The sequence below is a fragment of the Streptomyces sp. NPDC008001 genome (assembly GCF_042958085.1).
Taxonomy (GTDB): Bacteria; Actinomycetota; Actinomycetes; order Streptomycetales; family Streptomycetaceae; genus Streptomyces.
Map to the genome: position 1 here is coordinate 226130 of NZ_JBIBIZ010000010.1, position 112449 is coordinate 338578.

Consider the following 112449-nt stretch of genomic DNA (forward strand, 5'->3'; position numbering starts at 1 on the left):
GCTCGGACCAGGCGACGGGGTCGAGCCCGACGGCCTGGAGGAGCGTGCATTCGACGCCGTAGCCGCCCTCGGCGAGGGCGCGGCCGACGGCTTCGGCCTCGTCGCGGGTGGCGGCGTGGGCGACGATGCGCTCGGGGCGGCGGGCGGCGCAGGCGGCGACGACGGCGGGGCCCCCGCCGCCGACGCGGACGACGTCGGGTTCGGGGAGGTCCTCCAGGACCTGGGGGGCGGATCCGTGGACGACCTGGAGCTGGACGCCGTAGCGGCGGGCGACGGCCATGGCGCGGGCGCAGGCGTCGGGGTCGCGGTCGACGGCGATGACGGCTGCGCCGAAGCGGGCGGCCTCGACGGCGGCGGCGCCGCTGCCGGAGCCGATGTCCCAGACGAGGTCGCCGACGCGGGGGCCGAGGCGGGCGAGTTGGGCGGCGCGCAGTTCGGTGGCCTCGCCCTCGCCGAGGTCGCTGCCGTAGGCGTCGGCGGGGAGGGCCCAGCCGCGGACGGCCGGGGGGTAGCCGGGGTCGCGGCCGGCGATCCAGCCGCCGCCGGCGCGGGGCCGGGTGGCGCCCCAGCCGGGGACGGCGGCGGGCCCGGTGGTGCCGCTGCCGCCGATGACGATGACGACGTTGGGGTCGCGCCAGTGGTGGTCGGGGGCCTTGTCGGAGGTGAGGACGGTGACCTGTTCGCGCTCGGTGCCGAGTTCCTCGCAGATGACGAAGGTGCGGTGGACGTCGCCGAGGAGGAGGGCGAGTTCGGCGGGGCCGGCGCCGGGCGAGGTGAGGACGGCGACCTTGGGGTGGGCGCGGCAGACGTTGACGGCGCGGCGCAGGTCGCGGCTGTGGGCGACGACGACCTGGGCGTCGTCCCAGGGCATGCCGGCGCGGGCGAAGGCGGCGGCGACGGCGGAGACGGCGGGCACGACTTCGACTTCGAGGCCGTGCTGGGGGGCGCGCAGGGTGCGGACGACGCCGAAGAAGCCGGGGTCGCCGTCGGCGAGGACCACGGCGGAGCCGCGGTGGCCGGCGATGCGGCGGGCGGCGAGGTCGACGCTGCCGAGGCGGACGCGTTCGGCGGCGGGCGGGATCTCGGGCAGTGCCAGGTGGTGGGCCGCGCCGGCCACGAGGGTGGCGGCGGCCAGGGCGGAGCGGGCCGCGTCCGTGAGTGGTGAGCCGTCCCACCCGATCACCGTGACCCGGTCGGCCATCGTCGTCATTCTCCTGGGCTTGTTCTGCGGGTCCGGGGTTCCGGGTGGTTCTTGCCGTGTCGGGCAGGGCGAGCGTACCCCGTGCTGGTCCGGACCTTCCGGCTCCGGTTGCCGGGGCGGCGCTACGACCAGTCGCGGAAGGCCGCGGCGTACCCGGGGTCGCCCACGGGCTGTTCGCGCATTTCGTCGAGGTCCTCGGGGAGGAGGCTCCAGATGATGAGGTCGGAGCGGACCTCGGTCCACCCGCCGTCCCGGGTGCGGCCGCGTCCTATCCAGGCGTTGCGCAGCACTCCTTCGCTGATGCAGCCGATCTTCTGCGCGACCTGCTGGGAGGCGGTGTTGTCGGCTGCGGTGCGCAGCTCCAGGCGCTCGAACTTCTGGTCCCGGAAGAGCCACTCGGCGACGGCGAGGACGGATTCGCAGGCGTAGCCCTCGCCGCGGGCCCAGGGGGCGACGACGTAGCCGGCCTCGGCGGAGAGGGCGCGCCAGTCGATGTGGTGGAGGTGGACGCAGCCGACGAGGCGGTGGGTGAGGAACTCGGTGACCGCAAAGACGATTCCGCGCCCGGAGGTGCGCTCGGCGGGGGCCTCGCGCAGGGCCCAGTCACGGGCGTGGGCGGTGGTGTAGGGGTGCGGTACGGAGGTCCATGCGGTGACGAGTTCGTCGCTCATCATCTCCGCGAGCGCGGGCACGTCCTGGGCCTCGAACGGGCGCAGCACCAGCCGGTCCGTACTGATGGAGATGTCCGGGAAGGTGGATGTCATGTGCTGCTCCAACGCCGGGGAGATGGGCTCGGGACGGGGCGGTCCGGGCTTGAGTGCACCAGCATGCAGCATCGATGCGTGCGTGCGCCAAGCGCGTAGGCCCCGCGCACGTCGTCGCGTGCGCGGGGCCTGGGGCCACAGGGGCGGTTGTGGTGCCGGAAGGGGCTGCCGGGGTCAGCCCTTCACTGCGCCGAAGGCGGGGAGGACGGCACCGTTGCTGAACTTCTGCTCGATGAACTTCTTCACCTCGTCGGAGTTGAGGAGCTTGGCGAGCTTCTGGACGCGCGGGTCGGACTCGTTGCCCTTCTTCACGGCGAGGAAGTTGGCGTAGGGGTTGCCGTCGGCCTTCTCCAGGGCGATGGCGTCCTTGGCCGGGTTGAGCTTGTGGCCGATGGCGAAGTTGCCGTTGATGACGGCGGCGTCGACGTCGGCGAGGCGGGTGGGGATCTGGGCGGCCTCGAGCTCGGTGAACTTGATGCCCTTGTCGTCCTTGATGTCCGAGAGCTTGGCGGCGGCGCCGACGCCGTCCTTGAGGACGATGACGCCGTTGTCGGCCAGCAGCTTCAGGGCGCGGCCCTCGTTGGTGGCGTCGTTGGGCACGGCGACGGTGGCGCCGCTGCCGAGGTCGCCGGCCTTCTTTACCTTTTCGGAGTACAGCCCGAGCGGCTCGATCTCGACGTTGACGACGGGGACGATGTCCGTCTTGTTCTTCTTGTTGAAGTCGTCGAGGTACGGCTTGTGCTGGAAGAAGTTGGCGTCGACCTCGCCGTTCTGCGTGGCGGTGTTGGGGAGCACGTAGTCGTTGAACTCCTTCACCTCCAGCTTCAGGCCGGCCTTCTCCGCGAGGTGGTCGCGGACGAAGTTGAGGATGTCGCCGTGCGGGGTCGGGCTGGCGGCGACGACGAGCTTGGCGGCCGGGTCGGCGTCCTTGCCCTTCTTCGACGAGCTGCCGGACGAGGAGGTGTCGGACGGAGCGCTGCACGCGCTCAGGCCGAGGGTGAGTGCGGCGGCGGCCGCGACTGCGGCGGTGAGCTTGACGGTGGTACGCACGAAGAGTGCCCCTCTTTCTGGTTTTCCTGGGTTCACGAGGTGTTGCGCCCGGCAAAGGGTCCGGGCTCGTGGATCTGCGGTGAGGGGCAAAGAGCCCCTCGGCCAGGCCTGATCAGCTCCGATCAGGAAGTCTTGCGTTCAGGAGGCCCGGTCGGCCTCCGGTGCCCCCGCCTGGGCGGGGACGGTCGCCGCGGGCTGTGCCCCGGACCGGTCGGCGGGCTTCGCCGCGGGTGCGGAGGCCCACAGGCGGCGCAGCCCCGCGGGGGCCGCCTGCCGCCCGCCGCGCCGGGCGAGGGTCCGTACGGCGAGGTCTCCGGCGAGCTGGACGGCGGTGACGATGACGATGAGCAGCACGATGGTGATGTTCATCAGGCCGGTCTCGGACCGCTGGTAGCCGTAGACGATGGCGAGGTTGCCGAGGCCGCCGCCGCCGACCGCGCCGGCCATCGCGGAGTAGCCGATGAGGGCGATGACGGTGGTGGTCAGGCCCGCGATGACGGAGGGCAGGGCCTGCGGGAGCAGCACCTTGAAGATCACGGTCCAGGTGCCGCCGCCCATGGACTGGACGGCTTCGACGAGGCCGTGGTCGACCTCGCGGAGCGCGGTCTCCACCAGCCGGGCGAAGAACGGGATCGCGCCGATGGCCAGGGCCACGACGGCGGCGCTCGGCCCGATGGAGGTGCCGACCACGAAGCGGCTGAAGGGGATCAGCCAGACCATGAGGACGATGAAGGGCAGCGAGCGGCCGAGGTTGACGACCACGCCGACGGCCTTGTTGACCACGGTGTTCTGCAGCAGGCCGCCGCGGTCGGTGAGGACCAGCAGGATGCCCAGCGGCAGGCCGCCGAGGATGGTGTAGACGGTGGACCACCACACCATGAAGAGGGTGTCCAGACACGCGTTCTGCAGCAGGGGCTGCATCTCGGCCCAGGTCACTTGGCACCATCCTTCAGGAGCGCGCCGGCCGGAGCCGGGGACTTCACGTCGGCGACGTCCACCTGGAGGCCCTGCTCGCGCAGGAAGCCGATCGGGACGACGTTCTCCTCGAAGCGGCCGGGCAGCTCGATGCGCATCCGGCCGATCTGCTTGCCGCAGACGGTGTCCATCGCGGCGCCCAGGATCGAGATGTCGATGTTGTACGTGCGGGAGAGCTGGGAGATGACCGGCTGGGTCGCGGCGTCGCCGTGGAAGGTGACGTCCACGACGGTGCGATCCGGGCCGGAGGCCTCGCCGCCGACGGGGAACAGCTCGGCCGCGAGCTCGGAGCCGGGGGTGGCGAGGAGTTCGGAGACGGTGCCGGACTCCACGACGCGGCCGCCCTTCATCAGGGCCGCGGAGTCGCAGATCGTCTTGACGACCTCCATCTCGTGGGTGATGAGGAGGACGGTCAGGCCGAGCTGCTGGTTGAGGTCGCGCAGCAGCTGGAGGATGGAGCGGGTGGTCTCCGGGTCGAGCGCGGAGGTCGACTCGTCGGAGAGCAGCACCTTGGGGTCGCCGGCGAGGGCGCGGGCGATGCCCACCCGCTGCTTCTGGCCGCCGGAGAGCTGGCCGGGGTAGGCCTTGGCCTTGTCGGCGAGGCCGACGAGGTCGAGGAGTTCGAGGGCCTTGCGCTCGCGCTCCTTGCCGGAGACGCCGAGGATCTCCAGCGGCAGCTCGATGTTGGACTGCACGGTCCGCGAGGAGAGCAGGTTGAAGTGCTGGAAGACCATGCCGATGCGGCTGCGCGCCTTCCGCAGCTCGGCACCGGCGCGGTTGCCGCGCCCGGCGAGGGCGGTGAGGTCCTGTCCCGCCACGGTGACCGTGCCGGAGCTGGGGCGCTCCAGGAGGTTGACGCAGCGGATGAGGGTCGACTTGCCGGCGCCGCTCTGACCGACGACGCCGTACACCTCGCCCTCCCGGACGTGGAGGTCGACGCCGTCGAGGGCGGTGACCTCGCGGCCGCGTGAGCGGTAGACCTTTGTCAGGCCCGTAGTGGTGATCACAGGGGTTTCCGTCACTGTCGAGTGCGCGGCGGTGAGGAGGCCGGCACGGGCATTCATTGCGGAGCGCGGCATAGGGTGCCCCGGCGGGCGCGAGCGGGGTCGCGGCTTCGGGGAGTCCTGGTGACGCGGGGCGGAGCTTTCCGGTCCGGTCCGGTGGGACGCGGGACGGGCTCTACGGGTCTCGCTTCGGGGCGCGAGGCACGGAACGGGGGCCCTCAGCGGTCACACATTCGACACATGCGGCGAGCAGCGCCGGGCGTCGTCATCGCCTCGGTCGCAAAGGTGCGGCTGCTCGTCGTGGTCATGCGGGAAAGTAAAACAGACGGATGTGCGAGTCGGCCAAGGCTGTCCGAATAGCGGACGCGAGTGGCCGGTCCGTGGACAGCGCACGCACCTTCCCGGCGATCTCCCAGCCGTCCGGCAATCGCCGGTGACCTGCACGGACGTACCCGCCGGGCCGCGCGGAAGACCCCTCGGGCCGGCCCCCGCCCCCGCCCCCTGTGGTCAAGGCCACGGGCCGGCGGCGCCCGGCGCGGGGCCGAGCGCGGTGCGGACGGGGCGGGCCATTAAAGTCGTCCCATGCTTGTCCAGCCCCATCCGCACGCCCCGGCAGCGCGGCGGCCACGGTGATCGACGCCCTGACGCTCGTGGTCGGCCTGGCCGCCCTCGCGCTGGCCGCCTGGTGCGGTTTCGCCTTCTCCCGCGACCAGTCCACCAAGGACTGGCACTTCATCGGCATGGCCGTGGTGACCGTCCTCGCGGTCGCCCAGCTCGTCATCGGCGTGGTGCGGCTGGCCGGCGGCGACAAGCCCGAGCAGGGCACCGCCATCTTCCTGGCCTACCTCATCGGCTCGGCCGCGGCCGTTCCCGCCGCGGGCTTCATGTCGCTCGCGGAGCGGACCCGCTGGGGCTCGGCCACCGTCGCGGCCGGCGGCATCATCCTCGCCGTGCTCGAAGTGCGGCTCTACGACATCTGGGGAGGCTGACCGTGACCGAACCGACTGCCCCCGCCAAGCCGGGCTTCAACCTCGGCGAAGGGCCGGGCCGGCTGCTGGTGTGGCTCTACGGGGTCTTCACCGTCGCCGCCGCCTCCCGCTCGATCGTCCAGATGATCCTGGACTTCGGCCGGGCCCCGCTCGCCTACGTGCTGTCGGCCGTCGCCGCGGCGGTGTACGCCTTCATCACGTACTCCCTGGTCCGCGGCGGCCCGGCGGCCCGCAGGGCAGCCCTCGTGTGCTGCGCCGCGGAGCTGGCCGGCGTCCTCGTCGTCGGCACGTGGACGCTCGTCGCGCCGTCCGCCTTCCCCGACGCCACGGTCTGGTCGGACTACGGCATGGGCTACCTCTTCATCCCGGTCATCCTGCCGGTGACCGCGATGGTGTGGCTGCGCCGCGCGGCACAGCCACGGACCGCCTAGCGGCTCGCCGCGAGCTCCGCGCCGGCGACGCCCCCACGCGCACCGGACGCCGCTTCCTGCTGTGCGTCGTCCTGTGCGTCCTCGTGCCGTACGTCCTTCTCCATCGTCACCAGCGTCAGCTTGCGCGTGACCTGCTCGGTGGCGACCTGCGCGTACCCCCACTTGCGGTAGAGGCGCAGGTTCCCCTCGTTGCGGTGGCCGGTGGCGAGCCGGAAGCGGGTCGCGCCGTCCGCCGCCAGCCGGGCCTCGACCGCGGCCAGCAGCCGCCCGCCCAGGCCGTGCCGCTGCATCCGGGGGTGCACGATCATCCCGGAGATCACGGCCGTGCCCCCGGGCCCGGTTGCGCCGCGCACCGCGCCCACGACCTCGTCCCCGAGCCGCGCCACCAGGACGCAGCCCGCGCCCAGTTCGGCACGGAGCTCGGCGAGCGTCTGGGTGAGCGGCGCGATGGAGTAGTCGCCGTAGAGCTCGGCCTCGCCCTGATAGCAGAGGTACTGGAGTTTGAGGATCTGCTCGGCGTCGAGATCGGTCGCCGCAGAGATGGTCACGCTCATGCCCATGTGCCCACGCCTCCCCTTTTCGGTTCGGTCCGCCCTGACAGGAGCCGTCGCGGGTGCACGTCGCCTCCGTGGCGCCGGTTGTCTATCGCTCCTTTCCCCAGGGTTCAGGAGCCGCAACCTCCGCCGTCAGCATTCTGCGCAGGCATCCCAGGCAACGGGAACGTACGGGCCCCAAAGATCCTTGTGACATTCCCAACTCGCCTGCGATTTCCCGGTAGGTCGGGTCCTTGCGGGAGAGCAGGGCGGCCAGCAGCCGGGGGCAGCGGCCGGGCAGCCGGCGCACGGCGGCGCGCAGCACACGGCCCTCCTCGGCGGCGAGCACCTGCTGTTCGACGCCGCCGTCGTGGCCGCCCGGCGGCTCGGCGCGGGTGGGGTCGTAGAGCACCTCGCGCCGCGCGCGGCGGCGTGCGGCGCGGGCCTCGGCCCTGACGGTCGCCCGCAGCCGGGCGGCGGAGACGATGGTGCGGCCGTCGCTGAGCAGCCGCACCCAGACGCCCTGTTCGAGGTCGGCGGCGTCGGTCCCGGCGACCGCGGCCGCCTCGGCGGCGCACTCCGCCTTGAGCAGGGGGCTCAGCCGGATCAGGAGATCGCTCTGCGTCATGCGTGGCGGGACGTGGGGCCGGGTCGCGCCGGTTGCCCCTCGGGGGCGTTATCACCCGTCCGGGTGTACGGCGTGGGGTGGCACCGGCACCGCCGATCACCGCTCCGGTGGTCGCTCGCCGTTGCGGCGGCAACGGATTTCTGCGCAGCAGAATCGTTTTCCGCCGCAACGGCGGGACGCCCCACGGACGTGCCCGGCGGTGCCTGACGGGCCTCAGCCCTTCAGGAACGCGTCCCGCGCCAGCACAGCCGTGTCGCAGTTGTCCGAGAATATGCCGTCGATCCCCGTCGCGAAGTACGTCTTGAACGCCGCGAGCGCGTCACCGTACGCGTTGGGGTCGGTGCCGCGCCGGAAGTCCGCCGGCAGGAAGCTGTTCTCGTTGCGCATGGTGTACGGGTGCAGGATCAGCCCCGCGGCGTGCGCGTCGCGGACCAGCGTCGTCGGCTTGGTCAGCTTGTCGTTCTTGTCCCGCGGGATGATCAGGTTCACCCACGGGCCGATGCCCTGGGCGAAGCCGGAGACCCACTTCAGGCCCTCGGGCGTGATGAGGTCGGCGACCTTCCGCGGGTCCTTCGCCTCGGTGAAGTCCCACGGCTGCGTCGTGAGGTCGTCCAGCAGCAGCACCTTGGGGCAGTCGATGCCCAGCCGGCCCAGCCGCTGCAGGCTGCTCGGCTCGAAGGACTGCAGGAAGGTGTAACCGTTGCGGCCCGAGCGGTTGTAGCGGCGCAGCAGCTTGGCCAGCCGCTCCTCCAGGCCGAGGCCGGCCTTGCGGAAGTAGGTGGGGTGCTTGGTCTCGACGTGCAGCCAGATGCGCCGGCCGCGCTTGCGGCCCTGCTCGTCGGCCCACTTCAGGACCTCTTCGAAGGTGGGCACCTGCCAGACGCCGTCGTAGAGGGTGTTGTGCTGGCGGTTGCCGGGAATGCGCTCCTTGGCGCGCAGCGTCTTCAGCTCGGCGAGCGTGAAGTCCTCGGTGAACCAGCCGGTGTGGGCCTCGCCGTCGACGGTCTTCGTCGTCTTGCGGGAGGCGAACTCCGGGCGGGAGGCGACGTCGGTGGTGGCGGTGATGTCGTTCTCGTGCCGGCACACGAGGTGCCCGTCCTTGGTGGGGACGACGTCCTGCTCGATGACGTCCGCGCCGTTGTCGAGGGCGAACTGGTAGGAGCCGAAGGTGTGCTCGGGGCGGTAGCCGCACGCGCCCCGGTGGCCGATGACCGTCGGCACCGGCAGGTCCTTGTACGAGCCGCCGGACCCGCCGTGCCCGTGCCCGTACTCCGTGGCCTGCCCGCGCTGCGCGGCCGCCGCCGTGCCCGCTCCGCCGCCGAGGACGACCGCCCCCGCGCCGAGGGCCGCGGCGGCCCCCAGAACGGTGCGCCTGCCCGGCCGCTGCTCCTGGTCCATGAACGCTCCTTGCTTGCGGGTCCCGGCGCCGGTCCGGCACCTGTCGGACGCCGCAGATCGTAAACACGTACGACTTCTGTCTGTGAAGACGGAAGTCAAACGGCGTGCAAACTCATGTCAACACTCCGTATTGCGTCCCGCTACCCGGGGTGCGCGGGTCCCATACCGGCGAGTATGGTCACTCTCCTGCGCAGGCATGCGCCGCACCGACCATCACGACCGGAGGGCTCCGTTGTCCCGCATCTTGCTCAAGGCGTTCCTCGGATTGCTCATGCGCGTCCTGTACCGCCCCGAGGTGGAGGGCGCGGAGAACATCCCCGGCAGCGGGCCGGTCATCCTGGCGGGCAGCCACGTGACGTTCGTCGACTCGCTGTTCCTCGCGCTGGTGGTCAAGCGGCAGGTGTTCTTCATCGGCAAGGACGAGTACGTCACGGGCAAGGGGGTCAAGGGCCGGCTCATGGCCTGGTTCTTCCGCAGCTCCGGCATGATCCCGGTGGACCGTGACGGCGGCCGCGGCGGTGTCGCGGCGCTGATGACCGGCCGCCGGGTCCTGGACGAGGGCAAGGTCTTCGGGATCTACCCCGAGGGCACCCGCTCCCCCGACGGCCGCCTCTACCGCGGCCGCACCGGCATCGCCCGCCTCGCGCTGATGACGGGCGCGCCGGTGGTGCCGTTCGCCATGGTCGGCATGGACAAGGTCCAGCCGGGCGGCAAGGGCATGCTGCACCTCGCGCCGGTCACCGTGCGCTTCGGCGAGCCGCTGGACTTCTCCCGCTACGAGGGCATGGACCGCGACCGCTACATCCTGCGCGCCGTCACCGACGAGGTGATGAGCGAGGTCATGAGCCTGTCGGGCCAGGAGTACGTGGACGTCTACGCGACCAAGGCCAAGGCTGCCTGACACTGCGTCAGCCGCCTGCCGCACGAGGGCGTGAGGGTCCGTACGCTCCCGGCCCGGCTGCCGGCTAGCCCCGGCCGATGCACTGGGGGTGGAAGGCCGGGTCGGCCGGACCCTTGCGCCCCAGCGCGTTGAGGACCCACTGGGCGACGACCGGGTCCTTGGTGGCCTGGTCGTGCATGAAGGGGTCGAACTTGCACTTGTCCTGCAGCACGACGTTGGTGACGCGTTCGGCCGGGCCGTTCAGCAGGGCGCTGGTGTAGGGGATGACGACCTCGTCGTAGCGCGTGGAGACGACGGTGTAGTCGGGCCCGGCGGGTGCTTCCTCCCCCGCGTTGAGCTTCTGCAGGAAGGACGAGCCCCATCGCTGGTCCTCGCAGGACGGGCAGAACGTCGCGCCGGCCGCGATGGCCAGCGGGTTCTTCGTCCCGTGGTTGGACGGGACGATGCCGACCAGGTCGTCGACCTTGTCCGCGCCGCCCAGGAACTTCACGTAGTACCGCGGCATCATGCCGCCCTGGCTGTGGCCGACGATGTCGACCTTCTTCGCGCCCGTGGCGCCCCGCACGGCCTCCACGAAGTCACGCAGCTCCTCGGCCGCCTTCGGGATCTGGACGGTCTCCATGCTGCCGTAGTTGAAGGCGAAGACGCAGTAGCCCGCCTCCTTCAGCTTCGGCGAGAGCGCGGCCCAGTTCTCGCCCATGAGCTTGAAGGTGCCGTTGACCAGCACGACCGGCTCGGGGTGCGCCGAATCCGGCTTGCAGGACCAGTCGTTGGCCCCCTTCGGCGGGATGTCGAGGACGGAGGCCGAGGCCGGGGAGGCGGCGAGACCCGTGAGGCCCAGGGCCGCGGTGGCCGCGGCGGCGAGCAGGAGTCTGACCGTTCTGCGCAGACGCATGGGGGGTGTCCTTTGGCAACGGGACGGCGGAGAACCACCGTCGGAACCGAACCACGTTCGACAATGTCGACCAGTGGTCGAGATCGTTGCCTGCGCATAAGCATTGCGTCAAGGGAAATTGTTTCCGGCATATGTCACACGGGCCGGGGCTTGCCGCCCCGGCCCGTGTGCGCTTTGCTCATGTGAGCCGCACCCGGCTCACCCCGGCGAGCGCGGTGCCGCTTGCCGTACCCGCGCGGCGGTTCAGCCGCCGTACCCCTCCTCCAGCCTCTGGCCGCGGAGCAGGAACCACGCGGCGACCGCCGTCGCCAGCAGCACGACCGCGCCCACGCCGGAGGCGATCTGCAGCCCGTCGACGAAGGCCTCCTGCGCGGAAGCGAGCAGGTCGGCGCCCTGGGCGGGCGGCAGGGCCGCGGACGACTCCGCGGCGCCGCCGAGGGACTCGCGGGCCTCGGCGGCCGCCGCGGAGGGCACGCCCGCGGGGACGGCGAAGTCCCGGTAGACGCCGGTGACGATCGAGCCGAGCAGGGCGATGCCCAGCGCGGCACCCAGTTCGTACGCCGTCTCGGACACCGCGGAGGCGGCGCCCGCCTGCTCCTTGGGGACGCTGGAGAGGATCACGTCGGCCGTGACGGTGAAGGAGAAGCCCGCGCCCACGCCCACGACCAGCAGGACGGCGCCCAGCACCGGGTAGGACGTGTCGGTCTTCAGCCAGACGAGCACGGCGAGGGCGACGCCGATCGCGCCGAGCCCGCCGGCCACCACCGAGCGCACCGAGAACCGCCGGGCGGCCCGTCCCGCGAGGAGTCCCGCCGTGACCGCGCCGACCGCCGCCGGAAGCTCGGCCAGCCCCGCCTCCAGCGGGCTGCGCCCCTGGACGAGCTGGAGGAACTGCGACAGGAAGAAGACCATGCCGGACAGGCCGAGCACGGTCAGCAGGTCGGCCAGCACCGCACCGGAGAAGCCCCTGCCGTGGAAGAGGCGCATGTCCAGCAACGGCGAGGACAGCGTGAGCTGCCGGCGCACGAACCACACCAGCGCCGGCACGCCGACGGCGGCCGCCGCGGCGACCTCCCAGCGGAGCCCGTGCGCCGCGCCCTCCTTGATCGCGTAGACGACGGCGATGACACCGGTCATGGACAGCACCACGCTGAGCAGGTCCCAGGGGCCGGGCGACGGGTCGCGCGACTCCGGCAGCAGCTTGATGCCGACGAGCACCAGCACCGCCATCACCGGCAGGTTGATCAGGAAGACCGACCCCCACCAGAAGTGGCCCAGCAGGAAGCCGCCCACGACCGGGCCCACGGCGGCGCCCGCCGAGGCCATGGCACCCCAGATGCCGATCGCCAGGCTGCGCTCCTTGGGGTCGTGGAAGATGTTGCGGATGAGGGCGAGCGTGGACGGCATCAGCGTCGCGCCCGCGACGCCCAGCAGCGCCCGGGCGGCGATCATCATCTCGGGGCTGGTGGCGTAGGCGTTCAGCACCGACACCGCGCCGAAGGCCACGGCGCCGGTCAGCAGGAGCTTCTTGCGCCCGATGCGGTCGCCGAGGCTGCCCATGGAGACCAGGAGACCGGCGATGACGAACGAGTAGACGTCGCCGATCCACAGCAGCTGGGTGCCCGACGGGCGCAGGTCCTCGCTGAGGAAGGGCGTGGCGAGGCCGAGGACGGTCGCGTCGACGGCGACGAGGAGCACGGCCAAGGCGAGGACGGCGAGCGCGAGCCAGCGTCCGGGGCGGGGCGTCTCGGCGGGGGCTTCCGCGGTCAGCGGCCCGCCGGTGGTTCCGGTCACTGTTTCATCCTCCGTTCGCTCTCCGTCCTTCGCTCGGCGCCGCCGAGGAGCAGTTCGGCGACCATGCGGGGCATGTCCTTGGCGGCCAGGCGCCGGTCCTGGACGGCCCAGGCGCCGGTGCCGATCAGGCCGTAGAGGGCCTCGGTGAGCCAGGCGGGTGTGAGGTCGAGCCGGAAGGAGCCCTCTTCCTGGCCGCGGCGGAAGAGCTCCTGGACGCGGGTGTCGAGCCGGTTCCAGCCCTCGTTGGTGCCGTTCTCGTAGAGCTGGTTCTCGGTGAAGAGGAAGGCGAGCATGCCGGCGACGGGCTCGGCCTCGGCGATCAGGCGGCGGACGGCGCCGGCCGCGTCGCCCTGCTCGATGCGGGCTGCGTCCAGGGCCTTCCCGAACTGCTCGATGCCCAGCTCCTCCAGCGCGCGGACGAGCGCGTCGCGCCCTGCGAAGTGGCGGTGGAGGGTGGCACGGCCGATGCCCGCGGCCTTGGCGATCTCGTCCATGGAGGCGGTCGCCTTGCGGGTGAGCAGGGCTGCGGCCTCCCTCAGCACATGGTCCCGGTCAACACTCATGAGACGACGATAACCCGAATGAGACGCTGGTGTCTCATTCGGGTGATCGTTGTCTCAGGACCGCGGCAGATCAGCCGCGCTTGGCCTCCGCCCACTCCCGCTGGACCGCGAGATCGGCCTTGACCTCGCCGAGCTGGACCGCGACCGCGGACGGCGCGGTGCCGCCCCGCCCGCTGCGCGAGGCGAGCGCGCCGGGCACGTTCAGCACCGAGCGGACCTCGGGCGTCAGGTGCGGCGAGATGGCGGCGAACTGCTCGTCGGTCAGCCCGTCGAGCTCGATGCCGCGCGCCTCGCACTCCTTGACGCACTCCCCCGCCACCTCGTGCGCCACGCGGAACGGCACGCCCTGCTTGACGAGCCACTCGGCGATGTCGGTGGCGAGCGAGAAACCGGCCGGGGCCAGCTCCTCCATCCGGGCCCGGTTGACCGTGAGGGTGGCCATCATCCCGGTGAAGGCCGGGAGGAGGACCTCCAGCTGGTCGCAGGAGTCGAAGACCGGCTCCTTGTCCTCCTGCAGGTCGCGGTTGTACGCGAGCGGCAGGGCCTTGAGCGTGGCGAGCAGCCCGGTGAGGTTGCCGATGAGCCGGCCGGACTTGCCGCGCGCCAGCTCGGCGATGTCCGGGTTCTTCTTCTGCGGCATGATCGAGGAGCCGGTCGAGAAGGCGTCGTGGAGGGTCACGAAGGAGAACTCCTTCGTGTTCCAGATGATGACCTCCTCGGCGATCCGCGACAGGTCGACGCCGATCATCGCCGTGATGAAGGCGAACTCGGCGACGAAGTCCCGCGAGGCCGTCCCGTCGATGGAGTTGCCCGCCGAGCCGCGCTCGAAGCCGAGGTCGGCGGCGACCGCCTCCGGGTCCAGCCCGAGGGAGGAGCCGGCGAGCGCGCCCGAGCCGTACGGCGAGACCGCCGTGCGCTCGTCCCACTGCCGCAGCCGCTCCGCGTCCCGCGACAGCGCCTGGACGTGCGCGAGCACGTGGTGGGCGAAGAGGACGGGCTGGGCGTGCTGCAGGTGCGTGCGCCCCGGCATGGCGACGTCCGGGTGGGCCTCGGCGAGGCCGATCAGCGCTTCCTGGAGGTCGGCGATCAGCCCGCCGATGATCCGGGCGTGGTCGCGCAGGTACATCCGGAAGAGCGTGGCGACCTGGTCGTTGCGGGACCGGCCGGCGCGCAGCTTGCCGCCGAGGTCGGGGCCGAGCCGCTCCAGCAGGCCCCGTTCGAGCGCGGTGTGCACGTCCTCGTCGGCGATGGTGCCGGTGAAGGTGCCGGCGGCGACGTCGGCCTCCAGCAGCCCGAGGCCCTCGGTCATCCGCTTCAGCTCGTCGTCGTCGAGCAGCCCGGCCTTGTGGAGCACACGGGCGTGGGCGCGGGAGCCGGCGATGTCGTAGGGGGCGAGCCGCCAGTCGAAGTGGACCGAGGCGGACAGCTTGGCCAGCGCTTCGGCGGGGCCGTCGGCGAAGCGGCCGCCCCAGAGCCGGACGTCCTGCGGGGCCGCGGTCACGCGAGGTCCCGCTTGGCGGCGATCTTCGAGGACAGGCCGAAGATCTCGATGAAGCCCTTCGACATGGACTGGTCGAACGTGTCGCCCGTGTCGTACGTGGCCAGGTTGAAGTCGTAGAGCGACTTCTCGGACTTCCGGCCCGTGACGACGGCCCGGCCGCCGTGCAGGGTCATCCGGATGTCACCGGAGACGTGCTCGTTGGCCTCGGCGATGAAGCCGTCCAGGGCCCGCTTGAGCGGGGAGAACCACAGGCCGTCGTAGACCAGCTCGGTCCACCGCTGCTCGACCTGCCGCTTGTACCGGGCGAGCTCGCGCTCGACGGTGACGGCCTCCAGCTCCTGGTGGGCGGTGATCAACGCGATCGCGCCGGGCGCCTCGTAGATCTCCCGGGACTTGATGCCGACGAGCCGGTCCTCGACCATGTCGAGCCGGCCGACGCCCTGCGCGCCCGCCCGCTCGTTGAGCTGCTGGATGGCCTGCAGCACGCTGACGGGCTTGCCGTCGATCGCGACCGGGACGCCCTGCTCGAAGGTGATGATCACCTCGTCCGCCTCGCGCGGGGTGGCCGGGTTGGCCGTGTAGTCGTAGACGTCCTCGACCGGGGCGTTCCAGATGTCCTCCAGGAAGCCGGTCTCGACGGCCCGGCCGAAGACGTTCTGGTCGATGGAGTACGGGGACTTCTTGGTGGTGGCGATCGGCAGGCCCTTGGCCTCGCAGAAGGCGATGGCCTTGTCCCGCGTCATGGCGTAGTCCCGGACGGGGGCGATGCACTTCAGCTCGGGGGCGAGCGAGGAGATGCCGGCCTCGAACCGCACCTGGTCGTTGCCCTTGCCGGTGCAGCCGTGGGCGACGGTGGTCGCGCCGTGCTTCTTCGCGGCGGCGACGAGGTGCTTGACGATCGTGGGCCGGGAGAGGGCGGAGACCAGCGGGTACCGGTCCATGTAGAGGGCGTTGGCCTTGATCGCCGGGAGGCAGTACTCCTCGGCGAACTCGTCCTTGGCGTCGGCGACCTCCGCCTCCACCGCACCGCAGGCGAGCGCGCGCTTGCGGATGACGTCCAGGTCCTCGCCGCCCTGGCCGACGTCCACGGCAACGGCGATGACCTCGGCGCCCGTCTCCTCGGCGATCCAGCCGATGGCGACGGAGGTGTCCAGGCCGCCGGAGTAGGCGAGTACGACGCGCTCGGTCACGGGTTTCTCCTTACGATGCATACGCTGATGGGTATAAGTATGCACTCCACTGTATGTTTCGTCAATGAGCTTCGCCGGTCGCTTTGCGTGTCGGTGCGGTCACGCGGACGGTATCGCGCACCCCGAATTTGGATCACGCAGCCAAACAGGATATTTTCTTGGTGCACGCCCGACCGGGGAAGAACCCGGGAGGACGAGCACCGGGACGTGGCGCAGCTTGGTAGCGCACTTGACTGGGGGTCAAGGGGTCGTGGGTTCAAATCCCGCCGTCCCGACCAGCGAACATCGCAGGTCGGAAGCCGTTTCCTCGCACAGCGGGGAAGCGGCTTCCGTCGTTTCCGGCCGGCTGCGGGGAGCCCGGAGCACGGCCCGGCCCCGCCGCGGCGGGAGCTAATCCAGGGGGATCCGCACGCCTTCGCGGAAGACGGCGGTCACCGCGTGGACGGCCGTGATGTCGGCGAGCGGATTCCCCGCCACGGCCACCAGGTCCGCGTCGAAGCCCGGCGCGATACAGCCCTTGCGGCAGGCGACGCCGCAGGCGCGGGCCGCGGCCGAGGTCGCCGCGCGGAGCGCCTCCAGCGGAGTGAAGCCCGTCTCGACCATGGCGGCGACGCTGTACGGGTGGCTGCCGTGCGCCTTGACCGGGAAGATCCCCGAGTCGCTCCCGCACACCACCCCCACGCCCGCCTCGCGCATCGCGGCCAGCCCGGCGACCAGGCCGGGGATGCGCCGGGCGATCCGCGGCGGGGGCGGTGGCCCGCCGGGCAGGGAGCCGAGGGTGAGGGAGGCGACCACGCCCAGGCGCACCATGTCGTCGAGGATCCGCCGGTCGTAGTCCACGCCGGGGTCGTCCGCGTCGCCGTCGCCGGCGATCCCGGTGACGAAGAAGCAGTGCTCGACCATGTCGAACCCGGCGGACACGGCGTCGGCAATGCCGGCCGCGGAGTGGGCGTGCGCGGTGACCGGCAGCCCGTGCCGGTGCGCCTCGCGGACGGCGGCGAGCAGCTCGGCGTGGCCGTACTGCACGTGGCAGGGGTCCGAGCCGGGGGTCAGGTCACCGCCGGTCACCATCACCTTCACGACGTCCACGCCGTGCGCGGCCCGTTCCCGTACGGCCGCGCGGATCCCCTCGACGCCCTCGGCCTGCCCGCCGAGGAACCAGCAGTGGCCGCGCGGCGTCGTCAGCGGCGGCCCCGAGGCGAGCACGGTGGGCCCGGCGGTGGCGTCCTTGGCGGTCTCCTCCCGGAGCCGCAGCGCCAGGTAGCCCCGGTCCCCCAGGTCCCGGACGGTGGTCACGCCCGCGGAGAGCGCCGCCCGGCCGGCGGCCCGCATGCGCTCCAGCAGTTCCTCGTCGCTCGCGCGCCGCAGCCGCCCCACGACGTCGTCGCTCGCGTCGAAGGCGAGGTGGACGTGGGTGTCCACGAAGCCGGGCAGCAGCGTCGTCTCCCCCAGGTCCACCGGCACGGCGTCCGCGGGGACGCTCCCGCCGGGCACCACCCCCGCGATCCGCCCGCCTTCCACCAGCACCACGGGCCGCTCGACGGTCCCCGGCCCTATCCCGTCGAAGAGCTTCGCCGCGCGGATCGCCAGCATCTGTCCTCCCTCGCCCCACGCCTGCTGTTGGGCCGGTGTTCACGAGGCCGTCGTCCGCGCCCCTCGTCATCCTGCCCACGCCCGCGGCGTGTTCACGCGTCCGGACGGTGCGTCAGCGCTCCTTCTGAGCCAGCCTCAGGAGGTGGTCGGCCAGGGCCTGGCCGCCCTTGGGGTCGCGGCTGATGAGCATCACCGTGTCGTCCCCCGCGATGGTGCCGATGATCTCGTGCACCCCCGCCTGGTCGATCGCCGAGGCGAAGAACTGGGCGGCGCCCGGCGGGGTGCGCAGGACGACGAGGTTGGCGGAGGCCTCCGCCGAGATCAGCAGCTCGCCCGCGAGGCGGGCCATGCGGGCCTCGGTGGCGGATTCGCCGAGCGGGGCCCGGGGCGTGCGGTCGCCGCCCTCGGACGGCACCGCGTAGATGAGCTCGCCCCCGGTGTTGCGGATCTTGACCGCGCCCAGTTCGTCGAGGTCGCGGGAGAGCGTCGCCTGGGTGACGGACAGGCCGTCGTCGGCGAGCAGCTTGGCGAGCTGGCTCTGCGACCGGACCGCCTGCCGGCCGAGGATGTCCACGATCCGGCGGTGGCGGGCGGTACGGGTCTGCGGTACGGCCTGTCCGCCCTGGAACGGCTCCGGCTCCTGCGCCTGGGTCATCGTCTCGTCAGTCTCCGCTTCGTCGTTCCCCGAGGGCCCGGGGGGCCGTGCTGCCCCGCGGGCCCCGTCGGCCTCGTCGGCCGCTCCGGCCGCTCACGCCCCTGGGCCGTCGGCGGCAGCGGCGGCGTCCAGGACGCCCGGCAGTGCCCGGAGGAACGTTTCCACCTCATCTTCGGTGATGATCAGCGGCGGGGCCAGCCGCACCACGTCGGGTGCGACCGCGTTCACCAGGAGGCCGGCGTCCTGTGCTGCCTGCTGCACCTTCGGTGCAAGGGGCTCGGAAAGGACAATACCCAGCAGCAGGCCCGCGCCACGGACGTGGTCGACCAGGGGGTGGCCGAGCGCAGCGATCCCGTCACGCAGCCGCTCCCCCGCCGCCGCGACGCGGGCGAGGATCCCGTCGCCCTCCAGCGTGTCGACGACGGCCAGGGCGGCGGCGCACGCGACGGGGTTCCCGCCGAAGGTGGAGCCGTGCTGACCGGGCGTCAGCAGGTCCGCGGCCGGGCCGAAGGCGAGGGTCGCGCCGATGGGCAGGCCGCCGCCGAGGCCCTTGGCGAGGGTGACGACGTCGGGCTCGACGCCCTGCGCCTGGTGCTCGAACCAGTGGCCCGTGCGGCCGATTCCTGTCTGGATCTCGTCCAGGACGAGGAGGGTGCCGGTGGCGCGGGTGATCTCACGGGCGGCGGCCAGGTAGCCGGGGGGCGGTACGACGACGCCGGCCTCGCCCTGGACCGGTTCCAGCACGACGAGCGCCGTGTCGGTGGTGACGGCGGCCCGCAGGGCGTCCTCGTCGCCGTAGGGGACGTGGGTGACGCCGGCGGGCAGGGGCAGGAAGGGGTCCTGCTTGGCGGGCTGGCCGGTGAGGGCCAGCGCCCCCATCGTGCGGCCGTGGAACCCGCCGGCGGCGGCGACCATGTGCGGCCGCCCGGTCCGCCGCCCGATCTTGAACGCCGCTTCGACGGCCTCCGCGCCGGAGTTGGCGAAATAGACGCGCCCCGGCCGTCCCGCGAGGCCCAGCAGCCGCTCGGCGAGGGCCACGGTCGGCTCGGCGGTGAAGAGGTTGGAGACGTGGCCGAGGGTGGCGATCTGGTCCGACACCGCCCGGACGACCGCGGGATGGGCGTGGCCGAGGGCGTTGACGGCGATGCCGCCGACGAGGTCGAGGTACGGCTTGCCGTCGGCGTCCCAGACCGTGCTGCCCTCGCCGCGGACCAGCGGGACGCGCGGGGTGCCGTAGTTGTCCATCAGGGCGCCCTGCCAGCGCCGGGTGAGTTCCTCGTTGCTCACGGCTGCTGCCCCTCCCGCTCGTTCGCCGCGTCGTCGGGGACGACCATCGTGCCGATCCCCTCGTCCGTGAAGATCTCCAGCAGGATCGAGTGCTGGACCCGGCCGTCTATCACGCGGGCCGTGGTGACGCCGTTGCGCACGGCGTGCAGGCAGCCCTCCATCTTGGGGACCATGCCGCTCGCCAGGTCCGGCAGCAGCGCTTCCAGCTCACTGGCCGTCAGCCGGCTGATGACCTCGTCGCTGTGCGGCCAGTCCTCGTACAGGCCCTCGACGTCGGTGAGGACCATCAGCGTCTCGGCGCCGAGGGCGGCGGCGAGCGCCGCGGCCGCGGTGTCGGCGTTGACGTTGAAGACCCCGTGGGCGTCGGCTTCGTCGGCGCTGCGGGCGACGGAGGAGATGACGGGGATGCGCCCGTTGTCGAGCAGGGCCTGGACGGCGCCGGTGTCGACGGCGGTGATCTCGCCGACGCGGCCGATGTCGACGCGCTCGCCGCCGACGTCCGCGTAGTGCTTGGTGGCGGTCATGGTGTGGGCGTCCTCGCCGGTCATGCCGACGGCGAGCGGGCCGTGGGCGTTGAGCAGCCCGACGAGCTCGCGCTGCACCTGCCCGGCGAGGACCATGCGGACGACGTCCATGGCCTCGGGCGTGGTCACCCGCAGGCCCGCCTTGAACTCCGACTCCAGGCCCAGCCGGTCGAGCTGGGCGCTGATCTGCGGGCCGCCGCCGTGCACGACGACCGGGCGCAGGCCGGCGTGGTGGAGGAAGACGACGTCCTGGGCGAACGCGGCCTTGAGCTCCTCGTCGACCATGGCGTTGCCGCCGAACTTGATGACGACGGTCTTGCCGTGGTGCCGGGTCAGCCAGGGCAGCGCCTCAATGAGGATGCGGGCCTTGGGGAGGGCGGTGTGCTTGCGGGTGGGGCCGGTGACGGCCGGGCCGGTGGTGCCGGTGGTGCCGGCGCTGGTGTCGGTCATGAGGAGTAGGCACTGTTCTCGTGCACGTAGTCGGCGGTGAGGTCGTTGGTCCAGATGACCGCGGACTCGGTGCCCGCGGACAGGTCGGCGGTGATGCGGATCTCCCGGTAGCGCATGTCGACCAGATCGCGGTCGTCGCCGACGGAGCCGTTCTTGCAGACCCACACGCCGTTGATGGCGACGTTCAGCCGGTCCGGGTCGAAGGCCGCGCCGGTCGTGCCGATGGCGGAGAGCACCCGGCCCCAGTTCGGGTCCTCGCCGTGGAGCGCGCACTTGAGGAGGTTGTTGCGGGCGATGGTCCGCCCCACCTCCACGGCGTCGTCCTCGGAGGCCGCGTTGACGACCTCGATGCGGATGTCCTTGCTCGCGCCTTCCGCGTCCCCCACGAGCTGCCGCGCCAGGTCGGCGCACACTTCCCGTACGGCCGCCGCGAAGGCCTCCGCGTCCGGCGTGACGCCGGAGGCGCCCGAGGCGAGCAGCAGGACGGTGTCGTTGGTGGACATGCAGCCGTCGGAGTCGACCCGGTCGAAGGTCTGCCGGGCGGCGCCGCGCAGGGCCGCGTCGAGGCCGGCGGCGTCGACGTCGGCGTCGGTGGTCAGGACGGCCAGCATGGTGGCCAGGCCCGGGGCGAGCATGCCCGCGCCCTTGGCCATCCCGCCCACCGTGAAGCCCTCGCCCTCGACGACCGCGGTCTTGTGGACGGTGTCGGTCGTCTTGATCGCGATGGCGGCCTTCTCCCCGCCGTGCGCGGACAGTTCGCCGGCGGCCTTGCCGATGCCCGCCAGCAGCTGCTCCATGGGCAGCCGTACGCCGATCAGGCCCGTGGAGGCGACCGCGATCTCGCCCGCGCTGTGACCGAGGACCTCGGCGGCCTTCTCGGCGGTGGCGTGCGTGTCCTGGAAGCCCCCGGGGCCGGTGCAGGCGTTGGCACCACCGGAGTTGAGGACGACTGCCGAGACCTGACCGCCCTTCAGGACCTGCTGCGACCACAGCACCGGCGCGGCCTTGACCCGGTTCGCGGTGAAGACACCCGCAGCGGCCAGGCGCGGCCCCTCGTTCACCACCAGCGCCAGGTCGGGACCGCCGCTCTCCTTGATCCCGGCAGCGACACCCGCCGCCGTGAAACCCTTCGCCGCCGTGACGCTCACTGCATCTCCTTGTCAGCCCGCTTGCTCGTGGTGTTCTCGCCCGTGTCGCACGGCACCAGCCGTGCCAGAAGGGTCGCGATGGCCCGCCGGAGGCTCATGGCGCGACCCCCGCGGCCGGCAGGCCCAGGTCCTCGGGGAGACCGAGGGCGATGTTCATGCTCTGCACCGCGCCGCCGGCGGTGCCCTTGGTGAGGTTGTCGATGGCGCTCACCACGACGATCCGCCCGGCCGCCTCGTCCAGCGCCACCTGCACCAGCGCGGCGTTGGAGCCGTACACGGCGGCGGTGGCCGGCCACTGCCCCTCGGGGAGGAGGCGGGCGAAGGGCTCGTCCCGGAAGGCCTTCTCGTACGCGGCGCGCAGGCCCTCCGCGGTGACGCCGGGGCGGGCCTTGGCGCTGCAGGTGGCGAGGATGCCGCGGGGCATGGGGGCCAGGGTGGGGGTGAAGGAGACCGTGACGGGCTCCCCCGCGGCGGCGGAGAGGTTCTGGGCGATCTCCGGGGTGTGCCGGTGGCCGCCGCCCACGCCGTACGGGCTCATGGAGCCCATGACCTCGGAGCCGAGCAGGTGCGGCTTGGCCGCCTTGCCCGCGCCCGACGTGCCCGACGCGGCCACGATCACCGCTTCCGGCTCCGCCAGGCCCGCGGCGTACGCGGGGAACAGCGCGAGCGACACGGCGGTCGGGTAGCAGCCGGGCACGGCGATGCGCCGCGCGCCCTTCAGGGCCTCCCGCCCGCCGGGCAGCTCGGGCAGCCCGTACGGCCACGTGCCCGCGTGCCCGGACCCGTAGAACCGCTCCCACTGCGCCGCGTCCTTCAGCCGGAAGTCGGCGCCGCAGTCCACCACCAGCGTTCCCTCGCCCAGCTCGGCGGCCACCGCCGCCGACTGCCCGTGCGGCAGCGCGAGGAAGACCACGTCGTGCCCGGCGAGCACGCCGGCGGAGGTCGGCTCCAGCACCCGCTCGGCGAGCGGCAGCAGATGGGGCTGCACCGCCCCGAGCCGCTGGCCCGCGTTGCTGTTCGCGGTGAGGGCCCCGATCCGTACGCCGGGGTGCGCGAGGAGCAGGCGCAGCACTTCGCCGCCTGCGTAACCGCTCGCTCCTGCCACTGCCACACGCACTGCCATCGGGCCCCTCCTGGTCGATGGCATGACTATACGAATAAGCGAAGATTTATGCAATGCCCTGCCCTGACCTGCCCCGTGGCCGCGGCAGAAAACGCACCGCCCCGGCCGGGCGCGGGGCCGGCCGGGGCGGTGCGGGTGGTGCGGTTGCTGCGGGCAGCGGGTCAGGCCAGGAGCGACAGGGCCTGGTTGAAGGTCGCCGACGGGCGCATGACGGCCGCCGCCTTCTTCGCGTCGGGCTGGTAGTAGCCGCCGATGTCGGCCGGGGAGCCCTGCACCGCGATCAGCTCGTCGACGATCGCCTGCTCCTGCTCGGAGAGCGCCTGCGCGAGCGGCGCGAACGCCTTGGCGAGCTCGGCGTCGTCGGTCTGCTTCGCCAGCTCCTGGGCCCAGTACATGGCCAGGTAGAAGTGGCTGCCGCGGTTGTCGATGCCGCCCAGGCGGCGGCTCGGCGACTTGTCCTCGTTGAGGAAGGTGCCGGTGGCGCGGTCGAGCGTGTCGGCGAGGACCTTGGCGCGGGCGTTGCCCGTGGTCGTCGCGAGGTGCTCGAAGCTGGCCGCCAGGGCGAAGAACTCGCCGAGGCTGTCCCAGCGGAGGTAGTTCTCCTTGACGAGCTGCTGCACGTGCTTGGGAGCGGAGCCGCCGGCACCGGTCTCGAACAGGCCGCCGCCGTTCATCAGCGGGACGACCGAGAGCATCTTCGCGCTCGTGCCGAGCTCGAGGATCGGGAAGAGGTCCGTCAGGTAGTCGCGGAGGACGTTGCCGGTGACGGAGATGGTGTTCTCGCCGCGGCGGATGCGCTCCACCGACAGCTTGGTGGCCTCGACCGGGGCCAGGATGCGGATGTCCAGGCCCTCGGTGTCGTGCTCCGGCAGGTAGCGCTTGACCTTCTCGATGAGCACGGCGTCGTGCGCGCGCGTCTCGTCCAGCCAGAACACCGCCGGGTCGCCGGTGGCGCGGGCGCGGGTGACGGCCAGCTTCACCCAGTCCTTGATCGGCGCGTCCTTGGTCTGGCAGGCGCGGAAGATGTCGCCGGCCGAGACGGCCTGCTCCAGGACGACGTTGCCGGCCTGGTCGACGAGGCGGACGGTGCCCGTGACGGGGACCTCGAAGGTCTTGTCGTGGCTGCCGTACTCCTCGGCCTTCTGCGCCATGAGGCCCACGTTCGGCACGGAGCCCATGGTCGACGGGTCGAAGGCGCCGTTCGCGCGGCAGTCCTCGATGACGGCCTGGTACACGCCGGAGTAGCTGCTGTCCGGCAGGACCGCGAGGGTGTCGGCCTCCTGGCCGTCCGGGCCCCACATGTGGCCGGAGGTGCGGATCATGGCCGGCATCGAGGCGTCGACGATGACGTCGGACGGGACGTGCAGGTTGGTGATGCCCTTGTCGGAGTCGACCATCGCCAGGGCGGGGCCCTCGGCGAGCTCGGCGTCGAAGGAGGCCTTGATCTCGGCGCCCTGGGGCAGGGACTCCAGGCCCTTGTAGATGCCGCCGAGGCCGTCGTTCGGGGTCAGGCCGGCGGCGGCGAGCACCTCGCCGTACTGCGCGAACGTCTTCGGGAAGAAGGCGCGCACGACGTGGCCGAAGACGATGGGGTCGGAGACCTTCATCATCGTGGCCTTGAGGTGCACGGAGAACAGCACGTCCTCGGCCTTGGCGCGGGCCACCTGCGCGGTCAGGAACTCGCGCAGCGCGGCGACGCGCATGACGGAGGCGTCGACGACCTCGCCCTCCAGGACGGGCACGGACTCGCGCAGGACGGTGGTGGAGCCGTCGTCGCCCACCAGCTCGATGCGCAGGGAACCGGCCTCGGAGATCACCGCGGACTTCTCGGTGGAGCGGAAGTCGTTCTCGCCCATGGTCGCGACGTTCGTCTTGGACTCGGAGGACCAGGCGCCCATGCGGTGCGGGTGGGTCTTGGCGTAGTTCTTGACCGACCCCGGGGCGCGGCGGTCGGAGTTGCCCTCGCGCAGGACGGGGTTGACGGCGCTGCCCTTGACCTTGTCGTAGCGGGCGCGGATGTCGCGCTCCTCGTCGGTCTTCGGGTCGTCCGGGTAGTCCGGCAGCGTGTAGCCCTGGGCCTGCAGCTCGGCGACGGCCGCCTTCAGCTGCGGGATGGAGGCCGAGATGTTCGGCAGCTTGATGATGTTGGCCTCGGGGGTCTTGGCCAGCTCACCCAGCTCGGCGAGCGCGTCGTCGATGCGCAGGCCCTCCTCGAGGTACTCGGGGAACTGGGCGATGATGCGCCCCGCCAGGGAGATGTCACGCGTCTCCACGGTGACCCCGGCCGTCGAGGCGTAGGCCTGGACCACAGGCAGGAACGAGTGCGTGGCCAGGGCCGGGGCCTCGTCGGTGTGCGTATAGATGATGGTCGAGTCAGTCACCGGGTGCTCCGCTCCACGTCTGTAACATTGCTCGACATCAAGATATCTCGTACGGGAGCCCCTCTCGACAGGACCCTGGCCACATCTGCGGGCGGCGGGACCCGGCGGTACGCGCTCCTGTCACATCGGCGCCCCGGCGACCGTCATCTCCTCGACGGATCGTGACGAGAGAGTGTGGCCGATGAACGAGATCGAATTCCTGGCGGAGCGCTTCGAGACGCACCGCTCCCACCTGCGGGCGGTCGCCTACCGCATGCTCGGCTCGCTCAGCGAGGCGGACGACGCCGTCCAGGAGGCCTGGCTGCGGCTCGACCGCTCCGGCGCCGAGGGCGTCGCCAACCTCGGCGGGTGGCTGACGACGGTCGTCGGCCGGGTGTGTCTCGACATGCTGCGCTCGCGCACGTCGCGGGCCGAGGAGCCGCTGGACGTACGGGTGCCCGATCCGCTGGTGAGCCGGGCCGCGGACGTGGTCGACCCCGAGCACGAGGTGCTGCTCGCGGATTCGGTGGGTCTCGCCCTGCTGGTGGTGCTCGACACGCTGGACCCGGCCGAGCGGCTCGCGTTCGTCCTGCACGACATGTTCGGCATGCCGTTCGACGAGATCGCGCCCATGGTCGGGCGCACGACGGCCGCGGCGCGGCAGCTCGCCAGCCGGGCGCGCCGCCGGGTGCGGGGCGCGGCCCCGGAGCCCGACGCGGACCTCGACCGGCAGTGGGAGGTCGTCGACGCCTTCATGGCGGCCGCGCGGGCCGGCGACTTCGATGCGCTGCTGTCCGTGCTCGACCCGGACGTGCTGCTGCGGGCCGACGCCGGGGCGGGGCGGCCGGGCGGGGCGCGGGAGGTCCGCGGGGCCCGCGAGGTGGCGGGGCAGGCGCTGCTGTTCCGGTCGCCGGGCGGTGTCGCGCGGCGGGCGCTGGTGAACGGGGCGCCGGGGATCGTGGCGAGCGCGGGGGGACGGGTGCGCTCGGTGCTGGGCTTCACGATCACGGGCGGCAGGATCGTCGAGATCGACATCCTGGCGGATCCGGAGCGGCTGGGGCGGCTGGGGTGGCTCGACGCGGAGACGGAGTTCTAGGGCTGGGCGCCCCCTTTCCTCCCCTCCCTTCCTTCCTCTGGCCCTTCCTCTAGTCCTTTCCCTCGCCGAGTGACTCCAGGAGGTTCTTGAGGGTCGTCGCGAGCGCGTCGCGCTCTCCTTCGGTGAGCGCGGCGAGCAGGCGGGCCTCGGTGGCGACGTGGTCGGGCAGCGCCCGGTCGATGAGGGCGAGGCCGTCGCCGGTGAGGGTGACGACGATGCTGCGGCCGTCCGACGCGCTGGGGCTGCGGCTCACCAGGCCGCGGGCCTCCAGGCGGTCGAGCCGCTGCGTGATGGCTCCCGAGGTGACCATCGAGGACCGCATGAGCTCGGCGGGGGTCAGGCTGTGCGGGGGATCGTTGCGCCGCAGGGTGGCGAGGACGTCGAACGAAGCGGCGTCGAGCCCGTGGGAGGCGAACGTACGGCGCAGCTCGGCGTCCACGATCCGCGACAGGCGCGAGAGGCGCCCGATCACCGCCATCGGCGAGACGTCCAGGTCGGGGCGGCGTGCGGCCCACTGTTCGAGCAATCGGTCGACGTGATCTGCCATCGGTCCAGGGTAGGCGATCGAGGCCAGTTGTCTTAGCGGTGAGGTACCTCACATGATCGACCCGACCCAAATAGCTTAGCGCTGAGATACGTTGCTTTAGTGCTAAGCAATCGCCTCGGAACCCTCCTGCTCACCGCCCTGGCACCCGCCGTCTGGGGCACCACCTACCTCGTCACCACCGAGCTCCTCCCGCCGGGCCGCCCGCTGCTCGCGGCCGTCGTCCGCGCCCTGCCCGCCGGGCTCGTGCTCGTCGCCGTGACGCGGCGCCTGCCGCAGGGCGTGTGGTGGTGGCGGGCGCTGGTGCTGGGAGCGCTCAACATCGGGGCGTTCTTCGCGCTGCTGTTCGTCGCCGCGTACCGGCTGCCCGGCGGGGTCGCGGCCACCGTGGGCGCGATCCAGCCGCTGCTGGTCGCCCTCCTCTCCGCCGGCCTGCTCGGCGAGCGGCTCTCCCCGCGGACGCTGTTCGCCGCCGTCGCGGGAGTTGCGGGCGTCAGCCTGCTCGTCCTGCGGGCCGGTGCGCGGCTGGACGGGCTCGGCGTCGCCGCCGCGGCCGGCGGGGCGGTCGTCATGGCCACCGGAGTCGTCCTCAGCAAGCGCTGGGCCTCTCCCGCGCCGCTGCTCGCGACCACCGGGTGGCAGCTCGTCGCCGGCGGGCTGCTCCTGCTGCCCGTCGCCCTCTTCACCGAGGGCCTGCCGCCGGCCGCGCCGACCGGCGCGAACCTGGCCGGCTACGCGTACCTCGCGGTCATCGGGTCGGCCCTCGCGTACGCCCTGTGGTTCCGCGGGATCCGGCTGCTCTCCCCCACCGACGTCACCTTCCTCGGGCTGCTCAGCCCGCTGGTCGCGACGGTGCTGGGGTGGCTGGCGCTCGGTCAGGAACTCACCGCCGCGCAGGGGTTCGGGGCGGTGGTCGTCCTCGGGTCGCTCGTCGCGGCGCAGAGGGGACGCGGGCGGGGCCCGGCCACGGACCGGCCGGCGGCCGGGCCCGCCGCGTCCACCTCTTCCACCCCGTCCCCCTCTTCCACCTCGTCCGTCTGATCCACCTCATCCATCCAGCACAGGAGCTGACAGTTATGCGCATCACCGTCTTCGGAGCAGCAGGCAACGTGGGAAGCCGCGTGGTGGCCGAGGCCCTGTCCCGTGGCCACGAGGTCACCGCCGTCGTACGCGACGCCGCCCGCTTCAGCGAGCTGCCGGCCGCCGTCGAGGCCCGTACGGGCGACGCCTCGAACCCGGCAGACGTCGAGCGGCTCAGCGCCGGGCAGGACGTCGTGATCGGCGCGACCCGTCCGGCGCTCGGCAGCGAGCAGCAGCTCGTCGCCGCCACGGAGGGGTTGCTGGCCGGGCTCGCCCGCACCGGGGTGCGGCTGCTACTCGTCGGTGGCGCGGGCAGCCTGACGCTCCCCGGCACCGACGGGACCACCGTGATCGACGGGCCCGGTTTCCCCGCCGACTGGCGGCCCATCGCCCTGGCCTGCAACGACCAGCTCGCGGCCTGCCGCGCCGACCAGCACGTGGACTGGGCCTACCTGAGCCCGGCCGCCCTGCTCGAACCGGGCGAGCGCACCGGCCGGTACCGGCTGGGCACGGACGAGCTCGTGGTGGACGCGGAGGGCGTCTCGGCCATCTCCATGGAGGACCTGGCCGTCGTCCTCCTCGACGAGGCGGAGCGGCCGGCACACCACCGGACGAGGTTCACGGCCGCCTACTGAGGGCCGCGGGCCGCGAAAGCGGGCTGGGAAGCGGCGGTCCGACCGCCGCCGCCCGGCACCGCCGAAACGGCCCGGATGCGGGTGCGCGCCGTCGCGGCGGAAGGAGCGTGCGGGCCCCGCACACGGCTTGGCTGCCGGGCCCCTCAGCCCGGCACCGCCGGCACGGCCGATCCTGGTTGCGCGCCGTCGCGGCGGAGGGGATGTGCCGGGCCCGGCACGCAGCGGTTGAGGGCCGGCCCCCTCTCGGCGGTGCCGGAACCGCCGCCGTACACGGTTCCAGCGACCCCCGTCAGCGGCCCCGCTGCGCGCCCTGCAAACGTTCCAGTTCTCGGCGGTCGCGTTTCGTGGGGCGGCCCGTGCCGCGGTCGCGGACGGCCACCACCGCCACGTGCTCGCGCGGCGGCTCCGGCGGGGAGTTGTCGACGAAGCACTCGGCCGCGACGGGCGCGCCGACGCGCTTGCTGATGAGCCGCGACACGACGACGACGCGCTCGCGCCCGGCGAGCCGCACCCGCACCTCGTCCCCGACACGGAGCGGCTGGGCCGGCTTGGCGCGTTCGCCGTTGACGCGCACGTGCCCCGCACGGCAGGCCGTGCCCGCCGCGGAGCGCGTCTTCGTGAGCCGTACGGACCAGATCCAGCTGTCGACCCGAACCGGGCCGGTCCCCTCGTCTGAAGCCATGTACCGACTCTAGCCCGCCACCCCGCCGGCCCGGCGGTCACCGGCCCGCGAGGTCCGTGAACGCCGTCCGCAGCCGCCTCACGCCCTCCGCCAGCTCCGCGACGCCGGCGGCCGACGCGTAGCTGAGCCGCAGGTGCGGGGCGGCGGCCTCGGCGGGATAGGAGTGGCGGCCCGAGGCCACGGCGACGCCGGCCCGCAGCGCGGCCACGGCCACCGCGTCCTCGTCCGTGCCGTCGGGGAGCCGGGCCCACAGGTGGAAGCCGCCGGGCGGGACGAAGCCGGTGGAGACGGCGGGCAGTTCCCGGTGCAGGGCGGTGAGCAGCGCCTCGCGGCGGACGCGCAGTTCGGCGGCGACGGTGCGCCGGTGGCGGGTCCAGGCGGGCGAGCCGACGAGTTCGAGGGCGGCTTCCTGCAGCGGCCGCGGTACGAAGAAGCTGTCGACGACCTGGATGGCCCGCAGGCGTTCGAGGACGGGCCCGCGGGCGGCGAGGGCGCCCACGCGCAGGCTGGGCGAGGTGGCCTTGGTGAGGGAGCAGACGTGGACGACGATGCCGTCGGGGTCGTCGGAGGCGAGCGTGGGCGGCAGCGGCGGGGCGTCGTCGTGGGGGAGGCGGCGCGCGAAGTCGTCCTCGATGACGAAGGCCCCGGCCTCCCGGGCCACGCGGATCACCTCGCGCCGCCGGTCGTCGGCCAGGACCGCGCCGGAGGGGTTCTGGAAGAGCGGCTGGCAGACGAAGACGCGGGCGCCGCTCGCCCGGAACGCGTCGGCGAGCAGGTCCGTGCGCACGCCGTGCGCGTCCGCCGGGACGGGGAGGGGCCGCAGGCCGGACGCGCGGGCGACGGCGAGCATGCCGGGGTAGGTCGGTGACTCGACGAGGACCGGTGCGCCCGGCGGGGCGAGGGCCCGCAGCGCGGTGGTGAGCGCGCTCTGACCGCCGGCGGTGATCAGCACCTCGGAGGCGGTGACGGTGCCGGCCGGCCCGCCGATCTCGCGGGCGAACCAGGCGCGCAGCTCCGTCACCCCGTCGATGGGCGGGCGGCCCCACGCTCCGGGGCGCCGGCCGGCGCGGCCGAGGGCCGCGGCGAGGGCTCGCTCGGGCTGCAGGGAGGGGTGGAGGTAGCCGCCGCTGAGCTCGATGACGCCGGGCGGCGGCTCGGCGAGCGTGGTGAGCACGCCGGTGCCGTCCACGGCGCGGGGGATCGCCTCCGCGGCGCTCTCGGCGCTGAGGGCGACCTGCTGCCAGGAGGTGTCGCCGAGGCGTGCGGGCGCGCTGGGCGGGGCGGCGCGGAAGGCGCCGGCACCGGGCCGGGTGGTCACCAGCCCCTCCGCGGCGAGCACGGCCAGCGCCCGCGAGACGGTGACGGGACTGGCGTGGAAGCGCTCGACGAGCGCCCGGCTTGACGGCAGCTTCTCACCCGGAGAGTAGCGGTCGAGCTCCGCTTTCAGGGTTTCTGCCAGGTCAGCCACGCTGTTACGCTCATGCATGAGAGTTAAAGATAGCGCTATCCGCCCGACTGCGATAGCAGTGCAGAGCCCCGCAAGCGTGCAGAGCCCCGCGAGCGTCTCCGCGGAGGCCGGCCGCGCGCGGAGCGGCATCCTGCTGGCCGCCCTGGGCGTGGCCGCCTTCTCGCTGACCTTTCCCGCGACGGCCTGGGCCCTGGAGGGGCTCGGCCCGTGGTCCCTGGTCAGCTGCCGGATGCTGCTCGGCGGCCTGATCGCGGGCGGTTGCCTGCTGGCGCTGCGCGTACGGGCTCCTGCCCGGCGCCACTGGTCGGCGCTGTGCGCGGTGGCCGGCGGCACGGTCGTCGGCTTCCCGCTGCTGACGACGCTCGCCCTGCAGACCTCCACCACCTCGCACGCCGCCGTCGTCGTGGGCCTGCTGCCGCTGACGACGGCCGCCTACTCGTCCGTACGGAACAAGACACGTCACTCGCGCACGTTCTGGGGCGCGGCCGTCGCGGGCGCCGCCGTGGTGATCGGCTTCGCCGTGCAGCAGAGCGGCGGCAGCCCCACGAGCAGCGACCTGTACCTGTTCGCGGCGCTGCTCGTGTGCGCGGCGGGCTACGCGGAGGGCGGTCAGCTGGCCCGGGAGATGCCCGGCTGGCAGGTCATCGCCTGGGCGCTGGTGCTGTGCCTGCCGGTCGCGGCCGCCGGTGCGGCGGTGGCGCTGCCGGCCGAGCCCGTACGGCTCACGGGCCACACGGTCGCCGGGCTGCTGTGGCTGGCCGCGGGGTCGCAGTTCGTCGGCATGTGGGTGTGGTACCGCGGCATGAGCGCGATCGGTGTCGCCCGCGCCAGCCAGCTGCAGCTGGCCCAGCCGCTGCTCACCCTGGTCTGGTCGGTGCTGCTGCTCGGCGAGCACCTGACGCCGGCCGCGCCGGTGGCTGCCGTGGCGGTGCTCGTGTGCATCGGGGTGACGCAGCGGGCGCGCGGCTGAGCGCCCGGCGTCGCACGCACCGGGCGCTCGTTGCTCCACCTGGCCGAGGGACGGGCCATATACCGCCGGTCACCGTAGACTTGGGAACATCCCAGCACACATCTCGAATCTCGAACGGAACTCGAACAGAAGGGCACCGTCGATGCATGCGAGCAAGGGTGACCGGTTGGTGGTCCACGGACGGACGGTCGGCAAGGAGGACCACGTCGTGGAGATCGTGGAGGTGCTGGGGCCCGACGGCACGCCGCCGTACCGGGTCCGCGCCGAGAACGGCCACGAGACGATCATGTCGCCCGGCCCGGACTCCGTGGTCGACCACCGGAAGGCCTCCGGCCGGGGCTAGCAGGACGGCTCGGGCGCCCGCGCCCGTGGAACCCTGCCGCCACGGCGTCCGGCCGGGGCGGCGGTGTCCGGCGGCGAGTGGCCGGAGCGCGCCCTCCCGCGGTCAGCGGGGAGGGCGGACCCGCGTCGGGTAGTGGTCCGCCACCACCCGCGCCATCGCCCCGATCGGATCCGTCACCACCTGCGTCGCGGAGAAATAGACGTTCCCCAGCACCTCCGGGTGCCTGCGGCCGAGGGCCACGTGCCGGGAGAGCTCCGCCGGGTCCTGCCAGGGCGCGGGCTGCCCGGGGTCGCCCGCCCGGTACAGCGCCTCGCCGATGTACAACTGCACGTCCGTGCCGCGGACGGTCTCCGCCCACCAGGGCACGAGCTTCGCGTAGTCCGCCGCGGCGAAGCCGATGTGCCAGTACACCTGCGGCACGATGTAGTCGATCCACCCCTTGCGGACCCACTTGCGGGTGTCGGCGCCCAGGTCGTCGTAGGTCTGCACGCCCGCGCTGGTGTCCGAGCCGCGCGGGTCGGTCGTGCGGTTGCGCCAGACCGCGAACGGGCTGATCCCGAACCGCACGTGCTTCTTGCGCCGCTTGATGCGCTCCCCCATGCCCCGCACCAGCTGGTCGGTGTTGTCGCGCCGCCAGGCGGCCCGGTCGGGGAAGCCGGAGCCGTAACGGGCGTAGGCGGCGTCGTCGTCGAAGCGCTGCCCGGCGACCGGGTACGGGTAGAAGTAGTCGTCGAAGTGCACGCCGTCGATGTCGTAGCGGGAGACGGCGTCGAGCATGGCGTCCTGGACGAAGCGGCGCACCTCGGGCAGGCCGGGGTTGTAGTAGAGCTTCCCGCCGTAGGGCACGACCCACTCGGGGTGGATGCGGGCGGGGTGGGTGGGGACGAGCCGGCCGAGGTCGGTGTGGTTGGCGATGCGGTAGGGGTTGAACCAGCCGTGCAGTTCGAGTCTTCGCCGGTGGGCCTCGCGCACGGCGAAGGCGAGCGGGTCCCAGCCCGGATACTGCCCCTGAGTGCCCGTCAGGTACTCCGACCACGGCTCGAACGGGGAGGGCCAGAACGCGTCGGCGGTGGGCCGGATCTGCAGCATGACGGCGTTGAGGCGGCGCTCGACCGCCGTGTCGAACAGGGCCGTCAGCTCGTCCTGCTGGCGGCCGGGCTCCAGGCCCGGCTTCGACGGCCAGTCGACGTTGACGACCGTGGCGATCCACATGCCCCGGAACTCGCGCCGCCGCCGGCGCTCGCCGGCCGCCGCGGGCCCGCTCGCGGGCCCCGGGCCGGGCGCCCCCGCCCCTGCCCGCGCCGCTGCCTCGGCGGACGCCGCCAGCGCGGAGGACATCATCATCCCCGCGGCGGCCACGGTGAACCCTCTTCGGGTCATACGCCCCATATGCGGGACCTTCCTTCGCCGTCTCGTCGGATCGGTCACACCGTTCGAGGCCAGCATGCCCGCCCCGGCCCGCTCAGGACCGCACGGCGCGGAGTAACGTCTGGAACGAGGCGGGGAGCGCGGCAGGGAACGCGGCGCACCGCCGGACGACCGAGAACAGCGAAAGGCACGATGTGACGGACACTGTGGCAGACGTAGCGCGTGTCGGGGTGGTGGGCTGCGGCCAGATGGGCGCGGGCATCGCGGAGGTGTGTGCCCGGGCCGGCCTGGACGTCATGGTCGCCGAGACCACCGGGGAGGCCCTGGAGATCGGCCGCACCCGCCTGACCAACTCCCTCGGCAAGGCCGCCGAGCGCGGCAAGATCACCGAGGAGGAGCGCGACGCGACGCTCGCCCGGCTGAGCTTCACCACCGACCTCGGTGAGTTCGCCGACCGTGACCTGGTCATCGAGGCCGTCGTCGAGAACGAGCAGATCAAGACCGAGATCTTCCAGGTCCTGGACCAGGTGGTCACCCGCCCCGACGCCATCCTGGCCTCCAACACCTCCTCGATCCCGCTGGTGAAGCTGGCCGTGGCCACCTCCCGGCCGGACCGCGTCATCGGCATCCACTTCTTCAACCCCGCCCCGGTGCAGAAGCTCGTCGAGCTCATCCCCGCGCTCACCACCAGCGAGGAGACCATCAAGCGCGCCGACGCCTTGGTCGCCAACGTGCTGAACAAGCACGCCATCCGGGCCCAGGACCGCTCGGGCTTCGTGGTCAACGCCCTGCTCATCCCGTACCTGCTCTCCGCGATCCGGATGTTCGAGTCGGGCATCGCCAGCCGCGAGGACATCGACAACGGCATGGAGCTCGGCTGCGCCCACCCGATGGGCCCGCTCAAGCTCTCCGACCTGATCGGCCTGGACACCGTGGCCTCGGTCGCCGACAGCATGTACCAGGAGTACAAGGAGCCGCTGTACGCCGCTCCTCCGCTGCTCCAGCGCATGGTCGACGCGGGCCGCCTCGGCCGCAAGACCGGCTCGGGCTTCTACACGTACTGATCGTCAGCACCGATCGTCACGCACCGTCACCGCCGCACACCCGTGTTCGCACGGGGTGTGCGGCGGTGACTCGCACCTGCCCCCCGCACACGCTCCCGCTCCGCGGCACGACGCGGTTGACTCGGCTCGTCGGACACACAGGAGTTATTCCGGAAGGGGTACGGACCGTGACCATGCATCCCGAGCAGGCCACCAGAACGGCTGAGCTCGCGGAGCTCCGTCGTAGCCTCGATGTCGGCGTCGTCCGCATCGACGGCCACCTCGCCCTCCTCACCCAGCGCAGCGACCAGTCGGAACGCGACATCACCGAGATGGCGGACCGCGTGAGGGCCCTGGAGCACGGCAGGTGGCCCCTGCCCTCGCTGGCCGCGCTCACCGGAGTCGCCGCCCTGGCACTCGCCGTCTGGCAGGCGACCGGCCGGTGAACGCGGGACGTGCCGCGGCCGGTTGCGCGACCGCGCGCTAGCCGAGCCGGATGTGGTGCAGCAGCAGGAGCGCCGCCGCCATGTTGGCGGCCGGCACCTCACCACGGCCGATCATGTCGGGCACCAGCTTCAGCGGCACCCACTCGCGCCGGTCGGACTCGAAGGCGTCCTCCGGGTCGCCGATGTACTCGGCCTCGTCGGACCAGTAGATGTGGTGCCGGGCGTCGGTGAGGCCGTTGGACGGCTCGACGGACATCAGGTGCCGCAGCGGCCCCGGCCGCCACCCGGTCTCCTCCTCCATTTCGCGAGCCGCCGCGCCGGCGAGGTCCTCGCCGTCCTCGACCACGCCCGCGGCCAGCTCCCAGCCCCAGTTGTCGGTGATGAAACGGTGCCGCCACAGCAGCAGGACCTCATTGGCCTCGTTGACCACCGTTGCCACGGCGACGGGCCGCAGCCGGATGACGAAGTGGTCGAGGTGACGGCCGCCGGGGAGTTGGACGTCTGCCAGATTGACCCGGAACCAGCGGTTCGCATAGACCGTCCGCTCCCCGAGATTCTTCCAACGCACGTGTTGCCACCTTCCGCCGAGGTGGCCACCTCCCCGGGCGCTGTCCTCACAGGGGCACGCGCAACGCCCCGTCGATCATCTCGGCGGCCTCGGCAGTGGCCGCACACCCACTTTCGATCAGGTGCTCGCGCACCGCCCGGAGCCGGTCCCGTAAGCGCTGCGATTCCATGCCTCTCGCCTGCTCGGTCATCTCCCGCGCGGTGGCCACCGCCTTGTCCGCGTCTCCTTGACGCAGCTCGATGTGCGTGAGCATGGCGAGCCGGTGGACACGTCCCCGGTCGTGGGCGGGGGTGTCGACGGCCCGGTCCGCGTGCTCACGGGCGGGTCCGAGGTCGCCGAGGCTCAGCAACGCCTCCGCCACCTGCACGTTCACCAGGCCGGGCTGCACATAGCCGGTCTCGGCGGGCTCCTGGCCGCGGCGGATGCGCTCGGCGGCGGTCTCGGCGCGGCGGATGCAGGCGAGCGCACCGGCCCCGTCACCGAGCCGTGCGTACGCCTTGGCCTGCATCGCGTACAGATCGGCCGCGAGGGCCGGGGTCAGCTCCGCGCCCGCGGCCCGCAGCGCGGACTCGGCGAACGCCACGGCCTGCCGGTACTCGCGCATGAACAGCGACTGGTTGACGAGCAGGGCGATGACGTAGCCGCCGAGGCCCCGGTCACCGCTGGCCTTGGCCAGCCGCAGCGCCTGGTGGAAGTAGCGCTGGGCCAGGCCGTGCGCATCGGAGTCGTACGCGCAGATGCCCGCGACGGCGACCAGCCCGCCGGTGGCCCGGTGCAGCTGACGGCCCGTCTCGTCGGTGTAGCTGCCGCGCAGCAGGGGCGCCGCCTCGGCGTTGAGGAAGCCCACCACCCGGGCGCGCGTCGCGATCCCGCCGGCCTTGCGGTACATCTGCTCGTAGTGGGTGCGGGCCGCGCGCAGCATCTCGATGTCGTCCATGGAGACGCGGGTGAGGCCGCGGCGGGAGACATCGGCGTCCTCGGGAGGGTTCTCCCACTCCCAGACCGGGATGACGGCGGGGGTCCCGGTGACGGCGGGGGCGGTGACGACGTGCTCGCGCTGCTGCTCGTCGGAGCGCCAGAGGGCGGTGGCCCGCTCGACGAAGCCGGAGAGCGGGGTGTTGGGCAGGCGCGGGCTGCCCGGCGTGCCGAGTCCGATGTCGTCGAGGGTCAGCGGGCGGCGCAGCCGCTCGCCGAGCACCTCGCAGATCAGATCCGGCACCTGGCCGCGCGGCCGCTGGCCCTTCAGCCAGCGGGCGACGGCGGTGTGCTCGTATCGCAGTGCCAGTCCCCGGGCCCGGCCCGCCGCGTTGATGTGTGCGGCCAGGCCGGCGTGGGATATGCCCGCTTCGTCGAGGATGGCGTCGAGGAGAGTGTTGGGCTCCATCCTGCCCTCCGCATGCGCTCGGTGGGCCCAGCGTAATGGAGATCGCTTCGCACGGGGTGTGAACCGGCCGTGGCGGAGCGTCAAACGACAGCGGGCCCCGGGGAGTCGGCTTTCCGCCACCGCCGCCGCGCGGGGCAGCCGGAGCGCCGGGCGGTCAGCGGCGGGGGCGGCCCGAGCGGGCCAGGCACGGGCGTGGCTCGCGGCCCTGCGCGCGGCAACGGCGGTCGTTGCTCAGCACCAGCAGGGCGATGTCGTCGGAGAGCCGGCCGCCGGTGTGGCGCAGGAGGGCGGACTGGACGCGCTCGATGACGCGGGAGGGGACGATGGGCGCGCCGCCGGCGGCATCGCCGAGGACTCTGGCCAGCGGGAAGAAGGCCCCGGCCGCATCGCGTGCATCCTCCGCGCCGTCCGTGTGGAGCACCAGCGCATCGCCGGGCAGCAGCCGGGTCAGGGACGCGACGGGCAGCTCGGCCGGGAGCGGGAAGAGGCCGAGCGGCGGCAGCGGATCACCCCGGCCCACGGCATGGGCGCGGACCCCGATGCCGTCCCCGTCGCCGGCCGGGCAGGAGAGGCGGTACGGCCAGGGGTGGCCGCAGTTGAGCGCGGTGACCACGCCGTCGCGGCGGATCTCCAGGAGCAGGACGGTGACGAACTCCTCGCCGAGCCCGCGCTCCGCCTCCGCGCCGGGCCCGGCCCGCTCCCCGGCACGGGCCCGCTCGCACAGATGCCGCTGGAGGGCGCGGTCGAGGCGGCGCAGCACATCGGCGAGGGCGGGTTCGTCGTGCGCGGCCTCGCGGAAGCTGCCGAGGACGGCGGCCACGGTGCCGATGGCGGTGAGGCCGTGGCCGCGGACGTCCCCCATGATGATGCGCACGCCGTGCGGGGTGGCCAGCGCCTCGTAGAGATCGCCGCCGACGAGGGCGCCCTCGCTGACCGAGAGGTGGCTGCCCGCGACGGCGATCCCGTCGAGCCGGGGCGGCAGGGGGCGGAGCAGCACGCGCTGGGCGGTGGCCGCGACCTCGCGGGCGCGCTCCAGCTCGCGCAGGAGCCGCCGGCGGCGCACCGTGATGGCACAGGCCGCGGCGGCGACGGCCACGATCGCGCAGCAGGTGCCGGCGCGGATGCCGGCGTCCACGCGCCCGGCCGAGCCGAGGGGGAGCAGGGCGAGGATCGCGCAGGCTCCCGCGGCGGTCACGCACTGGCGGCGGCCGGTGCCCGCGCAGGCGATGGCGGGCGCGGCCGCGAGCAGCTGCACGGCCTGGCCGCGGGGGCTCAGCAGCTCCCACGCGACCACTCCGAGTACCCACAGCCCGGGGAGAGCGAACACCACCCCCCGCCGCCAGCGCACCGCTCTTGTCCGGATCATGCCGTTGGCCCCCCTAGCAGCAATGACGCCCCCGATTCTCGCGAGTGATCAGCCCCGAGTAACGACCTGAGCCTTCATTTCCACCCTATTGAGTGATATCCGGACACTCCTGAGCGAGGGAACGCACGAGGGGCGCACCCGGTTCACCCGGGTACGCCCCTCGTCATGGCCACGGATCGCCGTGGTTTTCTTCAGCCTCCGCCGTCTGTTTTCGGCCGCGGCGCCGGTTTCCGGCGCCCATCACGGCCTGTCACGGACTCAGGCGCCGCGCAGCACCGCACCCGTCCGCTCGACGGCCGCGGCGACGGCGGCGTCGCGCGCGGCGGACGCCTCCTCGGCGGTCAGCGTGCGGTCGGCCGCGCGGAAGCGCAGCGCGTAGGCCAGCGACTTCTTGCCCTCGCCGAGCTGCTCGCCGGTGAAGACGTCGAACAGGCGCAGCGACTCGAGCAGCTCGCCCGCGCCGGACCGCAGCGCGGCCTCGACGTCGGCGGCGGCGACCGAGGCGTCCACGACGAGCGCGACGTCCTGCGTGGCCACCGGGAAGGCGGACACGTGCGGGGCCGAGACGGCACCGGTGCCGGCCTGCTCCAGGACATCGAGGTCGATCTCCATGGCGCAGGTGCGCTCCGGCAGGCCGAAGGCCTTGATGACGCGCGGGTGCAGCTCACCGGCGGAGCCGGCGAACACCTCGGCGCCGTCGGCCACGGCGTAGAACGCGGCACAGCGGCCCGGGTGGAACGGCGCGCGCTGGTCCTGACGGACGATCAGCTCGGCGCCGGCCTCGCGGGCGACCGTGCGGCCGGCCTCGACGGCGTCGGCCCAGCCCGCCGGGCGGCCCTTGCCCCAGTAGCCGGGGAGCTCACGGGCCCCGGCGAGGACGACGGCGGCGCGGCGCGGCTGCCGGGGCAGCGCGGCGTCCAGGCCGGCGATCTCCTCGTCGGTGGGGCGGCGGTCGACGGGCAGCCGGACCGGGGTGGTCTCCTCGCCGGTGGGCAGGAAGACGAGGCCGGTCTCGAAGAGGGCCAGGTCGTGCTCGCCGCGGCTGTCGTTGCGGCGCAGGGCCGTGAACAGGCCCGGCAGCAGCGTGGTGCGCAGCGAGGGCTCGGCCTCGGAGAGCGGGTTGACCAGGCGCACCGTGGTGCGCCGCGGGTCGCCGGCCTCCAGGCCGAGGTGGTCGAGCGCCCAGTCCCCGACGAACGGGTAGTTGAGCACCTCGGTGTAGCCCGCGCCGGCCAGGGCCCGGCCGGTGCGGCGGTGCAGCCGCTGGCGGTGGGTCAGGCCGCGGCCGGCGGGCGGCGCCGGCAGGGTGGCGGGCAGGTTCTCGTAGCCCTCGAGCCGGATGACCTCTTCGGCGAGGTCGTTCGGGTCGGTGAGGTCGGGGCGCCAGCTCGGGACGGTGACGATCAGCTCGTCCTGCCCGTAGACGTCGCAGCCGACCTCCTGGAGGCGGCGGACGACGGTCTCCCGGCCGTACTCGACACCGGCGACGCGGTCCGGGTGGTCGGCGCGGACGGCGATCGTGCGCGGACCGCTGGGGGCGGCGAACTCGGTGACGCCGGCCTCGGCGGTGCCGCCCGCGAGCAGCACGAGCAGGTCGACGGTGCGCTGGGCGGCCGCGGAGGCCGCCTGCGGGTCGACGCCGCGCTCGAAGCGCTTGGCCGCCTCGGAGGGCAGCTTGTGGCGGCGCACGGCGCGGGCGACGGTCGTCGGGTCGAAGTGCGCGGCCTCGATGACGACCTCGGTGGTGGCCCGGTCGGCCCCGTGGTCGGCGATCTCGGTCTCGGCACCGCCCATGACGCCCGCGAGCCCGATCGGGCCGCGGTTGTCGGTGATGACCAGGTCCTCGGCGTCCAGGACACGCTTGGTGCCGTCGAGGGTGGTCAGCTTCTCGCCGCGCTCGGCACGGCGGACGCCGATCGGGCCGTCGAGGCGCGAGCGGTCGTAGGCGTGCAGCGGCTGGCCGAGCTCCAGCATCACGTAGTTGGTGATGTCGACGGTCAGCGAGACCGGGCGCATGCCGGCCTTCTGCAGACGGCGCTGGAGCCAGATCGGGGAACGGGCCTCGGGGTCGAGACCGGTGACCGTGCGGGCCGTGAAGCGGTCGCAGCCGGCCGGGTCGGCGACCCGGACCGGGTAGCCGGAGGCGTTGGGCGCGGGCACGTCCAGCAGGGCCGGGTCGCGCAGCGGCAGGCCGTAGGCGGTGGCGGCCTCGCGGGCGATGCCGCGCATCGACAGGCAGTAGCCGCGGTCGGGGGTGACGGCGATGTCCAGGACCTCGTCGACGAGCTGGAGCAGCTCGATGGCGTCGGTGCCGGGCTCGTACTCCTGCGGGAGGACGATGATGCCGTGGGTGCCGTCGTCGCCCATGCCCAGCTCCTCGCCGGAGCAGATCATGCCGTGCGAGACCTTGCCGTAGGTCTTGCGGGCGGCGATGGCGAAGTCACCGGGCAGGACGGCGCCGGGCAGCACGACGACGACCTTGTCGCCGACGGAGAAGTTGCGGGCGCCGCAGACGATCTCCTGCGGCTCGCCGGTGCCGTTGGCCGTGCCGACGTCGACGGTGCAGAAGCGGATCGGCTTGCGGAAGCCCTCCAGCTCCTCGATGGTGAGGACCTGGCCGACGACCAGGGGGCCCTTGAGGCCTTCGCCGAGGCGCTCGACGCGCTCGACCTCGAGACCTGCGGCGATCAGCTTGGCCTGCACGTCGCGACCGGTCTCACCGGCCGGCAGATCGACGTATTCCCGCAGCCAGGAAAGCGGGGCGCGCATCAGATCTCCATCCCGAACGGCCGGGTGAAGCGCACGTCACCTTCGACCATGTCTCGCATGTCCTCGACGTTGTGGCGGAACATCAGCAGTCGCTCGATGCCGAACCCGAAGGCGAAGCCGCTGTACTTCTCCGGGTCGATGCCCGCGGCGGTCAGCACGCGGGGGTTGACCATCCCGCAGCCGCCCAGCTCGATCCAGCCCTCGCTGGAGCAGGTGCGGCAGGGGCGGTCGGGGTTGCCGGCCGACTCGCCGCGGCAGACGTAGCACTGCATGTCCAGCTCGGCGGACGGCTCGGTGAAGGGGAAGTAGTTGGGACGCAGCCGCGTCGTCAGCCCCTCGCCGAACAGCGAGCGCACCATGTGCTCGATGGTGCCCTTGAGGTCGGCCATGGTCAGGCCCTCGTCGATGGCGAGGAGCTCGACCTGGGTGAAGACCGGGGTGTGCGTCGCGTCCAGCTCGTCCATGCGGTAGACGCGGCCGGGGCAGATCACGTAGACGGGCGGCTCGCGGTCGAGCATCGTGCGGACCTGCACCGGGGAGGTGTGGGTGCGCAGCACGACGCCCGACTCGGCGTCCTTGGCCTTCTTACCCGGGGCCTGCACGAACAGGGTGTCCTGCATGGCCCGCGCCGGGTGGTCCTGCGCGATGTTGAGGGCGTCGAAGTTGAACCACTCCGCCTCGACCTCGGGGCCCTCGGCGACCTCGTAGCCCATGGCCACGAAGACGTCCTCGATGCGCTCGCAGAGCGTGGTGATCGGGTGGCGGGCGCCGGCCGGGGTGCGGTCGTACGGCAGGGTGACGTCGACCGCCTCCTCGACCAGGACGCGGGCGTCGCGCTCGGCCTCGAGCTCGGCCTGGCGGGCGGCGAAGGCCTTGTTCACGGCACCGCGGGCCATGCCCATGCGCTTGCCGGCCTCGGCCTTGGCGTGCGGCGGCAGGGCGCCGATCTCGCGGTTGGCGAGGGCGAGGGGCGAGCGGTCGCCGGCGTGCGCGGCCTTGACCTCGCGCAGCGCGTCCAGGTCGGCGGCCGCGGCGACGGCGGCGAGCGCCTCGTCCCGCATCCGCTCGATCTCTTCCGGTTTCAGTGCCTCGACCTCGACAGGGTCGTACGACTTATTGGGTGCGGACATCTCTTCCCGTGCTTCCGATTTGTCCCCCAGCTACCGCTGGGAGGTGCCCCCAGGCTCTTCGCTTCGCTGGCGGCGCTTGCCCGTCAGATGGGTGCCAAGGTCGTGCCAAAGGTGCCAAAGGTCGAGTCTAAGGGGCGGGCGGGGGTCGGTGGGCCCGCGGGCCGCCCGCTCAGGCCTGTGAGAGAAAGGCCGGGGCGCCCACGGGCAGGGTAAAGCGGAACCGGGCGCCACCGCAGGCGGCCCGCTCGACGGCGATCGTCCCGCCGTGGGCCTCGACGATGCCCTTGACGATATAGAGGCCCAGGCCGGTGCCGCCGCGCTTGCTGCCCCGCCAGAAGCGGGTGAAGACGCGGCTCATCGACTCCTCCGGGATGCCCGGGCCCTCGTCGCTCACCGTGATCGCCGTGCCTTCCGTGCCCTCCGGCCGCGCCTTGAGCAGCGCCGGCGCCACCTCTATCGTGACGCGCCCCTCGCCGTGGCGCACCGCATTTTCCAGGAGGTTGCCGAGGACCTGGTCGATCTTGTCGGGGTCGGCCCAGAGGTCGGGGAGCGGGTCCGTGACCCTGACCTCGAAGCGGTCGGGGCTGTGGCCCGCGGTGGTGTACGCCTGAACGTGACGGCGGACGGCCGCGACGATGTCGACCGGCTGGCGGCGCACCTCCAGGCGGCCGGAGTCGATCCGGGAGATGTCGAGGAGCTCGGCGATCAGCCGGGTGACGCGGTCGGCGTCGGCGTCGACGGTCTCCAGCATCAGCCGCTTCTGGTCGTCGGTGAACCGCTCCCACTTGGCGAGGAGCGTGGCCGTGAAGCCCTTGACCGACGTGAGCGGCGAGCGCAGCTCGTGGGCGACGGTGGCGATGAGCTCGGCGTGGCTGCGCTCGGTGCGGCGGCGGGCCTCGGTGCCGCGCAGCTGGACGACGAGGCGGCGGACGGGCCCGGCGGGCCGCTCGCGCACGTAGCGCGCGGAGACCAGCACCTCGCGGCCGCCGGGGAGGAGAAGATTCCGCTCGGCCTGGCCCACCCGGGTGGGCAGGCCGCCGTAGGGGTCAGTGAGCGGCCACCAGCGGCGGCCCTCCAGATCCTCCAGGGGCAGGGCGCTCTCCAGGGGGCGGCCGAGCGCCTCGTCGGGCCGGACGGCGGTGATCCGGGCCGCGGCGGCGTTGAAGCACGTGACGCGGCCGTTCTCGTCGGCGACGACGAGGCCGTCGGGGAGCTCGTCGGGGTGCAGGCCGAGACCCGCCGGTCCCGGGGCGGGCCCCTTCGGCGGGGCGTCCTGCCCGGGGGGCCCGTGCGGTGCACGGTCCGCCGCCGGACAGGCGTCGGCCGTGCCCCCGGAAGTCCTGACGTTCGTCATCCGCACCCCCTCCCGATCCCCCCGGGGGGCAACCCTACTAGCTGAAGGTCACGGAGCGGCACCCTCCGGGTGCACGCTGCGCACGGGCGGAGGCGTAGAGGCACACGGCGGCGGCGGTCGCGAGGTTCAGGCTCTCGGCCTTGCCGTGGATCGGCACGCGCACCACGGCGTCGGCGAGCGCCCGGGTCTCCTCGGGCAGGCCCCACGCCTCGTTGCCGAAGACCCAGGCCGTGGGGCCGCCCATGGTGCCCCGGTCCAGCTCGGCGTCCAGGTCGCGGTCGCCCGCGCCGTCGGCGGCGAGGATGCGGGCGCCGACGCCCTGCAGACCGCTCACCACCTGGTCGACGGGGACGCCCACGGCGACCGGCAGGTGGAAGAGGGAGCCGACCGAGGCCCGTACGGCCTTGGGGTTGTAGAGGTCCACGGAGGCGTCGGTGAGCACGACGGCGTCCGCGCCGGCGGCGTCGGCGCAGCGCAGGACGGTGCCGGCGTTGCCGGGGTCGCGCACGTGGGCGAGGACCGCGACGAGGCGGGGCCGGCCGGCCAGGATCTCCTCGAAGGGCGTGTCCAGGAAGCGGCAGAGGCCGACGATGCCCTGCGGGGTGACGGTGTCGGACATCTCCGCGATGACCTCGTCCGTCGCGGTGAGCACGGGCACCCCGGCGGCGAGGGCGGCGGCCACGATGTCCGCGTGGCGCTCGGCGGCGTCCGGCGTCACGTACACCTCGACGAGGTGGCCGACGGCTTCGCGGACGGACTGCGGGCCCTCGGCGATGAAGCGGCGTTCCTTGGCGCGGAAGCTGCGCTTGGCCAGACGGCGGGCCGCGATGACACGGGGCGATCGCAGGGAGGTCAGCTCGGGGGCCGCCATGGGCTCACTTTCGGTTGCTGGTGTGCGCGGTGCTGTGCTCAGCAGTGCTGTGCTGAGCGGTGCTGTGCTGAGCGGTGCTGTGCCGGGCCCGGCCGTCCGGCGCGGTCCCGGGCCGGGGCCGGACGCGAGCGGACCCGCAGGCCGTGGGGCTTGCGGGTCCGCGTCGAGTCAGCCTCGGGGTGCCGGTCAGGCAGCGGCCTTCGGGGCGTTGACGTCGGCCGGCAGGGCCTTCTGGGCGACCTCGACGAGCGCGGCGAACGCGTTCATGTCGTTGACGGCCAGGTCGGCCAGGATCTTGCGGTCCACCTCGATGTTGGCGGCCTTCAGACCCTGGATCAGGCGGTTGTACGTCATGCCGTTCTGGCGGGCAGCGGCGTTGATGCGCTGGATCCACAGCTGACGGAAGTCGCCCTTGCGCTTCTTGCGGTCGTTGTAGTTGTAGACCAGGGAGTGGGTGACCTGCTCCTTGGCCTTGCGGTACAGGCGCGACCGCTGGCCGCGGTAACCGCTGGCCGCCTCGAGGATCGCCCGGCGCTTCTTGTGCGCGTTGACTGCGCGCTTGACGCGTGCCACTTGTTAACTCCTTGTAGCGGGGTCGCGGTGGATTCTCACACGACCCGAAATCGATTGGGTCCCGGTGCGGATGCTCGGCCGAAGCCGGGACATCACTTGCCGAGAAGCTTCTTGATCTTCTTGGCGTCGGCCGGGGCCATCTCGGCGTTGCCGGTGAGGCGACGCGTCAGGCGGGACGACTTGTGCTCGAGCAGGTGGCGCTTGCCGGCGCGCTCGCGCAGGACCTTGCCGGAGCCGGTGACCTTGAAGCGCTTCTTGGCACCGCTGTGCGTCTTGTTCTTCGGCATAGCGCCGTTCTCTCCTCGTCGGTGGCACTCCCCGGCCGGATCAGGGCGTACGGGAGTGTCATCTGTTTCGGTTGGTGTCCCGGGGCGGATGCCCCGGGAGTCATCCGGGGCGCGGGGGCGCCCCCGGATCACGCCTCTGCGGGCTCCTCGGCGGCGTCCGCGGACGAGGCGCCGGTGCGCTCCGCCTTGCGGGCGGCCTGCGCCTCGCGGGCCTCGGCCATCGCCTCGGTCTTCTTCTTGTGCGGACCGAGGACCATGATCATGTTGCGGCCGTCCTGCTTCGGGTTCGACTCGACGAAACCGAGGTCCTGGACGTCTTCCGCGAGGCGCTGCAGCAGTCGGTAGCCGAGCTCCGGCCGGGACTGCTCGCGACCACGGAACATGATCGTGATCTTGACCTTGTCGCCCTGCTTGAGGAACCGGACGACGTGACCCTTCTTGGTGTCATAGTCGTGCGGGTCGATCTTCGGCCGGAGCTTCATCTCCTTGATGACCGTGTGCGCCTGGTTCTTGCGCGCCTCACGGGCCTTCATGGCCGACTCGTACTTGAACTTCCCGTAGTCCATGAGCTTGCAGACCGGCGGACGGGCGTTCGCCGCCACCTCGACGAGGTCGAGGTCGTACTCCTGCGCAAGCTCCAGTGCCTTGGCAAGCGGCACGATGCCGACCTGCTCGCCACTGGGACCGACAAGTCGCACCTCGGGGACTCGAATCCGGTCGTTGATGCGGGGCTCGGCGCTGATGGATCCTCCTCGGTAGCACCACGCGGCGGCCTGGCGGGCGGCCGCGTAACGTCTTTTCCTAAGACCAACCGCGCCGGTGCAACAAAAAATGCCCCGACGGGACACAGGCGGGGCTCCATAGGACCGGAACACCGCCACGGCATGCCGCGGGGCGCATCGGGCAGCTCCATCGTCCGTACGGAACGATGGGCGCCGCCTGACCGGAGACCTGCCGGCCTGAGGCCGGGCGAGGTGGGAGAACGGAGCTCCACTTGTGGGCCGGGCACATGAGTGTCCAGCCGGTCGTGTGCACAACCCTAGCAGGGGTGACGCGGGGTGTGCCAACCCGTGGCGAACCGATTCGGCGCCGGCACGTATCGTGTCCGCCATGAGCGACGCGACCCCCAACGGCGAGAAGCCGGACTTCGACACCATGACCCGTGACATCGCGGAGGTCCCCGCCGTCGAGGTGATCACCACGGTCGCGGTGCACCTGATGAGCTCGGCCGCGGTCAACCTCGGCCTGGCCGAGGAGGGCGAGCAGCACAAGGACCTCGACGAGGCCCGCAAGCTGATCACCGCGCTCGCCGGGCTCGTGACCGCCAGTGCCACCGAGATCAGCAACTTCCACGCGGGGCCGCTGCGCGACGGCCTGAAGTCCCTCCAGCTGGCCTTCCGCGAGGCGTCCGTCGTGCCGGACGAGCCGGGTCAGGGGCCCGGCGAGAAGTTCACGGGCCCCGTCTTCGGCTGAGTCTTCCGCTGGGGGCCTCCCCCGGTTCTTGTGGCGCCCCGGTCAGGCCAGGCCCGACGGGCCCGGCTGATCGGGGCGCTCCCCGCCCTCCCCGCCCTCGTCCCCGGCGCCGCGGTCCTCCGCCGGCGCGGGGCGTTCCTCCGTCGGGTGCGCGGCCGTCGTCGGGCCCTTCGGGAAGTGCGGGACCGCCAGGTCGTCCGCGAGGTTGGCCGGGCTGAACGGCGGATGCGTGACCCGGTGCGCACAGGCCGCCAGGGCGCCGCCGATCAGCGGCGCGATGATGAACAGCCAGAGCTGCGAGAGCGCGCCCCCGCCCGCGAACAGCGCCGGGCCCAGGCTCCGCGCCGGGTTGACCGAGGTGCCCGTCAGCGGGATGCCCACCAGGTGGATCACCGCCAGGGCCAGGCCGATGGGCAGGCCGTCGAAGCCCACCAGTGCGATCTTGTGGGTCACGGCGAGCACGACGAAGACCAGCAGGAAGGTCAGGACGACCTCCGCGAGGAACGCGCCGCCCGTGTTCAGGTGCACGGCCGAGCGCCTCCCCCAGCCGTTGCTGCCGAACGCGCCGTCCGTCCTGAGCCCCGGCACCTGCTTGGCCAGCAGGAACAGCAGCGCCGAACCCACGATGGCGCCCAGCACCTGCGCGACCCAGTACTCGATCGCCGTGCGGAGCGCGATCCGGCCCTCCAGGAGCATGCCCAGCGTCACCGCCGGGTTGACGTGGCAGCCCGACACCGGCCCCAGGGCGTAGCAGAGGGCCAGCAGGACGAAGCCGAAGGCCAGGGCGATGCCGAGGACTCCGATGTAGTCGGCCGCGAGGACCGCGGAGCCGACGGCGAAGAAGACCAGCAGCAGAGTGCCGAGGAACTCGGCGGCGACGGTTCTCGTCTCCACGGAGTCGAGACTTGCGGCCCCCAGCTTCACGTCCATGGCGTCCTCCAGGGATCTCGTGGACCTCTTCGCATTGTCGGTCGATCCACGGCGGGGCGCCTGTCGGCCTGCGGCCGGCCCGGAGGACGGGGGCGGCTCAGCGGGTGAAGAGCGGCTCCCCCGGGACGGCGGCGCCGGCGGGCAGCAGGGCCAGGTCGAGACCGCGGACGAGACGGGCCCGCAGGACCTCGTCGGAGGCCAGCGCCTCCGCGATGCGGCGCACGGCGGCGGAGACCTCGGCGTCGTCGGCCAGGGCCAGGGCCAGCGTGCCGTCCGCCTCCCGCGAGGGGGCCAGGTGGGCGCGGCGTACGGCCGGCTCGGCGGTGAGCACGGCGCGGAGGGCGTCGGCCACGGCCGGGTCGGCGAGCGGGTCGGTGCTCTCGCGGCCCTCCGCGAGGGCCAGCAGGGCCGGGCCCGTCAGCTGGTACGGCACGGGGCCCGCCATGTCGAGGACGATCGTGTCGGCCTTCTCGTGCGCGGCGGCCTGCAGCGCCTGGTGCAGGGGCACGGCCACGGGGCGTGCGTCGGCGCGCCAGCGCGCCAGCGACTCGATCGAGGTGAAGGCGGGGAGCGCCTTGCGGCCGTCCGGGGCCTGGAGGGTGGGCACGGCCATGTCGCTGGTCTTCTCGCGCTTCAGCCCGTCCGGCCCGGTCTCCACCTCCCCGAGCACGGCCACGACGGGCACGAGCAGCCGGGCGCCGCGCAGGGCGGCGAGCACACGCGGCTCGGCGCCGCCGCCCGGTTCCGCGGCCCACGCCGCGAGGGCGGCGGTCAGCTCCGCATCGGCGGAACCGTCGTCGTCGGAGAACCCGGGGTCAGGAATATTCTTCAGCGCCACCTGAAGAGTCTATGGGTGCGCCCCGCGCCCCCGGCGGGGCGGTCCCCGGCGAGCGGCCGCTCAGGTCGTGCGGCGGCGGGAGCGCCAGAGGGCGGCGGACGTGGCCAGGAGGAGGGTGCCCAGGGTGGCTGCGGCCGGGGCCGTGTAGTCCGGGGGGTTCTCGGGCGCCGTGGACGGGCGGCCGGCGGAGCCCGGAGCGCCGAAGTACGGGCTGCTGTACTCGCGGGTGACCCGGGGGCCCGGCCCCTCGGGGGTCAGGGCGGCGCCGCGGGCGATGGCCGCGGCGGGGTCCACCAGTCCCGCCCCCAGCGCGTCGCTGCGCCCGCCCGGCGGCGCGTCGCGGGCCGTGTCCACGAGCAGCTTGCGGATCTGGGCGGGGCTCAGGCCCGGGTGCGCGGCGCGGACCAGGGCGACCGCGCCGGAGACGAAGGCGGCCGCCGCGCTCGTGCCCCAGCCCTCGTAGTAGCGCCGGTCGGGGTCGGCGATGACGACGTCGACGCCGGGCGCGCTGACGGCCGCGTACCACCGGCGGGTGGAGAACGCGGCCCGGCTGCCGTACCGGTCGACGGCGGTCACGGCGATCACGCCGGGATAGGCGGCCGGATAGGAGACGTGGTCGCCCTGCTCGCCGCCGTTGCCGGCGGAGGCGACGACGACGGCGCCCTTGCCCAGGGCGTACTGGACGGCGGCGTCCTCCCGGGGCTCGGGGTGGGCGGTCTCGCTGTCGTCGCCGAGGGAGAGGTTGATGACGTCGGCGCCGTGGTCGGCGGCCCAGCGGATGCCGTCGGCGAGGGCGTTCCCCCGTCCGCTGCGGGCCTTGTCCCGGGAGGGGTCGCCGTCCTCGAGGATCACCCGGACGGGAAGGATCTTCGCGTCGGGGGCGACGCCCAGCACGCCGTCCGAGCCGTCCGAGCCGTGCCCCCGCCCGGCGATGATGCCGGCCATGGCGGTGCCGTGCCGGGCCCAGGTGCGGTCGCCGGGCCCCGCGCCGAAGCCGATGAGGTCCTTGCCGGGCAGCACCTGCCCGGCGAGGTCGGGGTGGCCGTCGTCGACACCGGTGTCGAGGACGGCGACAGTGATGCCGGCGCCCTTGGTGGTCTGCCAGGCGTCCTCGGTGTGGAGGGCGTCGAGCGCCCACTCCTGGACGCGTATGGAGTCGGCGTGCGCCGCCCCGGCGGCCGGCAGCACGGCGAGCGCGGCGGCCAGGACGGCCGTGAGCACGCCGCGGCGCCGGAGCCGCGCGGTCACCGGAGGCTCCCCTGGGCGGTCCGGCGCACGGCCTGCCGGAAGCCGTCCTCCACGTGCCCGGCGAGGGCGGCCGCCTCGTGGCCGAGACCGGCCTGGGCGGGGGCGCTGGTGGCGCCGGGGCGGGTGGCGAGGCCGGCGGGCTGCGGGGGCGTGCCCGTCCGGCCGTCGGCGAAGCCGGTGACGGCGTAGACGACGGCGGGGGCGTCGGTGAGGACGCTGACGGCCCAGCTGGCGCGCTGGGCGTCGCCGAAGTCCTCGGCGACCGTGCCGCGGGGCGCGTACGGGCGGGGCATCAGATCGGCTCGCTCGTCGAGCCGTTCGTCGGCGAACCGGCGGCGCAGGTCGCGCATCCCCTGGCTGTCGGCGGCGGTGACGAGCAGTCCGACGGTGGTGACGGTGGTGGACGTGGCGTCCGTGTAGGTGGCGCGCAGCAGCCGTGTGCAGCCGGCGGGGGCGAGGGCCTTCTCCAGGAGCGGGTCGAAGGCTGCTTCGCACCCGCTGTCGGGGGCGACGCCGATCCGCGTCCAGACCCGCTCGGCGCCGCCGGGTCCGGCGGCGTCGGCGCGCAGGCGGGGCGGGAAGAGGTCGTCGACGGGGACGGTGCGCCAGAGCGTGCCGCCGCGGGCGAAGGCGCGTTCGGCCGCGGTGCCGCTGCTGCTGCCGTCCGTGAGCCAACTCCCGGCGAGGGCGCCTCCTATGAGCCCGAGGCCGAGGACGAGGCAGACGGCGGCGGACAGCGTACGGGCCCCGGAGCGGCGGCCGGCGGCGGGCCGCGGCATCTGCGGGGGGAAGTAGGAGGCGGCCGGAAGGGGCCGGACGGGCAGCGCGGGAGCGGGTTCCGCTTCGGTGCTCACCCTGCGCTCCCCCTCGTGAGCTGGCTCCCCGGGCCCGTGCCCGGTCACCGTCCGGGACAGGCCGGTTCGTATCCGGACATCACACCGCACGGCTGCGGCCCGCGGTGTGGGCGCCACTCTACGGGGCGGGCGCCGGATGCTGCCATCTCGCCCGCGCAGGGCCCCTGTCCAACCCCGGACGCGTCTGGCAGGCTGCGCCCCATGCGCCTTCCCGCCGCACCTCCCGTCGTCCACGCGAGCGCCGAGCGGGCCCGGCTGGACCGGGCGACCGCCTCCTGCGAGGCACCGCTGGCCGTGGTCGACCTGCAGGCCTTCGACGCCAACGCCGCGGACCTGGTGCGCCGGGCGGGCGGCAAGCCGGTGCGGGTGGCGAGCAAGTCGGTGCGCTGCCGGGCGCTGCTGGAGCGGGTGCTCGCCCGGGACGGCTTCGCCGGTGTGATGAGCTTTTCGCTGGCCGAGTCGCTGTGGCTGGCCCGTGCGGGCGTCGAGGACGTGCTACTGGCGTATCCGACGGCCGACCGTGCCGGGCTGGCGGAGCTGACGTCGGATCCGAAGCTGGCCCGGACGGTCACGGTGACGGTGGACGACCCCGCGCAGCTGGCCCTGATCGACGCGGCCCGGGCGGGGCGCGAAGAGGTGCGGGTGTGCCTGGAGTTGGACACCTCGCTGCGGCTGCTGGGCGGCCGGCTGCGGCTGGGGGCGCTGCGCTCGCCGCTGCGCGACCCGGGGCGGCTGGCGGACCTGGCGCGGTCGGTGGCGCGCCGGCCGGGCTTCCGGCTGGTGGGCCTGATGGCCTACGAGGCGCATGTGGCCGGCGTGGGGGACGCGGTGGAGGGGCGGCCCCTGTACTCGCGCGCGGTCCGGTTGATGCAGGCCGCGGCGCGCCGGGAGCTGGCGGTGCGGCGGGCGGAGGCGGTACGGGCCGTCCGCTCGGTGGCGGAGCTGGAGTTCGTGAACGGCGGCGGCACGGGCAGCGTGCAGCACACCGCCGCGGAGGACGCGGTGACGGAGGTCGCCGCGGGGTCGGGCCTGTACGTACCGCGGCTGTTCGACCATTACCGGTCGTTCCGCGGCCGGCCGGCGGCGCTGTTCGCGCTGCCGGTGGTGCGGCGGCCGGGGGTGGGCGTGGTGACCGTCCTCGGGGGCGGGTATCCCGCGTCGGGGGCGGCGGGCGCGGACCGGCTGCCGCAGCCGTACCTGCCGGCGGGCTTGCGGCTGGACGCGCGCGAGGGCGCGGGCGAGGTGCAGACGCCGCTGCTGGGGCAGCCCGCCGACGACCTGCTGGTGGGCGACAAGGTGTGGTTCCGCCATGCGAAGGCGGGCGAGTTGTGCGAGCGGTTCGCGGCGCTGCACCTGGTCGACGGCGACCGCACCGTGGATACGGTCGCCACCTACCGGGGCGAGGGTCAAACGTTTCTGTAACGGGTGACGGCTCTCGGGGCGGTGCCCGGGACGGCTTTCGCCGTCCTCCCGTCAGAACGCCTTGTCCACCTGGTCCGGGATGACCGAGCCGTCCGCGCGGCGGACCGGCGTCTTCGAGCCGTCCTCGGCCGTGGCACCCGTCGTCGCGCAGGGGTACGTGCCGGACTTGCGCGGCATCGGGTCGATGAACATGGGGTTGGCGACCCAGCGGCCGTCCGCGTCGTCGTAGGCGCGGCACATCAGCTCGGACTTGTTGCGGTTGATGGCGATGTGCGCACCGGTGGCGTCGTTGACGAACGTCACGTCGGTGTCGGCGTCACCGGCGCCGAGGGCGATGCGGTGGGAGAAGTCCTGCTGCTGCCAGGCCTTGGCGCCCTTGATCTTGAAGATCTCCTGGTTGATCATGCAGCGCTTGCCGTCCATGTACGGCAGGGCGTCGCCGCGGCCGGTCTCGACGCCGCCGCAGCCCTTGATGGCCGTGGTGATACGGCCGTGCTTGGTGATGTTGCGGATGCCGATGGTGTGCTTGGCGTCCAGACCGACGCCGCTCGACCAGGCCTCGGCGATCGGCTCGGAGGAGGCGGAGACGATGTAGACGTCGAAGCCGGCCGCCTTGAGCGTGCGGATGAGGTCCTTCTGCTGGTCGTAGTAGCGGACGTAGCCGGCGAGCGTGTGCGTGCCGACGGTCTGCTTGGCGCCGACGGGCGCGGCGAGCTGCTCGGCACGCGCCTGCTTGGCGAACGACGTCAGGGCGGCGGGCGTGTGACCGGCGAACAGCTGGGGGATCCAGGCGTAGGCGGGCACGGTGCGGCGGTGGTTCCAGTCGCCCGCGAAGGCGTCCTCGCCGGCCATGGTCTTCGACTTCTCGCGGATCTCGAAGATCTCGTCGGCGCAGGCGGTGTTCTTCGAGGTGGGCAGCGGCCGGCCGGGGCGAACGGCGGTGCCGCACGCCTTGGTCAGGGCCTTGTCGGCGGCCGGCGTGAGCCAGGCGCTGGTGTCCTTCCAGCTCTTGGGCCGAAGGATCTTGTCGTGCTTGAGCGCCCAGGCGAGCGTGGCGTCGGTGATGTCGTTCTTGACGACGGTGTTGTCCCAGTCGAAGGCGGCGACGGGGCGGGGGCCGCTCCTGCCGGAGCAGGTGCCGCGCTCGTCGATCATCTTCTGGAGCCGGGCGCGGTTGTCGCCGGCCCAGGTGAGCTTCTTGTCGAGCTGGGGGCAGTTGCGGCGGGGGGCGTCGTGAGCGGGGGCCGCGGTGGCGGGGACCGAAGCGGCGAGGGCCGCGGCGGCAGCGAGGCCGGCGACGATGGCGGACTTGGTGCGCATGTGCTCTCTTTGCGGTGGTGCGTGCGGTGGCAGGGAACCCACGGCGGGACCGGCTGCGGGGTCTGCACCCGTCAGCCGGTCCGGCCGTTGATCATGGACCCTACAGCGGGGTGACGTAGGCGCCGGCGATGCCGCCGTCGACGAGGAACTCGGCGGCGTTGACGAAGGACGAGTCGTCGCTGGCGAGGAAGGCGACCGCGGCGGCGATCTCCTCGGGCTCGGCGAACCGGCCGACGGGCACGTGCACGAGGCGGCGGGCGGCGCGCTCGGGGTCCTTGGCGAAGAGCTCCTTGAGCAGCGGGGTGTTCACCGGTCCCGGGCACAGGGCGTTGACGCGGATGCCCTCGCGGGCGAACTGCACGCCGAGCTCGCGGGACATCGCCAGCACGCCGCCCTTGGAGGCGGTGTAGCTGATCTGCGAGGTCGCGGCACCCATGACGGCGACGAAGGAGGCGGTGTTGATGATGGAGCCCTTGCCCTGGCGCTGCATGTAGGGCAGGGCGGCCTTGCAGCACAGGTACACGGAGGTGAGGTTGACCTCCTGGACACGCTTCCACGCGTCGAGCCCGGTGGTGAGGATCGAGTCGTCGTCGGGCGGGGAGATGCCGGCGTTGTTGAAGGCGACGTCGACCGAGCCGTAGGTGTCGTAGGCGGTCTTGAAGAGGGCCTCGACCTCCTCCGGGCTGGTGACGTCGACCTTGACGTAGAGCCCGCCGGTCTCGGTGGCGGCGGCCTTGCCGGCGGTCTCGTCGATGTCGGCGCAGACGACGTGGGCGCCCTCGGAGGCGAGGCGCCGGGCGGTGGCCAGGCCGATGCCGCTGCCGGCTCCGGTGACGACGGCGGTGCGGCCCGCCAGCCGGCGGCAGACGAAGGTGTGGTCGCTCAACGCAATGGCCTTTCTTTGGCTACGGGTAGGGCTGTGGCCGTGGTGACTCGATCCGCCCGGGAGGTCACGGGCTCCCGGCCGGGGGATCGACGGCGATGAAGACGTTCTTGGTCTCGGTGAAGGCGGCCAGCGCGCCGGGGCCGAGCTCCCGGCCGAGGCCGGACTGGCCGAAGCCGCCGAACGGGGTCCAGTAGCGGACGCTGCTGTGGGAGTTGACGGAGAGGTTGCCGGCGGCGACGGCGCGGGAGACGCGCAGGGCCCGGGAGACGTCGCGGGTCCAGATCGAGCCGGAGAGGCCGTAGTCGGTGGCGTTGGCGATCCGTACCGCTTCCGCCTCGTCCTCGAAGGGGATGACGACGGCGACCGGTCCGAAGATCTCCTCGACGGCGGTGCGGTCCTCCGGCCGGCCCTCCAGGACGGTCGCCGGGTACCAGAAGCCCTTGCCCGCGGGGGCCTCGCCGCGGATGGCGGCGGGGGCGGTCTCGGGGACGTAGGACCGTACGCGCTCGCGCTGCGCGGCCGAGATCAGCGGCCCCATCTGCGTGGCGGGATCCGCCGGGTCACCGGCGGTGAAGGACTTCACGGCCGGTTCCAGGAGCTCCATGAAGCGGTCGTACACGGAGCGCTGGACGAGGATGCGGCTGCGGGCGCAGCAGTCCTGGCCGGTGTTGTCGAGGAAGGAGCCGGGGGCGGCGGCCGCGGCCCGTTCGACGTCGGCGTCGGCGAAGACGATGTTGGGGCTCTTGCCGCCGAGTTCGAGGGTCACGCGCTTCACGCCGGCCGCGCACTTGGCCATGATCTGCTTGCCGACGGCGGTGGAGCCGGTGAAGACGACCTTGGCGACGCCGGGGTGCTCGACGAGGGCGTTGCCGGTGATGGCCCCGGCGCCGGGCAGGACCTGGAAGAGGTCTTCGGGCAGCCCCGCTTCCAGGGCGAGTCCGGCCAGGCGCAGGGCGGTCAGCGGGGTGGTCTCGGCCGGTTTGAGGAGGACGGCGTTGCCCGCGGCCAGGGCCGGGGCGAGGCCCCAGGCGGCGATGGGCATGGGGAAGTTCCACGGGGCGATGACGGCGACGACGCCGAGGGGTTCGTGGAAGGTGACGTCCAGGCCGCCGGCGACGGGGATCTGGGCGCCGTTGAGGCGTTCCGCTCCGCCGGCCGCGTACTCCAGCAGGTCGCGGGCGTTGCCGGCCTCCCAGCGGGCGTTGCCGACCGGGTGGCCGGCCTCGCGGACCTCCAGTTGTGCGAGCTCCTCCAGGTGGGTGTCGACCGCGTCGGCGAAGCGGCGCAGGTGGCGGGCGCGGTCGCCGGGGGCGAGGGCGGCCCAGCCGCGCTGGGCGGTGGCGGCGCGCTTGACGGCGGCGTCGACGTCCTGCGGCGTGGCCGCCGGCACGGTGGCGATGAGTTCCTCGGTCGCCGGGTTGAGGATCCGGTGCTCGTGCTGGTGCTCGTGCTCGTTTTCGTGCTCGTTCACGTGGCGGTCCTTACATCCGCTCGAAGGAGCGGAACCGCTCCCAGTCCGTGACGGCCGTGTCGTAGGCCTCCTGCTCGACACGCGCCATGTGCAGGTAGTGCTCGACGACTTCGTCGCCGAAGGCCTCCCGCGCTATCGGGCTCGCCTCCCACAGGGCGGCGGCCTCGCGCAGGGTGGCGGGGACGTGCCGGGCGTCGCCCGCGTAGGCGTTGCCGGTACAGACCTCGGGCAGTTCCAGTTCGTGCTCGACGCCGTACAGCCCGGCGGCCACCATGCCCGCGACGGCGAGGTAGGGGTTCACGTCCCCGCCCGGCAGGCGGTTCTCGAAGCGGTGGGAGTGGCCGTGGCCGATGACGCGCAGGGCGCAGGTGCGGTTGTCGGGGCCCCATGCGACGGCCGTGGGGGCGAAGGATCCGGGCCGGAACCGCTTGTAGGAGTTGATGTTGGGGGCGTAGAGGAGGGTGAAGTCGCGGAGGGCCGCGAGCTGCCCGGCGAGGAAGTGCTGCATGGTGCGCGACATGCCGTACGGGCCGTCGTCGTCGGCGAGGACGGGCCGGCCGGCCTCGTCGCGCAGCGAGAGGTGGATGTGGCAGGAGTTGCCCTCGCGCTCGTCGTACTTGGCCATGAAGGTGAGCGCCATGCCCTCCTGGGCGGCGATCTCCTTCGCGCCGGTCTTGTAGACGGCGTGCTGGTCGCAGGTGGTGAGGGCCTCGTCGTAGCGGAAGGCGATCTCGTGCTGGCCGAGGTTGCACTCGCCCTTCGCCGACTCCACGGTCATCCCGGCGGCGCCCATCTCGTTGCGGATGCGGCGCAGGAGGGGTTCGACGCGGCCGGTGCCGAGGACGGAGTAGTCGCAGTTGTACTGGTTGGCCGGGGTCATGCCGCGGTAGCCGCGGTTCCAGGCCTCCTCGTAGGTGTCCTTGAAGACGATGAACTCCAGCTCGGTGCCGGCGTACGCGCTCCAGCCGTGCTCGGCCAGCCGGTCCAGCTGGCGGCGCAGGATCTGCCGGGGCGAGGCGAGGACGGGCGTGCCGTCGTGCCAGGCGAGGTCCGCGGTGAGGAGGGCCGTGCCCGGGTTCCAGGGGGTGCGGCGCAGGGTGCCGAGGTCGCCGCGCATGGCGAAGTCCCCGTAGCCGCGCTCCCACGACGACATGGCGTAGCCGTCGACGGTGTTGAGGTCGACGTCCACGGCGAGGAGGTAGTTGCAGCCCTCGGTGCCGTGGTCGAGGACGTCGTCGAGGAAGAACCTGGCGGCGAACCGCTTCCCCTGGAGTCGGCCCTGCATGTCGGTGAAGGCGAGGACGACGGTGTCGATCTCCCCGGTGTCGACCAGCCTGCGCAGCTCCTCGACGGCGAGCGGGGGCGTGCGGTCTGCCACAGTGATGCCTCCTGTCGGTGCGACCGGAGGTCTTAAGGTAGGGCTGCAGACCATTAAAAGGAAGAGGTCGGATGAACGATCATGCGGCGGACCGGCTGGCGCCGGTGCTGCGGCCGGTCCGCGCGGGCAACGGCTTCGAGGAAGCGCTGGAGCAGATACTGCGGATCATGCGGCTGGGCCTGGTGGCCGAGGGGGAACGGCTGCCCGCCGAGCGCGAGTTGGCCGACCGGCTGCGGGTGAGCCGGGTGACCCTGCGCGAGGTGCTGAAGGTGCTGCACGAGCAGGGCCTGGTCGAGAGCCGGCGCGGCCGCTACGGCGGCACGTTCGTGCTGGCGCGCCCGGCGACGGCGGACGAGGGCGAGCTGCGCCGCCGCGTGTCCGGGGTGGACGTGGAGGACGCGCTGCGCTTCCGCGAGGTGCTGGAGGTGGGCGCGGCCGGGCTGTGCGCCGCGTACGGGCTGACCGGGGACGGGGCCGGGCGGCTGCGCGCCGCGCTGGCCGCCACGCACGACGCGCCGCTGGCCGAATACCGCCGCATGGACACGCTGTTCCACCTGACGCTGGCCGAGCTGTCGGGCTCGCCTTCGCTCGCCGAGCAGTACGCGGCGGTCCGGGCGACGGTCAACGACCTGCTGGACTGCATTCCGCTGCTGGTCCGCAACCTGGAGCACTCCCAGCTGCAGCACACCGCGCTCGTGGAGGCGGTCCTGGACGGTGACGCGGAAGGGGCGCGCGAGGTGATGCGCGAGCACTGCTGCGGGACGGCGGCGCTGCTGCGGGGCTTCCTGGCGTAACCCGGAAGGACCCTTCTCGTAACCCGTCTTTTACGCAGGGGGGTTGCCGGATCAGCCATGCCGAGGCAAAGGTATGCCGCAATACCTTTACCTCCCCGAGGCAGGAGCGGCAGCATGCCCGAACGCACGGAGACACCCACGGCACCGCCACGCGCCTCGGACCGGCCGGCGGACTATCTGGAGAAGCGCACGCTGCGCCGCGGCAGCGCCGGCCCCCTGCTCCTCACCGGCCTCGGCGTCGCCTACGTCGTCTCCGGCGACTTCTCCGGCTGGAACTTCGGCCTCGCGCACGGCGGCTTCGGCGGCCTCGCCGTCGCCGCCGCCCTCATGGGCCTGATGTACACCTGCATGGTCTTCGCCCTCGCCGAACTCGCCGCCATCCTGCCGACGGCGGGCGGGGGGTACGGCTTCGCCCGGCGCGCGCTCGGCCCGTGGGGCGGCTTCCTCACCGGCACCGCCATCCTCATCGAGTACGTCCTCGCGCCCGCGGCGATCTCCCTCTTCATCGGCGACTACGTCGAATCGCTCGGCCTCTTCGGGCTCACCTCCTCCTGGCCCGTGTACCTCGCCTGCTTCGTCCTCTTCATCGGCATCCACCTGTGGGGCGTGGGCGAGGCGCTGCGGTTCAGCTTCGTCGTCACCGGCATCGCCGTCGCCGCGCTGCTGATCTTCGCGGCGGGTGCGCTGACGGACTTCGACGCGGCCCGGCTGCACGACATCCCCGCCGACGCGGGGGCCTTCGGCTCCTCCTCCTGGCTGCCGTTCGGGCTGCTCGGGATCTGGGCGTCGTTCCCCTTCGGGATGTGGTTCTTCCTCGGCGTCGAGGGCGTGCCGCTCGCCGCCGAGGAGACCAAGGACCCCGTGCGCTCCCTGCCCCGGGCCATGGCCGCCGCCATGGGCATCCTGCTCGTCCTCGCCCTCCTCACCTTCCTCGCCTCGACGGGCGCGGGCGGCGCGGACGCCCTCAAGGACGCCGGGAACCCGCTCGTGGCCGCCGTGCAGCCGGACGGACACCCCACCGCGCTCGGCCGCATCGTCAACTACGCCGGTCTCGCCGGCCTGGTGGCCTCCTTCTTCTCCCTCATCTACGCCGGCTCCCGGCAGCTCTTCGCCCTCTCCCGGGCCGGCTACCTCCCCCGCTTCCTCTCCCTCACCAGCCGCCGCAAGGCCCCCTGGCTCGGGCTGGTGGTGCCGGGAGCCATCGGCTTCGCGCTGGCCGCCGCCAGCGGCGACGGCGCGCGGATGCTGAACGTGGCCGTGTTCGGCGCCACCATCTCCTACGCGCTGATGTCGCTCTCCCACATCGTGCTGCGCCGCCGCGAGCCGGGGCTGGCGCGGCCGTACCGCACCCCCGGCGGCGTCCTGACCTCGGCGGTCGCCCTCGTCCTCGCCTGCGCCGCGCTCGTGGCGACCTTCCTCGTGGACGTCACCGCCGCGCTCCTCGCCCTCGGCGTCTACGCCGTCGCCGCCGTGTACTTCGCCTGCTACAGCAGGCACCGCCTCGTCGCCGGCGCGCCCGAGGAGGAGTTCGCGGCGCTGGCGGCGGCGGAGGCGGAACTGACCCGCGAATGACCACCTGATCGACGTCGTAGCGTACGGAACGCCGTACGTACGGAAAGGACCCGCTCCATGCCCCGCCAGCCACTGATCGGTGTCACCACCTACCTCACCCGGGCCCGCTGGGGCGCCGCGTGGGACCTGCCGGCCGCGCTCCTGCCCGCCGCCTACGCCCGGCACGTCCAGCGGTCCGGCGGCCTGGCCGTACAGCTGCCGCCGGACGACCCGGGCGCCGCCGGTGACATGGTGCGGCGGCTGGACGGTCTGGTCCTCGCCGGCGGCGAGGACCTCGACCCCGGCCTCTACGGCGAACTCCCCCACGCGCGCGCGGGCGCACCCGTGCCCGAGCGCGACGCCTGGGAGCTGGCGCTGCTGGACGCGGCGCTGGAGCGGCGGGTTCCGGTGCTCGGGATCTGCCGCGGGATGCAGCTCATGAACGTGCACGCCGGCGGCGCGCTGTGCCAGCACCTGCCGGACGAGGTGGGGCACGAGGACCACAACCCGGTCGTCGGCTCCTTCGCCGGCCACCTGGTCGAGCCGGTGCCGGGCACCCGCCTGGGCAGCCTGTTCCCCGAACCGTGCGACGTCGCCACGCACCACCACCAGTCCGTGTCCCGCCTGGGCGACGGCCTCGTCGCGACGGCCCACGCGGAGGACGGCACGATCGAGGCGCTGGAGCGGCCGGGTGACGACGTGTTCGCGGTGGGCGTCCAGTGGCACCCGGAGGCGAGGGACGACGTGCGCTTGACGCGGGCGCTGGTGGAGGCGGCGGCGCGGGCCTGACGGTGGTTGCTCGCCGTTGCGGCGAAGAGGATTGCCCGCTCCGCTAAGCGCCCTGAGTGAGGCTCAGGAGATCCCTCGCCGGGCCCGTGGGGCGGTGGCCCGTGGGCCAGACCGCACGGAGGGACCGGTGCAGGTCGAGATCCGCGACGGGGATCCCGACCAGGCGGCGGGACGCCAGTTCCTCCCCGATCGCCAGCTCGCTCAGGACGGACGGCCCCGCGCCGCCCACGACCGCCGCCTTCACCGCCGTCGTGGAGGCCAGTTCGAGGAGGGGCTCGGAGAGCCCGCCCTCCGCGGCGAGGGCCGCGTCCAGGACCTGCCGCGTGCCCGAGCCGCGCTCGCGGAGGATCAGCGGGGTGGCCGCCAGCTCCCCCGCGCCGAGCGGCGCCCGCCGGCGGGCCCAGGGATGGCCCGGGGCCGTGACGACCACCAGCCGGTCGCTCCCGACGACCGCTCCGGACATCCCGGCCGGCACCGCGAGCCCCTCGACGAACCCCAGGTCCGCCTCGCCCGCCCGCAACCGCTCCGCGACGGCCGCGGAGTTCCCCGCGAGCAGGCTGACGGCGGTCCCCGGGCGCCGGGCCCGCAGGGCGACCAGCCATCCGGGCAGCAGGTATTCGGCGATGGTCATGCTCGCGGCGACCCGCAGCCGCGAATCCCGCCGCCCGCGCAGCGCCTCCGCACCGGCGTCGAAGGCCTCGGCGGCCTCCACGATCCGCCGGGCCCAGTCGGTGACGAGCACACCCGCCTCGGTGAGCCGTGAACCGCGGGGCGACCGCTCGACCAGGGTCACCCCGAGCATCCGCTCCATGCTGCGGATCCGCCCGCTCGCGGCGGGCTGCGTGATGCCCGTCTCGCGCGCGGCCCGCCCGAGGCTGCCGAGCCGGGCCACGGCGAGCAGCAGCTCCAGCGCGGCGAGGTCGGGCACGCGGTCCGCCAGCCGCCGATCAGTCATCACTCCAGCTTATGTCCTCATAGAGCCAAAGGTCCTGGTGGCAGGGGCCTCTCCTGTTGATGCTTGAGGCATGAGCACCTCCCGCACCACCTCCTCCGTCCGCCACCTCGGCCCCAACTGGTACGCCGCCGTCATGGGCACCGCGATCGTCGCGAGCGCGGGCCGGGCACTGCCCGTGCGCCCGCCGGGCCTGACCGGGGCGTGCGAGGCGGTGTGGGTGCTGTCGGCCGCGGCACTGGCGGTCCTGCTGGTGGCGCGGGCCGCGCACTGGGCCCGCCACGGCGACCAGGCAAGGCGGCACCTCGGCGACCCGGCCGTGGCGCCGTTCTACGGCTGTGCCGCGATGGCGCTGCTGGCGGTCGGCGGAACCACCCTGTCCGTGGGCGCGGGAGTGATCGGCACGGACGCCGCGGTGACCGCCGACGCCCTCCTGTGGACGGCCGGTACGGCGACCGGTCTGGCCGCCGCGGCGGGCATCCCGTACCTGATGGTGACCCGGCACCGGATCGAGCCGGGCCAGGCCTCCCCCGTCTGGCTGCTGCCCGTCGTGGCGCCCATGGTCTCGGCGGCGCTGGGCCCGGCCCTCGTCCCGCACCTGCCGTCCGGTCAGTGGCGGACCGCCATGGTGCTGGCCTGTTACGCCCTCTTCGGGATGAGCCTGCTGGCGACCCTGCTGATCCTGCCCGCGGTCTTCGCGCGGCTGATCCACCACGGCCCGCTGCCGCTCGCGCTGACCCCGGCCCTCTTCCTCGTCCTGGGCCCGCTGGGCCAGTCCACGACGGCCGTCGGCAATCTCGCCGACGCCGCACCGGGCGTGCTCGCCGCCCCGTACGCGCACGCCGCGGCGCCCTTCGCCGTGCTGTACGGCGTCCCGGTGATGGGCTTCGCCCTGCTGTGGCTTGCGCTGGCCGCGGCCATGGTGCTGCGGGCGTTCCGGCGGGGCATGGGCTTCGCGATGACGTGGTGGGCGTTCACCTTCCCCGTCGGCACCTGCGTCACCGGCGCGGCCGCCCTGGCCCGCCACACCGGCCTGCAGGCCCTGACCTGGCTGGCCGTGGGCCTGTACGGGCTGCTGGTGGCGGCCTGGGCGGTGGCGGGCGCCCGCACCGTACACGGGTTGGTCAGCGGGCGGCTGCTCGCAGCGCCGCGCCCAGTACCTCAGCAGCTTCCGTCAGTGAGGGTCCGTACCACGTGAGGTGACGCCCGCTGACGAGCGCGCACGGCAGCCCGGGGAAGGACTCCGGGCCGTCGTCGTGCGTGAAGCGGTAGGGCTCGTCGGGCAGGGCGGCCAGCTCCGCGCCGCACGCGTTGAGCTCGTCGAGGGAGATCCGCGGATAGCGCTCGGGGTGGCCCGCGTGGACGTTGACGACGCCGAGCCGCGCGAGGAGGTCGCCGGCGAAGGTGTCCCGGCCGAGGACCATCCAGGGCCGCCGCCACACCGGCACCACGGCCCGCACGGCGGGCCCTGGGGCCCGCACGCCCCGCCACGCGTCCTCCGCGTCGGCCAGCCAGGCCGGCCTGGGCAGGCCGCAGCCGCGCACCAGGACCCGCTCCAGCTCGGCGAACGCCTGCGGCAGCGTGCGGACTTCGGTGACCAGCACGTCCAGCCCGGCGGCGCGCAGCGCGCCGAGGTCGGGGGCGCGGTTCTCCTCCTCGTTGGCGAGGACGAGGTCGGGCGCGAGGGCGGCGATCCGCGCCGTGTCGGGGTTCTTCGTCCCGCCGATCCGGGCGACGCCGAGGCCCGCGGGGTGGTCGCACCAGTCGGTGGCGCCGACGAGCAGCGAAGGCTCGGTCGCGGCGACGGCCTCCGTCAGGGAAGGGACGAGGGAGACGACACGGCGTACGGCGGGGCGGCTGCTCCTGGGCGTGACCACCGCCCCACCGTACGCCCGTTCGTCAGCCGCGGACAGGCGCGAGCTTGTCCGCGAGGCCCGGGTGGGCGTCCAGCCAGCGGCGGGCGGACTCCTTCTCCTTGCCCTTGCCGCCGTTCTGGATCTCGACCTCCAGGGAGGCGAGGTCCTTCTCGGACATCTTGAAGTCCTTCAGCCAGGCGGTGACCTCGGGGAAGTCCTTGCCGAAGTCCTTCTTGGCGACGGCGTGGATCTCCTCGCCCTTGCCCCAGGCGCCCTTGGGGTCCTTGAGCTTCTTCAGCTGGTGCTTGCCGTAGGCCCAGTGGGGCGACCACAGGGTGGTGACGATGGGCTCGTGCTTCTTGATGGCCCGGTCGAGGTCGGCGAGCATCGAGGAGGTGGACGAGGAGACGACCTTGTACTCGCCGTCCAGCCCGTATTCCTTGAGCACCCTGTCGTTGAGCGTGGCCATCATGCCCGCGCTGGACTCGATGCCGACGATCTTCCCGCCGAACTGGGCGCTCTTGCCCTTGAGGTCCTCCAGCGAGTCCACGCCCTTGACGTAGTCGGGCACGGACAGCTCCAGCGACGTGGGCCCGTACCAGGCGCCCAGGTCGGTCAGCCGGTCCCCGTAGCGGTCCATGTACTGCTTGTGGGTCGTCGGCAGCCAGGAGTCGAACTGGACGTCCATCTGCCCCTGGGCCAGCGCGGTGTACAGCGGCCCGGGGTCGAGCTGCTTGACGTCCGGCTTGTAGCCGCGGTCCTCCAGGACGTTCTGCCACAGGTACGTGGTGGCGACGGCCTCGTCCCAGGGGAAGTAGCCGAGCTTGATGCCGCGGCCGTGGCCGACGTTGGCGCCTGCCGCCACGTTCTGCCCGTCGTCGCCGCCGCGGGCGAGGTTCATGCCGCCGGCGACCAGCGCGAGGACGACGACGCCGACGGTGGCGACCGCCGTGCCGGGCCGGTAGCGCAGCAGGACCGGACCGCGGGCGACGGCCGCGGCCTTGGCGGCGGCGCGGCGGCCGAGCGGGGAGACCCGCTGGTTGAGGGCGCCGGTCATCCGGTCCAGATAGATGGCGAGGACGACGACGGCCAGGCCGCTCTCGACGCCGCCGCCGATGTCGACCTTGGTGACGGCCGCGTACACGGCCTCGCCGAGGCCGCCCGCGCCCGCCATGCCGGCGATGACGACCATGGACAGGGCCAGCATGATCACCTGGTTGACGCCCGCCATGATCGTGGGCAGGGCCAGCGGCAGCTGCACCCGGGTCAGGGTGTCGCGCGGGGTGGTGCCGAAGGCCGTCGCGGCCTCGACGAGCTCGCCGTCGACCTGCCGGATGCCCAGCTCGGTCATCCGGACGCCGGGCGGCATCGAGAACACGACGGTCGCGATCAGGCCGGGGATCGGCCCGATCGAGAAGAACATGACGCCGGGGATGAGGTAGACGAACGCCGGCATCGTCTGCATGACGTCCAGCACCGGCCGCAGGGCCCCGCTGACCTTGCTGCTGCGGGCCGCCCAGATGCCGAGCGGCACGGCGACGAGCAAGGTGATCAGGCTCGCGACGAGGACGAGCGAGAGCGTCGACATCGCGGCTTCCCACAGGCCGAACGAGTCGACCAGGGCGAAGCCGGCGAAGGTGAGCACGGCGGGCAGCAGCCCGCGCAGCCACCAGGCGACGACGGCCAGGATGCCGGCCATCAGCAGCGGCTGCGGGGCGCCGAGGACGGCGTTCACCCCGTCGTACATGCCGGTCAGGACGGTGTTGATGACGTCGAACAGCCAGCTCAGGTGGGTCTGCAGCCAGCTGACGGCGTCCTCCGCCCAGCTTCCGAGGTGGATCCTAGGCACGGGCGCTCACCTCCGCCTCGGTGGCACCGGCAGGCGTGGCGGCCTCCACGGGCTCACTGCCGGTCCCGGAGGTCTTCGCACTCCCGGCGGTCTTCACGGTCCCGGCCGTCTCCGCCGTCCGCGGGGCGGGCACCCCCGGCTCCTCGCCGAGCGCGGCGAGCAGCAGGTCGCGGGTGACCACACCGGCCGGCTCGCCCCGCTCGTCGGTGACGGTCAGGGGCTCGGTGCTGCGGGCGAGCGGGGCGAACAGCTCGGCGACGGGCGTCGCGGCCGGAACGGTGGCGGCACCCTTCGCGGCACCGGCCCCCGGGCTCATGATCGAGCCGGCCGTCAGCACCCGGCTGCGGTCGACGTCCTGGATGAACGAGGCCACGTAGTCGTTGGCCGGGCGCACGAGGATGTCCTCCGCGGTGCCGTTCTGCACGATCCGGCCGTCGCGCATGACGGCGATCCGGTCGCCGAGGCGCATGGCCTCGTTGAGGTCGTGGGTGATGAAGACGATGGTCTTCTTCAGCCGCGTCTGCAGGTCCAGCAGCTGGTCCTGCATGTCGCGGCGGATCAGCGGGTCGAGGGCGCTGAAGGACTCGTCCATCAGCAGCAGGTCCGCGTCCGTGGCCAGCGCGCGGGCGAGGCCCACGCGCTGCTGCATGCCGCCCGAGAGCTGGTCGGGCCAGGAGTCCTGCCAGCCGCCCAGGCCCGCGAGCTCCAGCGCCTCGGCTGCGCGCTCGTGGCGCTCCGCGCGCGGCACGCCCTGCACCTCCAGGCCGTAGGCCGCGTTCTCCAGCACGCTGCGGTGCGGGAAGAGCGCGAAGTGCTGGAAGACCATGCTGATCTTCCGCGAGCGCACGGCGCGCAGGTCGCGCGGGGACAGCGCGGTCAGGTCCTGGCCGTCGAAGAGGACGCGTCCGGCGGTCGGCTCCAGCAGCCCGTTGAGCATGCGCAGGAGGGTGGACTTGCCGGATCCGGACAGACCCATCACCACGAAGATCTGGCCGGCCTCGACCTCGAAGGAGGCGTCGATGACCGCCGCGGTGGTGCCGTCGGCACGCAGCTCGTCGCGGTCGGCGCCGCCTTCGAGCCGTCGGACGGCGGCTTCGGGTCGTCTGCCGAACACCTTGTACAAGTGCTCGGCCTGGAGCCTGGACACATACACCTCTCGGGTTGAACTCACGACGGCCCCGCCTCCCCCTTGGGACGGGGCCGTGGAGCGGTGCGGCATCGGTCCGCGCGCCCGCTTCCAGGCACACGTGCCGAGGACGGGGTCCGCTCCGGTGCCGCGCCTGCCCCCGATCAATCCGGGCAAACGGAACAGTGATCCGGTTCACATCGGCGGAGCGGGCCCGCGGGAGGGTGTCAGTGGTCTGCGGCATGATCGGACCGTGACGCGACGCCTGATGCTCCTCGACACCGCTTCCCTGTACTTCCGCGCCTATTTCGGCGTGCCGGACTCCGTCCGCGCCCCCGACGGCACGCCGGTGAACGCCGTGCGCGGCCTGCTCGACTTCATCGCCCGCCTCGTGCAGGACCACCACCCGGACGACCTGGTGGCCTGCATGGACTTCGACTGGCGGCCGCACTGGCGGGTCGAGCTCATCCCCTCCTACAAGGCGCACCGGGTGGCCGAGGAGACGGCCGCCGGCCCGGACGAGGAGGAGGTGCCGGACACCCTCTCCCCGCAGGTCCCGGTCATCGAGTCGGTCCTCGACGCGATCGGCATCGCCCGGGTGGGCGCCACGGGTTACGAGGCCGACGACGTGATCGGCACGCTCGCGGGCCGCGCCGCGGGCCCGGTCGACATCGTCACCGGCGACCGCGACCTGTACCAGCTGGTGGACGACCGGCGCGGGGTGCGGGTGCTGTATCCGGTCAAGGGCGTCGGCACGCTGCAGGCGGTCGACGAGGCGCTGCTGCGCGAGAAGTACGGAGTGGACGGCTCCGGGTACGCGGACCTGGCGCTGCTGCGCGGCGACCCCAGCGACGGGCTGCCGGGGGTGCCGGGCGTCGGCGAGAAGACGGCCGCGAAGCTGCTGGCCTCCTTCGGCGACCTGGCCGGGATCCTGGCGGCCGTGGACGATCCGGCGGCGAAGCTGACCCCGGCGCAGCGCAAGCGGCTGGCGGAGGCCAAGCCGTATCTGGCGGTGGCGCCCAAGGTCGTACGGGTGGCGTCCGACGTCCCGCTGGCGCCGTTCGACGCGGCGCTCCCGGCGGAGCCCCGGGACCCGGAGACGCTGGAGGCGCTGGCGGAGCGGTGGGGGCTGGGCGGCTCGCTGCAGCGGTTGCTGGCCGTCCTGGGCACCTGAACTGTTAGGTTAGGTGGACCTAACTTATCGGGATCAGGGGATCAGGGGAGACCAGCATGGCAGAACGTCCCGTCCGGAAGCGGCCTCAGCTCCACCGCGCGCACGTCGTGCGCACGGAGCGGCTGACCCCGCACATGGTGCGCGTCATCCTCGGCGGCGAGGGCCTCGCGGACTTCGGCGCCGGTGAGCACACCGACCACTACGTGAAGCTGCTCTTCCCCGTGCCCGGTGTCACCTACCCCGAGTCGTACGACATGGAGGTCATCCGCCGCGACCTGCCGCACGAGCAGTGGCCGAAGACGCGCACCTACACGGTGCGCTCCTTCGACCGCGAGGCGCGCGAGCTGGCCATCGACTTCGTCGTCCACGGCGACGAGGGCCTGGCCGGCCCGTGGGCGGCCTCCGTGCAGCCGGGCGCCGAGGTGCTCTTCCGCGGGCCCGGTGGCGCCTACTCCCCCGACCCGGCGGCCGGGTGGCACCTGCTGGCGGGCGACGAGAGCGCGCTGCCGGCCATCGCCGCGTCCCTGGAGCGGATCCCGGCGGGCGCGCGCGTCCACGCCTTCGTCGAGGTCGCGGGCGCGGAGGAGGAGCAGAAGCTGGAGCTGCCCGAGGGCGTCGAGGTCACGTGGCTGCACCGCGGCGGCGCGCCCGTCGGCGAGGCCCTGGTGCAGGCCGTGCGCGCGCTCGACTTCCCGTCCCCGGACGTCCACGCCTTCGTCCACGGCGAGGCGGGCTTCGTGAAGGAGCTGCGCCGCCACCTGCGCGTCGAGCGCGAGGTGCCGCGCGAGCGGCTCTCGATCTCGGGGTACTGGCGCCGGGGCCACGACGAGGACGGCTGGCAGGCGTCCAAGCGCGAGTGGAACCAGCAGGTCGAGGCGGAGCAGGAGGGCGCGGCAGCGGCGTAGTGACCAGCGCGCGGCCCCGCCCCTACCCGTAGCCCCCGCAGGGGTTCCGGGAAGGGGCGGGCCGGCCTCAGCCCACCGACGAGTAGGCCACGACACCCCGCAGCAGCCCGTCGACCGCCCGGCGGGCATTGCGCGCCACCGTGCTGCCCTCCTGCGGTGCCGCGGCCGCGATCTGCCCCAGCACGTCGATCAGCTGCTTGCACCACCGTACGAAGTCGCCCGCGGGCATCTCGATCTCCCGCAGCACCTCGTCCAGGCCGTGCCCGGACGCCCAGCGGTACGCGGCCCACGCGAAGCCCAGGTCCGGCTCGCGCTGGCCGACCCCCTCCGCCTGGTTGATCTTGTGCTGTTCCTCCAGGGCGTCCAGCCGGCCCCAGATGCGGACCATCTCGCCGAGCGCCTCCTGCGCCGGCCCCGTGGGCAGCTTCGGCGGCGCCGCGTCGTCGGCCATGCGCGCCTCGAAGACCAGCGCGGAGGCGCACGCCGCCAGCTCGGCCGGCTTGAGGCCCTCCCACACGCCGTCGCGCAGGCACTCCGAGGCCAGCAGGTCGAGCTCGCCGTAGAGCCGCGCGAGCCGCTTGCCGTGCTCGGTGACCTCGTTGGCCCGCAGGTAGTCCAGGTCGGTCAGGAGCGCGCAGATCCGGTCGAAGGTGCGGGCGATGGTGTTCGTCCGGCCCTCGATGCGCCGCTCCAGCTGGCGGGTGTCCCGCAGCAGGCGGTGGTAGCGCTCGGCCCAGCGGGCGTGGTCCTCGCGCTCGTCGCAGCCGTGGCAGGGGTGCGCGCGGATGGCCGCGCGCAGCCGGGCGATCTCGGTGTCGTCCGTGGCCGCGGAGCGCGCCTTGCGCTGCCGGTCGGGCACGATGTGCCCGGCCTTCGTGCGCAGCGCGGAGGCGAGGTCGCGGCGCGACTGCGGGGAACGCGGGTTGAAGGACTTGGGGATCCGCATCCGCTCCAGGGGCTCCACGGGCACCGGGAAGTCGATCGCGGCGAGCCGCTTGACCTGCCGTTCCGCGGTGAGCACCAGCGGGCGCGGCCCGTCGTAGTGGTCGAAGCCGCGGTGCCGGTCGGCGCGGGCGGGCGGCACCCCGGGGTCGAGCACGAGGGCCAGGCCCGCGTACTTGCCCGTCGGGACGTGGATGACGTCACCGGGCTTGAGCCGCTCCAGGGCCGTCGCCGCCGCGGCGCGGCGCTGGACCGCGCCCTGCTTGGCCAGCTCGGTCTCGCGGTCCTTCAGCTCGCGCCGCAGGCGGGCGTACTCCTCGAAGTCGCCCAGGTGGCAGGTGATGGACTCGCGGTAGCCCGCCAGGCCCTCCTCGTTCTTCTGCACCTGCCGGGAGATGCCGACGACCGACTTGTCGGCCTGGAACTGGGCGAACGACGTCTCCAGCAGCTCGCGCGAGCGGTGCCGCCCGAACTGGGAGACGAGGTTGACGGCCATGTTGTACGAGGGCTTGAAGCTGGAGCGCAGCGGGTAGGTGCGGGTGCCGGCGAGGCCGGCGAGCGCCGCCGGGTCCATGCCGCGCTGCCACAGCACGACCGCGTGCCCCTCGACGTCGATCCCGCGCCGCCCCGCCCGGCCCGTGAGCTGGGTGTACTCGCCGGGCGTGATGTCCGCGTGGGTCTCGCCGTTCCACTTGACGAGCTTCTCCAGCACCACCGAGCGGGCCGGCATGTTGATGCCGAGGGCCAGCGTCTCGGTCGCGAAGACGGCCTTGACCAGGCCCTTCACGAAGAGCTCCTCGACGACCTCCTTGAACGTCGGCAGCATGCCGGCGTGGTGGGCGGCGATGCCGCGCTCCAGGCCCTCCAGCCACTCGAAGTAGCCGAGGACGTGCAGGTCCTCGTCGGGGATGGAGGCGCAGCGCTCCTCGACGATCTCCCGCACGCGGGCGCGGGCCGCGTCGTCGTTGAGCCGGAGGCCGGCGTAGAGGCACTGCTGGACGGCCGCCTCGCAGCCGGCGCGGCTGAAGATGAAGGTGATGGCGGGCAGCAGGCCCTCGGCGTCGAGGCGCTCGATGACCTCGGGGCGGCCGGGCGTCCAGATCCGGCTGCGCTGGCGGCGCTCCCGCTCCCGGTCGGCCTCGCGCACCATCTTGCCGCGGCGGCGCTCCCGCGGGTTGTACGTGCGGCTGTTCTCCATGCGGGCCATGCGCAGCAGGTCGGGGTTGACCTCGCGGCGCGCGGCGCCGCGGCCGCCGTGGTCGGTCTCCTCCTCGAAGAGGTCGTACATCCGCCGGCCGGCCAGCACGTGCTGCCAGAGCGGGACGGGGCGCTCCTCGGCGACGATCACCTCGGTGTCGCCGCGCACGGTGTCCAGCCAGTCGCCGAACTCCTCGGCGTTGGAGACGGTGGCCGACAGGGACACGAGGGTCACCGACTCCGGGAGGTGGATGATGACCTCCTCCCAGACGGCGCCGCGGAAGCGGTCGGAGAGGTAGTGCACCTCGTCCATGACCACGTGGCCCAGGCCGGTGAGGGCCTGGGAGTTGGCGTAGAGCATGTTGCGCAGGACCTCGGTGGTCATCACGAGCACCGGGGCGTCGGCGTTGACGCTGTTGTCGCCGGTCAGCAGGCCGACCTTGGCGGCGCCGTAGCGGCGGACGAGGTCGCTGTACTTCTGGTTCGACAGGGCCTTGATCGGCGTCGTGTAGAAGCACTTGCGGCCCTGCGTGAGGGCCAGGTGGACGGCGAACTCGCCCACGATGGTCTTGCCCGAACCGGTCGGTGCGGCGACCAGGACGCCCTTCCCGGCCTCCAGTGCCTTGCAGGCGTCTATCTGGAAGGGGTCCAGTTCGAATTCGTACATCTCGCGGAACGGTGCGAGCGCGGTGGCCTGCTCGGCGGCGCGGACCCGCGAAAGGGCGTAGCGCTCAGCAGGGGACATGTCGTCGGTCATCTTGTGTACGAGCCTACCGGTGACCTCGGGCAGAGCACCTGATCTTTATGGAGCTGCTCCGAGCTGCGCAGAGGTCACCGGGCGGTGTCCGGACCCCGCCCCCCAGCAGGGGGCGTCGGTGCCGGTCAGGTCACGTCGTCGTAGCTGTTGCGGGTGGCGTGCCCGCTGCCCTCTTCGGCCCGCTCGCGCAGGGCGGGCATGGGCTCGGAGTCGCCGATGGACTGCGGGGTCAGGTCGAGCGGCGCGGCCTCGTCGTCGTCCAGCATCCGGTCGGGGTTGCGCAGTGCGCGGCGCTTGTCGTTGAGCATCGAGAACCCGACCGCGCCGAAGTACAGGATGATGATCGGGACGGCCAGGATGCACATGCCGAACGGGTCGGTGCTGGGCGTGGCGACCGCGCCGAAGACGAAGGTGCCCATCACGACGCCGCGCCACCACTTGATCATGGTCTTGCCGGTGACGATCCCGGCCATGTTCATCATGACCAGGAGCAGCGGCAGCTCGAAGGCGAGGCCGAAGACGAGGATCATCCGGACGGTGAAGTCGAGGATGTCGTCGAGGTTGAGGGTGTTGGCCGCGGAGTCGGGCGTGATCTGCAGCAGCACCCGCATGCTCATGGGCATGATCTCGTAGGCCAGGTAGGCGCCCGCGACGAAGAGCGGGGCCGCCGTCGCCACGAAGGCGATGGTGTACTTCTTCTCGTTCTTGTGCAGGCCGGGGGCGAGGAACGCCCACAGCTGGTAGAGCCAGACCGGCGAGGAGACGGTGACGCCCGCGAGCAGGCACACCTTCACGATCGTCGTGAACGGCGACGACAGGCTGTTGAACACCACGACCGCGCAGTTGCCGCCGTGGCTCTGCGCGAGGTCACGCCCGGGGCACTTGGGAACGGGGCTCGAGAGGAAGTCCGTGAGCTGCTTCTGGTAGAAGGCCGCGACGATCGCGACCACGACGATCGCGAGGACCGCCTTGGCCAGTCGGTTGCGCAGCTCACGGAGGTGCTCCGCGAGCGGCATCCGCCCCTCGGGGTCCTTCTCCTTCTTGCGGGCAGACTTGGGCAACCCACGTCCCTATCTCGTGCGGCAGACGGACGCCGCGGGGGCGGCCGCCTCGATCGTCCCTGGAAAAGTGCTGCTCAGTGCTGCGTCGTGCGGTCGCTCGGCTCGGTGACCGGACGCGCGCCGGCGACGTCGCCGGGAGCCGCCTTGATCGTACGCGGGGCCTGACCGGCGGGCGGGTCGGCCGGGGCGGAGGCGTTGTCCTGGCCCTCGGACTTCATGGCCTTGGCCTCGCTCTTGAGGATGCGGGCGGACTTGCCCAGGGAGCGCGCCATGTCCGGGAGCTTCTTCGCACCGAACAGCAGGACGATGACGACGAGAATGAGGATGATCTCGGGGGCGCCGAGCCTACCGAACATTTGCGTTTACCTTCTCACCGAGGCGGCATGGGGTGGGGTGCTGCTCGACTGATCGGACATTTGTCCATCAGACGTACGGCAGCGATCGTAACGCGCAGGGGTAAACGCTGGGCAATCCCCGTGCGTACGCCCGGTTGCGGCCCCCGCCTCGTTACCAGGGCCGCCGAAACAGCGTACCGCCCGGTCAGCGGCCCCAGCAGAGACCGGCAGCGACGTTGTCAGAACCGCTCATTCCCGGCGCGAAGCGGGCACGGCCCGGCCGCTCGCCGCCGCGAGCGGCGCCGCGGCGCGCTCCAGGTCCTCCGCGGCCCGGTTGATCCGCCGCGAGCTCTCCGCCACCTGGCCGGCCAGCCGCCGCACCTCGGCGAGGACCCGGGCGGCCAGTACGCCGAGGACGGCGATCCCCAGGAAGGCGAGGGCGACGGCGAGCATGGGCCAGAACATGGGGTGAACCTATCGGGATCTCGGACGGAGTGCCGGAATGACTCAAAACAACTGTTCGCCGGAGCGTCTCAGACCGTGGAGTGCAGCCGCAGCGTCCGCACCCCGCCGCCGGTCAGCAGCTCGACGATCCGCTCCCCGGCCGGCTTGCGCACCGCGGCGCCGCAGTCCGGGCAGGTGAAGGAGTAGAACGTGGTGCGTCGGCTGCCGCCGATCGCCAGCCGCAGCGCGCTCGCGGCCAGCTCGAAGCGGCCGCGGCAGTCGGGGCAGGCCGCCTTGAACAGCGCGGCTCCCGGCACCCTCCCGTCCATCGCGTCCACCCTCACTCCCCGTAGGCCGCGAGGGCTTCGCGGGCCGCGTCCCGCGCGCTGTCCGCCAGCGCGGCCGGCGAGACGATCCGGCCGTCGCCGCCGAGCCGCAGCGCGAGCCGGCGCAGCGAGGCCGGGTCCGGGGTGCGCAGCGTGATCCGCAGGCCCCCGTCGGGCAGCTCCTCGGCGCTGTCGTGGGGGTAGTACTCCGCGACCCAGCGGCCGCACGGGCCCACCTCGATCACGACCTCCGGGTCCTCCGCGGCGGGCTGCACCAGCCCCTCGGAGAGGTCCCGCAGCTCGACCGGCGGCGGGTCGGACGGCTCGTCGAGCAGCCGGATCTCGGCCACCCGGTCCAGGCGGAACGTGCGCCGGGCCTCCGACAGCCGGCACCACGCCTCCATGTACGTGTGGCCGACGGCGAACAGCCGGACGGGGTCGACCTCGCGCTCGGTGAGCTCGTCGCGCGCGGGCGAGTAGTACTTGATCCACACGCGGCGGCGCTCGGCGATCGCCCGGTCGACGTCGGCGAAGACGCCGCCCTCGGACTCGAAGGTCACCGACAGCCGGGAGCTCGCCCCCGCCGCCTCGCCGGCCGCGGCCTCGATCTTCGCGGTGGCGCGGACGAGCGCCTGCCGGTCGCTCTCGCGCAGGCCCGGCAGCGTGGCCACGGCGCGCGCGGCCACCAGCAGGGCCGTGGCCTCGTCGGCGGCGAGCCGCAGCGGCTCACCGGTGCTGCTGCCCGACGCGTCCGGGTTGTGCCACCAGATGCGGTCGCCGTCGGTGTCGATGTCGAGCAGGTCACCGCCGCGGAAGCTGGTGCCGCACATGGGCAGCACGTCGAGGTCGCCGATGAGCTCGTCCTCGGTGATCCCGAAGGCCCGTGCCACGTCCGTGACCCGGGCGCCGGGGCGCTCGCGCAGATAGGTGACCAGCGACAGCATCCGCCGCGTCTGGTCAATGGCGTTTCCGGCCATCAGAAGTCGGTCCGTTCCTCTCAGCCCTCGCCCGGCCCTCCGGCCCGGCGTCCGCCTGTCCCCGTATCAGCTTGTCTCAGCCCTTGGCCACGGCATGCAGCCGGTCCAGGACCTGGTCCCGCAGCTCAGCCGGCTCCAGCACCACCACGTCCGGGCCGAACTCCACCAGCCACGCGTCCAGCCCGTGCCCGGAGGGGATCTCCAGCTCGTCCCAGCCGTCGCCCAGCTCGCGCGTGCTCGTGGCGCGGGCCCGCAGCGGATAGCCGTGGTCCGCCCGGACCCTGATCCGGGCCGTGCCCGTCGCCGTCTCGCCGGCCCACCGCTCGACGGTCTCGCGGACCGTCACGTGGTCGGGCACCGGCGCCGTGAAGGGGATGGCCCGCGAACGGACCTTGCCGGTGATCCGGGAGAGCCGGAAGACCCGCTCCGCCTGGCGGTCGCGGTCCCAGCCGGCCAGGTACCAGTGGCCGCGCCAGCACTCCAGCGTCCACGGCTCGACGTGCCGCTGCTCGGGGCGGGCCGAGTTCGCCTTGCGGTAGTCGAAGACCACCGGGCGCCGGTCGCGCGCGGCCAGCATCAGCGGCTCGAAGGCCGCCTCGTGCACCGGGATCCGCGTCTCCAGCGCGCTGTGGCTGCCGTAGACCTCCTCCGCGAGCGGCATCCCGGCGGCCCGCAGCTTCTGCAGCGCGCCGCTGGCCGCGGCGGCCAGGCGCGCCTGCTGCCAGACGCTGGCGGCCAGGCCCAGGGCGGCGGCCTCCTCGACGTCCAGCGTGATGGGGGGCAGGCGGTTGCTGTCGCGGCGGGCCAGGTAGCCGGTCTCGCCGTCGACGCTCTCCACCGTCTCGATGATCAGACCGAGCTCGCGCAGATCGTCCTTGTCGCGCTCGAACATGCGGTTGAAGGCGTCGTCGCTGCCGGTGGCGTTGTCCCCGGCGCCGGAGGCAGCACCGCTCCCCGGCCCGAACGCCGCGCCGTTCCCCGGACCGAACTGTTCCAGGTACGCCTCGATCGAGCCCCGCAGCTCCCGCTTGCTCAGCGGACGGCGCGTCCCCAGCAGGCACAGTGCCAGGTTCATCAGCCGCTCGGCCTTGGCAATCGCCATCGACGCCCTCTCTACTTGTGCTCTCAACGGTTGACCGTACCGCTCCGGTCTTCCTGCGCAAAAGCCGAGGGCCCATGCCCCTCGGAGGCATGGGCCCTCGGCCCGTCAGCAGGTGACGTCAGACCGCGATCAGGTCACAGACGAAGATCAGCGTCTCGCCCGGGGCGATCACGCCGCCACCGGCGCCACGGTCGCCGTAGGCGAGGTGGGCGGGGATGACCAGCTTGCGGCGGCCACCGACCTTCATGCCCTGGATGCCCTGGTCCCAGCCCGGGATGACCTGGCCGGCGCCCAGCTTGAACTCCAGCGGGTTGCCACGGTTCCAGCTCGCGTCGAACTCCTCGCCGGTGGAGAACGCCACGCCCACGTAGTGGACCTTGACGAAGTCGCCGGCCTTGGCGACCGCGCCGTCGCCCTCCCAGACCTCGGTGATCTCCAGGTCAGTGGGCGCCGGGCCCTCGGGGAAATCGATCTCGGGCTTGTCGATGCTCACGAAAGTGCTCCTACGAACGAATCTTGTAGACAACCGTGCAAGTCTGGCAGATCGGGGCCGCGGGTCAGACCTTGCCCACGATGTCCACGACGAAGACCAGCGTGTTCTTGTCCAGGCCGCTGCCGGCCTGGCCCTCGTACCCCAGCTTCGGCGGGATCACCAGCTCCACGCGGTCCCCGACGTGCTTGCCGACCAGGCCCTTGTCCCAGCCCTGGACGACCGAGCCGGTGCCGATCTGGAAGCTCGTCGCCCCCGAGTGGTCCCAGGAGGAGTCGAACTTCTTGCCGTCCTCCCACTTCACACCGGTGTACTGGGCGATCAGGCCCTCGCCGGCCTTGATCTCCGGGCCCGTGCCCTTGATCAGCACCTGCTCCTTGAGGTCCGACGGCGCCTTGGCGTCCTTCGGGATGGTGATCTCGGCGGCCTTCTGCGGCACCGTCTTCACCTCGGGCATGCCCTCGTCCGGCTTGGCCTGGTCGCCCTTGACCTCGCTCTTCGGGTCCACCTTGCTCGCGCCCGCCACGTCGACGACCCACACCAGGCCGTCCTCCGGGGCCAGGCCCAGCTGCGGGTTGACCTGCTCGCCGATGGTGTCCTTCACCGTGCCCACGACCTCGACCCGGCTGCCGGCCCGCTGGCCGATCACGGCGTCCGCCACCTTCGCGGGCACCTGCTGCCCCGGCTGGCCCGCGGCGAAGACGTCCTGGCGGCGCACGTCCTTGTTGCCCGGAATCTGCCCCTGGCTCGACCAGGAGCCGCCCAGCGGCTTGTCGTCCTTCATGCTCTGCACGGAGAAGTCGAGCCGCACGAACGTGCCCTTCTCGACCTTGTCGCCCTTGCCCTCCGACAGCGTCTTCACGGAGAGCTCGTCGCCCGGCTTCGCACCCTTCTCCACGGAGATCTCGGGCTTCTGACCGAAGTCCCCCTTCACCGAGACCTTCGACTCGGACGAGCCTTCGTCGTCACCGCACGCGGCGGCGGAGAACAGCAGGACAGGCACGGCCAGCGCCGCGGCCAGGCGACGCGTGTTCTTCGTGAGGTTCATCAGTCCAACTCGGGCTAGGGGGGTGGCTGAGCAGTGCCCGCCACTCTACGGCCTGAGCCTGTGCGATCAACCCTGCCCGACACGGCGGTGCACCGGGGCCCCTGACGCCCCGGTGCACCCTTGCCCTGCCGCCCGGTCACATCCCGGCGATCAGCTTCTCCACCCGGTCGTCCACCGACCGGAACGGGTCCTTGCACAGCACCGTCCGCTGCGCCTGGTCGTTCAGCTTCAGATGCACCCAGTCGACCGTGAAGTCCCGCCGCTGCTCCTGCGCGCGGCGGATGAAGTCGCCGCGCAGCCGGGCCCGGGTCGTCTGCGGCGGTACGGACTTGCCCTCGAAGATCTTCAGGTCGTTGCACACCCGGGCCGCCTGGCCGCGCTTCTCCAGCAGGTAGTACAGCCCGCGGCGGCGGTGGATGTCGTGGTACGCGAGGTCTATCTGCGCGACCCTCGGGTGCGACATCGTGATGTTGTTCTTGGCCCGGTAACGCTCGATGAGCTGGTACTTCATCACCCAGTCGATCTCCGTGGCGATGCGGTCCAGATCCTCGTCCCGGACGGCCTCCAGGGTGCGGCCCCACAGCTCCAGGACCCGCTCCACCGTGCCCGTGCGGATGCCCCGGCGCTCGCAGAAGTCCACGGCCTTCTCGTAGTACTCCTGCTGGACCTCCAGGGCCGAGGCCTCGCGCCCGCTCGCGAGCCGGACCTTGCGCCGGCCCGTGATGTCGTGGCTGACCTCGCGGATCGCCCGGATCGGATTCTCCAGCGTCAGATCCCGCATGACCGTGCCCGCCTCGATCATGCGCAGCACCAGATCGGTCGCGCCGACCTTCAGCAGCATCGTCGTCTCGGACATGTTGGAGTCCCCGACGATGACGTGCAGCCGGCGGTAGCGCTCGGCGTCGGCGTGCGGCTCGTCGCGCGTGTTGATGATCGGGCGCGAGCGGGTGGTCGCCGAGCTGACGCCCTCCCAGATGTGCTCCGCGCGCTGGCTGACGCAGTACACCGCGCCCCGCGGGGTCTGCAGGACCTTGCCCGCCCCGCACAGCAGCTGCCGCGTCACCAGGAACGGGATGAGAATGTCCGCGAGACGCGAGAACTCCCCGTGCCGCGCGACGAGATAGTTCTCGTGGCAGCCGTAGGAGTTCCCGGCGGAGTCGGTGTTGTTCTTGAAGAGATAGACGTCGCCCGCGATCCCCTCCTCGTGCAGGCGCCGCTCGGCATCGACGAGCAGGCCCTCGAGAATGCGCTCGCCCGCCTTGTCGTGGGTGACCAGCTCGATCACGCTGTCGCACTCCGGCGTTGCGTATTCCGGGTGCGAGCCCACATCCAGGTAGAGACGCGCTCCGTTGCGCAGGAAGACATTGCTGCTGCGGCCCCAGGAAACGACACGGCGGAAGAGGTAGCGCGCCACTTCGTCAGGCGACAGCCGGCGCTGTCCCCTGAAGGTGCACGTGACGCCGTACTCGTTCTCCAGCCCGAAAATGCGGCGGTCCATGCCTGAACATTACGCCTGATGCCCTGCGCTGAAACCGGGTTCGACCGCACCGTTCCGATCATTTTCCGACCGGGCCACGATCGGCGACGGGCCCGCGGGAGCCTGCAGGGCGCGCCGCGCCGCCACCATGACGACCAGGGCGGCGACGCCGCACCCCACGGCGACCGCGAAGCCCGCGCGGATGCCGGAGCCCTGGAGCGCCGGGCCGGCGAAGGCCGTGCCGATGGCCGCGCCCACGCCGAAGGAGGTCACCAGCCAGGAGAACGCCTCGGTCACGGTGCCGCGCAGCGCGTGCCGGTCCACCACGACGAAGGCACAGGCCAGGCAGGGCGCGAGGAAGATGCCCGCCACACCGGCGAAGACCGTCATCAGCACGGGGCCCGGCACCAGCAGCAGCGGCAGGTAGCAGACGGCGAGGCCCGTGACGAGCAGCCGCAGCCGCTGCTCCGGGCTGCCGGGCCACTGCCGGTGACCGTAGACCGTGCCGCCGATGAAGGCGCCCACGCCGACCGCGGAGAGCAGGTAGCCGGCGACGTTGCCGTCGTGGTGCGCCTCACCGTAGGCCACCGCGGAGACGGCGATCGAGCCGAGGGCGGAGCCGATGAAGAAGAACGTGCCGAGCAGCACCAGCAGGCCGCGCGAGCGCAGGGCGCCGAGCCAGTGCGCCTCACGGGGCGCGCTGCGCCACTCGCGGGAGGGCGGCGACGTGACGACGGCGAGCGCGCCGAGGGCGCCCAGGGCGTTGATCACGAACAGCGCACCGGCCGGGGACCACGCGCCGACCAGCCCGGTGATGATCAGCGGGCCGACGACGTACATCACTTCCTGGGCGATGGCGTCGAGGGAGTACGCGGCGTGAATGCGCTCCTCGCTCTTGAGGACCGAGGGCCACAGCGCCCGCAGCCCGCCCTCCAGCGGCGGCGTGAAGAAACCGGACACCACCATGGCCGCGTACGCTAGAGCGACGGGCTCCAGACCGACGGCGGCGAAGACCGTCATGCCGAGCGCGGCCAGCAGGGCCGACGGCAGCATGACGCGCGGCTGGCCGTAGAGGTCGACGGCCCGGCCCAGCAGCGGCTGACCCACCGCGTTCGCCACGCCGTAGACGGCCGAGAGCACGGAGGCGAGCGCGAGGCTGCCGCCCTCGGCACGGACGAAGAGGACGATCGCGAGCGCGGCCGTGGCGTTCGGCAGGCGGCCGACCAGCGTGCCTGTGAGCAGGCGCGCGGCGTACCGCGTTCGGAGCATCTCGCCGTAGCCGGCCGCCATCGGTGACTTCCTCTCTTCCCCGAGCCTCGGGTTTTACGTATAACTAGAGGCGTCATACGTATCATGGCCGCAGCCCACGGGTCCAACGCCGCAGGCTGCGGCAGTCAGGGGAGGCACCGACAGTGACCAGCGGCGAAGACACCGAGCGGCGCCGCGACGAGCGGTGGCCCACGGCCCGCGGCCCGCGCGCCGGAGCCCGTGCCACCAGCCGCGACGTCGCCCGCGCCGCGGGCGTCTCCCAGGCCACGGTCTCCCTCGTGCTGGGCGAGAAGTGGCGCGGCCGGGTCTCCGAGCGCACCGCGGAGGCCGTCCGCTCCGCCGCCCGGAGCCTGGGCTACCGCCCCAACCTCGCCGCCCGGGACCTGCGCCTCGGCAGCACCCGTACGGTCCTCCTGGTCGTCCCGGCGCTCACCAACGAGTTCTTCGCCCGGGTCCACACCGGCGTCGTCCGCGTGGCCCGCGAGCACGGCCTCGGCGTCGTCCTCTACCTCTCCCCCGAGGGCACCGGCCCGGCCCGCGACCCGTTCGCCTCCGCCAGCGCCACCCTGGACGGCGTCCTGGCCTCCTCGATGGCCGCCGAGGCCCTCGGCGCCATCCGCAGCGGCGGCCTCCCGCTCGTCATGCTCGACAGCGACCCCGGCCACGAAGGGGCCTCGGCCACCGTCAACCCCGACATCGCCGACGGCATGCGCCAGGTCGCCGCGCACCTGCTGGGCCTCGGCCACCGGCGCTTCCTGCACCTCGCCTCGGACATCGACACCTGGACCTTCCGGGTCCGCGCCCGCGCCCTCGCCGACGCGCTGCACGGGACGGCCGGCGTGACGGTGCGGACGGAGCGGGCGCCCCTCACCGTCCCCGACGGGCTGCGCGCCACCGAGAAGGCCCTCGCCGAGCCCGGCCCCCGCCCCACCGCCATCGTCTGCGACGACGACGTCCTCGCCGCGGGCGCGTGCAAGGCCGCCCGCCGGCTGGGCCTGCACGTGCCCGCCGACCTGTCCGTCACCGGCTTCACCGACCTGGCCCTCGCCACGGCCGTCGAGCCCGAGCTCACCACCGTGCAGCTGCCCGCCGAGGCCGTCGGCGAGGCCGGGATGCGCGCGCTCGTGACCGCCCTGGACGGGCGGACACCGGCCCCCGAGGCCCTCCCGGTCCGGCTGGTCACCCGCGGCACCACGGCGTACGCCGCCTCGTAACCCCCACCGCACCGCCGGTTCCGCTGCCCCGCCCTTACTGCCCCTGCCGCCCGTCCGCTGAAAGGCCGAGCGCCCCGGCGGGAAACCCGCGGGGCGCTCGGTGGCGACAAGAACAACGGCAGAAGCAGCAGGAATCAGCTCTCGGCGGAGGCCTCTCCGCCCTCCTCCGGAGCCGTCTCCGGCTCCGTGCCCGGCTCGGCGCCGGGCGTGCCGTCCTCCAGCAGCCGCGACAGCTGGCGGCCCAGCAGCCGCTTGAACTTCCGCTGCTGCGGTCGCGTGCGGTCCAGGACCGCGACCTCCAGCTGCTCCGCGGTCAGCGTCCGCTCACCGCCGTTGTTGTCCCGGGTGAGGGACTCCACGGCGAGCTTCAGCGCCTCGGAGAGCGTCATGCCGTCGCGGTGCCGCTGATCGAGGTAATTGCTGATCTGATCGGCATTGCCACCGACGGCGACCGAACCGTGCTCATCCACGATCGAGCCGTCATGGGGCAGCCGGTAGATCTGATCGTCCTCGGGTCCGGCACCGACCTCGGCGACGATCAGCTCCACCTCGTACGGCTTCTCGCCGGCGCTGGAGAAGATCGTGCCCAGCGTCTGGGCGTAGACATTGGCCAGGCCACGGGCCGTGACATCGTCCCGGTCGTATGTGTAACCCCGCAGATCGGCGTAGCGCACGCCGCCGATCCGCAGATTTTCGAATTCGTTGTACTTCCCGACCGCGGCGAAGGCGATCCGGTCATAGATTTCGCTGACCTTGTGCAGGGCCCGGGACGGGTTCTCGGCAACGAAGACAACGCCATCGGTGTACTGGAGCACCACGACACTGCGGCCGCGCGCGATGCCCTTGCGGGCGTACTCGGCGCGGTCGGCCATGGCCTGCTGAGGTGATACGTAGAACGGCGTCGACACCGGTTATCCGTCCCTTTCTGTCATTGACGAGTGCATGACCGCAGACCCTCAGAGGAGGGCGGCCCGCGGGCCGTCCGGCTCCTCGAGCCGCCGCTCGTGGACGGCCCGGACGATCTCGGAGCACTGCGCCTCGGTGAGCTTGCGGAACCCCTCGTCGGTGATGACGGTGACGATCGGATAGATGCGCCGCGCGAGGTCCGGCCCGCCCGTCGCGGAGTCGTCGTCGGCGGCGTCGTAGAGCGCCTGGACGACGAGCGTGAGGGCTTGACTCTCCGTCAGGTCCTCGCGGAAGAGCTTCTTCAGCGAGCCCCGGGCGAAGAGCGAGCCCGAGCCCGTGGCCGCGAACCCGTGCTCCTCCGAGCGCCCGCCGGTCACGTCGTAGGAGAAGATCCGCCCCTTCTGCCGGTCCACGTCCCAGCCGGCGAAGAGCGGCACCACGGCCAGGCCCTGCATGGCCATGCCGAGGTTGCTGCGGATCATCGTCGACAGCCGGTTCGCCTTGCCCTCCAGCGAGAGCTGGACCCCCTCGACCTTCTCGAAGTGCTCCAGCTCCAGCTGGAAGAGCTTGACCATCTCCACGGCCAGGCCGGCCGTGCCCGCGATGCCCACCGCCGAGTACTCGTCGGCCGGGAAGACCTTCTCGATGTCGCGCTGGGCGATGACGTTCCCCATCGTCGCCCGCCGGTCACCGGCCAGCACCACACCGCCGGGGAACGAGGCCGCGACGATGGTCGTCCCGTGCGGGATCTCGATCGCGCCCTGCACCGGGGGCAGCGCCCGGTTGCCCGGGAGCAGATCCGGCGAGTGCGCGGACAGGAAGTCCATGAACGACGAGGAACCGGGTGTCAGGAAGGCAGCCGGCAGACGCCCGGTGCTACGAGTGTTGGCTTCCACACGTTTCCTTCCACGTATGCAGCGGCCCGCCCCATGACGTCCGCTCGATCCTTGAACCGCCCCTGGGCCGCGTCGCGGCCGGGGCGCAGTACGCCAGGGACCTTACCGGTCCCGTGATCATGATCTGCAGGCGGCGGCAGGCGCCTACTCGCCGCCCTTCTGGACGAAGGACCGCACGAAGTCCTCGGCGTTCTCCTCGAGGACGTCGTCGATCTCGTCCAGCACGGAGTCGACGTCGTCCGACAGCTTCTCCTGCCGTTCCTTGAGGTCCTCCGAGACCTGCGCGTCCTGCGCCTGCTCCTCGACGTCCTCGGTGGATCGCGTGGCCTTCTGCTGGCCGCCGCCGGTGTCCTTGGTCGCCATATCCCTCACCCCGCTCGGTTCGACGTACAAGATCGGACGTGCACAGTCGTACTCAGCCGTACTCGGGCCTGCATGATCAGACCCTACAAGCCGGGTCCGGCATCGGCCCCGCACTTGCTACAACGTCCCGGAACCACCGTGATGATTCCCTGAACGCCCTCCTCTCAGACCTGCTCAGCCCCCGGAGAGCACCCGGACCAGCTCCTCCGCGGTGCGGCAGCGGTCCAGGAGCTCCTTGACGTGGTTGCGCGTGCCGCGCAGCGGCTCCAGGGTGGGGACCCGTTGCAGGGAGTCACGGCCCGGGAGGTCGAAGATCACCGAGTCCCAGGAGGCCGCGGCGACGTCGTCCGCGTACTGCTCCAGGCAGCGGCCGCGGAAGTAGGCCCGGGTGTCCTCGGGCGGGGCCGTGCGGGCGCGCTCCACCTCGGTCTCGTCCAGCAGGCGCCTGATCCTGCCGCGGGCCGCCAGGCGGTTGTACAGCCCCTTGTCGGGCCGCACGTCCGCGTACTGCAGGTCCACCAGGTGCAGCCGGGCCGCGTCCCAGCCCAGGCCGTCGCGGCGGCGGTAGCCCTCCAGGAGCTCCCGCTTGGCCACCCAGTCCAGCTCGCCGGACAGGCTCATCGGATCGTGCTCCAGCCGGTTCAGCACGTCCTCCCAGCGGTCGAGGACGTCCTTGGTCTGCTCGTCGGCGTCGGCCCCGAAGCGGTTCTCCACGTACTTGCGGGCGAGCTCGCAGTACTCCATCTGGAGCTGCACGCCCGTGAGCGTGCGGCCGCTGCGGAGCGTGATCAGACGCTGCAGGGTGGGGTCGTGGCTGACCTGGTGGAGGGTGCGGACGGGCTGGTCGACGGCCAGGTCGGAGACGATGAAACCGTCCTCGATCATGGAGAGGACCAGGGCGGTGGTGCCCAGCTTGAGGTAGGTGGAGATCTCCGAGAGGTTCGCGTCGCCGATGATCACATGGAGCCTGCGGTACTTCTCGGCGTCGGCGTGCGGCTCGTCGCGGGTGTTGATGATCGGCCGCTTGAGGGTGGTCTCCAGGCCCACCTCGACCTCGAAGTAGTCCGCGCGCTGACTGAGCTGGAAGCCGTGCTCGTGGCCGTCCTGGCCGATGCCGACGCGGCCGGCGCCGGTGACGACCTGGCGGGAGACGAAGAAGGGCGTCAGGTGGCGCACGATGTCCGAGAAGGGGGTCTCCCGCTTCATCAGGTAGTTCTCGTGGGTGCCGTAGGACGCGCCCTTGTTGTCGGTGTTGTTCTTGTAGAGGTGGATCGGCTGGGCTCCGGGCAGCTGGGCGGCGCGCTCGGCGGCCTCGGCCATGATCCGCTCCCCGGCCTTGTCCCACAGGACGGCGTCGCGCGGGTTGGTGATCTCCGGGGAGCTGTACTCGGGGTGGGCGTGGTCGACGTAGAGTCGCGCGCCATTGGTCAGGATGACGTTGGCGAGGCCGATGTCCTCGTCGGTGAGCTGGCTGGAGTCCGCGGCTTCGCGGGCGAGGTCGAAGCCCCGGGCGTCCCGCAGCGGGTTCTCCTCCTCGAAGTCCCAGCGGGCGCGTCGCGCCCGGTGCATCGCCGCGGCGTAGGCGTTGACGATCTGGGACGAGGTGAGCATGGCATTGGCGTTCGGGTGACCGGGGACGGAGATCCCGTACTCCGTCTCGATGCCCATTACTCGCCGTACGGTCATGCGGCCCTCCTTGCCCGGCGGCGCCCCCTGGTGGGGTCGGCGCTCAAGTACCGCTGCGCACCCGGTCCGTGTCCGGCCCTCGGTCCCCCGGCGCGCGCTGCGGCGGTATCGAAGAGCCTAGAACGGCTTTGCGGCGGTGGGGAGATCATTACAGTCATTGCTCCGGTTCGTGGCGTACCCGGGCCATGGGCGCTCCCGTGGCGCATTCCCTGCGGGAATCCCGGCGGAAATGCGGCGGGAACCCCGGCGGGAAGGCGGTGCGGGCGGCGGGAAAAACACGTCCGGCTGCGGTTGTCCCGGGGTATGCCCCCGCCAGGGCGGGGGCGGGACATCCGCAGCCGGACGGCGGTGCTAGAGATACTGGCCGGTATTGGCCACCGTGTCGATGGAGCGGCCGGTGTCGGCGCCCTGCTTCCCGGTGACCAGGGTGCGGATGAAGACGATCCGCTCGCCCTTCTTGCCGGAGATCCGGGCCCAGTCGTCCGGGTTGGTGGTGTTGGGCAGGTCCTCGTTCTCCTTGAACTCGTCGACGCAGGCGGCGAGCAGGTGGGAGACGCGCAGACCCTTCTGGTTGTGGTCGAGGAAGGCCTTGATCGCCATCTTCTTCGCCCGGTCCACAATGTTCTGGATCATGGCGCCGGAGTTGAAGTCCTTGAAATAGAGGACTTCCTTGTCGCCATTGGCGTAGGTGACCTCGAGGAAGCGGTTTTCCTCGGATTCGGCGTACATCTGCTCAACGACCGACTGGATCATGCCGGCCACGGCGGCCCGGGAGTCCCCGCCGTGCTCGGCGAGGTCGTCCGCGTGGATGGGCAGGGTCTCGGTCAGGTACTTCGAGAAGATGTCCTTGGCGGCCTCCGCGTCCGGGCGCTCGATCTTGATCTTCACATCGAGGCGGCCGGGGCGCAGGATGGCCGGGTCGATCATGTCCTCCCGGTTGGAGGCGCCGATCACGATCACGTTCTCCAGGCCCTCGACGCCGTCGATCTCGGAGAGGAGCTGGGGGACGATGGTGTTCTCGACGTCGGAGCTGACCCCGGATCCGCGGGTGCGGAAGAGGGAGTCCATCTCGTCGAAGAAGACGATGACCGGGGTGCCCTCGCTCGCCTTCTCCCGGGCCCGCTGGAAGATCAGCCGGATGTGCCGCTCGGTCTCGCCGACGTACTTGTTGAGGAGCTCGGGGCCCTTGATGTTGAGGAAGAAGCTCTTCCCCGCGGGCTTGCCGGTGACCTCGGCGACCTTCTTGGCAAGGGAGTTGGCGACGGCCTTGGCGATGAGCGTCTTGCCGCAGCCGGGCGGGCCGTACAGCAGCACGCCCTTGGGCGGCCGCAGTTCGTGCTCCTTGAAGAGGTCGGGGTAGAGGTAGGGGAGCTCGACCGCATCGCGGATCAGCTCGATCTGGTTCCCCAGACCGCCGATCTTGGTGTAGTCGATGTCCGGGACCTCTTCGAGGACGAGCTCCTCGACCTCGCTCTTCGGGATGATCTCGTAGACGTAGCCGGAACGGGGTTCCAGGAGCAGGGCGTCGCCGGGGCGGATGGTGGTGTCCAGCAGCGGCTCGGCGAGCCTCACCACCCGCTCCTCGTCGGTGTGCCCGATGACCAGGGCGCGCTCGCCGTCCTCGAGGATCTCCTTGAGGGTGACGATGTCCCCGGCCCGCTCGAACTCCATGGCCTCGACCACGTTGAGCGCTTCGTTGAGCATGACTTCCTGGCCGCGCCGGAGGTCCTCCAGCTCGACGCTGGGGCTGACGTTCACCCGGAGCTTGCGGCCTCCGGTGAAGATGTCGGCCGTGCCGTCGTCGTTGGCCTTGAGGAAGACGCCGAAGCCGGCCGGCGGCTGTGCGAGCCGGTCGACTTCCTCCTTGAGGGCGACGATCTGGTCGCGCGCCTCGCGGAGGGTGTTGGCGAGCCGCTCGTTCTGAGCGGACACGCCGGCCAGGTTGGTCTGGAGCTCGACGATCCGCTCTTCGAGAATCCTCGTGTGCCGCGGAGAGTCGGCGAGCTTGCGTCGCAGGACGGCGATCTCCTGCTCGTAATAGGCAACCTGGCTCGCGAGGTCGTCGGACGCTCGTCCCGGCCGGATGCCGCGGTTCATGTCGTCGTCGTGGGCTGCCACGGTCCTCACCTCCTCCAAGGGGAGCTGGACGCTTCCTGACCCTACCTGGGCCGGTGCAGGTTGAAACCCCTAGATCACAAACCCGGTAGGAGTGTGTCCGATCTTCACCCTTGCGCACGTCCCCACAGCAGGGGAATACCCACCCATCAACATCGGAAAGCGGGCGGTTGTATCGTCGAGTCGGTCAACACCCGTCAGGGCTGGCTCCAATTGATTCACATACGTAGGGAACGGCAGGGCGAGATGACCGTGCAGAACGACGACCGCGCAGGCACGGCCGGGGCTCCGGCGGCCCCGGACGCCACGGAGGCCGGCCCGGACGGCCCGGGCGCGGCGGCGGGGGCGGACGGCGAGGCCCTGGAGGTCTGGATCGACCAGGACCTGTGCACGGGGGACGGGATCTGCGCCCAGTACGCGCCCGAGGTCTTCGAGCTGGACATCGACGGCCTGGCCTACGTGAAGAGCGCCGACGACGAGCTGCTGCAGGACCCGGGCGCCACGACGCCGGTGCCGCTGACCCTGCTCACCGATGTCCGGGACTCCGCCAAGGAGTGCCCGGGCGACTGCATTCATGTGCGGCGCATTTCGGACAAGGTGGAGATCTACGGCCCCGACGCCGAGTGAGGCCTCAGACACTCCCCGCGACGGCCCGCGGGTGGAGGACGAACTTCCCGTCCTTCCAGTGCCATTCGACGGTCCGCTGCCGGTCCGGGCAGCAACGCGGCACGCTCGGGGCGGAGTAGCCGACGAGAGTGGCCGAAACGGTGCCCTCCGTGACGGCGAGCGCGGTGACCGTCATCCTCTCCCCGGGATCGACGAGCGTCGCCAGGACGCGCGGCGGCTCGCCGTACTCCCGGGGCCCGGCGAGGAGATAGACGCCGCTGGGCGGGGTGCCGCCGCCGGCGCGGCAGCGCACGACGGCCACGGTCTCCGGTCTGCCGTCGCGATCGAGGTCCGACGTGGCCTGCCGGACCACGTCCGGACCGCCGCCGGGGCCGCACCGCAGGGGGTAGCGGGCCGCGAGCGCGTCGGGGGCCTGCGTGGCCGCGCCGGCGGGGGCGGCGGCCGAGGCGGGTGCGGATTCCCCGCCGGGGCCGAGGAGGCAGGCGGCGGCGATCACGGCGGCCAGGGCCACCACGGTGACGAGCCAGTGCACTGGGCCCGGCCGGGTGTGCGGAGGGGGCTCGGCGGCCTCGGGCCCGGGGGCGGGATGAGCACGGTCTGGGCGAACACTGCCGGCCGGTGGCTGCACGCGCGCTGACTCCTGTGGCGGTGGCTGCGGGGGATGGCGGGATGCGGAAGTGATCAGCATCGTGCCACATCACCGCGTACCGGTGAACAGCGGGCACGCCGGTGGAGGAGCGGGGAAATGCGCCGGGCGGTCGGGCCGCACGAGGCCGGGCGGGCGGGCCGAACGAGGCCGGGCGGGCGGGCCGAACGAAGAGGCGCCGCCCCCGAGTTCCCCGCGGTGCGGGGTCCGGAGGCGGCGCCGTGCGTGCCGGGCACGCGATGACGGGGGTCAGCCCTTGTTGGGGCCCTCGTAGTCCTCGCCGTAGGCGCCCTTGGCGGGGCGGCGGCGCCGCATGGGCGGCTCGACGCCGTCCGCGAGGCGGCGGGCGGTGACCAGGAAGCCGGTGTGGCCGATCATGCGGTGGTCCGGCCGGACGGCCAGGCCCTCGACGTGCCAGTTGCGGATCATCGACTCCCACGGCTGCGGCTCGGCGAAGCAGCCGATCTCGCGGATGGACTCGACGGTCCGCGCGAGCTGGGTGGTCGTCGCCACGTAGCAGCAGAGGATGCCGCCGGGGACGAGCGCCTTGGAGACGGCCTCCAGGCACTCCCAGGGGGCGAGCATGTCGAGGATGACGCGGTCGACGTCGGTGTCGGAGAGGTTGTCCTGCAGGTCGCCGACCGTGAGCTGCCAGGCGGGGTGCGGGCCGCCGAAGTAGCGCTCCACGTTCGCCTGGGCGATCTCGGCGAAGTCCGCGCGGCGCTCGTAGGAGTGCAGCATGCCCTGGTCACCGATGGCGCGCAGCAGGAAGGCGCTGAGCGAGCCGGAGCCCACTCCCGCCTCGACGACGCGGGCGCCGGCGAAGATGTCGGCGAAGGCCAGGATCTGCCCCGCGTCCTTGGGGTAGACCACGGCGGCGCCGCGGGGCATGGACAGGACGTAGTCGGGGAGCAGGGGGCGCAGCGCGAGGTAGGCGACGTTTCCCGTGGTACGGACAACACTGCCTTCGGGGGCGCCGATCAGCTCGTCGTGGGGGAAGGCACCCTTGTGGGTGTGGAACTGCTTCCCGGCTTCGAGCGTGAACGTGTAGTGGCGTCCCTTGGGGTCGGTGAGCTGGACCTGGTCCCCGACCTGGAAGGGCCCGCGACGGCGGGCGGCACCGGTCGGTTCGGACATGTGACCAGCCTACCGGGTGGCCTGCGGCTTGCTGACCAGCAGCGCGTGCGGGGCGGCCGGCGGGGGCCCGCCCGCGCGGCCTGGCGCCGTGGTCAGGAGGGCGTGCGGGCCATGGCGGCGACGAAGGCGCGCTCGACGTCGGTGGTGGCGAGGACGCCGTAGACCTCCCCGGTCTCCTCGACGACGAGGTATTCCGTGGCGGGGGTGGCGCGGAGCATGTCCAGGAGCTCCTCCCCGGCGAGGTCGGCGGAGACGCGCATGCCGTCCTTGAGGTCCTGGGCGAGGCCGCCGACCGCGACCCAGGGGCGGCGGTGCTCGGGGACGCCGGCGATGGCGGTCTCGCGGACGAGGGCGGTGGGGGCGCCCCGGCCGTCGACCACGACGAGGGCGCGGGCTCCGGCCTCCCCGGCGCGGCGCAGGGCCTCGGACAGGGGGGTGACGGCCTCGACGGGGACGGCGCGGCGGGTGAGGACGCGGGCGCTGAGGCCGGGCAGGCGCTCGCGCAGGCGGGCCATGCGGAGGCTGTTGCCGGCGCCGGTCCAGATGATGGCGGCGAGGATCGCCGCGAGGAGGGCGTCGGTGAGGGAGTCGAGCCCGCCGAGGTCGGCGCCGGACGTGCCGAGGCCGCCGCCCGCGCGGGTGAGCAGCGGCAGGCCGACGAGGACGGCGACGGCGAGGGCGCGGCCGATCCAGGCTGCGGCGACGGTGCCGGTCATGGGCTTGCCGCTGATCTTCCACACGACGGCGCGGAGCATGCGGCCGCCGTCGAGCGGGAGGCCGGGCAGCAGGTTGAAGGCCGCGACGAGCAGGTTGGAGACCATCAGGCCGGCGAGCAGGACGCCTGGGACGGTGCCGGGCTCGACGGCGAGGACGCCGAGGTAGAAGACGCCGGCGAGGACGAGGGAGAGCAGGGGGCCGACGAAGGCGAGGACGAATTCGCGGCCGGGGGTCTCGGTCTCCTTCTCGATCTCGGAGACGCCGCCGAAGAACTGGAGCTGGATGCGGCGCACGGGCAGCTTGAAGCGGAGCGCGGCGACGGTGTGCGCGAGCTCGTGGATGAGGACCGAGGCGTAGAAGGCCACGGCGAAGAAGAGCGAGACGAGGTAGCGGGCGCGGCCGAGCTCCGGGAGCACGCGGTCGAGCTGGCCGCCGAAGACCCAGGTGATGAGCGCGGCGACGAGGAACCAGCTGGGGGCCACGTAGACAGGCACGCCGAAGGGGCGGCCCATGAGGATTCCGCCGCCGCCCTCGCGGGGGCGTCCGGGGGTGCGCTTCCCGGGCCCGTGCCGGTCACCGGCGCCGCCCCCGCCGCCGGACCTGCTCTGCCCGCTGTCGTCCACGGTTTCCCCTCGTCGGATGCGGCCCTCGCCGGTGGCCGGGTGCTGTCCCGGTCGTCGTGCGAAGGGGTCTGTGCTCGATGGTATGACGCCGGCTGTCGGTGGCGGGCCTTAGGGTTTTCTGTCATGGGTATGGACAGTGGGGCCCCGGCGGGGCAGGCCGGGGCCGGCGCGGGGCGCGGGCCTGCGGAGACGGGCACGGGGGCGGTGCGGCCGAAGGCGCTGTCGCCGTCGCGGGCGGGCGATTTCATGCAGTGCCCCCTGCTGTACCGGTTCCGGGTGATCGACCGGCTGCCGGAGAAGCCGAGCGCCGCGGCCACCCGTGGCACGGTGGTGCACGCGGTGCTGGAGCGGCTCTTCGACGCTCCAGCGGCGGAGCGCACGACGGAGCGGGCCAAGGGGCTGGTGCCGGGCGAGTGGGAGCGGCTGCTGGTCTCGCGCCCGGAGCTGGCCGGGCTGTTCCACGACGAGGACGGGGCGCACGACCCGCAGCGGCTGGCGAAGTGGCTGGGCGAGGCGGAGCGGCTGGTCGAGCGCTGGTTCACGCTGGAGGACCCCACGCGCCTGGAGCCCGCCGAGCGCGAGCTGTACGTGGAGACGGCGCTGGAGTCGGGCCCGCTGCTGCGCGGCTTCATCGACCGCGTGGACGTGGCCCCCACGGGCGACGTCCGCATCGTGGACTACAAGACGGGCAAGGCCCCGGCCCCGCAGTTCCGCTCCGAGGCACTGTTCCAGATGACGTTCTACGCCCTGGTGCTGTGGAAGCTGCAGGGCAGGGTGCCGCGCCGGCTCCAGCTGGTCTACCTGGGCAGCGGGGACGTCCTGACGTACGACCCGGTGGAGGAGGAGCTGCGCGCGGTCGAGCGCAAGCTGCGGGCGCTGTGGGACGCGATCGTGCTGGCCACGGACACCGGCGAGTGGCGGCCTCGGCCGACGAAGCTGTGCGGCTGGTGCGACCACCAGGCGGTGTGCCCCGAGTTCGGCGGCACTCCCCCGCCGTATCCGCTGCCGGTCGTGGCTCAGCGCGACGGGCGGGTGCCCCCGCAGGGGACGGCGCAGGGCAGAATGGACCCGGTCTAACGAAGGAGTTCCTGTGGCGATCCGCGTCCTACTGGTCGACGACCAGCCGCTGCTGCGCACCGGCTTCCGGATGATTCTCGAAGCGGAACAGGACCTCGCGGTGGTGGGCGAGGCGGGGGACGGCCTGCAGGCGCTGGACCAGGTGCGGGCCCTGCAGCCGGATGTGGTCCTGATGGACATCCGGATGCCCCGGATGGACGGCGTGGAGGCGACGCGCCAGATCACCGGACCGGACCGGAACGGCCCGGCGAAGGTGCTGGTGCTGACCACCTTCGATCTCGACGAGTACGTGGTGGAGGCGCTGCGCGCGGGTGCCAGCGGCTTCCTGCTGAAGGACGCGCCGGCCCATGAGCTGGTGCAGGCGATCCGGGTGGTCGCGGGCGGCGAGGCGATGCTCGCGCCGAGCATCACGCGGCGTCTGCTGGACAAGTACGCGGGCCATCTGCCGTCGGGCGAGGAGCCGCTGCCGGACACCCTGCACACGCTGACCGACCGCGAGGTCGAGGTGCTGAAGCTGGTGGCGCGCGGCCTGTCGAACGCGGAGATCGCGGCGGACCTGTTCGTCAGCGAGACGACGGTGAAGACGCACGTGGGGCACGTCCTGACGAAGCTCGGCCTGCGGGACCGCGTCCAGGCGGCGGTCTACGCGTACGAGAGCGGGCTGGTGCGGCCCGGCGCCCAGTAGCGCGTAAGGCTCCCTGAAGCCTCCCGGCAAAGCACTGTGCCCTCCCCCGGGGATCCGGAGGAGGGCACGGCCGCGTCGTGGGGCGGTCAGCCCTTCGGGGCCTTGCTGATCTCCCAGAAACGGAAGACGGTCGAGGCGTCGAGGGTCCACTGGAGACCGGAGATGCGCTCGTTGGCGACGGCGTACTGCTTGCCCTGCCAGAGCGGGAGCAGCGGCACGTCCTGCGCCACGGTGCTCTGCACCTTGGCGTAGTCGTTGATGGTGGAGGGCCGGCTGCCGGTGGCGGCGGTCGCCAGGAGGCGGCTGGTGATCTCCTTGGAATCGTAGTTGTTGGAGAGCACGTTGTCGTCGCCGAAGAACGGCGCGGTGAAGTTGTCCGGGTCCGGGTAGTCGGGGACCCAGCCCTTCACGTAGACGCCGTACTTGCCGGCGGCGATGCCCTGCTCGTACTCGGCGAGCGGGACGGACTTCACGTCCGCCTCGAAGAGGCCGCTCTTGTTGAGCTGCTTGGCGATCTCCTGGAACTCCGGGACGGTGCCGGGGCCGTAGCGGACCGGGGTGGCCCACAGGGTGAGCTTGACCTTGTCCTTGATGCCCGCGGAGTTCAGGGCGGCGGCGGCCTTGTCGGGCTGCGGCCGGTCGCCGTAGGCGTCGTAGAACGGCGTCTTGTGACCGGTGATGCCGCTGGGAACGATCGAGTACAGCGGCTCGGCGGTGCGCTTGTAGACGTCGCGGACGAGGGCGCTGCGGTCGATCAGGTAGGCGATGGCCTTGCGGACGCCGACCTTGCCGACCACCGGGTCCTTGGTGTTGAACACCAGGTGCTGGACCTCGGCGCTGGTGCCCTCGACGACCTTGAGGTCGTGCTTGCCGGCGGCCGCTTCGAGGTCGGCGATGTCCTTCATGGCGAGACCACGGTAGGCGAGGTCGATGTCGCCCTTCTGGACGGCGTCCTTCAGCGCGGCCTGCTCGCCGTGGAAGAACTTCATCGTCAGGCCGCGGTTCTGGACGACCGCACCGCCCTTGTAGTTCTTGTTGACCGAGAACTTGGCCTGCTTCTCGTCGTACGAGTCCAGCTTGTAGACACCGGAGCCGACGGCCTTGCCGTCGGTGCGGAGCTTGTCCGCCGGGTACTCCTGGTGGTCCACGATCGAGCCGGCGCCGGAGGCGATCTTCTGCGGGAAGGTGGCGTCGGAGCGCTTGAGCTCGAAGACGACGTTCTGCTTGTCCGGCGTCCTGATGTCCTTGATCGAGGACAGCAGGGCCGAGGCGGGGCCCTTCTTGTCGTTGATCTTCAGGGTGCGGTTGAAGGAGTAGGCGACGTCCTCGGAGGTGAGGTCGTGGCCGTTGCTGAACTTCAGCCCGTCCTTCAGGGTGCACTGGTAGACGGTGCTGTTCTCGTCCTTGAAGCTGCACTTGTCGGCGGCGTCGGGCTGCGGGATGGTGCTCCCCTTGGGGAAGCTCATCAGCGACTGGAAGACGTTGTTGAACACCACCCACGAGCCCGGGTCGTAACCGGATGCCGGGTCGGTGGCGACGACCTCGTCGGACATCCCCATGACCACGGACTCACCGGTGCCGCCCGCGTTGCCGTCTTCCGAACCGCACCCGGTGAGCAGGGCGGCGGCGAGCCCCGCACCGAGCGGGGCGGCAAGCCACTGGTCACGTTTCCTCACGTGCACGTTCCTCACAGTTTCCTTGTTCGTCTCTGAACAAATCGCGAACACAACGCCGGCAGAACCGGTCTGACGGGCTGGTGTGCCTCACACGCCGCGGGAGAGTTCCCACGGCTGCATCTCGGAGGCGGAGTTGAGCGCCCACTCGGCCCCGGTGATGTTCTCCCGGGCCGCGACGTACTGCTTGCCCTGCCACAGCGGCAGCACCGGCACCTCGTCGGCGACGATGTCCTGAGCCTGCTGGAAGTACTTGGCCGCCAGCTCGCGCTGCGCCGCCTCGCGGGAGTCCGGGATCAGCTCGTTGCTGATCTTGCTGTTGCGGTACGGCGAACGGAGGAAGTTGTCCTTGCCGACGAACGGGGCGACGAAGTTGTCGGGGTCCGGGAAGTCGGGGAACCAGCCCATGCCGTAGACGGCGTACTTGCCCTGCGCGGCCTCGGGCCGGAAGTCGGACCACTTCACGCCCTGGAGCTTGACGTTGAACAGCCCGCTGCCGTTCAGCTGCTTCTGGAGGGTCTTGAAGGACTTCTCGGTGGCCTCACCGTAGTGGTCGGTGGTGTAGGTGAGGGTGAGCGGTACCGGGGTGCTGACGTTGCCGGCGCGCAGGATGCCGCGGGCCTTCTCGGCGCTGGGGTCGCCGTACTTGTTGGAGAAGGAGTTCTGGTGGCCGGTGATGCCCATGGGCACCAGCGAGTACAGCGGGTCGTTGGTGCGCTCGTAGGAGTCGCGGGCCAGCGCCGGGCGGTCGACGACCTGGGCCATGGCCTGGCGGACCGCCTTGTTCTTCACCGCCGGGTCGTCGGTGTTGAAGGCGAGGTAGCTGATCTCCTGGCCGGGCGCCTCCAGGAGGCGGACGTCCTTGCTGTTCTCCCCGCGCAGGCGGCTGACCTGCTCCGGGGCCAGCGTGCGGTTGGTGATGTCGATGTCGCCCGACTTGAGCGCCTTCTCCATCGCCCGGGAGTCGTCGTAGAAGCGCATCTCGACCTTGTCGTTCCGCAGCTCGACGGCGCCCTGGTAGTTCTTGTTGCGGTTGAGGACGGCCTTGACGACGCGGCCGTCCTTCTCCTCGGTCTGCAGCGTGTACGGGCCGGAGCCGACGACCTTGAAGCCGTTGTCGAGCTTGCCCTTGTCGTAGGACTCGGCGTCGACGATGGCGGCGGCGGGGGTGGAGATCTTCTGCGGGAAGGTCGCGTCGGGGGACTTCAGCTGGAAGACGATCTCGAGCTCGCCCGGCGTCTCCACCCGGTCGATGTTGCTGAGGAGCGAGACCGGGCCGTTCTCGAAGTTGATGGCGCGGGAGCGCTCGATGGAGAACTTGACGTCCTCGGCGGTGAGCGCGTGCCCGTTGGAGAACTTCAGACCGCTGCGCAGGGTGCAGCGGAACTGCTCGTTCTTGCGGTCGGCCCAGGAGCACTTGGAGGCGGCGTCGGCGACGGGGCTGGTGCCGGAGCGGGGCAGCCGCAGCAGTGTCTGGAAAGTGCTGTGGAGGATGTTCCAGGCGCCGATGTCGTACGCGGCGGCCGGGTCGAACGGCGCGGGAGCGTCCGTGGTCTCCTCGAACCGGTCGGTGGTGCCGACGACGATGGCGCCGCCGCCCTTACCGGCTCCGTCGCTCCCGCCGCAGGCGACGAGCACGGGGGCCAGCAGGGCTGCCACGGTCGGCAGCACCAACGTCTTGCGGTTCATTGTGCGGGGTTCTCCCTGTGTTGCGTTCGGTTCCCGGGGACCCTACCGGCGGCCGGTGCGCGGGCCCACGGGCAAGCCGTGAAGTTCTCGCGAAAAGATTAGTGCCGGGGGCCGGTGCCGCCGGAACACGAAGAAGTTGACGCGATATCACGCGGCGATAACAAGGGCAGCGCTCTTCGATATCCGGACGCGGGAACGATCCACGCACTCGATCATCAATCGGGACACAAGGGTGCGCTTCAGCCCGGCGGAGAGTGCCGCCCAGTGATCATTTCCGCACCCAGGGACGCCGTAAGCGGTGACGAAGGTCACTCGGGCGACTTCATCGCGGCGAGAGGAATTAGGTCACCGCATTCGTCACGGAAAACACTCGTTCCGGCGCCCAGAGTTCCTTTGAAGATTCTTCGCGGCACGCTCAGTGAACGGGCCGGTGCATTCCCGTGATCAGGCCCCGGAGAAAACCGAGATCCACTTCCTCCAGGGAGCCGACGACGGTCCGTCCGGCGGCGGGCGGGATGGCCGCCACCGAGGGCACCGCCACCACCCGGCACCCGGCCGCCTCCGCGGCCGTCACACCGGTCAGGGTGTCCTCCACGACCGCGCACCGGGCCGGGTCCGCCCCGAGCCGGGCGGCGGCCAGCAGATACGGGTCGGGGTGCGGCTTGGTGCGCTCGATCTCGTCACCCGCGACGGTCAGCGAGAAGTGCTGCGGGCCCAGCGACGGCAGCACCCGGTCGATGATCTCGCGGTGCGAGGCCGAGACCAGGGCGGTCGGGATCTTGTGGGCGGCGAGCTCGGTGAGCAGCCGGCGGGCGCCCGGCATCAGCGGCACCCCGTACCCGATCATCTCCGAGAAGCGCCGGTTGAGCAGGACGGACAGCTCCGTCAGGGCGATCTTCGCGCCCGTGGCCCGGATCAGGAAGGAGGCGCTGCGCGCCATCGGGCCGCCGACGACGACCTCGCGGTACTCCTCCAGCAGCTGGTGGCCCAGCTCGGCGAAGACGGCGACCTCCACCTCCCACCAGAAGCCCTCCGTGTCGACGAGGGTGCCGTCCATGTCGAGCAGGACCGCCTGCAGGGCGGAGTCCGCGCCCGTGCGGGGCGGAGCGACGGGGATGCTGCTGGTCATCCGGGGCACACCTCCTGGGGGACGAGAAGGCCGGTTCGCGCAGCCCCTCACGGGGCCGTACGAACCGGCCTTCACCGGACCGACAAGTGTACGGCGGACGGCTACGGACGTCTCTCCAATAGTCGGAGGTTCGTCACACCGGGGCACCCGCCCCGGGGCCCGCCGGGCCGCGTCAGCCCTCGTCCTCGGGGCCCTCGGTCTCCTCCTCGGGCGCCGCGCCCTCCTCCTTGGGCGACCGCTGCGGGCGCGTGCGGCCGCTGGCGGTGTCCCGCAGGTACGAGCCGTCGCGGCCGTCCGTGAGCCCCGGTTCCGCGGCGTGACCGCCCGGCTGGCCGGGGCCCGGCTGCGGGTCGCGGCGGCGCAGATAGCGCTCGAACTCGCGTGCGATGGCCTCGCCGGAGGCCTCCGGCAGGTCGGCCGTGTCGCGCGCCTCCTCCAGGGACTGCACGTACTCGGCGACCTCGCTGTCCTCGGCCGCCAGCTGGTCGACGCCCAGCTGCCAGGCCCGCGCGTCCTCCGGCAGCTCGCCGAGCGGGATGCGCAGGTCGATCAGGTCCTCCAGGCGGTTCAGGAGCGCCAGGGTGGCCTTCGGGTTCGGCGGCTGCGAGACGTAGTGCGGGACGGCGGCCCACAGGCTCACCGCCGGGACGCCGGCGTGGGTGCAGGCCTCCTGGAGGATGCCGACGATCCCGGTCGGGCCCTCGTAGCGGGACTCCTCCAGGTCCATGGTCCGCGCCAGGTCCGGGTCGGAGGTGACGCCGCTGACCGGAACGGGGCGGGTGTGCGGGGTGTCCCCGAGCAGCGAGCCCAGGACCACCACCAGCTCCACGCCGAGCTCGTGGGCGAAGCCCAGGATCTCGTTGCAGAACGAGCGCCAGCGCATGCTGGGCTCGATGCCGCGCACCAGCACGAGGTCGCGCGACGCACCCTTGCCGTCGCCGCCGGTGCGCACGACGGACAGCCTGGTCGTCGGCCACGTGACCTTGCGGACCCCGCCGTCGAGCCAGACCGTGGGGCGGTTGACCTGGAAGTCGTAGTAGTCCTCGGCGTCGAGCGCGCCGAAGACCTCGCCCTTCCACTCCCGGTCCAGGTGCGCGACCGCGCTGGAGGCGGCGTCCCCCGCGTCGTTCCAGCCCTCGAAGGCACAGATCATGACCGGGTCGATCAGCTCGGGAACCCCCTCAAGCTCGATCACCCAGCGCCTCCTTCCGACCGGGGTCCACGACGTGGCTCCGGTTGCTGTTCCGTGCGGTCTTCACTGCTTTACTGCTCTGTTGTGCGACCCCAAGACTACGACCTCCCCGCTGCCCGGTCGCAGCCCCTGTACGGGCTCTTCCTCAGCCTCTTGTGCCCCATCCCTTGCGGTATGCACGCCAGTCGTCCTCGGTGGCGGCGAAGTCCACGTAGAGCGCCACCCCGAAGCGCTCGCGGCCCCGGTCCTCGCGGGTCAGGCCGAGCCGTGCGCCGCGCACGGCCGCCGCGGCCGTCTCGGCGTGACCTTGGTGGCCCCAGTCGTCGGTGTGGTAGAAGGGCAGGCCCATCAGCAGGTCGGTGCGGGCGGGCGTGGCCTGCAGGGCGAGTTCCGTCTGCTGCGCGACGTAGCCGCCGTAGAGGCTCTCGACCGGCAGTGCGGTGTCGTAGGACATGACCGCGATCTGGTCGGTGCGGCGGGCGACCTGGCCGAAGTAGCGCTGGGTCCACCACTTGGGGCTGCCCACCAGCCGGGCCGCCGCGTGCAGCGCGGGCACGGGGTCGATCTGCTGGGCCGCGACCGAGAGCACTCCCCCGGCGGACCGCACGGCCGGGTGCAGGGCGTCCAGCAGGGCGAGGAAGTCGCGGTCGCCGGTGCGGACGGGCTCGACGTCGAGGTGGACGCCCTCGAAGCCGGCCCGCATGACCTGCCGGGCGCTCTCCACGACGGCGGCCCGTGCGGGCGCCGAGTCCAGCCGCAGGCCGCCGGAGCCCTCCCCGGGGCGGACGAGCTTGTCGCCGAGCCACGCCTGGACGCGGAGGCCGGGCAGCTCGCGGTGGACGGAGTCGATGAACGCGCGGGCGTTCGCGTACGCCGTGGGGGGCAGGGTGCCGTCGTGCTCCAGCGGGCCGGCGTGGACGTAGAGGTCGCGCATGCCCGTGCCGCGGATGCGGCCCTTGAGCTCGGCGAGGTCGGCGGGGCCGCGCCGCCCGTCGAGCCACGCGTGGCCGAGCCAGACGGCGTCCCGGCCGCGGGTGACGGCGTCGGCGGCGGGCGACCCGGCGTACGACGCCCGCAGGACGCTGCCCGCCGTCACCAGGGGCAGGGCCACGAGCAGGACCAATGCCAGGGCGAGGCGCGTCAGCACACGCCTGCGCACTCCTCCGCGGCGGGTCTTCGGCCGGTCCATTCCACGTCCCCCTCTTTCTTCCGAGGGACGTGTTCGAGCCCACGATGGTTGCGTTCGATGCGCAGAACGGAATCCGGTGCACAGGCGGGACTGCGGTGCGCACACGGGAAGGGGAGGGACGCACGGGGCATCCCTCCCCTTTCTGTTGCCCGAGGCGGCGCGTCAGCGCTTGTCGGCCAGCATGTCCTTGACGCGGGCGCGGACGTTCTCGTCGTCCAGGCCGCGGATGGTCAGGGTCGTGCGGCGGCGCAGGACGTCGTCGACGGTCTCGGCCCACTCGTGGTCGCGGGCGTAGACGACCTGGGCCCAGATCTCCGGGCCGTCGGGGTGGATGCGCTCGCCGAGCTCGGGGTTCTCGTTGACCAGGCGCGCGATGTCGAAGGACAGCGAGCCGTAGTGCGAGGCGAGGTGACGGGCGGTCAGCGGGTCCATGCGGGTGCCCGGCTCGCGGTCGACGAGCAGGCGGTGGGCGACCGCGTTGGGGTTGGCGACACCGGGCAGCGGGGTCCGGCGGACGAGGCTGGAGACGGGCTCCATGTCCTCGGTCAGCGGGCTGCCGGGCACCTGGGCGAGCTTCTTCATGACCGTGCGGCCGATGTGCCGGTAGGTGGTCCACTTGCCGCCGGCGACGGACAGCATGCCGCCCTTGCCCTCGGAGACGACCGTCTCGCGCTTGGCCTGGGCCACGTCGCCGGGGCCGCCGGGCAGCACGCGCAGGCCGGCGAAGGCGTACGTCATGAGGTCGCGGTCGAGGTCCGCGTCCTGGATGGAGAACGCCGCCTCGTCGAGGATCTGCTGGATGTCCTCCTCGGTGGCGCGCACGTCCGCCGGGTCGCCCTCGTACTGGGTGTCCGTGGTGCCCAGCAGCAGCTGGTCCTCCCACGGCAGGGCGAAGGTGATGCGGTACTTGTCGATCGGGGTGGCCATGGCGGCCTTCCAGGGCGACTTGCGCTTCATCACGATGTGCGCGCCCTTGGAGAGGCGGATCGACGGCGCGGCGCCCTTGTCTTCCAGCTTCCGCAGGTGGTCCACCCACGGGCCGGTGGCGTTGAGGACGACGCGCGCGTCGATGCCGAACTCCGTACCGTCCGTACGGTCCTTGAGCTCCGCGCCGGTGACCTTGCCATGCGTGAAGCGCAGGCCGGTCACCTCGGCGTGGTTGAGCACCACGGCACCGGACTCGACGGCCGCGCGGACCGTCATGACGGCCACGCGGGAGTCGTTCATCTGGTGGTCGTAGTAGACCGCGACGGCCTTCAGGTTGTCCGTGCGCAGGCCGGGGTTGTCGGCCTTGGCGCGGGCCGGGGAGATCACCTTGCCGACGCCGTCGCCGAAGGCGGACAGCGCCGAGTAGGCGAAGACACCGGCGCCGAGCTTGGCCGCGCCGACCGGGCCGCCCTTGTACACGGGCAGGTAGAAGGTGAGCGGGTTGACCAGGTGCGGGGCCACGTCCTTGGCCAGCACCCGACGCTCGTGGTGGTTCTCCGCGACCAGCTTGACCGCGCCGGTCTGCAGGTAGCGCAGACCGCCGTGGACGAGCTTGGAGGAGGCGGAGGAGGTGGCGCCGGCGAAGTCGCCGGCGTCCACCATCGCGACCCGCAGACCGGACTGCGCGGCGTGCCAGGCCACCGAGGTGCCCAGGATTCCGCCACCGATCACCAGGAGGTCGTACGTCGCCTTGGACAGCCGTTCCCGGGTCTCGGCGCGGCCCGGGTTGGCGCCGGCAGCCGGGTGCGTTCCCAGGGTCGGAACGCTCTGCGGGGTTGTCATGATTACTCCTCGTCCTCGATCCAGCCCATGGTCCGCTCGACGGCCTTGAGCCAGTTCTTGTACTCGCGGTCACGCGTGTCCGCGTCCATGCGGGGGGTCCACTCGGCGGCCCGGCGCCAGTTGGCGCGCAGTGCGTCGGTGTCCGGCCAGAAGCCGACGGCGAGGCCGGCGGCGTAGGCAGCGCCGAGGCAGGTCGTCTCGGCGACCATCGGGCGCACGACGGGCGCGTCCAGGAAGTCCGAGAGGGTCTGCATCAGCAAGTTGTTGGAGGTCATGCCGCCGTCGACCTTGAGTGCGGTCAGCTCGACGCCGGAGTCCTTGGTCATGGCGTCGGTGATCTCGCGGGTCTGCCAGGCGGTGGCCTCGAGCACGGCGCGGGCGATGTGCGCCTTGGTGACGTAGCGGGTCAGGCCCGCGATGACACCGCGCGCGTCGGAGCGCCAGTAGGGGGCGAACAGGCCGGAGAAGGCCGGCACGAAGTAGGCGCCGCCGTTGTCCTCGACGGAGCTGGCGAGCGTCTCGATCTCGGCGGCGCTCTTGATCAGGCCCATCTGGTCGCGCATCCACTGCACGAGGGAGCCGGTGACGGCGATGGAGCCCTCAAGCGCGTAGACGGGCTTCTGGTCGCCGATGCGGTAGCCGACGGTGGTCAGCAGGCCGTTGTACGAGTTGACGGGCTCGCCGCCGGTGTTCATCAGCATGAACGTGCCGGTGCCGTAGGTCGACTTGGCCTCGCCCTCGGAGAAGCAGGTCTGGCCGAAGAGGGCCGCCTGCTGGTCGCCGAGCGCGGAGGCGACGGGCACGCCGGCGAGGGCGCCGCCCTTGGCCGTGCCGTAGACCTCGGCGGAGGAGCGGATCTCCGGCAGCACGGCGGCCGGGACCTCCATCGACTCCAGGATGCGGTCGTCCCAGTCGAGGCTGCGGAGGTTCATCAGCATCGTGCGGGAGGCGTTGGTGACGTCCGTGACGTGCACGCCGCCGTCGGTGCCACCGGTGAGGTTCCAGATGACCCAGGAGTCCATGGTGCCGAAGAGGATGTCGCCGGCCTCGGCGCGCTCGCGCAGGCCCTCGACGTTGTCCAGCAGCCAGCGGACCTTCGGGCCGGAGAAGTAGGAGGCCAGGGGCAGGCCGGTCTCACGGCGGAAGCGGTCCTGGCCGACGTTGCGGCCGAGCTCCTTGCAGAGCGCGTCGGTGCGGGTGTCCTGCCAGACGATGGCGTTGTGGACCGGCTCGCCCGTGTTCTTGTCCCACAGCAGCGTGGTCTCGCGCTGGTTGGTGATGCCGATGGCCTTGACGTCGGCGGCGGTGATGCCCGCCTTCTCGACGGCGCCGGCGACGACCTCCTGGACGTTGGTCCAGATCTCCTTGGCGTCGTGCTCGACCCAGCCCGGCTTCGGGAAGATCTGCTCGTGCTCCTTCTGGTCGACGGAGACGATGCGTCCGTCGCGGTCGAAGACGATGCAGCGGGAGGAGGTGGTGCCCTGGTCGATCGCCGCGATGAACGGGCCCTGGCTGTGCGCGTCGGTCATGGTGTGTCTGCTCCTGAAGTCGTGGGGTCTCGGCGGGTGATCAGAACGCGATCTTGTGGATGCCTGCGGCCAGGGCGGCGCCGACGAGCGGGCCCACCACGGGGACCCAGGCGTATCCCCAGTCGGAACCACCCTTGTTCGGCAGCGGCAGCAGCGCGTGCACGATGCGCGGGCCGAGGTCGCGGGCGGGGTTGATGGCGTAACCGGTCGGACCGCCGAGCGAGAGGCCGATGCCCACCACGACGAAGGCGACCATGAGGGTGCCCGTGCCGCTGGTGGCCAGGCCCTTGGTCAGGCCCATGGTCAGGATGAACAGCACCAGTGCGGCGGTGCCGATGATCTCGGTGACGAGGTTCTGGACCACGTGGCGGATCTCGGGGCCGGTGGAGAAGATGCCCAGCACCGGGCCGGCCTGCGGGGTCGCGGTCTGGTCGACCATGCCCTCGGCGGGGTTGAGGGTCGAGACGAGCTCCGGGTCCGTCAGGTGGGCCTTGAACTGGCCGTAGTAGGCGAGCCACACCAGCGCCGCACCGATCATCGCGCCCAGCAGCTGGGAGCCGATGTACAGGGGGACGTCGCTCCACTTGACCGCGCCGTCGAGGGCGAGGCCGAGGGTGACGGCGGGGTTGAGGTGGGCGCCGGACTTGGCGCCGATGTAAGCGCCGGTCAGTACGGCGAAGCCCCAGCCGAACGTGATGGCGAGCCAGCCCGCGTTCTGCGCCTTCGAACGCTTCAGGGTGACGGCGGCGCACACGCCGCCGCCGAGCAGGATCAACACTGCGGTACCGATGAGCTCACCGGTGAAGATGTCGGAGCTGGACACCCGCGACTCCTTTGTCCTTCGTCCAGGGGAAGGCGAACCCCGGGTTCCTCCGGTGGTCCGCAGCTCTCCGATGGAGAGCTTCGATCGGCCCGCGGCAGTGTCCACCATAGCGAATATTGTCGTTAGGTGTTCGACAATGCCGACCGATGAACGGCAGTTTTCTGCACGGTTAAGGGCCCGTCAAGAGCCCTGTGACCGAAAACTCTCCGCCGGAGTGGCTGAAAATCACCCTTGCGGCCGCCGCGCGGCCACCCTTGGTTACCGATCAGTAGTACCCGGTAGTCACCACCGGACACAACGATTCCGCGGGCATCAGAAGCGGCCCGCTCCCAGGTCGCGGGAGACGGCGCGGGCGCAGTCCCGGACGGCGGCGACCAGTTGCGCGCGCAGCTCGCCCGCCTCGTAGACCCGCTCGACCGCTCCCGTGATGCCGACGGCGCCCACGGGCATCCGGTGCCGGTCGTGGATGGGGGCGGCCACGGAGGCCACGCCCTCCCAGGTCTCCTCGACGTCCGCGGCCCAGCCCCGCGCGCGGGTCAGGTCCAGCACGCCCTCCAGCTCGGGCAGGGCGGTGACGGTCTGCGCGGTGAACGCCTCGCGCTCGGCCTCCAGCAGCTGGCTGTGGGCCACCGGGTCGTAGGCGCACAGCACCTTGCCGAGGGCCGTGCTGTGCAGCGGCTGCATGGCGCCGACCTCCAGCACCTGGCGGCTGTCGTCCGGCCGGAAGACGTGGTGGACGATGAGCACCCCCTGCTGGTGCAGCACGCCCAGGTAGACGCTCTCCCCGCTGGAGCGGGCCAGGTCGTCCGCCCACAGCAGGGCGCGGGCGCGCAGTTCGTGTACGTCCAGATAGCTGTTGCCCAGGCGCAGCAGCTCGGCACCGAGCTGGTAGCGCCCCGAGGCGGGGTCCTGTTCGACGAAGCCCTCCTGCTGCAGGGTGCGCAGGATGCCGTGTGCGGTTCCCTTGGCCAGCCCGAGTGCGGAGGCCACATCGGACAGTCCCAGCCGTCGTTCGCCCCCCGCGAGCAGCCGCAGCATCGCTGCCGCTCGTTCGAGCGACTGGATGGTCCGTGCCATCGCTCAACCTCCTCCGAAATGCCCGTTCGGCATTGCTGAACACTATCGGCCGATGCCGACCAGGAGATAGCTGACCGGCGGCTGGACCATGATCGCCGAGACGCCCGGGGCCCCGCGCCCGGCCCCGTGGAGGCGTCTCCGCTTCTCCGCCCGTCCACGCATCCGTGCCGCGGCCGGCCCGTATCCGCCCCGTATCCGAGACGTGGGACACCCGCACGAATTCCGCCGACGGCGGCTACGCTGACGGCGTGCGCCTTCTTCCGGAAGGCGCAAAGCCGACAGCCGTCGCAACCCCGGGAGCACTTCCATGGCCTCGTTCACGCCATCGACCGCAAGCACCGCCCGAGCCTCCGAACTGCGGGAGGCACTCGCCTCCCGGGTCGTCGTGGCCGACGGGGCCATGGGCACGATGCTCCAGGCGCAGGATCCCAGCATGGAGGACTTCGAGCAGCTCGAGGGCTGCAACGAGATCCTGAACGTCACCCGGCCCGACATCGTCCGCTCCGTCCACGAGGCGTACTTCGCGGTGGGCGTGGACTGCGTGGAGACCAACACCTTCGGCGCCAACCTCGCCGCCCTCGGCGAGTACGACGTCGCGCACCGGATCTTCGAGCTCTCCGAGGCGGGCGCGCGCGTCGCCCGCGAGACCGCCGACGACTTCACCGCCCGCGACGGCCGGACCCGCTGGGTCCTCGGCTCGGTCGGCCCCGGCACGAAGCTGCCGACGCTCGGCCACGCCCCCTACACCCGGCTGCGCGACGCCTACCAGCAGAACGTCGAGGGCCTGGTGACGGGCGGCGTCGACGCGGTCCTGGTGGAGACCACGCAGGACCTGCTGCAGACCAAGGCCTCGGTCATCGGTGCCCGCCGCGCCCTGACGGCCCTGGGCACCGACCTCCCGCTGCTCGTCCAGGTGACCGTCGAGACCACCGGCACGATGCTCCTGGGCTCCGAGATCGGTGCGGCGCTGACCGCCCTGGAGCCGCTGGGCATCGACATGATCGGCCTCAACTGCGCCACCGGCCCGGCGGAGATGAGCGAACACCTGCGCTACCTCTCGCGGCACGCCCGTACGCGCGTGTCGGCGATGCCCAACGCCGGCCTGCCGGTCCTGGGCAAGGACGGCGCGCACTACCCGCTCACCCCGGCCGAGCTGGCGGACGCCCACGAGACCTTCGTGCGGGAGTACGGCCTCTCCCTGGTCGGCGGCTGCTGCGGCACGACCCCGGAGCACCTGCGCCAGGTGGTCGAGCGCGTCCGCGACATGCGGCCCACCGAGCGGCACCCGCGCCCCGAGCCGGGGGCCGCCTCCCTCTACCAGACGGTCCCCTTCCGCCAGGACACCGCGTACCTGGCCATCGGCGAGCGGACGAACGCCAACGGCTCGAAGAAGTTCCGCGAGGCCATGCTGGAGGGCCGCTGGGACGACTGCGTGGAGATGGCCCGCGACCAGATCCGCGAGGGCGCCCACCTGCTCGACCTGTGCGTCGACTACGTCGGCCGGGACGGCGTGGCGGACATGGCCGAGATCGCCGGCCGCTTCGCCACCGCCTCGACGCTGCCCATCGTGCTGGACTCCACCGAGCCGGCCGTCATCCAGGCGGGCCTGGAGAAGCTCGGCGGCCGGGCCGTCATCAACTCCGTCAACTACGAGGACGGCGACGGGCCCGAGTCCCGGTTCGCGAAGATCACCCGGCTGGCGGTCGAGCACGGCGCCGCGCTCATCGCGCTCACCATCGACGAGGAGGGCCAGGCCCGCACCGTCGAGAAGAAGGTGGAGATCGCCGAGCGGCTGATCGCCGACCTCACGGGCAACTGGGGGGTGCAGGAGTCCGACATCCTCATCGACTGCCTCACCTTCACCATCTGCACCGGGCAGGAGGAGTCCCGCAAGGACGGCATCGCCACCATCGAGGCGATCCGCGAGCTCAAGCGCCGCCACCCCGACGTACAGACGACGCTGGGCCTGTCGAACATCTCGTTCGGCCTCAACCCGGCCGCCCGGATGGTCCTCAACTCCGTCTTCCTGGACGAGTGCGTCAAGGCGGGCCTGGACTCGGCCATCGTCCACGCCTCGAAGATCCTGCCCATCGCGCGCCTGGACGAGGAGCAGGTCAAGGTCGCCTCCGACCTGATCCACGACCGGCGCAGCGAGGGCTACGACCCGCTGCAGCGCCTGCTGGAGCTCTTCGAGGGCGTGGACACCAAGTCCATGAAGGCGGGCAAGGCCGAGGAGCTGGCGGCGCTGCCGCTGGAGGAGCGGCTGCGGCGGCGGATCATCGACGGCGAGAAGAACGGCCTGGAGGCGGACCTCGACGAGGCCCTCACCGAGCGCCCGGCGCTGGACATCGTCAACGAGACGCTGCTGGAGGGCATGAAGGTCGTCGGCGAGCTGTTCGGCTCGGGGCAGATGCAGCTGCCGTTCGTGCTGCAGTCGGCCGAGGTGATGAAGTCGGCGGTGGCCTACCTGGAGCCGCACATGGAGAAGTCGGACGCGGAGGGCAAGGGCACGATCGTGCTGGCCACGGTCCGCGGCGACGTCCACGACATCGGCAAGAACCTGGTCGACATCATCCTGTCCAACAACGGCTACAACGTCGTCAACCTGGGCATCAAGCAGCCGGTCTCGGCGATCCTGGAGGCCGCCGAGGAGCACCGGGCCGACGTCATCGGGATGTCCGGGCTCCTGGTGAAGTCCACCGTGATCATGAAGGAGAACCTGGAGGAGCTCAACCAGCGCAAGCTGGCGGCCACCTACCCGGTGATCCTCGGCGGTGCGGCGCTCACCCGGGCGTACGTCGAGCAGGACCTGCACGAGATCTACGACGGCGAGGTGCGCTACGCCCGGGACGCGTTCGAGGGCCTGCGGCTCATGGACGCGCTGATCGCCGTCAAGCGCGGCGTGCCGGGCGCGACGCTGCCGGAGCTCAAGCAGCGGCGGGTGCCGAAGAAGGCCGCTGCCGCCGTGCCGGAGGTGGAGGAGCCGGAGGGCTCGGTCCGCTCGGACGTGGCCGTCGACAACCGCGTGCCGGAGCCGCCGTTCTGGGGCACGCGCGTCGTCAAGGGCATCCCGCTGAAGGACTACGCGTCCTGGCTGGACGAGGGCGCGCTGTTCAAGGGCCAGTGGGGCCTCAAGCAGGCGCGCGCCGGCGGCCCCACGTACGAGGAGCTGGTGGAGACCGAGGGCCGGCCGCGGCTGCGCGGCTGGCTGGAGAAGCTCCACACCGAGAACCTGCTCGAAGCGGCCGTCGTCTACGGCTACTTCCCCTGCTACTCCAAGGGCGACGACCTCGTCCTCCTGGGCGAGGACGGCACCGAGCGCACCCGCTTCACCTTCCCCCGGCAGCGGCGCGGGCGCCGGCTGTGCCTCGCGGACTTCTTCCGCCCGGAGGAGTCCGGCGAGACGGACGTGGTGGGCCTGCAGGTGGTCACGGTGGGCTCCCGGATCGGGGAGGCCACGGCCGAGCTGTTCGCCTCCGACTCCTACCGCGACTACCTGGAGCTCCACGGTCTGTCCGTCCAGCTGGCCGAGGCCATGGCCGAGTACTGGCACGCCCGGGTCCGCGCCGAGCTCGGCTTCGGCGGCGAGGACCCGGAGGACGTCGAGGACATGTTCGCGCTGAAGTACCGCGGCGCCCGCTTCTCCCTCGGCTACGGCGCCTGCCCCGACCTGGAGGACCGCGCCAAGATCGCGGACCTGCTGCAGCCGGAGCGGATCGGTGTCCACCTCTCCGAGGAGTTCCAGCTCCACCCGGAGCAGTCCACCGACGCGATCGTCATCCACCACCCGGAGGCGAAGTACTTCAACGCGCGCTGAGCAGAACGCCCGGAGGCCGGGTGCGCACCGCAGAGCGGTGTGCGCCCGGCCTTTTTGCTTGCCCGGACCACCTCTTGCTTATGTGAGCAAAACTCCGCTACGTTTTGCTCATGGAAGCAAGATCTGACTCGACCAAGCAAGCAGAAGTCGAGAAGCCGTCCCGCAGGACGTTCACCGAGGCCGCCCGTCGTACGCAGATCGTGAACGCCGCGATCGAGGTCATCGCCGACGCCGGCTACGCCAAGGCCTCGTTCGCGAGGATCGCCCGCGAGGCCGGGCTGAGCAGCACGGGGATGATCTCGTACCACTTCGCCGGCAAGGACGACCTCATGCGGGAGGTCGTCGCCGAGGTCTCCCGGATCGCCGACGCGTACGTGCGGCCCCGGATGGAGGGACAGAGCGGTGCCCGGGCCCGGCTGCGGGCCTTCATCGAGGCAAGCGTCGAGCTTGCCGACGCATACCCCAAGCACGTGCCCGCCATGGTCGACGTGCTGGCCCACCTCCGGGACGACGACCCCTCCCGGCGCGACTTCCACGGCACGCTGGAGTCCGCGATGGACGTTCAGGTCGAGCGCATGCGCGAAGCCCAGCGGAGCGGAGAATTCCGGGAGTTCGACCCGCGGGTGATGGTCACCGCGATCCGGGCGGCCATCGATGCGACGGTGACGCGCGCCGGCCGGGAGCCGGACTTCGACGCGGCAGCCGCGGGCCGGGAACTCGCCGACCTCTTCGACCGCGCGACGCGGAGGACGGAGCGGTGACCGTCCCCGTACAGGTGCGGACGGCCGGCAGGACGGAGCATCAGAAGGGGGCCTCCATGCGGAGGTTCCTGGTGCTGCAGCTCGTCTTCGACGTGATCCTGCCCCTGGGCAGCTACTACGGCCTCCGCGCGCTGGGACTGAGCCAGTGGTGGTGCCTGACGCTGGGCACCCTGCTGAGCCTGCCCTGGATCCTTTACGGCATCGTCAAGCGCCGCAAGGTCGATGTCATGGGGCTGTTCACGCTGAGCATCATCGCCGTCGCCACCCTGCTGTCCCTGGTGACCGGGGACCCGCGGACCCTGCTCGTCAGGGACAGCTGGCTCACCGCCGTGATCGGCCTGTGGGTGCTCGGCACCGTACCGACCCGCCGCCCCTTGATGCTCGCCGCGATGCGCAACGTCTTCCTGGCGAAGGGCGGGGAGGAGGCGGCGGCCGGGTGGGACTCCCGGTGGGAGACCGACCCCGCCTTCCGCCGGAAGATCCGGTTCCTGACCGGCGTGTGGGGGACGGTGTTCACCTTGGACGCGGGCGTCCGCGTGGCCTGCGCGGCCATGCTGCCCGTCGACACGGTCCCCACCGTGAACACGGTGCAGTGGCTGGTGGTCCTGGCGGGGCTGATGATCTTCCACAAGCGGTACATCACGCGGAACGGCCTCAAGGCCTGACACCGGACGCCGGGCGCGGCGACGGACCACAGGGGTGTCCGTCTTGGCGCACGACAGGGGACCCGCCGCGCCGTACGCGGAAGGATCTCCGCACATGAAAGGGGGGCGCTCCCGGCCGGGAGCGCCCCCTGTTGTCGTGGGGTTCAGCGCGTCACAGCGCCACACCGAGCAGGGCGTCGGCGGCGCGGGAGACGAGGCCGGGCGCGCCCTCGTCCGTGCCGCCGTCGGCGGCCTGGGCGGCGGCCCAGCGGTCGACGGCCGCGAGGGCGCGAGGCGAGTCGAGGTCGTCCGCGAGGGCCTCGCGGATCTCCTCCACCAGCGCGTCGGCGGACGGGCCGTCGGGGCGCGAGACGGCCGCGCGCCAGCGGCCGAGGCGCTCCACGGCCTCGTCCAGGACGGCGTCGGTCCACTCCCAGTCGGCGCGGTAGTGGTGCGCGAGGAGCGCGAGCCGGATCGCGGCGGGGTCGACGCCCTCCCGGCGCAGGGCCGAGACGAAGACGAGGTTGCCCTTGGACTTGGACATCTTCTCGCCGTGGAGCGCGACCATGCCGGCGTGGACGTAGGTCTTGGCGAAGGGGTGCTCGCCGGTGAGGGCCTGGGCGTGCGAGGCGCCCATCTCGTGGTGCGGGAAGACCAGGTCGGAGCCGCCGCCCTGGACGTCGAAGCCCATGCCGAAGTGCTCGAGGGCGATGGCGACGCACTCGATGTGCCAGCCGGGGCGGCCGGGGCCGAGCGAGGCGCCGTCCCAGCTGGGCTCGCCCGGGCGGGCGGCCATCCACAGCATGGGGTCGAGCGGGTTCTTCTTGCCCGGGCGGTCCGGGTCGCCCCCGCGCTCCGCGGAGAGCAGGCGCATGGCCTCCGCGTCGAGGCCGGAAACCTCGCCGAAGCGGGCGTCGGACTCCACGGAGAAGTAGACGTCGCCGTCGAGCTCGTAGGCGGCGCCGGCGTCGCGCAGCCGCTCCACCAGGGGAACGATCTTGGGTATCGACTCGACGGCGCCGACGTAGTGCCGGGGCGGGAGCATCCGCAGGGCGGTCATGTCCTCGCGGAAGAGGGCGGTCTCCCGCTCGGCGAGCTCGGTCCAGTCGTCGCCGTTGGCCACGGCCCGCTCCAGCAGCGGGTCGTCGATGTCGGTGACGTTCTGGACGTAGTGAACCTGCCGCTTGGTGTCGAGCCACACGCGCTGAACGAGGTCGAACGCGTTGTAGGTCGCCGCGTGTCCCATGTGGGTGGCGTCGTACGGCGTGATGCCGCAGACGTAGATACGGGCGACGGGGCCGGGGACGAGGGTCACCCGTCCGCCGGTCGCGGTGTCGTGGATCCGGAGGTCGCGGCCACTGCCGGGCAGGGCGGGAACCTCAGAAGCGGGCCAGGCATGCATGTCACGAGCGTAACCGGACGCATGTTCCGGATACGAACCGGATCCGGCTGTTGGCCGAAGAGATGCTCTTGCGCAGGGGCCCTGTGCTGTGCATTTACCCATCCGACCGCGCCCGCCGGCCGGGGGCTGCCGACGGCGGCGACCGGGTTGCTACACCGGCGGCCACGGGATGGCGGGCCATTGCCCGGAGGGCTCACGGTGCCGCCCCGTACGGAGCAGATCCGCCACCCGCGCCCGCAGCGCCGCGATCTCCTCCGCCGTGATCAGCTCGGCCAGCCGCTCCGCCAAGGGGCTCCCGTCGGCCAGATTGGCCGAAAGTCGCCGCAGCGCCTCCATGGCCTCCTCCGTGAGCGGCTCGCCCGCCCAGCCCCACAGGAGCGTGCGCAGCTTGTCGTCCGCGTTGAAGGTCACACCGTGGTCGATGGCGTAAAGCCGCCCGTCCGCGGCGGGCAGCAGGTGGCCGCCCTTGCGGTCGCCGTTGTTGATCACCGCGTCGAGGACGGCCAGCCGGCGCAGCCGCTCGTCGTCGGCGTGGACGAGCAGCGCCGTGCGCTCCTCCCCCACCTCCGCGAGGCCCACGGCCTTCCAGCCCGGTTCCGGCTCCTCGCCGTCGACGAGCGCGAGCAGCGCGGAGTCCTCGGCCGCGGCCTCGATCCACAGCTGGCACATGCCCTCGCCGTACGGGCCGTCCCGCAGCACCGTGGGCGGGATCAGCCCCCACCCCATGGCCTCGGAGAGCTCGTACGCGGCGACCTCGCGCTGGGCGAGGGTGCCGTCGGGGAAGTCCCACAGGGGCCGCTCCCCCGCGACGGGCTTGTAGACGCAGGCGGCGGTCACGCCCTGGTGCTCGACCGTGCAGTACAGGACCGCGTTGGACGCTCCGGAGATCCGGCCACGGACCGTCAGCTCGCCCTCGGCCAGCAGCTCCTGCGGGCTCACGCGCCGCGGCGGTATCCGTTCTGGCGCGGACATACGTGTCCCTCCGGGTCGAGCGGCAGGCTGCACAGCGGGCACGGCGGGCGGCCGGCGTTCACGACCTCCAGGGCCCGCTTGGCGAAGGAGCGGGCCATGGAGCCGGTGATGCGGACGCGCAGCATCGGCGGGCCGTTCGCCTCGTCCTGCAGGAGGCGCTCCTCGGCCTCGGCCAGGTCCTCGTCGGTGTCGGCGTCCAGCTCGACGAGGGCCTGCGCCTCGACGATCATGCGCTGGTGCTCGCCGTCCCAGGCCAGGGCCATGGTGCCGACGCGGAACTCCTCCTCGATGGGGGTCTCCAGCGGGGCCGTGTCGGCGAGCTCGGCCGGGGCGACCGCGGGCACCGGGGCATTGCCGCCGGTGCGCCGGACGACCTCGTCCAGCAGCTCGTCGATGCGCTCGGCGAGCGCTTCGACCTGGGCCTTCTCCAGCGCGACGGTGGTGGTGCGGCCGGCCGCGGTGGCCTGCAGGAAGAAGGTGCGGCGGCCAGGCAGCCCGACCGTACCGGCGACGAAGCGGTCCGGCGGGTCGTAGAGGAACACCTGACGGGACAACGTCCTGCTCCATTTGTTTCGGGCGGTTCGGGCGGTTCGGACGATCTCGGTGCTGCGTCGGTCGTGGTGCGGTCGGTCGTGGTGTGCGGGCCGGCCGGGCGCGGTGGGGCGCTGCGGTGCCGGTCAGCGGTGACGGGGCGGTCTCTGCCGCGTCACCACCCTACTGCGCGGCACGATCACGGTGCCCCCGCCCCGCCCCCGACGACGCCGTCCTCCTCGGGGCGCCGGGCCTGCCCGGGCGTCTCCTCGTGCGGGGCGAGGCCGTGCAGGTCGCCGGTGTCGCCGAGGCGCACCAGGAAGGGGCGCAGTCGCGTGTAGCGGATGGCGGTGACCGAGCAGGGGTCGACGGCGATGCGCTGGA

103 protein-coding genes and 1 tRNA gene (2 of these 104 only partly in view) are annotated in these 112449 nt (G+C 72.4%); 26 read left to right on the forward strand and 78 right to left on the reverse strand.

The genetic code is table 11. The features are described from left to right. From cbiE to ACFZCD_RS27080, 5 genes are all read right to left on the reverse strand, one after another. Positions 1–1201, reverse strand: the 5' portion of a protein-coding gene (gene cbiE, locus ACFZCD_RS27060; RefSeq protein WP_391835217.1) for a precorrin-6y C5,15-methyltransferase (decarboxylating) subunit CbiE. Its footprint begins 50 nt before the window's first position; only the first 1201 of its 1251 coding nucleotides appear in the window; the start codon lies at positions 1199–1201; its stop codon lies beyond the left edge, outside the window. 122 nt (positions 1202–1323) lie between these two features. After that, positions 1324–1965 carry a GNAT family N-acetyltransferase gene (locus ACFZCD_RS27065; protein ID WP_391835219.1) on the reverse strand — a complete coding sequence of 214 codons (642 nt, stop codon included), beginning with the start codon at positions 1963–1965 and terminating at the stop codon, positions 1324–1326. Between the two features lie 174 nt (positions 1966–2139). Further along, positions 2140–3015, reverse strand: coding sequence for a MetQ/NlpA family ABC transporter substrate-binding protein (locus ACFZCD_RS27070; RefSeq protein WP_391835221.1), 876 nt, complete (start codon positions 3013–3015; stop codon positions 2140–2142). 138 nt (positions 3016–3153) lie between these two features. Then, positions 3154–3951, reverse strand: coding sequence for a methionine ABC transporter permease (locus ACFZCD_RS27075; RefSeq protein ID WP_391835223.1), 798 nt, complete (start codon positions 3949–3951; stop codon positions 3154–3156). Further along, entirely contained in the window at positions 3948–5054 is a 1107-nt protein-coding gene (locus ACFZCD_RS27080) for a methionine ABC transporter ATP-binding protein (protein ID WP_391835225.1), read from the reverse strand. The genes ACFZCD_RS27075 and ACFZCD_RS27080 overlap by 4 nt, the downstream gene beginning before the upstream one ends. A 569-nt stretch (positions 5055–5623) precedes the next feature. On the opposite strand from ACFZCD_RS27080, the gene ACFZCD_RS27085 reads away from it, so the two are divergent. Both ACFZCD_RS27085 and ACFZCD_RS27090 read left to right on the forward strand, forming a co-directional pair. Further along, complete coding sequence (locus ACFZCD_RS27085; protein ID WP_391835227.1) at positions 5624–5983, forward strand: hypothetical protein; 360 nt, start codon at positions 5624–5626, stop codon at positions 5981–5983. Then, positions 5980–6414: a hypothetical protein gene (locus tag ACFZCD_RS27090; protein WP_391835641.1), complete on the forward strand. Its 435-nt coding sequence runs from the start codon at positions 5980–5982 to the stop codon at positions 6412–6414. The genes ACFZCD_RS27085 and ACFZCD_RS27090 overlap by 4 nt, the downstream gene beginning before the upstream one ends. Here ACFZCD_RS27090 and ACFZCD_RS27095 read toward each other — a convergent pair. From ACFZCD_RS27095 to ACFZCD_RS27105, 3 genes are all read right to left on the reverse strand, one after another. After that, on the reverse strand, positions 6411–6974 hold the full coding sequence (locus ACFZCD_RS27095) for a GNAT family N-acetyltransferase (protein WP_391835229.1): 564 nt from the start codon (positions 6972–6974) through the stop codon (positions 6411–6413). The genes ACFZCD_RS27090 and ACFZCD_RS27095 overlap by 4 nt on opposite strands. 82 nt (positions 6975–7056) lie before the next feature. Next, entirely contained in the window at positions 7057–7575 is a 519-nt protein-coding gene (locus ACFZCD_RS27100; RefSeq protein ID WP_391835231.1) for a sigma-70 family RNA polymerase sigma factor, read from the reverse strand. A 213-nt stretch (positions 7576–7788) separates the two neighbouring features. Continuing rightward, a complete protein-coding gene (locus tag ACFZCD_RS27105) occupies positions 7789–8973 on the reverse strand; it encodes a glycerophosphodiester phosphodiesterase (RefSeq protein WP_391835233.1) in 1185 nt (394 codons plus the stop codon). Positions 8974–9205: 232 nt separating this feature from the next. Here ACFZCD_RS27105 and ACFZCD_RS27110 point away from each other — a divergent pair, with 232 nt between their 5' ends. Continuing rightward, positions 9206–9874, forward strand: a complete 669-nt coding sequence (locus ACFZCD_RS27110; protein ID WP_391835235.1) for a lysophospholipid acyltransferase family protein — start codon at positions 9206–9208, stop codon at positions 9872–9874. 64 nt (positions 9875–9938) lie between these two features. Here ACFZCD_RS27110 and ACFZCD_RS27115 read toward each other — a convergent pair whose 3' ends face one another. The 5 genes from ACFZCD_RS27115 to ACFZCD_RS27135 all read right to left on the reverse strand — a co-directional run bounded on the left by ACFZCD_RS27115 (position 9939) and on the right by ACFZCD_RS27135 (position 15817). Beyond that, entirely contained in the window at positions 9939–10769 is an 831-nt protein-coding gene (locus tag ACFZCD_RS27115; RefSeq protein ID WP_391835237.1) for an alpha/beta fold hydrolase, read from the reverse strand. Between the two features lie 243 nt (positions 10770–11012). Beyond that, a complete protein-coding gene (locus ACFZCD_RS27120; protein WP_391835239.1) occupies positions 11013–12563 on the reverse strand; it encodes an MFS transporter in 1551 nt (516 codons plus the stop codon). Continuing rightward, positions 12560–13126 (reverse strand): TetR/AcrR family transcriptional regulator, encoded by a 567-nt coding sequence (locus tag ACFZCD_RS27125; protein WP_391835241.1) that lies wholly within the window; start codon positions 13124–13126, stop codon positions 12560–12562. The genes ACFZCD_RS27120 and ACFZCD_RS27125 overlap by 4 nt, the downstream gene beginning before the upstream one ends. A gap of 70 nt (positions 13127–13196) precedes the next feature. Next, positions 13197–14627: an argininosuccinate lyase gene (argH, locus tag ACFZCD_RS27130; protein ID WP_391835243.1), complete on the reverse strand. Its 1431-nt coding sequence runs from the start codon at positions 14625–14627 to the stop codon at positions 13197–13199. Next, on the reverse strand, positions 14624–15817 hold the full coding sequence (locus ACFZCD_RS27135) for an argininosuccinate synthase (RefSeq protein ID WP_391835245.1): 1194 nt from the start codon (positions 15815–15817) through the stop codon (positions 14624–14626). The genes argH and ACFZCD_RS27135 overlap by 4 nt, the downstream gene beginning before the upstream one ends. A 201-nt stretch (positions 15818–16018) precedes the next feature. On the opposite strand from ACFZCD_RS27135, the gene ACFZCD_RS27140 reads away from it, so the two are divergent. Beyond that, a tRNA-Pro gene (locus tag ACFZCD_RS27140) sits at positions 16019–16095 on the forward strand. 112 nt (positions 16096–16207) lie between these two features. Here ACFZCD_RS27140 and ACFZCD_RS27145 read toward each other — a convergent pair. The 7 genes from ACFZCD_RS27145 to ACFZCD_RS27175 form a co-directional block, all read right to left on the reverse strand. Further along, on the reverse strand, positions 16208–17410 hold the full coding sequence (locus ACFZCD_RS27145; RefSeq protein ID WP_391835247.1) for an amidohydrolase family protein: 1203 nt from the start codon (positions 17408–17410) through the stop codon (positions 16208–16210). A gap of 112 nt (positions 17411–17522) precedes the next feature. Next, positions 17523–18065, reverse strand: coding sequence for an arginine repressor (locus ACFZCD_RS27150; protein ID WP_391835249.1), 543 nt, complete (start codon positions 18063–18065; stop codon positions 17523–17525). 93 nt (positions 18066–18158) lie between these two features. Then, positions 18159–19352, reverse strand: coding sequence for an acetylornithine transaminase (locus ACFZCD_RS27155; protein WP_391835251.1), 1194 nt, complete (start codon positions 19350–19352; stop codon positions 18159–18161). Then, positions 19349–20326, reverse strand: coding sequence for an acetylglutamate kinase (gene argB, locus ACFZCD_RS27160; RefSeq protein WP_391835253.1), 978 nt, complete (start codon positions 20324–20326; stop codon positions 19349–19351). The genes ACFZCD_RS27155 and argB overlap by 4 nt, the downstream gene beginning before the upstream one ends. Beyond that, a complete protein-coding gene (gene argJ, locus ACFZCD_RS27165) occupies positions 20323–21474 on the reverse strand; it encodes a bifunctional glutamate N-acetyltransferase/amino-acid acetyltransferase ArgJ (protein WP_391835255.1) in 1152 nt (383 codons plus the stop codon). The genes argB and argJ overlap by 4 nt, the downstream gene beginning before the upstream one ends. A gap of 94 nt (positions 21475–21568) precedes the next feature. Further along, complete coding sequence (argC, locus tag ACFZCD_RS27170) at positions 21569–22597, reverse strand: N-acetyl-gamma-glutamyl-phosphate reductase (RefSeq protein ID WP_391835257.1); 1029 nt, start codon at positions 22595–22597, stop codon at positions 21569–21571. A 161-nt stretch (positions 22598–22758) separates the two neighbouring features. Next, positions 22759–24978, reverse strand: coding sequence for an NADP-dependent isocitrate dehydrogenase (locus tag ACFZCD_RS27175; protein ID WP_391835259.1), 2220 nt, complete (start codon positions 24976–24978; stop codon positions 22759–22761). 181 nt (positions 24979–25159) lie between these two features. Here ACFZCD_RS27175 and ACFZCD_RS27180 point away from each other — a divergent pair, with 181 nt between their 5' ends. Beyond that, on the forward strand, positions 25160–26053 hold the full coding sequence (locus ACFZCD_RS27180; protein WP_391835261.1) for a sigma-70 family RNA polymerase sigma factor: 894 nt from the start codon (positions 25160–25162) through the stop codon (positions 26051–26053). A 49-nt stretch (positions 26054–26102) separates the two neighbouring features. Here the strand turns inward: ACFZCD_RS27180 and ACFZCD_RS27185 are convergent, their stop codons facing one another. Next, positions 26103–26600, reverse strand: a complete 498-nt coding sequence (locus tag ACFZCD_RS27185; protein WP_391835263.1) for a MarR family winged helix-turn-helix transcriptional regulator — start codon at positions 26598–26600, stop codon at positions 26103–26105. 99 nt (positions 26601–26699) lie between these two features. Between ACFZCD_RS27185 and ACFZCD_RS27190 the strand changes: the two genes are divergently transcribed. Both ACFZCD_RS27190 and ACFZCD_RS27195 read left to right on the forward strand, forming a co-directional pair. Further along, positions 26700–27638: an EamA family transporter gene (locus tag ACFZCD_RS27190; RefSeq protein WP_391835265.1), complete on the forward strand. Its 939-nt coding sequence runs from the start codon at positions 26700–26702 to the stop codon at positions 27636–27638. A 35-nt stretch (positions 27639–27673) separates the two neighbouring features. Next, positions 27674–28312, forward strand: a complete 639-nt coding sequence (locus ACFZCD_RS27195; protein ID WP_391835266.1) for an NAD(P)-dependent oxidoreductase — start codon at positions 27674–27676, stop codon at positions 28310–28312. A 289-nt stretch (positions 28313–28601) separates the two neighbouring features. Here ACFZCD_RS27195 and ACFZCD_RS27200 read toward each other — a convergent pair whose 3' ends face one another. Both ACFZCD_RS27200 and ACFZCD_RS27205 read right to left on the reverse strand, forming a co-directional pair. Next, positions 28602–28994: an RNA-binding S4 domain-containing protein gene (locus ACFZCD_RS27200; RefSeq protein WP_391835268.1), complete on the reverse strand. Its 393-nt coding sequence runs from the start codon at positions 28992–28994 to the stop codon at positions 28602–28604. A gap of 37 nt (positions 28995–29031) precedes the next feature. Continuing rightward, positions 29032–30480, reverse strand: a complete 1449-nt coding sequence (locus tag ACFZCD_RS27205; RefSeq protein ID WP_391835270.1) for a PLP-dependent aminotransferase family protein — start codon at positions 30478–30480, stop codon at positions 29032–29034. Here ACFZCD_RS27205 and ACFZCD_RS27210 point away from each other — a divergent pair. Then, positions 30479–31432 carry a DMT family transporter gene (locus ACFZCD_RS27210; protein ID WP_391835272.1) on the forward strand — a complete coding sequence of 318 codons (954 nt, stop codon included), beginning with the start codon at positions 30479–30481 and terminating at the stop codon, positions 31430–31432. The two genes, ACFZCD_RS27205 and ACFZCD_RS27210, sit on opposite strands and share 2 nt — an antisense overlap. Before the next feature lie 142 nt (positions 31433–31574). Continuing rightward, positions 31575–31775, forward strand: a complete 201-nt coding sequence (locus ACFZCD_RS27215) for a DUF1918 domain-containing protein (protein WP_391835274.1) — start codon at positions 31575–31577, stop codon at positions 31773–31775. A gap of 102 nt (positions 31776–31877) precedes the next feature. On the opposite strand, the gene ACFZCD_RS27220 is transcribed toward ACFZCD_RS27215, so the two are convergent. Next, a complete protein-coding gene (locus tag ACFZCD_RS27220; RefSeq protein ID WP_391835276.1) occupies positions 31878–33164 on the reverse strand; it encodes a glycoside hydrolase family 10 protein in 1287 nt (428 codons plus the stop codon). Positions 33165–33349: 185 nt separating this feature from the next. Here ACFZCD_RS27220 and ACFZCD_RS27225 point away from each other — a divergent pair, with 185 nt between their 5' ends. Both ACFZCD_RS27225 and ACFZCD_RS27230 read left to right on the forward strand, forming a co-directional pair. Further along, entirely contained in the window at positions 33350–34207 is an 858-nt protein-coding gene (locus ACFZCD_RS27225) for a 3-hydroxybutyryl-CoA dehydrogenase (protein ID WP_391835278.1), read from the forward strand. 167 nt (positions 34208–34374) lie between these two features. Further along, a complete protein-coding gene (locus ACFZCD_RS27230) occupies positions 34375–34632 on the forward strand; it encodes a hypothetical protein (protein ID WP_391835280.1) in 258 nt (85 codons plus the stop codon). A 37-nt stretch (positions 34633–34669) separates the two neighbouring features. Here the strand turns inward: ACFZCD_RS27230 and ACFZCD_RS27235 are convergent, their stop codons facing one another. The 10 genes from ACFZCD_RS27235 to infC all read right to left on the reverse strand — a co-directional run bounded on the left by ACFZCD_RS27235 (position 34670) and on the right by infC (position 45677). After that, positions 34670–35200: an NUDIX hydrolase gene (locus tag ACFZCD_RS27235; RefSeq protein ID WP_391835282.1), complete on the reverse strand. Its 531-nt coding sequence runs from the start codon at positions 35198–35200 to the stop codon at positions 34670–34672. A 46-nt stretch (positions 35201–35246) separates the two neighbouring features. Beyond that, positions 35247–36584 carry a tetratricopeptide repeat protein gene (locus tag ACFZCD_RS27240; protein WP_391835284.1) on the reverse strand — a complete coding sequence of 446 codons (1338 nt, stop codon included), beginning with the start codon at positions 36582–36584 and terminating at the stop codon, positions 35247–35249. A gap of 154 nt (positions 36585–36738) precedes the next feature. Then, positions 36739–37950: a PP2C family protein-serine/threonine phosphatase gene (locus ACFZCD_RS27245; RefSeq protein WP_391835286.1), complete on the reverse strand. Its 1212-nt coding sequence runs from the start codon at positions 37948–37950 to the stop codon at positions 36739–36741. Between the two features lie 258 nt (positions 37951–38208). Further along, positions 38209–40719, reverse strand: coding sequence for a phenylalanine--tRNA ligase subunit beta (gene pheT / locus ACFZCD_RS27250; RefSeq protein ID WP_391835288.1), 2511 nt, complete (start codon positions 40717–40719; stop codon positions 38209–38211). Further along, entirely contained in the window at positions 40719–41849 is a 1131-nt protein-coding gene (pheS, locus tag ACFZCD_RS27255) for a phenylalanine--tRNA ligase subunit alpha (protein WP_391835290.1), read from the reverse strand. Before pheS ends, pheT begins: the two co-directional genes overlap by 1 nt. Positions 41850–42018: 169 nt before the next feature. Beyond that, entirely contained in the window at positions 42019–43203 is a 1185-nt protein-coding gene (locus tag ACFZCD_RS27260; protein WP_391835292.1) for an ATP-binding protein, read from the reverse strand. Between the two features lie 37 nt (positions 43204–43240). Then, a complete protein-coding gene (locus ACFZCD_RS27265; RefSeq protein ID WP_391835294.1) occupies positions 43241–44074 on the reverse strand; it encodes a TrmH family RNA methyltransferase in 834 nt (277 codons plus the stop codon). A gap of 186 nt (positions 44075–44260) precedes the next feature. Next, on the reverse strand, positions 44261–44647 hold the full coding sequence (gene rplT, locus ACFZCD_RS27270; RefSeq protein ID WP_030369869.1) for a 50S ribosomal protein L20: 387 nt from the start codon (positions 44645–44647) through the stop codon (positions 44261–44263). A gap of 92 nt (positions 44648–44739) precedes the next feature. Further along, positions 44740–44934, reverse strand: coding sequence for a 50S ribosomal protein L35 (rpmI, locus tag ACFZCD_RS27275; protein ID WP_030369870.1), 195 nt, complete (start codon positions 44932–44934; stop codon positions 44740–44742). Between the two features lie 128 nt (positions 44935–45062). Further along, complete coding sequence (infC, locus tag ACFZCD_RS27280; protein WP_391835643.1) at positions 45063–45677, reverse strand: translation initiation factor IF-3; 615 nt, start codon at positions 45675–45677, stop codon at positions 45063–45065. 367 nt (positions 45678–46044) lie between these two features. Between infC and ACFZCD_RS27285 the strand changes: the two genes are divergently transcribed. Further along, the gene (locus ACFZCD_RS27285; RefSeq protein ID WP_391835296.1) at positions 46045–46407 is read left to right on the forward strand and encodes a DUF1844 domain-containing protein; all 363 of its coding nucleotides are present in this window, start codon (positions 46045–46047) and stop codon (positions 46405–46407) included. Between the two features lie 42 nt (positions 46408–46449). On the opposite strand, the gene ACFZCD_RS27290 is transcribed toward ACFZCD_RS27285, so the two are convergent. From ACFZCD_RS27290 to ACFZCD_RS27305, 4 genes are all read right to left on the reverse strand, one after another. Further along, complete coding sequence (locus tag ACFZCD_RS27290; RefSeq protein WP_391835645.1) at positions 46450–47301, reverse strand: MIP family channel protein; 852 nt, start codon at positions 47299–47301, stop codon at positions 46450–46452. Between the two features lie 133 nt (positions 47302–47434). Then, complete coding sequence (locus ACFZCD_RS27295) at positions 47435–48175, reverse strand: SseB family protein (protein WP_391835298.1); 741 nt, start codon at positions 48173–48175, stop codon at positions 47435–47437. Positions 48176–48235: 60 nt separating this feature from the next. Next, positions 48236–49423, reverse strand: coding sequence for a type VII secretion-associated serine protease mycosin (gene mycP, locus ACFZCD_RS27300; protein WP_391835300.1), 1188 nt, complete (start codon positions 49421–49423; stop codon positions 48236–48238). Next, positions 49420–50277 carry a hypothetical protein gene (locus ACFZCD_RS27305; RefSeq protein ID WP_391835302.1) on the reverse strand — a complete coding sequence of 286 codons (858 nt, stop codon included), beginning with the start codon at positions 50275–50277 and terminating at the stop codon, positions 49420–49422. The genes mycP and ACFZCD_RS27305 overlap by 4 nt, the downstream gene beginning before the upstream one ends. A gap of 201 nt (positions 50278–50478) precedes the next feature. Here ACFZCD_RS27305 and ACFZCD_RS27310 point away from each other — a divergent pair, with 201 nt between their 5' ends. Next, positions 50479–51699, forward strand: a complete 1221-nt coding sequence (locus ACFZCD_RS27310; protein WP_391835304.1) for an alanine racemase — start codon at positions 50479–50481, stop codon at positions 51697–51699. 51 nt (positions 51700–51750) lie between these two features. Here ACFZCD_RS27310 and ACFZCD_RS27315 read toward each other — a convergent pair whose 3' ends face one another. The 4 genes from ACFZCD_RS27315 to ACFZCD_RS27330 form a co-directional block, all read right to left on the reverse strand. Beyond that, positions 51751–53019 carry a haloacid dehalogenase-like hydrolase gene (locus ACFZCD_RS27315; protein ID WP_391835306.1) on the reverse strand — a complete coding sequence of 423 codons (1269 nt, stop codon included), beginning with the start codon at positions 53017–53019 and terminating at the stop codon, positions 51751–51753. A gap of 100 nt (positions 53020–53119) precedes the next feature. Next, entirely contained in the window at positions 53120–53905 is a 786-nt protein-coding gene (locus ACFZCD_RS27320) for a 3-oxoacyl-ACP reductase (protein ID WP_391835308.1), read from the reverse strand. Positions 53906–53969: 64 nt separating this feature from the next. Then, positions 53970–55376 (reverse strand): aldehyde dehydrogenase family protein, encoded by a 1407-nt coding sequence (locus ACFZCD_RS27325; protein WP_391835310.1) that lies wholly within the window; start codon positions 55374–55376, stop codon positions 53970–53972. A gap of 10 nt (positions 55377–55386) precedes the next feature. After that, entirely contained in the window at positions 55387–56754 is a 1368-nt protein-coding gene (locus ACFZCD_RS27330) for a glutamine synthetase family protein (RefSeq protein ID WP_391835312.1), read from the reverse strand. Between the two features lie 71 nt (positions 56755–56825). On the opposite strand from ACFZCD_RS27330, the gene ACFZCD_RS27335 reads away from it, so the two are divergent. The 3 genes from ACFZCD_RS27335 to ACFZCD_RS27345 all read left to right on the forward strand — a co-directional run bounded on the left by ACFZCD_RS27335 (position 56826) and on the right by ACFZCD_RS27345 (position 59888). Further along, on the forward strand, positions 56826–57548 hold the full coding sequence (locus tag ACFZCD_RS27335) for a FadR/GntR family transcriptional regulator (protein ID WP_391835314.1): 723 nt from the start codon (positions 56826–56828) through the stop codon (positions 57546–57548). 114 nt (positions 57549–57662) lie between these two features. After that, on the forward strand, positions 57663–59120 hold the full coding sequence (gene eat, locus ACFZCD_RS27340) for an ethanolamine permease (protein WP_391835316.1): 1458 nt from the start codon (positions 57663–57665) through the stop codon (positions 59118–59120). A gap of 57 nt (positions 59121–59177) precedes the next feature. After that, positions 59178–59888 (forward strand): gamma-glutamyl-gamma-aminobutyrate hydrolase family protein, encoded by a 711-nt coding sequence (locus ACFZCD_RS27345; protein ID WP_391835318.1) that lies wholly within the window; start codon positions 59178–59180, stop codon positions 59886–59888. Between the two features lie 43 nt (positions 59889–59931). Here the strand turns inward: ACFZCD_RS27345 and ACFZCD_RS27350 are convergent, their stop codons facing one another. After that, a complete protein-coding gene (locus tag ACFZCD_RS27350) occupies positions 59932–60843 on the reverse strand; it encodes a LysR family transcriptional regulator (protein WP_391835320.1) in 912 nt (303 codons plus the stop codon). 70 nt (positions 60844–60913) lie between these two features. Here ACFZCD_RS27350 and ACFZCD_RS27355 point away from each other — a divergent pair, with 70 nt between their 5' ends. Beyond that, entirely contained in the window at positions 60914–62038 is a 1125-nt protein-coding gene (locus ACFZCD_RS27355) for a TDT family transporter (RefSeq protein ID WP_391835322.1), read from the forward strand. Here the strand turns inward: ACFZCD_RS27355 and ACFZCD_RS27360 are convergent. The 3 genes from ACFZCD_RS27360 to ACFZCD_RS27370 are packed head-to-tail and all read right to left on the reverse strand — an operon-like array spanning position 61965 to position 65692. Continuing rightward, on the reverse strand, positions 61965–62717 hold the full coding sequence (locus ACFZCD_RS27360; RefSeq protein ID WP_391835324.1) for a helical backbone metal receptor: 753 nt from the start codon (positions 62715–62717) through the stop codon (positions 61965–61967). The two genes, ACFZCD_RS27355 and ACFZCD_RS27360, sit on opposite strands and share 74 nt — an antisense overlap. A gap of 22 nt (positions 62718–62739) precedes the next feature. Next, complete coding sequence (locus ACFZCD_RS27365) at positions 62740–64545, reverse strand: ABC transporter permease/substrate binding protein (RefSeq protein WP_391835326.1); 1806 nt, start codon at positions 64543–64545, stop codon at positions 62740–62742. After that, positions 64538–65692 carry a glycine betaine/L-proline ABC transporter ATP-binding protein gene (locus ACFZCD_RS27370; RefSeq protein WP_391835328.1) on the reverse strand — a complete coding sequence of 385 codons (1155 nt, stop codon included), beginning with the start codon at positions 65690–65692 and terminating at the stop codon, positions 64538–64540. Before ACFZCD_RS27370 ends, ACFZCD_RS27365 begins: the two co-directional genes overlap by 8 nt. Positions 65693–65939: 247 nt before the next feature. On the opposite strand from ACFZCD_RS27370, the gene ACFZCD_RS27375 reads away from it, so the two are divergent. Both ACFZCD_RS27375 and ACFZCD_RS27380 read left to right on the forward strand, forming a co-directional pair. Further along, positions 65940–66845: a 5'-3' exonuclease H3TH domain-containing protein gene (locus ACFZCD_RS27375; protein WP_391835647.1), complete on the forward strand. Its 906-nt coding sequence runs from the start codon at positions 65940–65942 to the stop codon at positions 66843–66845. 56 nt (positions 66846–66901) lie between these two features. Next, positions 66902–67750, forward strand: a complete 849-nt coding sequence (locus ACFZCD_RS27380; protein WP_391835330.1) for a siderophore-interacting protein — start codon at positions 66902–66904, stop codon at positions 67748–67750. 67 nt (positions 67751–67817) lie between these two features. Here ACFZCD_RS27380 and ACFZCD_RS27385 read toward each other — a convergent pair whose 3' ends face one another. The 11 genes from ACFZCD_RS27385 to ACFZCD_RS27435 form a co-directional block, all read right to left on the reverse strand. Next, complete coding sequence (locus ACFZCD_RS27385) at positions 67818–70646, reverse strand: DEAD/DEAH box helicase (RefSeq protein WP_391835332.1); 2829 nt, start codon at positions 70644–70646, stop codon at positions 67818–67820. A 125-nt stretch (positions 70647–70771) separates the two neighbouring features. After that, positions 70772–71662 carry a twin-arginine translocase subunit TatC gene (gene tatC / locus ACFZCD_RS27390; RefSeq protein WP_391835649.1) on the reverse strand — a complete coding sequence of 297 codons (891 nt, stop codon included), beginning with the start codon at positions 71660–71662 and terminating at the stop codon, positions 70772–70774. A 119-nt stretch (positions 71663–71781) separates the two neighbouring features. Beyond that, a complete protein-coding gene (tatA, locus tag ACFZCD_RS27395) occupies positions 71782–72063 on the reverse strand; it encodes a Sec-independent protein translocase subunit TatA (RefSeq protein WP_106677746.1) in 282 nt (93 codons plus the stop codon). A 228-nt stretch (positions 72064–72291) separates the two neighbouring features. Next, positions 72292–72507 (reverse strand): hypothetical protein, encoded by a 216-nt coding sequence (locus ACFZCD_RS27400; protein ID WP_391835334.1) that lies wholly within the window; start codon positions 72505–72507, stop codon positions 72292–72294. Between the two features lie 68 nt (positions 72508–72575). Continuing rightward, complete coding sequence (locus tag ACFZCD_RS27405) at positions 72576–72815, reverse strand: hypothetical protein (RefSeq protein ID WP_391835651.1); 240 nt, start codon at positions 72813–72815, stop codon at positions 72576–72578. Between the two features lie 11 nt (positions 72816–72826). Then, complete coding sequence (locus ACFZCD_RS27410; protein ID WP_391835336.1) at positions 72827–73789, reverse strand: helix-turn-helix transcriptional regulator; 963 nt, start codon at positions 73787–73789, stop codon at positions 72827–72829. A 76-nt stretch (positions 73790–73865) separates the two neighbouring features. Beyond that, the gene (locus ACFZCD_RS27415) at positions 73866–74891 is read right to left on the reverse strand and encodes a helix-turn-helix transcriptional regulator (protein ID WP_391835338.1); all 1026 of its coding nucleotides are present in this window, start codon (positions 74889–74891) and stop codon (positions 73866–73868) included. Between the two features lie 118 nt (positions 74892–75009). Beyond that, positions 75010–75384 carry an FKBP-type peptidyl-prolyl cis-trans isomerase gene (locus tag ACFZCD_RS27420; protein ID WP_391835340.1) on the reverse strand — a complete coding sequence of 125 codons (375 nt, stop codon included), beginning with the start codon at positions 75382–75384 and terminating at the stop codon, positions 75010–75012. 64 nt (positions 75385–75448) lie between these two features. After that, positions 75449–76429 carry an FKBP-type peptidyl-prolyl cis-trans isomerase gene (locus tag ACFZCD_RS27425; protein ID WP_391835342.1) on the reverse strand — a complete coding sequence of 327 codons (981 nt, stop codon included), beginning with the start codon at positions 76427–76429 and terminating at the stop codon, positions 75449–75451. 136 nt (positions 76430–76565) lie between these two features. Next, positions 76566–77927: a Pup--protein ligase gene (pafA, locus tag ACFZCD_RS27430; RefSeq protein ID WP_391835344.1), complete on the reverse strand. Its 1362-nt coding sequence runs from the start codon at positions 77925–77927 to the stop codon at positions 76566–76568. Between the two features lie 9 nt (positions 77928–77936). Further along, positions 77937–79196: an MFS transporter gene (locus tag ACFZCD_RS27435; protein WP_391835346.1), complete on the reverse strand. Its 1260-nt coding sequence runs from the start codon at positions 79194–79196 to the stop codon at positions 77937–77939. Between the two features lie 122 nt (positions 79197–79318). Here ACFZCD_RS27435 and ACFZCD_RS27440 point away from each other — a divergent pair, with 122 nt between their 5' ends. Further along, positions 79319–80389 carry a LacI family DNA-binding transcriptional regulator gene (locus ACFZCD_RS27440; RefSeq protein WP_391835348.1) on the forward strand — a complete coding sequence of 357 codons (1071 nt, stop codon included), beginning with the start codon at positions 79319–79321 and terminating at the stop codon, positions 80387–80389. A 134-nt stretch (positions 80390–80523) separates the two neighbouring features. On the opposite strand, the gene prcA is transcribed toward ACFZCD_RS27440, so the two are convergent. The 5 genes from prcA to arc all read right to left on the reverse strand — a co-directional run bounded on the left by prcA (position 80524) and on the right by arc (position 86358). Further along, entirely contained in the window at positions 80524–81297 is a 774-nt protein-coding gene (gene prcA / locus ACFZCD_RS27445; protein WP_391835350.1) for a proteasome subunit alpha, read from the reverse strand. Positions 81298–81345: 48 nt separating this feature from the next. Further along, positions 81346–82191, reverse strand: coding sequence for a proteasome subunit beta (gene prcB, locus ACFZCD_RS27450; protein WP_391835352.1), 846 nt, complete (start codon positions 82189–82191; stop codon positions 81346–81348). A gap of 144 nt (positions 82192–82335) precedes the next feature. Further along, entirely contained in the window at positions 82336–82554 is a 219-nt protein-coding gene (locus ACFZCD_RS27455) for a ubiquitin-like protein Pup (RefSeq protein WP_058045164.1), read from the reverse strand. A gap of 174 nt (positions 82555–82728) precedes the next feature. Continuing rightward, positions 82729–84240 carry a depupylase/deamidase Dop gene (dop, locus tag ACFZCD_RS27460; protein ID WP_391835354.1) on the reverse strand — a complete coding sequence of 504 codons (1512 nt, stop codon included), beginning with the start codon at positions 84238–84240 and terminating at the stop codon, positions 82729–82731. Between the two features lie 351 nt (positions 84241–84591). Further along, positions 84592–86358 (reverse strand): proteasome ATPase, encoded by a 1767-nt coding sequence (arc, locus tag ACFZCD_RS27465; RefSeq protein ID WP_391835356.1) that lies wholly within the window; start codon positions 86356–86358, stop codon positions 84592–84594. Between the two features lie 357 nt (positions 86359–86715). Here arc and ACFZCD_RS27470 point away from each other — a divergent pair, with 357 nt between their 5' ends. After that, complete coding sequence (locus ACFZCD_RS27470) at positions 86716–86982, forward strand: ferredoxin (protein ID WP_391835653.1); 267 nt, start codon at positions 86716–86718, stop codon at positions 86980–86982. 4 nt (positions 86983–86986) lie between these two features. Here ACFZCD_RS27470 and ACFZCD_RS27475 read toward each other — a convergent pair whose 3' ends face one another. From ACFZCD_RS27475 to ACFZCD_RS27485, 3 genes are all read right to left on the reverse strand, one after another. Then, a complete protein-coding gene (locus ACFZCD_RS27475) occupies positions 86987–87514 on the reverse strand; it encodes a hypothetical protein (protein WP_391835358.1) in 528 nt (175 codons plus the stop codon). 363 nt (positions 87515–87877) lie between these two features. Beyond that, entirely contained in the window at positions 87878–88765 is an 888-nt protein-coding gene (locus ACFZCD_RS27480; RefSeq protein ID WP_179080201.1) for a tRNA (adenine-N1)-methyltransferase, read from the reverse strand. 92 nt (positions 88766–88857) lie between these two features. Beyond that, positions 88858–90105 (reverse strand): site-2 protease family protein, encoded by a 1248-nt coding sequence (locus tag ACFZCD_RS27485; protein WP_391835361.1) that lies wholly within the window; start codon positions 90103–90105, stop codon positions 88858–88860. Between the two features lie 123 nt (positions 90106–90228). Between ACFZCD_RS27485 and ACFZCD_RS27490 the strand changes: the two genes are divergently transcribed. Together ACFZCD_RS27490 and ACFZCD_RS27495 are read left to right on the forward strand one after the other, a co-directional pair. After that, on the forward strand, positions 90229–91182 hold the full coding sequence (locus ACFZCD_RS27490) for a RecB family exonuclease (RefSeq protein WP_391835363.1): 954 nt from the start codon (positions 90229–90231) through the stop codon (positions 91180–91182). A gap of 13 nt (positions 91183–91195) precedes the next feature. Further along, positions 91196–91867, forward strand: a complete 672-nt coding sequence (locus ACFZCD_RS27495) for a response regulator (RefSeq protein ID WP_391835365.1) — start codon at positions 91196–91198, stop codon at positions 91865–91867. Positions 91868–91953: 86 nt separating this feature from the next. Here the strand turns inward: ACFZCD_RS27495 and ACFZCD_RS27500 are convergent, their stop codons facing one another. The 9 genes from ACFZCD_RS27500 to ACFZCD_RS27540 form a co-directional block, all read right to left on the reverse strand. Then, positions 91954–93543 (reverse strand): ABC transporter substrate-binding protein, encoded by a 1590-nt coding sequence (locus tag ACFZCD_RS27500; protein ID WP_391835366.1) that lies wholly within the window; start codon positions 93541–93543, stop codon positions 91954–91956. Between the two features lie 87 nt (positions 93544–93630). Then, positions 93631–95229 (reverse strand): ABC transporter substrate-binding protein, encoded by a 1599-nt coding sequence (locus ACFZCD_RS27505; RefSeq protein ID WP_391835368.1) that lies wholly within the window; start codon positions 95227–95229, stop codon positions 93631–93633. A gap of 415 nt (positions 95230–95644) precedes the next feature. Beyond that, the gene (locus ACFZCD_RS27510) at positions 95645–96358 is read right to left on the reverse strand and encodes an HAD family hydrolase (RefSeq protein ID WP_391835370.1); all 714 of its coding nucleotides are present in this window, start codon (positions 96356–96358) and stop codon (positions 95645–95647) included. Between the two features lie 172 nt (positions 96359–96530). Then, positions 96531–97553, reverse strand: coding sequence for a PAC2 family protein (locus ACFZCD_RS27515; protein WP_391835372.1), 1023 nt, complete (start codon positions 97551–97553; stop codon positions 96531–96533). Positions 97554–97695: 142 nt separating this feature from the next. Beyond that, positions 97696–98739: a hypothetical protein gene (locus ACFZCD_RS27520; protein ID WP_391835374.1), complete on the reverse strand. Its 1044-nt coding sequence runs from the start codon at positions 98737–98739 to the stop codon at positions 97696–97698. A 162-nt stretch (positions 98740–98901) separates the two neighbouring features. Next, positions 98902–100509, reverse strand: coding sequence for an FAD-dependent oxidoreductase (locus ACFZCD_RS27525; RefSeq protein ID WP_391835376.1), 1608 nt, complete (start codon positions 100507–100509; stop codon positions 98902–98904). A gap of 2 nt (positions 100510–100511) precedes the next feature. Beyond that, a complete protein-coding gene (gene glpK, locus ACFZCD_RS27530) occupies positions 100512–102038 on the reverse strand; it encodes a glycerol kinase GlpK (protein ID WP_391835378.1) in 1527 nt (508 codons plus the stop codon). Between the two features lie 40 nt (positions 102039–102078). Next, positions 102079–102861, reverse strand: coding sequence for an MIP/aquaporin family protein (locus ACFZCD_RS27535; protein ID WP_391835380.1), 783 nt, complete (start codon positions 102859–102861; stop codon positions 102079–102081). Between the two features lie 312 nt (positions 102862–103173). Further along, the gene (locus tag ACFZCD_RS27540; RefSeq protein ID WP_391835382.1) at positions 103174–103938 is read right to left on the reverse strand and encodes an IclR family transcriptional regulator; all 765 of its coding nucleotides are present in this window, start codon (positions 103936–103938) and stop codon (positions 103174–103176) included. 307 nt (positions 103939–104245) lie between these two features. Here ACFZCD_RS27540 and metH point away from each other — a divergent pair, with 307 nt between their 5' ends. From metH to ACFZCD_RS27555, 3 genes are all read left to right on the forward strand, one after another. Next, complete coding sequence (gene metH, locus ACFZCD_RS27545; RefSeq protein WP_391835384.1) at positions 104246–107755, forward strand: methionine synthase; 3510 nt, start codon at positions 104246–104248, stop codon at positions 107753–107755. 110 nt (positions 107756–107865) lie between these two features. Continuing rightward, the gene (locus ACFZCD_RS27550; RefSeq protein WP_391835386.1) at positions 107866–108516 is read left to right on the forward strand and encodes a TetR family transcriptional regulator; all 651 of its coding nucleotides are present in this window, start codon (positions 107866–107868) and stop codon (positions 108514–108516) included. A 56-nt stretch (positions 108517–108572) separates the two neighbouring features. Then, the gene (locus ACFZCD_RS27555) at positions 108573–109181 is read left to right on the forward strand and encodes a VC0807 family protein (protein ID WP_391835388.1); all 609 of its coding nucleotides are present in this window, start codon (positions 108573–108575) and stop codon (positions 109179–109181) included. Between the two features lie 151 nt (positions 109182–109332). Here ACFZCD_RS27555 and mshC read toward each other — a convergent pair whose 3' ends face one another. The 4 genes from mshC to ACFZCD_RS27575 form a co-directional block, all read right to left on the reverse strand. Further along, positions 109333–110562 (reverse strand): cysteine--1-D-myo-inosityl 2-amino-2-deoxy-alpha-D-glucopyranoside ligase, encoded by a 1230-nt coding sequence (gene mshC, locus ACFZCD_RS27560; protein WP_391835390.1) that lies wholly within the window; start codon positions 110560–110562, stop codon positions 109333–109335. Between the two features lie 150 nt (positions 110563–110712). Further along, positions 110713–111534 carry an SCO1664 family protein gene (locus ACFZCD_RS27565; RefSeq protein ID WP_391835392.1) on the reverse strand — a complete coding sequence of 274 codons (822 nt, stop codon included), beginning with the start codon at positions 111532–111534 and terminating at the stop codon, positions 110713–110715. Next, a complete protein-coding gene (locus tag ACFZCD_RS27570; RefSeq protein ID WP_391835394.1) occupies positions 111498–112088 on the reverse strand; it encodes a DUF3090 domain-containing protein in 591 nt (196 codons plus the stop codon). Before ACFZCD_RS27570 ends, ACFZCD_RS27565 begins: the two co-directional genes overlap by 37 nt. Positions 112089–112264: 176 nt before the next feature. Beyond that, positions 112265–112449, reverse strand: partial view of a histidine phosphatase family protein gene (locus ACFZCD_RS27575; RefSeq protein WP_391835396.1) — the final stretch only. It continues 520 nt past the right edge of the window; 185 of the gene's 705 nt are visible here — the last part of the coding sequence; the start codon falls outside the window, past its right edge; its stop codon occupies positions 112265–112267.

Excerpts from the sequence above, each read along its gene's own strand:
- ACFZCD_RS27065 (WP_391835219.1), bottom strand. The coding sequence starts at position 1,965 with ATGACATCCACCTTCCCGGACATCTCCATCAGTACGGACCGGCTGGTG.
- ACFZCD_RS27080 (WP_391835225.1), bottom strand. The coding sequence starts at position 5,054 with ATGAATGCCCGTGCCGGCCTCCTCACCGCCGCGCACTCGACAGTGACG.
- ACFZCD_RS27095 (WP_391835229.1), bottom strand. The coding sequence starts at position 6,974 with ATGGGCATGAGCGTGACCATCTCTGCGGCGACCGATCTCGACGCCGAG.
- ACFZCD_RS27100 (WP_391835231.1), bottom strand. The coding sequence starts at position 7,575 with ATGACGCAGAGCGATCTCCTGATCCGGCTGAGCCCCCTGCTCAAGGCG.
- ACFZCD_RS27105 (WP_391835233.1), bottom strand. The coding sequence starts at position 8,973 with ATGGACCAGGAGCAGCGGCCGGGCAGGCGCACCGTTCTGGGGGCCGCC.
- ACFZCD_RS27115 (WP_391835237.1), bottom strand. The coding sequence starts at position 10,769 with ATGCGTCTGCGCAGAACGGTCAGACTCCTGCTCGCCGCCGCGGCCACC.
- ACFZCD_RS27125 (WP_391835241.1), bottom strand. The coding sequence starts at position 13,126 with ATGAGTGTTGACCGGGACCATGTGCTGAGGGAGGCCGCAGCCCTGCTC.
- ACFZCD_RS27145 (WP_391835247.1), bottom strand. The coding sequence starts at position 17,410 with ATGCTGGCGATCCGCGCGGCGAAGCTCTTCGACGGGATAGGGCCGGGG.
- ACFZCD_RS27150 (WP_391835249.1), bottom strand. The coding sequence starts at position 18,065 with ATGACCCAGGCGCAGGAGCCGGAGCCGTTCCAGGGCGGACAGGCCGTA.
- argB (WP_391835253.1), bottom strand. The coding sequence starts at position 20,326 with ATGACCGACACCAGCGCCGGCACCACCGGCACCACCGGCCCGGCCGTC.
- argC (WP_391835257.1), bottom strand. The coding sequence starts at position 22,597 with ATGGCAGTGCGTGTGGCAGTGGCAGGAGCGAGCGGTTACGCAGGCGGC.
- ACFZCD_RS27180 (WP_391835261.1), top strand. The coding sequence starts at position 25,160 with ATGAACGAGATCGAATTCCTGGCGGAGCGCTTCGAGACGCACCGCTCC.
- ACFZCD_RS27185 (WP_391835263.1), bottom strand. The coding sequence starts at position 26,600 with ATGGCAGATCACGTCGACCGATTGCTCGAACAGTGGGCCGCACGCCGC.
- ACFZCD_RS27195 (WP_391835266.1), top strand. The coding sequence starts at position 27,674 with ATGCGCATCACCGTCTTCGGAGCAGCAGGCAACGTGGGAAGCCGCGTG.
- ACFZCD_RS27200 (WP_391835268.1), bottom strand. The coding sequence starts at position 28,994 with ATGGCTTCAGACGAGGGGACCGGCCCGGTTCGGGTCGACAGCTGGATC.
- ACFZCD_RS27210 (WP_391835272.1), top strand. The coding sequence starts at position 30,479 with ATGAGAGTTAAAGATAGCGCTATCCGCCCGACTGCGATAGCAGTGCAG.
- ACFZCD_RS27205 (WP_391835270.1), bottom strand. The coding sequence starts at position 30,480 with ATGCATGAGCGTAACAGCGTGGCTGACCTGGCAGAAACCCTGAAAGCG.
- ACFZCD_RS27215 (WP_391835274.1), top strand. The coding sequence starts at position 31,575 with ATGCATGCGAGCAAGGGTGACCGGTTGGTGGTCCACGGACGGACGGTC.
- ACFZCD_RS27220 (WP_391835276.1), bottom strand. The coding sequence starts at position 33,164 with ATGGGGCGTATGACCCGAAGAGGGTTCACCGTGGCCGCCGCGGGGATG.
- ACFZCD_RS27240 (WP_391835284.1), bottom strand. The coding sequence starts at position 36,584 with ATGGAGCCCAACACTCTCCTCGACGCCATCCTCGACGAAGCGGGCATA.
- ACFZCD_RS27245 (WP_391835286.1), bottom strand. The coding sequence starts at position 37,950 with ATGATCCGGACAAGAGCGGTGCGCTGGCGGCGGGGGGTGGTGTTCGCT.
- pheT (WP_391835288.1), bottom strand. The coding sequence starts at position 40,719 with ATGCGCGCCCCGCTTTCCTGGCTGCGGGAATACGTCGATCTGCCGGCC.
- pheS (WP_391835290.1), bottom strand. The coding sequence starts at position 41,849 with ATGTCCGCACCCAATAAGTCGTACGACCCTGTCGAGGTCGAGGCACTG.
- ACFZCD_RS27260 (WP_391835292.1), bottom strand. The coding sequence starts at position 43,203 with ATGACGAACGTCAGGACTTCCGGGGGCACGGCCGACGCCTGTCCGGCG.
- ACFZCD_RS27265 (WP_391835294.1), bottom strand. The coding sequence starts at position 44,074 with ATGGCGGCCCCCGAGCTGACCTCCCTGCGATCGCCCCGTGTCATCGCG.
- rpmI (WP_030369870.1), bottom strand. The coding sequence starts at position 44,934 with ATGCCGAAGAACAAGACGCACAGCGGTGCCAAGAAGCGCTTCAAGGTC.
- ACFZCD_RS27285 (WP_391835296.1), top strand. The coding sequence starts at position 46,045 with ATGAGCGACGCGACCCCCAACGGCGAGAAGCCGGACTTCGACACCATG.
- ACFZCD_RS27310 (WP_391835304.1), top strand. The coding sequence starts at position 50,479 with ATGCGCCTTCCCGCCGCACCTCCCGTCGTCCACGCGAGCGCCGAGCGG.
- ACFZCD_RS27315 (WP_391835306.1), bottom strand. The coding sequence starts at position 53,019 with ATGCGCACCAAGTCCGCCATCGTCGCCGGCCTCGCTGCCGCCGCGGCC.
- ACFZCD_RS27335 (WP_391835314.1), top strand. The coding sequence starts at position 56,826 with ATGAACGATCATGCGGCGGACCGGCTGGCGCCGGTGCTGCGGCCGGTC.
- eat (WP_391835316.1), top strand. The coding sequence starts at position 57,663 with ATGCCCGAACGCACGGAGACACCCACGGCACCGCCACGCGCCTCGGAC.
- ACFZCD_RS27345 (WP_391835318.1), top strand. The coding sequence starts at position 59,178 with ATGCCCCGCCAGCCACTGATCGGTGTCACCACCTACCTCACCCGGGCC.
- ACFZCD_RS27350 (WP_391835320.1), bottom strand. The coding sequence starts at position 60,843 with ATGACTGATCGGCGGCTGGCGGACCGCGTGCCCGACCTCGCCGCGCTG.
- ACFZCD_RS27355 (WP_391835322.1), top strand. The coding sequence starts at position 60,914 with ATGAGCACCTCCCGCACCACCTCCTCCGTCCGCCACCTCGGCCCCAAC.
- ACFZCD_RS27375 (WP_391835647.1), top strand. The coding sequence starts at position 65,940 with ATGCTCCTCGACACCGCTTCCCTGTACTTCCGCGCCTATTTCGGCGTG.
- ACFZCD_RS27380 (WP_391835330.1), top strand. The coding sequence starts at position 66,902 with ATGGCAGAACGTCCCGTCCGGAAGCGGCCTCAGCTCCACCGCGCGCAC.
- ACFZCD_RS27385 (WP_391835332.1), bottom strand. The coding sequence starts at position 70,646 with ATGACCGACGACATGTCCCCTGCTGAGCGCTACGCCCTTTCGCGGGTC.
- tatC (WP_391835649.1), bottom strand. The coding sequence starts at position 71,662 with ATGCCGCTCGCGGAGCACCTCCGTGAGCTGCGCAACCGACTGGCCAAG.
- tatA (WP_106677746.1), bottom strand. The coding sequence starts at position 72,063 with ATGTTCGGTAGGCTCGGCGCCCCCGAGATCATCCTCATTCTCGTCGTC.
- ACFZCD_RS27400 (WP_391835334.1), bottom strand. The coding sequence starts at position 72,507 with ATGTTCTGGCCCATGCTCGCCGTCGCCCTCGCCTTCCTGGGGATCGCC.
- ACFZCD_RS27405 (WP_391835651.1), bottom strand. The coding sequence starts at position 72,815 with ATGGACGGGAGGGTGCCGGGAGCCGCGCTGTTCAAGGCGGCCTGCCCC.
- ACFZCD_RS27410 (WP_391835336.1), bottom strand. The coding sequence starts at position 73,789 with ATGGCCGGAAACGCCATTGACCAGACGCGGCGGATGCTGTCGCTGGTC.
- ACFZCD_RS27415 (WP_391835338.1), bottom strand. The coding sequence starts at position 74,891 with ATGGCGATTGCCAAGGCCGAGCGGCTGATGAACCTGGCACTGTGCCTG.
- ACFZCD_RS27425 (WP_391835342.1), bottom strand. The coding sequence starts at position 76,429 with ATGAACCTCACGAAGAACACGCGTCGCCTGGCCGCGGCGCTGGCCGTG.
- pafA (WP_391835344.1), bottom strand. The coding sequence starts at position 77,927 with ATGGACCGCCGCATTTTCGGGCTGGAGAACGAGTACGGCGTCACGTGC.
- ACFZCD_RS27435 (WP_391835346.1), bottom strand. The coding sequence starts at position 79,196 with ATGGCGGCCGGCTACGGCGAGATGCTCCGAACGCGGTACGCCGCGCGC.
- ACFZCD_RS27455 (WP_058045164.1), bottom strand. The coding sequence starts at position 82,554 with ATGGCGACCAAGGACACCGGCGGCGGCCAGCAGAAGGCCACGCGATCC.
- dop (WP_391835354.1), bottom strand. The coding sequence starts at position 84,240 with ATGACCGTACGGCGAGTAATGGGCATCGAGACGGAGTACGGGATCTCC.
- ACFZCD_RS27480 (WP_179080201.1), bottom strand. The coding sequence starts at position 88,765 with ATGTCCGAACCGACCGGTGCCGCCCGCCGTCGCGGGCCCTTCCAGGTC.
- ACFZCD_RS27490 (WP_391835363.1), top strand. The coding sequence starts at position 90,229 with ATGGGTATGGACAGTGGGGCCCCGGCGGGGCAGGCCGGGGCCGGCGCG.
- ACFZCD_RS27505 (WP_391835368.1), bottom strand. The coding sequence starts at position 95,229 with ATGAACCGCAAGACGTTGGTGCTGCCGACCGTGGCAGCCCTGCTGGCC.
- ACFZCD_RS27510 (WP_391835370.1), bottom strand. The coding sequence starts at position 96,358 with ATGACCAGCAGCATCCCCGTCGCTCCGCCCCGCACGGGCGCGGACTCC.
- ACFZCD_RS27520 (WP_391835374.1), bottom strand. The coding sequence starts at position 98,739 with ATGGACCGGCCGAAGACCCGCCGCGGAGGAGTGCGCAGGCGTGTGCTG.
- ACFZCD_RS27525 (WP_391835376.1), bottom strand. The coding sequence starts at position 100,509 with ATGACAACCCCGCAGAGCGTTCCGACCCTGGGAACGCACCCGGCTGCC.
- glpK (WP_391835378.1), bottom strand. The coding sequence starts at position 102,038 with ATGACCGACGCGCACAGCCAGGGCCCGTTCATCGCGGCGATCGACCAG.
- ACFZCD_RS27540 (WP_391835382.1), bottom strand. The coding sequence starts at position 103,938 with ATGGCACGGACCATCCAGTCGCTCGAACGAGCGGCAGCGATGCTGCGG.
- metH (WP_391835384.1), top strand. The coding sequence starts at position 104,246 with ATGGCCTCGTTCACGCCATCGACCGCAAGCACCGCCCGAGCCTCCGAA.
- ACFZCD_RS27550 (WP_391835386.1), top strand. The coding sequence starts at position 107,866 with ATGGAAGCAAGATCTGACTCGACCAAGCAAGCAGAAGTCGAGAAGCCG.
- ACFZCD_RS27555 (WP_391835388.1), top strand. The coding sequence starts at position 108,573 with ATGCGGAGGTTCCTGGTGCTGCAGCTCGTCTTCGACGTGATCCTGCCC.
- mshC (WP_391835390.1), bottom strand. The coding sequence starts at position 110,562 with ATGCATGCCTGGCCCGCTTCTGAGGTTCCCGCCCTGCCCGGCAGTGGC.
- ACFZCD_RS27565 (WP_391835392.1), bottom strand. The coding sequence starts at position 111,534 with ATGTCCGCGCCAGAACGGATACCGCCGCGGCGCGTGAGCCCGCAGGAG.